Origin of the sequence: Streptococcus oralis, assembly GCF_026782375.1 — a bacterium.
Taxonomy (GTDB): Bacteria; Bacillota; Bacilli; order Lactobacillales; family Streptococcaceae; genus Streptococcus; species Streptococcus oralis_CL.
Genome location: NZ_JAKUWJ010000001.1, coordinates 230687 through 346029 on the forward strand (window position 1 = coordinate 230687; position 115343 = coordinate 346029).

At 41.1% G+C, this 115343-nt stretch carries 107 protein-coding genes, 5 pseudogenes and 1 other annotated feature (2 of these 113 running past the window's edge); of the genes and pseudogenes, 98 read left to right on the forward strand and 14 right to left on the reverse strand.

Annotated elements, in window-relative coordinates:
- The 6 genes and pseudogenes from rnz to bgaA form a co-directional block, all read left to right on the forward strand.
- Positions 1–824, forward strand: partial view of a ribonuclease Z gene (rnz, locus tag MK409_RS01090; RefSeq protein ID WP_268705030.1) — the 3' portion only. The gene continues 106 nt to the left of window position 1, outside the view; 824 of the gene's 930 nt are visible here — the last part of the coding sequence; its start codon lies off the left edge, out of view; its stop codon occupies positions 822–824.
- A gap of 21 nt (positions 825–845) precedes the next feature.
- The gene (locus tag MK409_RS01095) at positions 846–1601 is read left to right on the forward strand and encodes an SDR family NAD(P)-dependent oxidoreductase (RefSeq protein WP_268705031.1); all 756 of its coding nucleotides are present in this window, start codon (positions 846–848) and stop codon (positions 1599–1601) included.
- A gap of 193 nt (positions 1602–1794) precedes the next feature.
- Positions 1795–2862 (forward strand): ankyrin repeat domain-containing protein, encoded by a 1068-nt coding sequence (locus tag MK409_RS01100; protein ID WP_268705032.1) that lies wholly within the window; start codon positions 1795–1797, stop codon positions 2860–2862.
- Positions 2863–2906: 44 nt separating this feature from the next.
- The gene (locus MK409_RS01105; RefSeq protein WP_268705613.1) at positions 2907–3494 is read left to right on the forward strand and encodes an SMI1/KNR4 family protein; all 588 of its coding nucleotides are present in this window, start codon (positions 2907–2909) and stop codon (positions 3492–3494) included.
- A 288-nt stretch (positions 3495–3782) separates the two neighbouring features.
- Positions 3783–4259 (forward strand): annotated as a pseudogene (locus tag MK409_RS01110) (alpha amylase N-terminal ig-like domain-containing protein); the annotation flags it as partial.
- A 436-nt stretch (positions 4260–4695) separates the two neighbouring features.
- Positions 4696–11934, forward strand: a complete 7239-nt coding sequence (gene bgaA, locus MK409_RS01115; RefSeq protein ID WP_268705033.1) for an LPXTG-anchored adhesin/beta-galactosidase BgaA — start codon at positions 4696–4698, stop codon at positions 11932–11934.
- Positions 11935–12188: 254 nt separating this feature from the next.
- On the opposite strand, the gene MK409_RS01120 is transcribed toward bgaA, so the two are convergent.
- Entirely contained in the window at positions 12189–12548 is a 360-nt protein-coding gene (locus tag MK409_RS01120; protein WP_268705034.1) for a DUF3397 domain-containing protein, read from the reverse strand.
- A gap of 91 nt (positions 12549–12639) precedes the next feature.
- Here MK409_RS01120 and MK409_RS01125 point away from each other — a divergent pair, with 91 nt between their 5' ends.
- Genes MK409_RS01125 through MK409_RS01145 form a run of 5 tightly spaced genes read left to right on the forward strand, consistent with a single transcriptional unit; the run spans position 12640 to position 17346 of the window.
- A complete protein-coding gene (locus MK409_RS01125; RefSeq protein ID WP_268705035.1) occupies positions 12640–13596 on the forward strand; it encodes a TIGR01212 family radical SAM protein in 957 nt (318 codons plus the stop codon).
- Positions 13580–14137: a tRNA (mnm(5)s(2)U34)-methyltransferase gene (locus tag MK409_RS01130; protein WP_061406793.1), complete on the forward strand. Its 558-nt coding sequence runs from the start codon at positions 13580–13582 to the stop codon at positions 14135–14137. The genes MK409_RS01125 and MK409_RS01130 overlap by 17 nt, the downstream gene beginning before the upstream one ends.
- Positions 14130–14384 carry a hypothetical protein gene (locus MK409_RS01135; protein WP_268705036.1) on the forward strand — a complete coding sequence of 85 codons (255 nt, stop codon included), beginning with the start codon at positions 14130–14132 and terminating at the stop codon, positions 14382–14384. Before MK409_RS01130 ends, MK409_RS01135 begins: the two co-directional genes overlap by 8 nt.
- 11 nt (positions 14385–14395) lie before the next feature.
- Complete coding sequence (locus MK409_RS01140; RefSeq protein WP_268705037.1) at positions 14396–16450, forward strand: cation:proton antiporter; 2055 nt, start codon at positions 14396–14398, stop codon at positions 16448–16450.
- Between the two features lie 35 nt (positions 16451–16485).
- The gene (locus MK409_RS01145) at positions 16486–17346 is read left to right on the forward strand and encodes a YihY/virulence factor BrkB family protein (protein WP_268705038.1); all 861 of its coding nucleotides are present in this window, start codon (positions 16486–16488) and stop codon (positions 17344–17346) included.
- 39 nt (positions 17347–17385) lie between these two features.
- Here the strand turns inward: MK409_RS01145 and queA are convergent, their stop codons facing one another.
- On the reverse strand, positions 17386–18414 hold the full coding sequence (gene queA, locus MK409_RS01150) for a tRNA preQ1(34) S-adenosylmethionine ribosyltransferase-isomerase QueA (RefSeq protein ID WP_268705039.1): 1029 nt from the start codon (positions 18412–18414) through the stop codon (positions 17386–17388).
- A 146-nt stretch (positions 18415–18560) separates the two neighbouring features.
- Here queA and MK409_RS01155 point away from each other — a divergent pair, with 146 nt between their 5' ends.
- The 23 genes from MK409_RS01155 (at position 18561) to MK409_RS01265 (ending at position 35615) form a co-directional block, all read left to right on the forward strand.
- The gene (locus MK409_RS01155; protein WP_268705040.1) at positions 18561–19268 is read left to right on the forward strand and encodes a glucosamine-6-phosphate deaminase; all 708 of its coding nucleotides are present in this window, start codon (positions 18561–18563) and stop codon (positions 19266–19268) included.
- 147 nt (positions 19269–19415) lie between these two features.
- The gene (locus MK409_RS01160) at positions 19416–19727 is read left to right on the forward strand and encodes a hypothetical protein (RefSeq protein WP_268705041.1); all 312 of its coding nucleotides are present in this window, start codon (positions 19416–19418) and stop codon (positions 19725–19727) included.
- Positions 19728–19867: 140 nt separating this feature from the next.
- Positions 19868–20044 (forward strand): 30S ribosomal protein S21, encoded by a 177-nt coding sequence (gene rpsU / locus MK409_RS01165; protein WP_000048054.1) that lies wholly within the window; start codon positions 19868–19870, stop codon positions 20042–20044.
- Positions 20045–20174: 130 nt separating this feature from the next.
- Positions 20175–21110 (forward strand): HPr(Ser) kinase/phosphatase, encoded by a 936-nt coding sequence (gene hprK / locus MK409_RS01170; RefSeq protein WP_000115193.1) that lies wholly within the window; start codon positions 20175–20177, stop codon positions 21108–21110.
- The gene (lgt, locus tag MK409_RS01175; protein ID WP_268705042.1) at positions 21103–21891 is read left to right on the forward strand and encodes a prolipoprotein diacylglyceryl transferase; all 789 of its coding nucleotides are present in this window, start codon (positions 21103–21105) and stop codon (positions 21889–21891) included. The genes hprK and lgt overlap by 8 nt, the downstream gene beginning before the upstream one ends.
- Positions 21892–22275, forward strand: coding sequence for a DUF948 domain-containing protein (locus MK409_RS01180; RefSeq protein WP_009730340.1), 384 nt, complete (start codon positions 21892–21894; stop codon positions 22273–22275).
- 15 nt (positions 22276–22290) lie between these two features.
- On the forward strand, positions 22291–22689 hold the full coding sequence (locus MK409_RS01185) for a YtxH domain-containing protein (RefSeq protein WP_268705043.1): 399 nt from the start codon (positions 22291–22293) through the stop codon (positions 22687–22689).
- A gap of 72 nt (positions 22690–22761) precedes the next feature.
- Entirely contained in the window at positions 22762–23892 is a 1131-nt protein-coding gene (hemW, locus tag MK409_RS01190; RefSeq protein WP_268705044.1) for a radical SAM family heme chaperone HemW, read from the forward strand.
- 4 nt (positions 23893–23896) lie between these two features.
- Entirely contained in the window at positions 23897–24634 is a 738-nt protein-coding gene (locus MK409_RS01195) for an acyl-[acyl-carrier-protein] thioesterase (RefSeq protein ID WP_268705045.1), read from the forward strand.
- 10 nt (positions 24635–24644) lie between these two features.
- A complete protein-coding gene (locus tag MK409_RS01200) occupies positions 24645–25418 on the forward strand; it encodes a TIGR01457 family HAD-type hydrolase (RefSeq protein ID WP_268705046.1) in 774 nt (257 codons plus the stop codon).
- On the forward strand, positions 25408–26031 hold the full coding sequence (locus tag MK409_RS01205; protein ID WP_268705047.1) for a TIGR01906 family membrane protein: 624 nt from the start codon (positions 25408–25410) through the stop codon (positions 26029–26031). The genes MK409_RS01200 and MK409_RS01205 overlap by 11 nt, the downstream gene beginning before the upstream one ends.
- Positions 26032–26245: 214 nt before the next feature.
- Positions 26246–26647: a Spx/MgsR family RNA polymerase-binding regulatory protein gene (locus tag MK409_RS01210; protein ID WP_000631261.1), complete on the forward strand. Its 402-nt coding sequence runs from the start codon at positions 26246–26248 to the stop codon at positions 26645–26647.
- The gene (locus tag MK409_RS01215; RefSeq protein ID WP_001041963.1) at positions 26648–26926 is read left to right on the forward strand and encodes a UPF0223 family protein; all 279 of its coding nucleotides are present in this window, start codon (positions 26648–26650) and stop codon (positions 26924–26926) included.
- A complete protein-coding gene (locus MK409_RS01220; protein WP_268705048.1) occupies positions 26916–27689 on the forward strand; it encodes an inositol monophosphatase family protein in 774 nt (257 codons plus the stop codon). Before MK409_RS01215 ends, MK409_RS01220 begins: the two co-directional genes overlap by 11 nt.
- Entirely contained in the window at positions 27690–28994 is a 1305-nt protein-coding gene (locus tag MK409_RS01225; protein ID WP_268705049.1) for an RsmF rRNA methyltransferase first C-terminal domain-containing protein, read from the forward strand. It begins immediately after the preceding gene.
- Positions 28995–29206: 212 nt separating this feature from the next.
- Positions 29207–30085: a phosphate ABC transporter substrate-binding protein PstS gene (locus tag MK409_RS01230; protein ID WP_268705050.1), complete on the forward strand. Its 879-nt coding sequence runs from the start codon at positions 29207–29209 to the stop codon at positions 30083–30085.
- Positions 30085–31002 carry a phosphate ABC transporter permease subunit PstC gene (gene pstC, locus MK409_RS01235; RefSeq protein ID WP_268705051.1) on the forward strand — a complete coding sequence of 306 codons (918 nt, stop codon included), beginning with the start codon at positions 30085–30087 and terminating at the stop codon, positions 31000–31002. Before MK409_RS01230 ends, pstC begins: the two co-directional genes overlap by 1 nt.
- Entirely contained in the window at positions 30992–31876 is an 885-nt protein-coding gene (gene pstA / locus MK409_RS01240; RefSeq protein ID WP_268705052.1) for a phosphate ABC transporter permease PstA, read from the forward strand. Before pstC ends, pstA begins: the two co-directional genes overlap by 11 nt.
- 10 nt (positions 31877–31886) lie before the next feature.
- The gene (gene pstB / locus MK409_RS01245) at positions 31887–32690 is read left to right on the forward strand and encodes a phosphate ABC transporter ATP-binding protein PstB (protein ID WP_000049847.1); all 804 of its coding nucleotides are present in this window, start codon (positions 31887–31889) and stop codon (positions 32688–32690) included.
- Between the two features lie 12 nt (positions 32691–32702).
- Positions 32703–33461, forward strand: coding sequence for a phosphate ABC transporter ATP-binding protein PstB (gene pstB, locus MK409_RS01250; protein WP_049538316.1), 759 nt, complete (start codon positions 32703–32705; stop codon positions 33459–33461).
- Positions 33462–33472: 11 nt separating this feature from the next.
- Positions 33473–34126 (forward strand): phosphate signaling complex protein PhoU, encoded by a 654-nt coding sequence (gene phoU / locus MK409_RS01255; RefSeq protein ID WP_268705053.1) that lies wholly within the window; start codon positions 33473–33475, stop codon positions 34124–34126.
- An 87-nt stretch (positions 34127–34213) separates the two neighbouring features.
- Positions 34214–34681 (forward strand): NUDIX hydrolase, encoded by a 468-nt coding sequence (locus MK409_RS01260; protein ID WP_268705054.1) that lies wholly within the window; start codon positions 34214–34216, stop codon positions 34679–34681.
- 118 nt (positions 34682–34799) lie between these two features.
- Positions 34800–35615 (forward strand): ABC transporter substrate-binding protein, encoded by an 816-nt coding sequence (locus MK409_RS01265; protein ID WP_268705055.1) that lies wholly within the window; start codon positions 34800–34802, stop codon positions 35613–35615.
- Positions 35616–35635: 20 nt separating this feature from the next.
- Here MK409_RS01265 and MK409_RS01270 read toward each other — a convergent pair whose 3' ends face one another.
- Complete coding sequence (locus MK409_RS01270; protein ID WP_268705056.1) at positions 35636–36907, reverse strand: PLP-dependent aminotransferase family protein; 1272 nt, start codon at positions 36905–36907, stop codon at positions 35636–35638.
- Between the two features lie 145 nt (positions 36908–37052).
- On the opposite strand from MK409_RS01270, the gene budA reads away from it, so the two are divergent.
- The 10 genes from budA (at position 37053) to alaS (ending at position 47285) form a co-directional block, all read left to right on the forward strand.
- On the forward strand, positions 37053–37784 hold the full coding sequence (budA, locus tag MK409_RS01275) for an acetolactate decarboxylase (RefSeq protein ID WP_268705057.1): 732 nt from the start codon (positions 37053–37055) through the stop codon (positions 37782–37784).
- A gap of 9 nt (positions 37785–37793) precedes the next feature.
- Complete coding sequence (locus tag MK409_RS01280) at positions 37794–38546, forward strand: YhfC family intramembrane metalloprotease (RefSeq protein WP_268705058.1); 753 nt, start codon at positions 37794–37796, stop codon at positions 38544–38546.
- A gap of 111 nt (positions 38547–38657) precedes the next feature.
- Positions 38658–39563: a UDP-N-acetylmuramate dehydrogenase gene (gene murB, locus MK409_RS01285; RefSeq protein ID WP_268705059.1), complete on the forward strand. Its 906-nt coding sequence runs from the start codon at positions 38658–38660 to the stop codon at positions 39561–39563.
- Between the two features lie 139 nt (positions 39564–39702).
- Positions 39703–40860 (forward strand): ABC transporter ATP-binding protein, encoded by a 1158-nt coding sequence (locus MK409_RS01290; RefSeq protein ID WP_000742901.1) that lies wholly within the window; start codon positions 39703–39705, stop codon positions 40858–40860.
- On the forward strand, positions 40841–41647 hold the full coding sequence (locus MK409_RS01295; protein ID WP_268705060.1) for an ABC transporter permease: 807 nt from the start codon (positions 40841–40843) through the stop codon (positions 41645–41647). Before MK409_RS01290 ends, MK409_RS01295 begins: the two co-directional genes overlap by 20 nt.
- Positions 41644–42417, forward strand: a complete 774-nt coding sequence (locus MK409_RS01300) for an ABC transporter permease (protein ID WP_268705061.1) — start codon at positions 41644–41646, stop codon at positions 42415–42417. Before MK409_RS01295 ends, MK409_RS01300 begins: the two co-directional genes overlap by 4 nt.
- Positions 42414–43484 (forward strand): ABC transporter substrate-binding protein, encoded by a 1071-nt coding sequence (locus MK409_RS01305; RefSeq protein WP_268705062.1) that lies wholly within the window; start codon positions 42414–42416, stop codon positions 43482–43484. The genes MK409_RS01300 and MK409_RS01305 overlap by 4 nt, the downstream gene beginning before the upstream one ends.
- Positions 43485–43633: 149 nt before the next feature.
- Positions 43634–43885, forward strand: coding sequence for a hypothetical protein (locus MK409_RS01310; RefSeq protein WP_268705063.1), 252 nt, complete (start codon positions 43634–43636; stop codon positions 43883–43885).
- 274 nt (positions 43886–44159) lie between these two features.
- A complete protein-coding gene (locus MK409_RS01315) occupies positions 44160–44645 on the forward strand; it encodes an LURP-one-related/scramblase family protein (protein WP_268705064.1) in 486 nt (161 codons plus the stop codon).
- Positions 44646–44666: 21 nt separating this feature from the next.
- Entirely contained in the window at positions 44667–47285 is a 2619-nt protein-coding gene (gene alaS, locus MK409_RS01320; protein WP_268705065.1) for an alanine--tRNA ligase, read from the forward strand.
- 83 nt (positions 47286–47368) lie between these two features.
- On the opposite strand, the gene MK409_RS01325 is transcribed toward alaS, so the two are convergent.
- Positions 47369–48823: an alpha-amylase gene (locus MK409_RS01325; protein WP_268705066.1), complete on the reverse strand. Its 1455-nt coding sequence runs from the start codon at positions 48821–48823 to the stop codon at positions 47369–47371.
- A 270-nt stretch (positions 48824–49093) separates the two neighbouring features.
- On the opposite strand from MK409_RS01325, the gene MK409_RS01330 reads away from it, so the two are divergent.
- From MK409_RS01330 to MK409_RS01405, 16 genes and pseudogenes are all read left to right on the forward strand, one after another.
- On the forward strand, positions 49094–50257 hold the full coding sequence (locus MK409_RS01330) for a class I SAM-dependent rRNA methyltransferase (RefSeq protein ID WP_268705067.1): 1164 nt from the start codon (positions 49094–49096) through the stop codon (positions 50255–50257).
- On the forward strand, positions 50254–50931 hold the full coding sequence (gene aroD, locus MK409_RS01335) for a type I 3-dehydroquinate dehydratase (protein ID WP_000767777.1): 678 nt from the start codon (positions 50254–50256) through the stop codon (positions 50929–50931). Before MK409_RS01330 ends, aroD begins: the two co-directional genes overlap by 4 nt.
- Positions 50921–51775, forward strand: coding sequence for a shikimate dehydrogenase (locus MK409_RS01340; protein ID WP_268705068.1), 855 nt, complete (start codon positions 50921–50923; stop codon positions 51773–51775). Before aroD ends, MK409_RS01340 begins: the two co-directional genes overlap by 11 nt.
- An 18-nt stretch (positions 51776–51793) precedes the next feature.
- Positions 51794–52861, forward strand: a complete 1068-nt coding sequence (gene aroB / locus MK409_RS01345; protein ID WP_268705069.1) for a 3-dehydroquinate synthase — start codon at positions 51794–51796, stop codon at positions 52859–52861.
- Positions 52862–52870: 9 nt separating this feature from the next.
- Positions 52871–54037 (forward strand): chorismate synthase, encoded by a 1167-nt coding sequence (aroC, locus tag MK409_RS01350; protein WP_268705070.1) that lies wholly within the window; start codon positions 52871–52873, stop codon positions 54035–54037.
- A 9-nt stretch (positions 54038–54046) separates the two neighbouring features.
- Positions 54047–55150: a prephenate dehydrogenase gene (locus MK409_RS01355; protein WP_268705071.1), complete on the forward strand. Its 1104-nt coding sequence runs from the start codon at positions 54047–54049 to the stop codon at positions 55148–55150.
- Positions 55151–55159: 9 nt separating this feature from the next.
- The gene (locus tag MK409_RS01360) at positions 55160–55498 is read left to right on the forward strand and encodes a YlbF/YmcA family competence regulator (protein ID WP_000065996.1); all 339 of its coding nucleotides are present in this window, start codon (positions 55160–55162) and stop codon (positions 55496–55498) included.
- Between the two features lie 89 nt (positions 55499–55587).
- Positions 55588–56871 carry a 3-phosphoshikimate 1-carboxyvinyltransferase gene (gene aroA / locus MK409_RS01365; RefSeq protein ID WP_268705072.1) on the forward strand — a complete coding sequence of 428 codons (1284 nt, stop codon included), beginning with the start codon at positions 55588–55590 and terminating at the stop codon, positions 56869–56871.
- The gene (locus MK409_RS01370) at positions 56864–57340 is read left to right on the forward strand and encodes a shikimate kinase (protein ID WP_268705073.1); all 477 of its coding nucleotides are present in this window, start codon (positions 56864–56866) and stop codon (positions 57338–57340) included. Before aroA ends, MK409_RS01370 begins: the two co-directional genes overlap by 8 nt.
- On the forward strand, positions 57337–58185 hold the full coding sequence (gene pheA, locus MK409_RS01375) for a prephenate dehydratase (protein WP_268705074.1): 849 nt from the start codon (positions 57337–57339) through the stop codon (positions 58183–58185). The genes MK409_RS01370 and pheA overlap by 4 nt, the downstream gene beginning before the upstream one ends.
- Positions 58182–59477: an LCP family protein gene (locus MK409_RS01380; RefSeq protein WP_268705075.1), complete on the forward strand. Its 1296-nt coding sequence runs from the start codon at positions 58182–58184 to the stop codon at positions 59475–59477. Before pheA ends, MK409_RS01380 begins: the two co-directional genes overlap by 4 nt.
- 147 nt (positions 59478–59624) lie before the next feature.
- Positions 59625–60461, forward strand: a complete 837-nt coding sequence (locus MK409_RS01385) for a LicD family protein (protein WP_268705076.1) — start codon at positions 59625–59627, stop codon at positions 60459–60461.
- On the forward strand, positions 60458–61426 hold the full coding sequence (locus tag MK409_RS01390) for a glycosyltransferase family 2 protein (RefSeq protein WP_268705077.1): 969 nt from the start codon (positions 60458–60460) through the stop codon (positions 61424–61426). The genes MK409_RS01385 and MK409_RS01390 overlap by 4 nt, the downstream gene beginning before the upstream one ends.
- 8 nt (positions 61427–61434) lie before the next feature.
- Positions 61435–63588 carry a LicD family protein gene (locus MK409_RS01395; RefSeq protein ID WP_268705078.1) on the forward strand — a complete coding sequence of 718 codons (2154 nt, stop codon included), beginning with the start codon at positions 61435–61437 and terminating at the stop codon, positions 63586–63588.
- 3 nt (positions 63589–63591) lie between these two features.
- Positions 63592–64302, forward strand: coding sequence for a LicD family protein (locus MK409_RS01400; RefSeq protein WP_268705079.1), 711 nt, complete (start codon positions 63592–63594; stop codon positions 64300–64302).
- A gap of 180 nt (positions 64303–64482) precedes the next feature.
- Positions 64483–64821, forward strand: a pseudogene (locus MK409_RS01405) (MBL fold metallo-hydrolase); the annotation flags it as partial.
- 49 nt (positions 64822–64870) lie between these two features.
- Here MK409_RS01405 and MK409_RS01410 read toward each other — a convergent pair.
- Complete coding sequence (locus tag MK409_RS01410) at positions 64871–66349, reverse strand: oligosaccharide flippase family protein (protein WP_096406665.1); 1479 nt, start codon at positions 66347–66349, stop codon at positions 64871–64873.
- A 122-nt stretch (positions 66350–66471) separates the two neighbouring features.
- Between MK409_RS01410 and mecA the strand changes: the two genes are divergently transcribed.
- The 11 genes and pseudogenes from mecA to MK409_RS01465 all read left to right on the forward strand — a co-directional run bounded on the left by mecA (position 66472) and on the right by MK409_RS01465 (position 78206).
- Positions 66472–67212, forward strand: a complete 741-nt coding sequence (mecA, locus tag MK409_RS01415; protein WP_268705614.1) for an adaptor protein MecA — start codon at positions 66472–66474, stop codon at positions 67210–67212.
- 148 nt (positions 67213–67360) lie between these two features.
- Positions 67361–68647 carry a homoserine dehydrogenase gene (locus MK409_RS01420; protein WP_268705080.1) on the forward strand — a complete coding sequence of 429 codons (1287 nt, stop codon included), beginning with the start codon at positions 67361–67363 and terminating at the stop codon, positions 68645–68647.
- A 1-nt stretch (position 68648) separates the two neighbouring features.
- A complete protein-coding gene (gene thrB / locus MK409_RS01425; RefSeq protein ID WP_268705081.1) occupies positions 68649–69518 on the forward strand; it encodes a homoserine kinase in 870 nt (289 codons plus the stop codon).
- A gap of 103 nt (positions 69519–69621) precedes the next feature.
- Positions 69622–70560, forward strand: coding sequence for a peptide-methionine (R)-S-oxide reductase MsrB (gene msrB, locus MK409_RS01430; protein ID WP_268705082.1), 939 nt, complete (start codon positions 69622–69624; stop codon positions 70558–70560).
- Positions 70561–70619: 59 nt separating this feature from the next.
- Positions 70620–72344, forward strand: a complete 1725-nt coding sequence (locus MK409_RS01435) for an ABC transporter ATP-binding protein (protein ID WP_268705083.1) — start codon at positions 70620–70622, stop codon at positions 72342–72344.
- A 1-nt stretch (position 72345) separates the two neighbouring features.
- Positions 72346–74094: an ABC transporter ATP-binding protein gene (locus MK409_RS01440; RefSeq protein ID WP_268705084.1), complete on the forward strand. Its 1749-nt coding sequence runs from the start codon at positions 72346–72348 to the stop codon at positions 74092–74094.
- Between the two features lie 106 nt (positions 74095–74200).
- Positions 74201–75460, forward strand: a complete 1260-nt coding sequence (locus MK409_RS01445) for a TRZ/ATZ family protein (protein ID WP_268705085.1) — start codon at positions 74201–74203, stop codon at positions 75458–75460.
- A gap of 64 nt (positions 75461–75524) precedes the next feature.
- Positions 75525–75660, forward strand: a sequence feature (ribosomal protein L10 leader region).
- Between the two features lie 38 nt (positions 75661–75698).
- Positions 75699–76199, forward strand: coding sequence for a 50S ribosomal protein L10 (rplJ, locus tag MK409_RS01450; protein WP_001287274.1), 501 nt, complete (start codon positions 75699–75701; stop codon positions 76197–76199).
- A 74-nt stretch (positions 76200–76273) separates the two neighbouring features.
- A complete protein-coding gene (gene rplL, locus MK409_RS01455; protein WP_001196967.1) occupies positions 76274–76639 on the forward strand; it encodes a 50S ribosomal protein L7/L12 in 366 nt (121 codons plus the stop codon).
- A 231-nt stretch (positions 76640–76870) separates the two neighbouring features.
- Positions 76871–77773 (forward strand): annotated as a pseudogene (locus MK409_RS01460) (DUF2268 domain-containing protein).
- A gap of 64 nt (positions 77774–77837) precedes the next feature.
- Complete coding sequence (locus MK409_RS01465) at positions 77838–78206, forward strand: EXLDI protein (protein ID WP_268705086.1); 369 nt, start codon at positions 77838–77840, stop codon at positions 78204–78206.
- A gap of 107 nt (positions 78207–78313) precedes the next feature.
- On the opposite strand, the gene MK409_RS01470 is transcribed toward MK409_RS01465, so the two are convergent.
- Together MK409_RS01470 and gdhA are read right to left on the reverse strand one after the other, a co-directional pair.
- A complete protein-coding gene (locus MK409_RS01470) occupies positions 78314–78799 on the reverse strand; it encodes a GNAT family N-acetyltransferase (RefSeq protein WP_268705615.1) in 486 nt (161 codons plus the stop codon).
- 31 nt (positions 78800–78830) lie between these two features.
- Positions 78831–80177: an NADP-specific glutamate dehydrogenase gene (gene gdhA, locus MK409_RS01475; protein WP_268705087.1), complete on the reverse strand. Its 1347-nt coding sequence runs from the start codon at positions 80175–80177 to the stop codon at positions 78831–78833.
- A gap of 205 nt (positions 80178–80382) precedes the next feature.
- On the opposite strand from gdhA, the gene MK409_RS01480 reads away from it, so the two are divergent.
- The 7 genes from MK409_RS01480 to MK409_RS01510 all read left to right on the forward strand — a co-directional run bounded on the left by MK409_RS01480 (position 80383) and on the right by MK409_RS01510 (position 86885).
- Positions 80383–81318 carry a dihydroorotate oxidase gene (locus MK409_RS01480; protein ID WP_268705088.1) on the forward strand — a complete coding sequence of 312 codons (936 nt, stop codon included), beginning with the start codon at positions 80383–80385 and terminating at the stop codon, positions 81316–81318.
- A 33-nt stretch (positions 81319–81351) separates the two neighbouring features.
- The gene (gene holA / locus MK409_RS01485) at positions 81352–82389 is read left to right on the forward strand and encodes a DNA polymerase III subunit delta (RefSeq protein WP_268705089.1); all 1038 of its coding nucleotides are present in this window, start codon (positions 81352–81354) and stop codon (positions 82387–82389) included.
- 69 nt (positions 82390–82458) lie between these two features.
- On the forward strand, positions 82459–83064 hold the full coding sequence (sodA, locus tag MK409_RS01490) for a superoxide dismutase SodA (protein WP_268705090.1): 606 nt from the start codon (positions 82459–82461) through the stop codon (positions 83062–83064).
- A 155-nt stretch (positions 83065–83219) separates the two neighbouring features.
- Positions 83220–83750 (forward strand): YutD family protein, encoded by a 531-nt coding sequence (locus MK409_RS01495; protein WP_268705091.1) that lies wholly within the window; start codon positions 83220–83222, stop codon positions 83748–83750.
- 21 nt (positions 83751–83771) lie between these two features.
- Positions 83772–84857 (forward strand): 23S rRNA (adenine(2503)-C(2))-methyltransferase RlmN, encoded by a 1086-nt coding sequence (gene rlmN, locus MK409_RS01500; RefSeq protein ID WP_268705092.1) that lies wholly within the window; start codon positions 83772–83774, stop codon positions 84855–84857.
- Between the two features lies 1 nt (position 84858).
- A complete protein-coding gene (locus tag MK409_RS01505; protein WP_268705093.1) occupies positions 84859–85347 on the forward strand; it encodes a VanZ family protein in 489 nt (162 codons plus the stop codon).
- Complete coding sequence (locus MK409_RS01510; protein WP_268705094.1) at positions 85344–86885, forward strand: ABC-F family ATP-binding cassette domain-containing protein; 1542 nt, start codon at positions 85344–85346, stop codon at positions 86883–86885. Before MK409_RS01505 ends, MK409_RS01510 begins: the two co-directional genes overlap by 4 nt.
- A gap of 41 nt (positions 86886–86926) precedes the next feature.
- On the opposite strand, the gene MK409_RS01515 is transcribed toward MK409_RS01510, so the two are convergent.
- On the reverse strand, positions 86927–87166 hold the full coding sequence (locus MK409_RS01515; RefSeq protein WP_096406815.1) for a zinc-ribbon domain-containing protein: 240 nt from the start codon (positions 87164–87166) through the stop codon (positions 86927–86929).
- 27 nt (positions 87167–87193) lie between these two features.
- A pseudogene (locus MK409_RS01520) lies at positions 87194–87634 on the reverse strand (peptidylprolyl isomerase); the annotation flags it as partial.
- Between MK409_RS01520 and MK409_RS01525 the strand changes: the two are divergent.
- The 4 genes from MK409_RS01525 (at position 87540) to MK409_RS08980 (ending at position 94512) form a co-directional block, all read left to right on the forward strand.
- Positions 87540–87782, forward strand: coding sequence for a YdbC family protein (locus MK409_RS01525; RefSeq protein WP_172842360.1), 243 nt, complete (start codon positions 87540–87542; stop codon positions 87780–87782). The pseudogene MK409_RS01520 and the gene MK409_RS01525 overlap by 95 nt on opposite strands.
- 623 nt (positions 87783–88405) lie before the next feature.
- Entirely contained in the window at positions 88406–88918 is a 513-nt protein-coding gene (locus MK409_RS01530) for a G5 domain-containing protein (RefSeq protein WP_268705095.1), read from the forward strand.
- A complete protein-coding gene (locus tag MK409_RS01535; protein WP_268705096.1) occupies positions 88908–94382 on the forward strand; it encodes a putative Ig domain-containing protein in 5475 nt (1824 codons plus the stop codon). Before MK409_RS01530 ends, MK409_RS01535 begins: the two co-directional genes overlap by 11 nt.
- Entirely contained in the window at positions 94369–94512 is a 144-nt protein-coding gene (locus MK409_RS08980; RefSeq protein ID WP_419152990.1) for an LPXTG cell wall anchor domain-containing protein, read from the forward strand. Before MK409_RS01535 ends, MK409_RS08980 begins: the two co-directional genes overlap by 14 nt.
- A 132-nt stretch (positions 94513–94644) precedes the next feature.
- On the opposite strand, the gene MK409_RS01540 is transcribed toward MK409_RS08980, so the two are convergent.
- Entirely contained in the window at positions 94645–95451 is an 807-nt protein-coding gene (locus tag MK409_RS01540) for a peptidylprolyl isomerase (RefSeq protein WP_268705097.1), read from the reverse strand.
- A gap of 215 nt (positions 95452–95666) precedes the next feature.
- Here MK409_RS01540 and rpsP point away from each other — a divergent pair, with 215 nt between their 5' ends.
- From rpsP to MK409_RS01580, 7 genes and pseudogenes are all read left to right on the forward strand, one after another.
- Positions 95667–95939, forward strand: coding sequence for a 30S ribosomal protein S16 (gene rpsP, locus MK409_RS01545; RefSeq protein ID WP_000268760.1), 273 nt, complete (start codon positions 95667–95669; stop codon positions 95937–95939).
- A 19-nt stretch (positions 95940–95958) separates the two neighbouring features.
- On the forward strand, positions 95959–96198 hold the full coding sequence (gene kphA, locus MK409_RS01550; RefSeq protein WP_000379617.1) for an RNA-binding protein KphA: 240 nt from the start codon (positions 95959–95961) through the stop codon (positions 96196–96198).
- A 102-nt stretch (positions 96199–96300) separates the two neighbouring features.
- Positions 96301–96507: pseudogene (locus MK409_RS01560) on the forward strand (EamA family transporter); the annotation flags it as partial.
- A gap of 149 nt (positions 96508–96656) precedes the next feature.
- Positions 96657–97514, forward strand: coding sequence for an alpha/beta fold hydrolase (locus tag MK409_RS01565; protein ID WP_268705099.1), 858 nt, complete (start codon positions 96657–96659; stop codon positions 97512–97514).
- A 75-nt stretch (positions 97515–97589) separates the two neighbouring features.
- Positions 97590–98108, forward strand: a complete 519-nt coding sequence (rimM, locus tag MK409_RS01570) for a ribosome maturation factor RimM (RefSeq protein WP_268705100.1) — start codon at positions 97590–97592, stop codon at positions 98106–98108.
- Positions 98098–98817, forward strand: coding sequence for a tRNA (guanosine(37)-N1)-methyltransferase TrmD (gene trmD / locus MK409_RS01575; protein ID WP_268705616.1), 720 nt, complete (start codon positions 98098–98100; stop codon positions 98815–98817). Before rimM ends, trmD begins: the two co-directional genes overlap by 11 nt.
- An 11-nt stretch (positions 98818–98828) precedes the next feature.
- Positions 98829–99167 carry an ATP cone domain-containing protein gene (locus MK409_RS01580; protein ID WP_001196045.1) on the forward strand — a complete coding sequence of 113 codons (339 nt, stop codon included), beginning with the start codon at positions 98829–98831 and terminating at the stop codon, positions 99165–99167.
- Between the two features lie 27 nt (positions 99168–99194).
- Here MK409_RS01580 and MK409_RS01585 read toward each other — a convergent pair whose 3' ends face one another.
- Positions 99195–99515: a hypothetical protein gene (locus tag MK409_RS01585; protein ID WP_033629575.1), complete on the reverse strand. Its 321-nt coding sequence runs from the start codon at positions 99513–99515 to the stop codon at positions 99195–99197.
- A 103-nt stretch (positions 99516–99618) separates the two neighbouring features.
- Here MK409_RS01585 and MK409_RS01590 point away from each other — a divergent pair, with 103 nt between their 5' ends.
- On the forward strand, positions 99619–99837 hold the full coding sequence (locus tag MK409_RS01590; RefSeq protein ID WP_000807419.1) for a YdbC family protein: 219 nt from the start codon (positions 99619–99621) through the stop codon (positions 99835–99837).
- A 33-nt stretch (positions 99838–99870) separates the two neighbouring features.
- Here MK409_RS01590 and MK409_RS01595 read toward each other — a convergent pair whose 3' ends face one another.
- Entirely contained in the window at positions 99871–100428 is a 558-nt protein-coding gene (locus MK409_RS01595; protein ID WP_268705101.1) for a TetR/AcrR family transcriptional regulator, read from the reverse strand.
- Between the two features lie 669 nt (positions 100429–101097).
- Between MK409_RS01595 and MK409_RS01600 the strand changes: the two genes are divergently transcribed.
- From MK409_RS01600 to MK409_RS01610, 3 genes are all read left to right on the forward strand, one after another.
- Complete coding sequence (locus MK409_RS01600; RefSeq protein ID WP_268705102.1) at positions 101098–101697, forward strand: hypothetical protein; 600 nt, start codon at positions 101098–101100, stop codon at positions 101695–101697.
- A gap of 12 nt (positions 101698–101709) precedes the next feature.
- Positions 101710–102129: a hypothetical protein gene (locus MK409_RS01605; protein ID WP_268705103.1), complete on the forward strand. Its 420-nt coding sequence runs from the start codon at positions 101710–101712 to the stop codon at positions 102127–102129.
- A 297-nt stretch (positions 102130–102426) separates the two neighbouring features.
- Positions 102427–107265 (forward strand): putative Ig domain-containing protein, encoded by a 4839-nt coding sequence (locus tag MK409_RS01610; protein ID WP_268705104.1) that lies wholly within the window; start codon positions 102427–102429, stop codon positions 107263–107265.
- A 160-nt stretch (positions 107266–107425) separates the two neighbouring features.
- Here MK409_RS01610 and MK409_RS01615 read toward each other — a convergent pair whose 3' ends face one another.
- Together MK409_RS01615 and gor are read right to left on the reverse strand one after the other, a co-directional pair.
- A complete protein-coding gene (locus MK409_RS01615; protein ID WP_268705105.1) occupies positions 107426–107962 on the reverse strand; it encodes a biotin transporter BioY in 537 nt (178 codons plus the stop codon).
- Positions 107963–108105: 143 nt separating this feature from the next.
- Complete coding sequence (gor, locus tag MK409_RS01620; RefSeq protein ID WP_268705106.1) at positions 108106–109452, reverse strand: glutathione-disulfide reductase; 1347 nt, start codon at positions 109450–109452, stop codon at positions 108106–108108.
- A gap of 267 nt (positions 109453–109719) precedes the next feature.
- Between gor and MK409_RS01625 the strand changes: the two genes are divergently transcribed.
- The 5 genes from MK409_RS01625 to MK409_RS01645 form a co-directional block, all read left to right on the forward strand.
- Positions 109720–110904, forward strand: coding sequence for an efflux RND transporter periplasmic adaptor subunit (locus tag MK409_RS01625; RefSeq protein ID WP_268705107.1), 1185 nt, complete (start codon positions 109720–109722; stop codon positions 110902–110904).
- Entirely contained in the window at positions 110888–111589 is a 702-nt protein-coding gene (locus MK409_RS01630; RefSeq protein WP_033629580.1) for an ABC transporter ATP-binding protein, read from the forward strand. The genes MK409_RS01625 and MK409_RS01630 overlap by 17 nt, the downstream gene beginning before the upstream one ends.
- Before the next feature lies 1 nt (position 111590).
- Complete coding sequence (locus MK409_RS01635) at positions 111591–112850, forward strand: ABC transporter permease (RefSeq protein ID WP_268705108.1); 1260 nt, start codon at positions 111591–111593, stop codon at positions 112848–112850.
- Positions 112851–112985: 135 nt separating this feature from the next.
- A complete protein-coding gene (gene metG / locus MK409_RS01640; protein ID WP_268705109.1) occupies positions 112986–114983 on the forward strand; it encodes a methionine--tRNA ligase in 1998 nt (665 codons plus the stop codon).
- Positions 114984–115068: 85 nt separating this feature from the next.
- A protein-coding gene (locus MK409_RS01645) for a DUF6287 domain-containing protein (RefSeq protein WP_268705110.1) crosses the window boundary here: on the forward strand, positions 115069–115343 show its beginning. 976 nt of this gene lie beyond the right edge of the window; only the first 275 of its 1251 coding nucleotides appear in the window; its start codon is at positions 115069–115071; its stop codon lies off the right edge, out of view.

The window sequence follows — 115343 nt, forward strand, 5'->3', positions numbered from 1 at the left end:
TTGACTGTGGCGAAGGAACGCAAAATCGCATTCTGGAAACCACGATTCGACCACGTAAGGTCAGCAAAATCTTTATCACTCACTTGCATGGAGACCATATCTTTGGATTGCCTGGTTTTCTCTCTAGTCGTGCTTTTCAGGCTAATGAAGAGCAGACAGATTTGGACATTTATGGACCTCAAGGTATCAAGTCCTTTGTCTTAACCAGTCTTCGTGTGTCAGGTTCTCGCCTGCCTTACCGCATTCATTTTCATGAGTTTGACCAGGATTCTCTAGGGAAAATTCTTGAAACCGATAAATTCACGGTGTATGCGGAAGAGTTGGATCACACTATTTTCTGTGTGGGTTATCGTGTCATGCAAAAGGATCTAGAAGGGACCTTGGACGCTGAAAAACTAAAGGCTGCTGGTGTCCCATTTGGACCGCTTTTTGGAAAAATCAAAAACGGGCAGGATGTAGTCCTAGAGGACGGCACCAAGATCAAGGCAGCAGACTATATCTCAGCTCCACGTCCAGGTAAGATTATCACTATCTTGGGTGATACTCGAAAAACTAATGCCAGTGTGCGTCTGGCTGTCAATGCGGATGTCCTTGTCCATGAGTCCACTTATGGTAAAGGTGATGAGAAAATTGCCCGCAATCATGGCCACTCAACAAACATGCAGGCTGCACAAGTAGCGGAAGAAGCAGGAGTCAAACGCCTCTTGCTCAACCATATCAGTGCCCGCTTCCTATCAAAGGATATTAGTCAGCTTAAGAAAGATGCTGCTAGTATTTTTGAGAATGTCCATGTGGTTAAAGACTTGGAAGAAGTGGAAATTTAAGTGCCACAGAAAGGAAGAAACATGCGAACCATTCTCATTACAGGTGCTAGCGGTGGCTTAGCTCAAGAAATAGTCAAACTTTTGCCAGATGACCAACTCATTTTGCTAGGTAGAAATAAGGAAAAACTAGCCCAACTCTACGGAAACCATACCCATGTGGAATGGATTGAAATCGACATTACCGATGACTCGGCCCTAGAAACTCTGGTAGCTGACCTCTATCTCCGTTATGGTAAGATTGATGTCTTGATTAATAATGCTGGCTATGGAATTTTTGAAGAATTTGACCAGATTTCTGATCAAAACATTCACCAGATTTTCGAGGTCAATACCTTTGCTCTGATGAATCTGTCTCGTCGCATTGGGTGTAGAATGAAGGAAAGTCGAAAAGGCCATATCATCAATATCGTCAGCATGGCTGGCTTGATTGCAACAGCTAAGTCTAGCCTCTATTCAGCGACCAAGTTTGCGGCTATTGGTTTTTCCAACGCTCTACGCCTTGAACTCATGCCCTATGGTGTCTATCTAACGACGGTCAATCCAGGACCGATTCGTACTGCCTTTTTTGACCAAGCAGACCCAGATGGGAGCTACCTCAAGTCTGTTGACCGCTTTCTTTTAGAACCAGATGCAGTCGCTAGAAAAATAGTCAAAATCATAGGAAAAAACAAACGGGAACTCAATCTCCCAGTTTTGTTGAATCTAGCCCATAAGTTTTATACCCTCTTTCCCAAGCTAGCCGATAAGTTGGCAGGGGAGACTTTTAATTATAAGTGAAAAAGCTGTTCCCTTGAGGAAGGGCTTTTTGCTTTAATTTGTCGGAAGAAGAGTTGTTTTAAAGTTTTAAAATCCAGTCTCTTCGTGCATATTCATAGCTTTTAGGGTATAATACAAATAAAAGAAATCAAGAAGATACTTAGAGTCCAATCTAGGTACAAAAAGATATAATCATGGTTAAAGGAGAAGAGGAATGGCAAAAAAGAAAAGAGTAACCTTACCGAAGGATTTTAATGAACTACTGACAGACGGCAATGTTGACCAATTAAAGGCCGTGTATGACAAGTGTGAGTTAACTGCTCATGACGGGAGATATAGCTTATGTACACCCTTGCATATGGGAGGAGTCCCGGATGAATTGGTTATCTGGCTGGTAGAAAAGGGCCTAGATATCAATATTCCTGATTATTATGGAGCAACACCTTTGTACCGTCAAGCAACTATGGGAAGAGATACTGTAAAACTATTGCTCGAATTGGGTGCGGACATTGAAAAAACCAATACTTATGGCAATACACCCTTGCATATGGCTGCTGAGTTTTTTCATCCTAAAGCAGTTGCGCTTCTCTTAGAAAAGGGAGCAGCTGTCAACCCTAAGAATGATAGAGGACAGACTCCACTAGACTCCGTTCTCACTGTCTGTCGGGGAATCTATATTGCCCAAACAGCTGAAATTGCCTCTACGCTGCTGGATGCAGGTGCTAAGAAAACATCTGCTATGAAAGAAATGGTTGAAAATATTGGTAAGGATTTTGAATTTCATAGAGAAGGGATCAATCCCGACTATCTACAAGCAGCAGATCAGGGTCTAGAAAAACTTTATGCTTTGTTTGATGTCAAGCCGGTAGCCAAACGAATAACCCACGATGGAGTTTCTCCGATTTTCGTAAAAGAAGGTAGCTGGGAGGAGCAATATGAGAAACTATGGTCTTTCTTGATTCCTTCAAGTGGAGCAGCCAAAACTGTTCAGGGAGAAGTTATCCGTATACCAGGTCGAGTTCGAGATGAACTGGATCGCAATGGTGGGGTCAACTGGGACAGGGAATATAGAAAAATGCTTCAGACTCTCCCTCAATACTTGTCTCTAGGAATCCCTCTTTCAGATCAAGAATTAGCAGAGACTAAAGAGCTTATTGCTCAAGTTCATGGGAAAGATTTTGATGACGAGCCTCGCCTAGACCGCCTGTGTCAGCTAGCTATTGCTTGGATTAAGCAAAATCCTGAGCCCATTTCCCTAGAAAAAACAAGTTATAAGCGGTAATGGTAATTTTAAGCTAATTTAAATAAAGAAATCATGGTGAAATGATGCAACTAATTGACCAAGTTAAAAAAATAGAAACTTATATTTGTGAGTATTTTGAAGACTGGGATTTGGATAATCCTGTGGAAGAGGAATACCTAGATGATTATCAGAATATTTCTGGTGCTTCCGAGGAAGAGCTTCAAGCCTTTGAGGAAATATATGGTATTCGTCTACCTAGTGACTTCAAAGAGCTTTATAGCTACAAAAATGGGAGTAAATACTTCTCTATTTTACCTTGTGTGATTGACCAGAGAGAGCTGCCTTTTTCTCTCATGAGTTTGCAGGAAATGGAAAGTTGTATAAAATACTTTCAAAATAGAGAAGCTCTGTTAACCGAATTTCCCGACTATTTTTCTAGTCAAGACCTAGAAAACATGCATGATAGTAGAATTAAGCCCTATCTTTTTAATAAAAAATGGCTTCCTTTTGCTCAGTATTGTGACTCTTGTTATCTTATGCTGGATTTTGATCCAGACCAGGAGGGGCAGGAAGGACAGGTTATTTGCTACATCCATGATCCTGACCAGGTGATTTATGTGGCTAAAAGCCTTACAAATCTGATTGAAGGGATAATGGATGAGATCGTATGAACGGACAAATGTACCAAGTTCAAAATATAACAGATAACATTTCTTTAACCTTCCTATACGACAGAGGATTAAAAGAACTTGCACTTTGTCAGATTGACTAGACTGTGAGACTGAGTTTGGGAGCTTTTTATTGATAGGTGATGATATTTCTTGATTAGTCTACAGTATTTATTTTAAGCTGTTTTCTCGTTAAATTTGACCAAGTATTGCAATTTAAGTCTTAAAATAGTATACTAGTTTTATTGTTCATGAAAACGTTTGCGTTTTATTAATTTTAGGAGACAAATGATGGAATTAACAGCCATTTATCATAGACCAGAATCAGAATATGCTTATCTTTACAAAGAAGGTCAGCTACATATCCGAATTAGAACGAAGAAAAATGATGTCCAGAAGGTTATCTTACACTATGGAGATCCATTTATTTTCATTGAGGATAAGTATGAAGCCAAGAAAGAAATGACCAAAGTAACCTCAGATGCTCTATTTGACTATTGGCAGGTTACGGTATCGGTTGATTTTGCACGGATTCAGTATCTCTTTGAGCTCCTTGATGAGGAAGGTCAGGGTGTTTTTTACGGTGATAAGGGTTGCGTAGAACATACTCAAGAAAACTTGGATGCTGATGGAAACGGCTTTAAGCTTCCTTATAATCACGAAATCGACGGATGTCAGGTTCCTAGTTGGGTTTCAAATACCGTGTGGTATCAGATTTTCCCAGAACGCTTTGCTAATGGAAATCCTCATTTGACGTCAGATGGGAGCTACCTCAAGTCGGTTGACCGCTTTCTCTTAGAACCAGATGCGGTTGCTAAAAAGATTGTCAAAACCATAGGAAAAAATAAACGAGAACTTAATCTTCCTTTTTTGCTCAATTTAGCTCACAAATTTTATACCCTCTTTCCCAAGCTAGCCGATAAGTTGGCAGGGGGAATCTTTAACTATAAGTAAAAGGAGTTCCTTTTGTAAGGAACTTTTTTATGATATTTTACTGAGTGACAAGAAATGTTTGTTTTTTGTTCTAAATCTACATTCACATTTTTTGAATCTTCTACAAATTTTAGAAAAAACAATCAAAAATATGATTTTTTGTGTTTAGGGTATTGAAATTTCCTATATTATTTTATAAAATAAGGATAAAAGGCTATAAAAAAGTAATGCGCTTACAAAGAAATGGAAGCGGTTACTAAAGGAGGATTTTATGGAAAAAGGCTTTTGGAATCGTAAAAGAGTCTACAGTATTCGTAAGTTTGCTGTAGGAGCTTGCTCTGTCATGATTGGAACCTGTGCTGTTCTATTTGGAGGAAGTGTTGTTGGAGAATCACCAGTTTTTGCCGATGAAACTCCTATTGCGCACACTGTAGAACAAGCAAAAGAGGAAAGTCCAGCAGTGGAGGAAAAACAGGATCAAGCAGTAGTAGAGAATAACGAGGCTGTAAGTGTCGATCAAAGTCAAGCTGCTCAAATTGAAGCAAGCAAACCAGAGAAGAAAGAAGATGAACCTGTAGCTCCAAAAGAGGAGAAAGCGTCACTAAAACCTGAAGAAACAGCTCCAAAGGTAGAATCTCAAGCTTCAAGTCAAGAAAAACCTGTTAAGGAAGATTTGAAAGCTGCGACAAATGAAGAAGTAAATCAAATGATTGAAGATAGAAAAGTGAATTTTAATCAAAATTGGCACTTTAAACTCAATGCGAATCCTAAAGAAGCTGTGAAACCAGATACAGATGTTTCGTCATGGCAAAAATTGGATCTACCACACGACTGGAGTATCTTTAACGATTTTGACCATCAATCACCTGCCCAAAACGAAGGTGGACAGCTCAATGGTGGTGAAGCTTGGTATCGCAAGACCTTTAAACTTGATGAAAAAGATCTCAAGAAAAATGTTCGAGTGACCTTTGATGGTGTCTATATGGACTCTCAAGTCTATGTCAATGGCCAGTTAGTGGGACATTATCCAAATGGTTATAACCAGTTCTCATACGATATCACCAAATACCTCCACAAAGATGGTCGTGAGAATGTGATTGCTGTCCATGCAGTCAATAAACAACCAAGTAGCCGTTGGTACTCTGGTAGTGGTATCTACCGTGATGTGACCTTGCAAGTGACAGATAAGGTTCATGTTGAGAAAAATGGGACAACCATCTTAACACCAAAGCTAGAACAACAGCAACATGGTAAGGTTGAAACTCATGTAGCCAGCAAAATCGTCAATACAGATGATAAAGACCATGAACTGGTGGCAGAATATCAAATCGTTGAACGTGGTGGTCAGGCTGTAACAGGCTTGGTTCGAACAGCGAGCCGTACCTTGAAAGCACATGAATCAACAAGCCTTGATGCGATTTTAGAAGTTGAACAACCAAAACTCTGGACCGTTTTAAATGACAAACCTGCCTTGTATGAACTGGTTACGCGTGTTTACCGTGACGGTCAATTGGTTGATGCTAAGAAAGATTTGTTTGGTTACCGTTACTATCATTGGACTCCAAATGAAGGTTTCTCTTTGAATGGTGAACGCATTAAATTCCATGGTGTTTCCTTGCACCATGACCACGGAGCGCTTGGAGCAGAAGAAAACTATAAAGCAGAATACCGTCGTCTCAAACAAATGAAGGAGATGGGCGTTAACTCCATCCGTACAACTCATAACCCTGCAAGTCCACAGACCTTGCAAATCGCAGCAGAACTTGGTTTGCTGGTTCAGGAAGAGGCTTTTGATACGTGGTATGGTGGCAAGAAACCATATGACTACGGACGTTTCTTTGAAAAAGATGCCACTCACCCAGAAGCTCGAAAAGGTGAAAAATGGTCTGACTACGATCTTCGTACCATGGTCGAAAGAGATAAAAATAACCCAGCTGTCTTCATGTGGTCTATCGGAAACGAAATCGGTGAAGCTGATGGTAAACCTCATTCTTTAGCAACTGTAAAACGTCTAGTCAAAGTTATCAAGGATGTTGATAAAACTCGTTACGTTACCATGGGAGCAGATAAGTTCCGTTTCGGTAATGGTAGTGGTGGACATGAGAAAATTGCTGATGAACTGGATGCGGTTGGTTTCAACTACTCAGAAGACAACTACAAGAAACTTCGTGCGAAACATCCAAACTGGTTGATTTACGGTTCTGAAACATCTTCAGCTACCCGTACACGTGGAAGTTACTATCGCCCTGAACAGGAATTGAAACATAGTAACGGACCTGAACGCCATTACGAACAGTCTGACTATGGTAATGACCGAGTTGGCTGGGGGAAAACTGCAACTGCTTCATGGACTTTTGACCGTGATAATGCTGGCTATGCTGGACAGTTTATCTGGACAGGTACGGACTATATCGGTGAACCTACACCATGGCACAACCAAAACCAAACTCCAGTTAAGAGTTCTTACTTTGGTATTGTAGATACAGCGGGTATTCCAAAACATGACTTCTACCTCTACCAAAGCCAATGGGTTTCTGTCAAGAAGAAACCAATGGTTCACCTTCTTCCTCACTGGAACTGGGAGAATAGAGACTTGGCCTCTAAAGTAGAAGATGCACAAGGAAAGATTCCAGTTCGCGCTTACTCTAATGCGGCAAGTGTTGAATTGTTCTTGAACGGTCAATCTCTCGGTGTTAAAAAGTTCAACAAAAAACAAACTAGTGATGGTCGTACCTACCAAGAAGGTGCCAATGCTAAGGAACTCTATCTTGAGTGGAAGGTTGCTTACCAACCAGGTACCTTAGAAGCAGTAGCTCGTGATGAAGCTGGTAAAGAAATTGCACGTGACAAGATTACCACTGCAGGTCAACCAGCAGGTGTTCGTCTCATCAAGGAAGAACACGCAATCGCTGCAGATGGAAAAGACTTGACTTACATCTACTACGAAATTGTTGACAGCCAAGGGAATGTAGTCCCAACTGCTAATAATTTAGTTCGCTTCCAATTACATGGCCAAGGTCAACTTGTCGGTGTAGATAATGGGGAACAAGCCAGCCGTGAACGTTATAAGGCACAAGCAGATGGTTCTTGGATTCGCAGAGCCTTTAACGGTAAAGGTGTTGCCATTGTCAAATCAACTGAGCAAGCAGGTAAATTCACTCTAACAGCCCACTCTGATCTCTTGAAATCGGATCAAGTAACGGTATTCACTGGTAAAAAAGAAGACCAAGAAAAGACCGTTCTCGGAACAGAAGTACCAAAAGTACGTACTGTTATTGAGAAAGAGCCAAAAATGCCGAAGACAGTCGGTTTTATCTACAGTGATGGCAGTCGTGAAAAACGTCCAGTAACTTGGTCTTCAGTTGATGTGAGCCAAGCAGGAGTTGTGACTGTTAAAGGTATGGCAGACGGACGCGAAGTTGAGGCCCGTGTCGAAATTCTAGCAATCGCAAATGAGCTTCCAACTGTTAAGCGTGTTGCTCCAGGAACAGACTTGAGCGCTGTTGACAAATACGTTTCTATTGCTGTTACGGATGGAAGCGTACAAGAATACGAAGTTGATAAGTGGGAGATTTCGGAAGTAGATAAAGCTAAACTGTCAGTTGCAGGATCACGTATTCAAATGACTGGTCAACTGGGTGGTGAGACTATTCACGCTACCCTTGTGGTAGAAGAAGGTAATCCTGCGGCTCCTGCAGTACCAAATGTAACTGTTGGTGGCGAATCTGTCACTGGTCTTACTACTCAAAATCCAATGCAATATCGAACTCTTGCTTACGGTGCATCCTTGCCAGAAGTTGCAGCAAGTGCTGAAAATGCGGATGTTACTGTAGTCCAAGCAAGTGCAGCAAACGGCATGCGTGCAAGCATCTATGTTCAACCAAAAGATGGTGGCCCTCTTCAAACCTATGCAATTCAATTCCTCGAAGAAGCACCAAAAATTGACCACTTGAGCTTACAAGTGGAGAAAGCTGATAGCCTCAAAGAAGACCAAACAGTGAAATTGTCTGTACTTGCTCACTATCAAGACGGAACACAAGCAGTTTTACCAGCTGATAAAGTAACCTTCTCTACAAGTGGTGAAGGGGAAGTCGCAGTTCGTAAAGGAATGCTTGAGTTACATAAGCCAGGAGCAGTCACTCTGAAAGCGGAATATGAGGGAGCTAAAGGCCAAGTTGAACTCACTATCCAAGCCAATACTGAGACGAAGGTTGCGCAATCTATCCGTCCAGTAAATGTAGTGACAGACTTGCATCAAGAACCTACTCTTCCAACAACAGTAACTGTTGAGTATGACAAAGGTTTCCCTAAAACTCATAAAGTCACTTGGCAAGCTATTCCGAAAGAAAAACTTGACTCCTATCAAACCTTCGAAGTTCTAGGTAAAGTTGAAGGAATTGACCTTGAAGCGCGTGCTAAAGTCTCTGTAGAAGGTATCGTTTCAGTTGAAGAAGTCAGTGTGACAACACCAATCGCAGAAGCGCCACAATTACCAGAAAGTGTTCGTACCTACGATTCAAATGGTCACGTTTCATCAGCTAAGGTTACTTGGGATACGATTCGTTCAGAGCAATACGCCAAGGAAGGAGTCTTTACAGTTAATGGTCGCCTAGAAGGTACGCAATTAACAACTAAACTTCATGTTCGCGTATCTGCTCAAACTGAGAAGGGAGCAAATATTTCTGACCAATGGACCGGTTCAGAATTGCCACTTGCCTTTGCTTCAGACTCAAATCCAACCGATCCTGTTTCAAATGTCAACGATAAATTGATTTCCTTTAATGACCGACCAGCCAACCGTTGGACAAACTGGAATCGTACTAATCCAGAAGCTTCAGTCGGTGTCCTATTCGGAGATTCAGGTATCTTGAGCAAACGTTCTGTTGATAATCTAAGTGTCGGATTCCACGAAGACCACGGAGTTGGTGTACCTAAGTCTTATGTGATTGAGTATTATGTTGGTAAGACTGTTCCAACAGCTCCTAAAAATCCTAGCTTTGTAGGTGAGGAAAACCATGTCTTTAACGATCCTGCAAACTGGAAAGAGGTAAGCAATCTCAAAGCACCAGCTCAATTAAAAGCTGGAGAAATGAATCATTTCAGTTTTGATAAAGTTGATACCTATGCGGTTCGCATTCGTATGGTTCAACTTGATAGCAAGAAAGGAACATCTATCACAGAGGTACAAATCTTTGCGAAACAGGTTGCGGCAGCCAAACAAGGACAAACGAGAATCCAAGTTGACGGTAAAGACTTAGCAAACTTCAACCCTGATTTGACAGACTACTATCTTGAGTCTGTAGATGGAAAAGTTCCTGCAGTAACAGCAAGTGTTAGCAACAATGGTCTTGCGACGGTTGTTCCAAGCGTTCGTGAAGGTGAGCCAGTTCGTGTCATCGCGAAAGCTGAAAATGGTGACATCTTAGGAGAATACCGTCTACATTTCACTAAGGACAAAGACTTACTTTCTCGTAAAGCTCTTGCTGCGGTTAAACAAGCACGTTTGGTACAAGTAGGTCAACCACTTGAATTGCCAACTAAGGTTCCGGTTTACTTCACAGGTAAAGATGGTTATGAAACAAAAGACTTGGCAGTTGAATGGGAAGAAGTTCCAGCAGAAAATCTGACAAAAGCAGGTCAATTTACTGTTCGAGGTCGTGTCCTTGGTAGTGACCTCGTTGCGGAATTCTCTGTACGAGTGACAGACAAACTTGGTGAGGCCCTCTCAGAAAACCCTAGCTATGATGAAAATAGTAACCAAGCCTTTGCCTCAGCAACTAATGATATTGACGACAGTTCTCATGACCGTGTTGACTATATCAATGATAGAGATCATTCTGAAAATCGTCGTTGGACAAACTGGTCTCCAACACCATCTTCTAATCCAGAAGTATCAGCGGGTGTGATCTTCCGTGAAAATGGTAAGATTGTAGAACGGACTGTTGCTCAAGCCAAACTTCACTTCTTTGCAGATAGTGGTACGGATGCACCATCTAAACTCGTTTTAGAACGCTATGTCGGTCCAGAGTTTGAAGTGCCAACCTACTATTCAAACTACCAAGCCTACGACGCAGACCATCCATTCAACAATCCAGAAAATTGGGAAGCTGTTCCTTATCGTGCGGATAAAGACATTGAAGCCGGAGATGAAATTAACGTTACCTTTAAAGCTGTGAAAGCCAAAGCCATGAGATGGCGTATGGAGCGCAAAGCGGATAAGAAGGGTGTTGCGATAATTGAGATGACCTTCCTTGCTCCAAGCGAATTGCCTCAAGAAAGCACTCAATCGAAGATTCTTGTAGATGGAAAAGAACTTCCTGATTTCGCTGAAAACCGTCAAGACTATCAGGTAACTTATAGCGGACAACGTCCAAAAGTTTCAGTTGAGGAAACAGACCAAGTGGCTTCAACAGTTGTAGATAGCGGAGATGATAGCCTTCCAGTACTTGTTCGACTTGTTTCAGAAAGTGGAAAACAAGTCAAGGAATACCGTATCCAGTTGACTAAGGAAAAACCAGTTTCTGAGAAGACAGTTGCTGCTGTACAAGAAGAACTTCCAAAACTCGAATTTGTTGAAAACGATTTGGCCTACAAGACAGTTGAGAAAAAGGATTCAACGCTGTATCTAGGAGAAACTCGTGTAGAACAAGAAGGAAAAGTTGGTAAAGAACGTATCTTTACAGCGATTAATCCTGATGGAAGTAAAGAAGAAAAACTTCGGGAAGTGGTAGAGGCTCCGACAGACCGCATCGTCTTGGTCGGAACAAAACCAGGAACCTCTCTTCCAGAAGACGAAGTGAAGAACCTTGTCCTCGACAGACCCGAACTTATAGTCGAAGAAGAAACCATCGACTTCAAGGTTCAGGAGCGTAAGTCTGATAAGTTGTACCTAGGAGAAACTCGTGTCCTACAAGAAGGTCAAAAAGGTATTCGTCTTCACTTGATTGAAGTGGAAAATGGAAAACGTCAGCTTAAAGAAACTTACGATAAAGTCGCTGCTCAAGATCGTATAGTAGAAGTTGGCACTAAACCAGGAACTTCTCTTCCAGAAGATGAAGTGAAGAATCTCGTTCTTAATCTTCCAGAGCTTATCTCAGAAGAAGAAATCATTGATTTCAAAGTTCAGGAACAAAAGAATGACAAACTTCCAGCAGGTCAAACTCGCATCCTTCAAGAAGGAAGACAAGGTATCCGTGTTCACTTAATCGAAGTTGAAAATGGCAAGCGAACTGAAAAAGAAAGCTATGATAAAGTTATGGCTCAGGATCGCATCGTCGAAGTTGGTACAGCTGGTGAAACGACCAAACCAGTACCTCAAGAAGCAACAAAACCACAAGTATCAGAAAAAGCAGATACAAAAGAAATTGCTTCAAGTAAAGCTAATCAAACTCAAAAAGAGCAGTTGCCAAATACAGGAAGTGCAGCAAGCCAAGCAGCAGTAGCAGCAGGTTTAGCTCTTCTCGGTTTGGGGGCAGGATTAGTCGCCACTAAAGGCAAAAAAGAAGATTAGAGTTTAGTATTTTCAGGCTGTAGAATGCCTTATAGCTTAAAAGAGGCTGAGACAAAAAGATTTTGATTTTAGGAATTCTTTATTATAAATTTTTAAAATCGATAGATTAGACAAAAAAGCGAACAATACAGCACTCTGAGTGTTAGATAACTGATTTTGTTCGCTTTTTGTATTTAAGGTTAGACTTTTGTCTCAGTCTCTTTTTAAGTATAGGAGTAAAAGAAAAACCCGGTAATTAAATACAGGGTCAGTGATCATTTTACCATCATTAATTCGACAATCATAGCAATGTAGATGATTAAGGTAAGGAGAAAACCGGCTCTCCAGAAGAATTTGATGAATTTAGGGTAGTAAAAACTTCTTTTTTTGAGGAGGAAAAAGACAACTAGGAGGATTGCTAGGAGAGAAAGTGCGACACCAAGTCGCGGTAGAAAGTTGTGGGTAAAGGCTTTAGCAGTAATCAGATAGTACTCAAATACCAAAAGTGGAAAAGCTAGATCCGCGAAATTAAATCCTATTTTCCTAAGTCCGAAAAGCTTGGTGACAATAAAGCAAACAACCAAGGTTAAAATCAATAATAAAATAGATGCTATTTTCATTAAAATCATACCCATATTGTATCATAAAAAATCACTAAAGGAAACGAGAAACAGAGGATTTTATGGCAAAGGCAGGCTTTTGAGATTGTTAGTGATTTTTGTTATAATGAAAGTTATGAAATCTTATAATACCTTGAATGATTATTATCGAAAACTCTTTGGAGAAAAGACTTTTAAAGTTCCTATTGATGCGGGATTTGACTGTCCCAATCGGGATGGAACTGTGGCTCATGGGGGCTGTACCTTTTGTACGGTTTCGGGTTCTGGAGATGCCATTGTAGCACCAGATGCCCCTATCCGTGAGCAATTTTATAAGGAAATCGACTTTATGCACCGCAAGTGGCCAGATGTTAAAAAGTATCTGGTTTATTTTCAAAACTTTACCAACACCCATGAAAAGGTGGAAGTGATTCGGGAGCGTTATGAACAAGCCATCAACGAACCTGGTGTAGTGGGAATCAATATCGGAACACGCCCAGACTGTTTACCCGATGAAACCATCGAATATTTGGCTGAGTTATCAGAACGAATGCATGTGACGGTGGAATTAGGCTTACAGACTACATATGAGACAACCTCTGACTTGATTAACCGTGCCCATTCTTATGAATTGTATGTAGAAACAGTCAAACGCTTGAGGAAATATCCTAAGATTGAGATTGTTTCCCATCTGATCAACGGCCTGCCTGGGGAAACACATGAGATGATGGTCGAAAATGTCCGTCGCTGTGTCACAGATAATGATATTCAAGGTATTAAGCTACACTTACTCCATCTTATGACCAATACACGGATGCAACGAGATTACCACGAAGGACGCTTGCAACTGATGAGTCAGGATGAGTATGTCAAGGTCATTTGTGACCAACTGGAAATCATTCCCAAGCATATCGTTATTCATCGGATCACAGGAGATGCACCTAGAGATATGTTGATTGGCCCCATGTGGAGCCTCAATAAATGGGAAGTGCTAAATGCTATTGAAACTGAAATGAGACGTCGAGGAAGTGTTCAAGGATGCAAGGCTGTAAAACAGGAGTTTGGAAATGAAAAGACCACTTGAGATGGCACATGATTTTTTGGCTGAAGTCGTGACAAAAGAGGATATCGTTGTGGATGCGACCATGGGGAATGGACATGACACGCTTTTTTTAGCCAAGCTAGCCAAGCAAGTCTATGCCTTTGATATTCAAGAGCAAGCTTTGGAGAAAACCCAAGACCGTTTAAATGAAGCTGGTTTAGAAAATGTCCAGTTGATTTTGCAAGGACATGAGACACTTGACCAGTTTGTGACAGAAGCTAAGGCAGGGATTTTTAATCTGGGTTATTTGCCTTCTGCTGACAAATCCGTCATCACCAAACCTCAGACTACCATGGAAGCACTTGAAAAGCTCTGTCATTTGCTTGTCAAGGGTGGACGGATTGCCATTATGATTTATTATGGTCATGAGGGAGGAGACACCGAGAGGGATGCTGTTTTGGACTTTGTGAGTCAGTTGAACCAACAAGAGTACACAGTTGTGATTTATCGAACCCTCAACCAAGTCAATAATCCCCCGTTTTTAGTTATGATTGAGAAATTAGAAAGATATAGGCATGGATAAACAATACCTACGTGAGAAATTAGAGGCCATGCGCCAAAATTTTGTCGAGTCAACGCATCACGAGCGAGCGGTTGGAGTACTCGACGAAGCACATATGAGCAAGAAAATGCTTAAAATCAAGAAAAAATTAGTGGTTCTTGAAATGGAACGTTGCCAGAAAAAAATTGAGCACAAAGACTGTTCCAAGATTGATCAGAAAATCCAAGAGCAGAAGGAGATATTTGAATCTTGCTGTAAAAAAGACTAAGGAGGAATTGCGTGGAATTACTCATTTACCTGCTTCTATTTTTATTTGTCTTAATTGTTTCCAGTACGACAAATAAACTCTTGCCTTTTTTGCCCCTCCCCCTAGTACAAATTCTTTTGGGAATTGGCATTGGTCTCTTTTTGCCAAATACTGCCTTCCATCTCAATACCGAGCTGTTTTTGGCAGTTGTTATTGGTCCCCTACTCTTTCGTGAAGCTCAAGAAGCAGATATTACATCTGTTTTAAAACACTGGCGTATCATTGTTTATTTAATTTTTCCAGTGATTTTTATCTCGACCTTAAGCTTAGGGGGCATGGCTCACTTCCTTTGGATGACTCTTCCTTTAGCCGCCTGCGTGGCTGTTGGGGCAGCGCTTGGTCCGACGGATTTAGTTGCCTTTGCTTCTCTTTCTGAACGCTTTCGTTTTCCTAAACGTGTATCCAATATCCTCAAAGGAGAAGGACTTTTAAATGATGCTTCTGGTTTGGTTGCCTTTCGGGTGGCTCTGGCTGCATGGACAACAGGCGCTTTTTCCCTCAGTCAGGCTGGAACTTCCCTAGCGCTTTCTATCCTTGGTGGTTTTGCGGTCGGCTTTGTAACGGCAATGATCAATCGTTTCCTACATACATTTTTACTGAGTGTGCGAGCGACGGATATAGCGAGTGAACTTTTGCTTGAACTGAGTTTACCTCTTATGACCTTTTTTATCGCCGAAGAAATCCATGTTTCTGGGATTATAGCAGTTGTAGTTGCAGGGATTTTGAAGGCCAGTCGTTTCAAGAAAATTACACTCCTCGAAGCCCAAGTAGATACTGTTACTGATACTGTTTGGCATACCGTGACCTTTATGCTCAATGGATCTGTCTTTGTCATCTTGGGGATGGAATTGGAAATGATAGCAGAACCTATCCTGACCAATCCCCTTTATAATCCCCTACTCTTATTGGTATCGGTTGTTTTACTGACACTTTTACTTTTTGCCATTCGCTTTGTCATGATTTATGGCTTCTATATTTGGAGAACTCGACGGCTCAAGAAAAATCTTCGTAATTACATGAAGGATATGCTTCTTTTGACCTTCTCTGGTGTAAAAGGAACGGTCTCTATTGCAACTATTCTTCTCATACCTAGTAATCTAGAGCAGGAGTATCCCCTCTTACTTTTCCTAGTAGCGGGTGTCACGCTGTTAAGCTTTCTAACAGGTCTTTTAGTGCTTCCCCACCTTTCCGAGGAGCAAGAAGAAACCAAGGATTACCTCATGCACATTGCAATTTTAAATGAGGTCACAGGAGAGTTAGAAAAAGAACTGGAAGGGCATAAGAACAAACTCCCCCTTTATGCGGCTATTGATAATTATCACGGTCGAATTGAAAACCTAATCCTTAGTCAAGAAAATAAAAGCGCCCAAGAGGACTGGGAGGCTTTAAAACTCCTCATCTTGAGTATCGAAAGCGATGGTTTAGAGCAGGCTTACGAAGAAGGAAAAATCGGTGAGCGTGGCTATCAAGTTTACCAACGCTATTTGAAAAATATGGAACAGAGCATCAATCGCAAGGTGGCTTCCCGCCTAACATATTACTTCCTTGTATCCCTCCGTATCTTGCGTTTTGTCCTGCATGAATTGCTGACCTTTGGCCAGACCTTCCGTAGTTGGAATGACAAGGAGCAACGACGCCTTCGAGCTCTTGACTATGATCAAATATCCGAACTCTATCTGGAGAATACGGAGTTGATTATCGAAAGTTTGGAAAACCTAAAAGGAATCTACAAGAGTAGTCTGATTAGCTTTATGCAGGAGTCTCGCTTGCGTGAAACAGCTATTATCGGTAGTGGGGCCTTTGTCGAACGTGTTATCACTCGTATCAAACCAAACAATATCGATGAAATGCTAAGAGGTTACTACCTAGAACGTAAGTTAATCTTTGAATACGAAGAGAAGAAATTGATTACGACCAAGTATGCCAAAAAATTACGGCAAAATGTCAACAATCTTGAAAATTATTCTCTAAAAGAAGCCGCAAATACCCTACCCTATGATATGATGGAATTAGTCAGAAGAAATTAGTTTAGAAAATCAAATTGTATTAGGAGGATCGCAACATGAAAAAGTGGTGGAAAGAGCTGATGGAACGGCCCTTGTTGAAAGCTTTTTTACATTTTTATCAAGCTTCCGATAGTGAACTGACCAGTGTTGCGGTTGCCTACTATTGGTTGATTTCAATCTTTCCTTTGCTGATGATAGTGGTCAATATTTTGCCCTACTTTCAAATTCCGATTTCAAATTTTTTGCTCACCATCAAGGAATTTGTACCAGATACAGTCTATGATGTGGTCGCAAAGATTGTCCGAGAAGTCCTGACTCAACCATCGACTGGTTTGCTGAGTTTTGCAGTCTTATCTGCTCTTTGGACCTTCTCTAAATCGATGGATTTTCTCCAAAAGGCTTTTAATAAGGCATATGGAGTGGCCAAGAGCCGAGGAATTATCTCCCATCAATTGATGAGTTTACTCGTCAGCTTTGGCTTGCAAATTCTTTTTGCCTTAGCCTTATTTTTGAGTATGTTTGGACGTATGTTGCTCAACCTCCTCAAAACTTACTGGCAATCAGACAGTCCTTTCTTTGATTATCTACAGGACTTTACAGGCCCTTTGATTTATGCCTTGCTCTTTGCAATCTTGGTCATGCTCTACTATTTCCTTCCAAACGTTAGAGTCCCTCGTATTCGCTACGTTTTTCCTGGTAGTATCTTCGTTTTGCTGACTCTTGTCTTTCTGTTGAATATCTTTTCTGTCTATTTCAATAACTATGTCAATCATCTGGTCGATGTTCGATTCTTCAGTTCCATTATTGTGGTAGTCATGATGTTCTGGTTTATTCTCATCGCAAAGATTTTAATTATCGGAGCAGTTATCAATGCCAGTGTGCAGAGCTTGAAGGATCCAAAGTTTAGTATGGAATAATTAGAAAAATCCCTATTAGGTTTCCTAATAGGGATTTTCTTAATAGATAAACATAGCATCACCAAAGCTAAAGAAGCGGTAGTGTTCTTGGATGGCATGGTGGTAAGCATCTAGGACTAAGTCCCGACCAGCAAAGGCTGAAACTAGCATGACTAGAGTTGATTTTGGAAGGTGGAAGTTGGTTGAGAAGGCGTCTACAACCTTCCACTCGTAACCAGGTTTGATAAAGATATTGGTCCAGCCAGAATCTGCTTGGATTTGTCCGTCAAACTTAGAGCCGATGGTTTCCAGTGTGCGGATCGATGTAGTTCCAACAGCGATGACACGGCCTCCATTTTCCTTGACAGATCGAAGGGTGGCTGCTGCTTCCTCAGAAAGTTGGTAAAATTCGGAGTGCATTTCATGTTCGTCCAGATTGTCAACAGAAACGGGTCTAAAGGTTCCTAAACCAACGTGGAGGGTCAAATAAACCAAATGGACACCCTTGGCTTGGATTTCTGCTAGCAGTTCTTTGGTGAAGTGCAATCCAGCAGTCGGTGCAGCAGCAGAGCCACTTTCTTTAGCGTAGACCGTTTGATAGCGTTCACGGTCATCCAGTTTTTCATGGATATAAGGCGGTAGCGGCATTTCACCCAGACTTTCCAAGACTTCTAGGAAAATTCCTTGGTATTCAAAGCGGACAATACGGCCTCCGTGGGTCAATTCTTCCGTAACGACAGCGCTGAGACGACCATCTCCAAAGCTGACACGAGTACCGACCTTGAGGCGTTTGGCAGGTTTAGCTAGAACTTCCCACTCATCACCAGCAGTGTTTTTGAGAAGGAGAAGCTCCACATGGCCACCTGTTTCTTCCTTTTGACCGTAGAGGCGGGCTGGGAGAACACGGGTGTCGTTCATGACAAGGGCATCACCCGGTTCCAACATATCAATAATAGAGTGGAAGTGTTTGTCCTGAAATTCTCCCGTATCACGATTGACGATGAGGAGTTTAGAGGCATCACGTTTTTCAAGGGGTGTTTGAGCAATCAATTCCTCAGGTAAGTGGAAATCAAAATCAGCTGTATTCATTTTTTCATCATTCTTTCTAACTTCTAATCTTATCCATTATAACATGTTTCAAGTTTGGACGCTCTTTTTTTAGAAATTAAATCGTTTTCACTTGACAAAAATTGGTCTATACCATATAATGAATATAGAAATATGGAGGATATAAAATGAAAGTTATAAAAGTTGAGAATCAAGTCGAAGGTGGAAAAGTAGCTTTTGAAATTTTGAAGGAAAAGTTGGCCAATGGCGCTCAAACTTTGGGACTTGCGACAGGAAGTAGTCCACTTGAGTTTTACAAAGAAATCGTTGAAAGTGATCTTGATTTTTCAAATCTAACCAGTGTAAACCTCGATGAGTATGTAGGGCTTGATGGGGACAATCCACAGTCTTACCGTTACTTCATGCAAGAAAACTTGTTTAACCAAAAACCATTTAAAGAAAGTTTCTTGCCTCGTGGGGTTAAGGATAATGCTGAAGCTGAAGTTGAACGCTACAACCAAATTTTGGCTGACCATCCTGTTGATTTGCAAATCTTGGGAATCGGTCGCAATGGACATATTGGATTTAATGAGCCTGGTACTCCATTTGATAGCCAAACGCATCTAGTCGAACTTGACCAGTCTACCATCGAAGCCAATGCTCGCTTCTTTGACAAGATTGAAGATGTCCCAACCCAAGCCATTTCAATGGGAATTAAAAACATCTTGGATGCCAAGTCTATCCTTCTCTTTGCTTATGGTGAGTCAAAAGCAGAAGCCATTGCTGGAACAGTGTCAGGCCCAGTAACTGAAAATCTACCAGCAAGTAGCCTACAAAATCACCCTGACGTGACCATCATTGCAGATGCAGAGGCGCTAAGCTTACTTGAAAAATAAATTCAGAACCACTTGCTTTTTGGAGTGAGTGGTTTTTATAGCTTTCATAAGTCAATAGAAGAAGTGGTATAATAGATTTGTAGAACAACTAGACCTAGTTAGGTTCAATTTTTACTATTTTATGATATACAAGAAGAGAATGAAAGTATGCTATTAGAAAATGATCTGATAAAAGACAATATACGAGCCGAAAACCAAAGTTTTCTCTATTATTTACATGAGGAAAATATATTTGATACGCAGTCGCTGGCTGATTTATGTCGCTACATAGAAAATCTTGATTCTATTAGTATAGATCAGATGAGAGATTTGCATTTTATTGAAAATCAAATTCTTCGACACCTTGTTTACTATTTTGATAGCAATGACTTGAGTAAGATTTCGAATCTTCCTGATGAATATTGGGAATATATTAAGACTTTTGAACAAGCAGTAACAAAGTTGTACGATTTGATTTAAAAATTACTAGATTTAATAAAGTATAAGCAAGAAAGTCATTAATGGACTGAGAAATAGGATTAAATGTAGGTTTCCTCTTGACATTTATTCATTTTGCATGTAAAATGGAATAGATCTTGAACTTGAAGGGAGTGAAAAAAATGTCTAAAACAGTAGTACGTAAGAATGAATCTCTTGACGACGCACTTCGTCGTTTCAAACGTGCGGTTACTAAAGCTGGTACTCTTCAAGAAACACGCAAACGTGAATTCTATGAAAAACCTTCTGTAAAACGTAAACGTAAATCAGAAGCAGCTCGTAAACGTAAAAAATTCTAATTTGAAATGAAAGGCTAGACTTGTCTAGTCTTTTTATTTTTAAATAAATACTGTAAATCCTGCAAAAAAAGGAAACTTCCAACTACAATTTGATATAATAGTAAGGAGAACTCGATTGAAGGAGGAAATTATGTCGGTTTTAGTAAGAGAAGTAATTGAAAAGCTCAGACTAGATATTGTATACGGCGAAGGCGAATTGCTTGAAAAAGAAATCAACACAGCGGACATTACGAGACCTGGTCTTGAAATGACGGGCTATTTTGATTACTACACTCCAGAACGGATCCAACTTTTGGGGATGAAGGAGTGGTCCTATTTGGTTAGTATGCCTTCTCAAAACCGTTATCAAGTTTTGAAAAAAATGTTTCTGCCAGAAACACCAGCGGTCATCGTAGCTCGTGGTTTGGTAGTTCCAGAAGAAATGTTGAAGGCTGCTAGAGAATGTAAGATTGCGATTTTGACCAGTCGGACAGCAACCAGCCGTTTGTCTGGAGAGTTATCTAGTTATCTTGATTCCCGTTTAGCTAAACGTACGAGTGTACATGGTGTCTTGATGGATATCTATGGCATGGGAGTCTTGATCCAAGGGGATAGTGGTATCGGTAAGAGTGAGACAGGTCTTGAACTCGTGAAGCGTGGTCATCGTCTAGTAGCGGATGACCGTGTCGATATTTATTCTAAGGATGAGATGACCCTTTGGGGAGAACCAGCTGAAATTTTAAGGCATCTACTTGAGATTCGTGGAGTTGGGATTATCGATGTTATGAGTCTCTATGGAGCAAGCGCTGTAAAAGATTCTTCACAAGTTCAGCTGGCCGTCTATTTGGAAAATTACGATACCCATAAGACTTTTGACCGTTTAGGAAACAATGCCGAAGAACTAGAAGTTTCTGGTGTAGCTATTCCACGTATTCGCATCCCGGTAAAAACAGGACGCAATATCTCTGTTGTTATTGAGGCGGCAGCAATGAACTATCGTGCTAAGGAAATGGGCTTTGATGCGACGCGTTTATTTGAAGAACGTTTGACAAATCTGATCGCTCAAAATGAGGTGAAACATGATTAATCCAGTTGCATTTGAAATCGGACCTTTTTCCATTCGTTGGTATGCCCTATGTATTGTGGCAGGCTTGGTCTTGGCAGTCTATCTTGCCATGAAAGAAGCTCCTAAAAAGAAGATTTTGTCAGATGATATTCTAGATTTTATCTTAATTGCCTTTCCTATTGCAATTTTAGGTGCCAGACTTTACTATGTGCTTTTCCGCTTAGATTACTATCTTCAAAATCCAGGTGATGTGATTGCCATCTGGAATGGCGGTTTGGCCATTTATGGTGGTTTGATAGCAGGAGCTATTGTACTCTATATCTTCGCAGATAGAAAGTTGATTAATACTTGGGATTTCTTAGATATTGCGGCGCCGAGCGTTCTGATTGCCCAAAGTTTAGGCCGCTGGGGAAATTTCTTTAACCAAGAAGCCTATGGTGCGGCAGTAGATAGTCTGGATTATTTGCCAGGCTTCATTCGTGATCAGATGTACATTGACGGTAGCTACCGTCAGCCGACCTTCCTTTACGAGTCGGTTTGGAATCTGGTTGGATTTGCTTTGATTCTGATTTTTAGACGAAAATTAAAGGGAATCAGACGTGGTCATATCACTGCTTTCTACTTGATTTGGTATGGCTTTGGTCGTATGATTATCGAAGGGATGCGGACGGATAGTCTCATGTTCTTTGGTCTGCGAGTTTCCCAATGGTTATCAGTTGTCCTTATCGGACTCGGTATTTTTATCATACTTTATCAAAATCGAAAGAAAGCCCCTTTCTATCATACAGAGGAGGAAAAATAAATGTTAGAAGTTGCATATATACTTGTTGCGATTGCTTTGATTGTCTGTTTAGTCTATTTGACAATTACGATTCAAAAAGCAGGTCGTATGATTGATGAGACAGAGAAAACCATCAAAACGTTGAGCTCAGATGTGAACGTTACCTTGCATCAGACCAATGAATTGTTGGCTAAGGTCAATGTGTTAGCAGACGACATCAATATCAAAGTTGCGACGATTGATCCACTCTTTACGGCGGTGGCGGACTTGTCAGAGTCAGTATCTGACCTCAACCAACATGCACGTGTTTTAGGCAAAAAAGCTTCATCTGCTGGTTCAAAGACCATTAAAACGGGTGCAGGCTTGTCAGCTCTCCGTGTCGCAAGTAAATTTTTCAAAAAATAAAAAAGGAGAAATCTCATGGGAAAACTATCCTCTATCCTTTTAGGAACTGTATCAGGTGCAGCTTTGGCCTTGTTCTTAACCAGTGACAAGGGCAAGCAAGTTTGCAGTCAAGCTCAAGATTTTCTAGATGATTTGAGAGAAGATCCAGAATATGCCAAAGAGCAAGTCTGTGAGAAATTGACAGAAGTGAAGGAACAAGCAACGGACTTTGTGCTTAAAACAAAGGAACAAGTAGAATCTGGTGAAATTACTTTTGACAGTGTCCTTGATCAAGCCAAAACATGTGCACGACAAGCGACAGAAGCATCAAAAGAAACCTTTAACAATCTCAAGGAGCAATGGCAAGAACAGTCGGAAACTCCAGATATCGTAGAAGACGAAGAAGAGATTATTATTGATATTACAGAAGAATAAAACATCACCATCTCTGGTTCTGGAGATGGTGATTTTTATCTGGAAAGCAGTCTTTGTGGTATAATAAATACTATGCAGAAAAAACCAACGTCAGCCTATGTGCATATTCCCTTTTGCACACAGATTTGTTATTATTGTGACTTTTCAAAGGTATTTATTAAGAATCAACCAGTAGATAGTTATCTGGAACATCTACTTGAAGAGTTTCGTTCTTATGATATCCAAAAATTGCGAACCCTCTACATTGGAGGTGGGACGCCAACGGCTTTGTCAGCTCCGCAATTAGAAGTGCTCCTGGATGGCTTGACTAAGAACTTGGACTTGTCAGTTTTGGAAGAGTTGACCATTGAGGCCAATCCAGGAGATTTGGACGAGGATAAGATTGCGGTTTTGAAACAGTCGCCAGTCAATCGTGTCTCTCTAGGTGTGCAGACCTTTGATGACAAAATGCTGAAAAAGATTGGGCGTAGTCATTTGGAGAAGGATATTTATGAGAATATCGACCGTCTTAAATTGGCTGGTTTTGACAATATCTCCATCGACTTGATTTATGCTCTACCCGGTCAAACTATGGCTCAGGTCAAGGACAATGTCGCGAAGGCTATCTCGCTTGATATTCCTCATATGAGCCTTTATAGCTTGATTTTGGAAAACCATACGGTCTTTATGAACCGTATGCGACGTGGGAAATTGCCCCTGCCCAAGGAAGAGTTAGAAGCAGAGATGTTTGAGTACATCATTGCAGAACTGGAGCGAACTGGTTTTGAGCATTATGAGATTTCCAATTTCTCTAAGCCTGGCTTTGAAAGTCGCCATAATCTCATGTACTGGGACAATGCTGAGTACTATGGTATCGGTGCGGGTGCGTCAGGTTATGTGAACGGGGTACGTTATAAAAACCACGGACCTATCCGCCATTATCTAGGCGCAGTGGAGGTAGGAAATGCTCGGATAACAGAAGAACACCTGAGTCAAAGGGAGCAGATGGAAGAAGAAATGTTCCTAGGCCTCCGCAAGAAATCTGGGGTTTCTATGGCGCGATTTGAGGAAAAATTTGGACGGTCCTTTGGTGAACTATATGGAAAAATCATCAGAGACTTGGTTCAACAAGGTCTTATGCAGATTGATGGTGATCGCGTCCGAATGACAAAGAGGGGTCTCTTTTTAGGAGACACTGTAGCAGAACGATTTATTTTGGAGTAGAACGATGGGCTTAACTTATCAGATGAAAATGAAAATTCCTTTTGATATGGCGGACATGAACGGTCATATCAAGTTACCAGATGTGATTTTGCTGTCCCTGCAAGTATCAGGTATGCAATCGATTGAGCTGGGAGTCAGTGACAAGGACGTCTTGGAACGCTACAATCTGGTCTGGATTATCACAGATTATGAGATTGACGTGGTACGTTTGCCTCGCTTTGCTGAGGAGATTACGATTGAAACGGAAGCCTTGAGCTACAATCGTCTCTTTTGCTATCGTCGCTTCACTCTCTATGATGAAGCAGGTCAAGAAATGATTCACATGTTGGCAACCTTTGTTCTCATGGACCGCAATAGTCGGAAAGTTCATGGAGTCGAGCCTGAGATTGTTGCGCCTTACCAGTCTGAGTTTGATAAAAAACTGATCCGTGGGCCAAAGTATGCAAATCTAGAAGATCCTATCAGTAAAGACTACCATGTTCGTTTTTACGATTTGGATATGAATGGTCATGTCAATAATAGTAAATACCTAGATTGGATTTTTGAGGTCATGGGGGCCGATTTTCTAACCAAGTACATTCCAAAGAAAATCAATCTCAAGTATGTCAAAGAAGTGCGGCCAGGTGGCATGATTGCCTCAGCTTATGAACTCAAGGGACTAGAAAGCAAGCATCAGATTATCAGTGATGGTGAGATCAATGCCCAAGCTATGATTACTTGGCAAGAAATTGAAGGCAATTAGAAGGGGCGATATGGCTTATAAAGGTTATTTAATTGATTTAGACGGGACCATTTACAAGGGGAAAGACCGAATTCCCGCAGGTGAGGCTTTTGTGCATGAATTGCAAAAACGAGAGATCCCCTATCTCTTTGTGACCAACAATACAACTCGTACTCCCGAGAGCGTTCAAGAGATGTTGGCTCAGAATTTTAATATCAACACGCCTCTATCAACGGTTTACACAGCGACTTTGGCAACCATCGACTATATGAATGACTTGGGACTGGAAAAGACAGTCTATGTCATCGGAGAAGCAGGACTCAAGGATGCCATTCAGGCAGCTGGTTATGTCGAAGACAAGGAAAATCCTGCCTATGTGGTAGTTGGACTGGACTGGCAAGTCGATTATGAAAAATTTGCTACAGCGACCCTAGCTATCCAAAAGGGAGCTCACTTTATCGGAACCAATCCTGACCTCAATATTCCGACGGAACGTGGTCTCTTACCAGGAGCTGGTTCACTGGTAACCCTGCTTGAAGTGGCAACACGAGTGAAACCAGTTTATATTGGGAAACCAAATGCTATCATCATGGGCAAGGCGGTTGAGCACTTAGGTTTGAAAAGAGAAGAATTGCTTATGGTTGGGGACAACTACCTGACAGATATCCGAGCAGGGATTGACAATGGTATTCCAACGCTCTTGGTGACGACAGGTTTTACCAAGGCAGAAGAAGTAGCGGATCTGCCAATCGCACCAACTCATGTGGTGTCTAGCCTTGCGGAGTGGAATTTTGATGAGAACTAAACTGACTTTTTGGGGAAGTATGCTCTTTCTCCTTTCCATTTCTATTCTCTTAACCATTTATCTGGCATGGATTTTCTATCCCATGGAGATTCAGTGGCTGAACTTAGCGGATCGAGTCTATCTAAAGCCCGAAACCATTCAGTACAATTTTCATATCTTGATGAATTACCTGACCAATCCCTTTAGTCAGGTCTTAGAGATGCCAGATTTTCGTTCATCAGCGGCTGGTTTACACCACTTTGCGGTGGTGAAGAATCTCTTCCACTTGGTTCAGTTGGTTACTTTGGTGACACTTCCAAGTTTCTATTTCTTTGTTAGAAAGATTGTGAAAAAAGGTTTTTTACCACTATATCGTAAAAGCATCTTGATTCTTGTACTATTGCCCCTAATCATTGGGCTTGTAGGAGTATTGATTGGGTTTGAGCAATTTTTTACGCTTTTTCATCAGATTCTCTTTTGGGGAGATGATACTTGGCTTTTTGATCCAGCAAAGGATCGAGTTATTCTGATTTTACCAGAGATTTTCTTCCTCCATGCCTTTGTACTTTTCTTTGTTTTGTATGAAGGAATATTCAGTTTCCTTCTTGTCAAAGCTTTTAAAAATAGTAGATAACATTTTGTACTTTTAATAAATAATGAGAGAATCTAATCGCTTTCATTTTTATTGATAGGTTATCCTATGGATAAGTTTGTAAAACCTTCAAATTCTATCAAAAAAAGCCTATTTTCTATGAAAAAATAGGCTTTTTTTTCCCAAAATAGCTAGCCAAGCGCTTTATTTTTTTGTATAATAGAAACAGCAAAGTTTAGATAAAGAAGAGAAAAGCATGATTACACTATTTTTATCACCGAGCTGTACATCATGTCGTAAGGCAAAGGCCTGGTTAGAGACGCATAAGGTGCCCTTTCAAGAGCATAATATTATGACCAGTCCTTTAACAAGAAAAGAATTGCAACACATTCTTTCCTTGACCGAAAATGGTACTGATGACATCATTTCAACTCGTTCAAAAATTTTCCAAAAATTGGATATTGATGTAGAGAGTATTTCGGTATCGGAGTTGCTTCAGTTGATTGAGCAATATCCTAGTCTTTTGCGTCGCCCAATTATTATAGATACCAAACGCATGCAGATCGGTTTTAATGAAGATGAGATTCGTGCTTTTCTCCCTCGTAGTTACCGTAAACAAGAATTGAAAGAAGCAACATTGAGAGCTGGTATTGGATAGATGAACAAACAGTATAGTTACCCACTAGATTTGTCGTGGAGCACTGAAGAACTTGCTTCAGTGCTCTCTTTTTTTAATGATGTTGAAGCTGCCTACGAAGATAAGGTAGAAGCAAAAAAACTGCTAGATTCTTACAAGAAATTTAAGTCTGTGGTTCCGAGCAAAAGCGAAGAAAAACGTTTAGGTCGCGAATTTGAGACGGCTAGCGGTTATTCCTTCTATCATGCAGTTCAATTAGCAAAAGAAAAAAGAGAAGGGAAGATTTCTCTTGGAAACTAAATTTGAATTTGCCAGACAGATTGTGCAAGAAGCTGCAGATTACATTTTGGCACACATGCAAGAAGATTTGAAGGTCGAGCGAAAATCTTCACCTACTGACTTGGTGACGCGTTTGGATAAGGAAGTTCAGGATCTCTTGGTTGGTAGAATTTTAGCATCTTATCCAGAAGACTTGATTTGTGCGGAAGAGGGCTGTTTGCGTACGGCAGTCGGCCAGGGGAATGTTTGGGTGATCGATCCCATTGACGGTACCAATAACTTTGTCGCTCAGAAGGAAGATTTTGCCGTGATGTTGGCCTACTTTGAGAATGAGGTTGGGAAATTTGGTATCATTTATGATGTCATGAAAGGGGATTGTTACCATGGTGGTGGTGACTTTCCTCCATATCGTAATAATGAGCCTTTACCAACTTTTAAAAAGAAACCTCTTCAAGAATTTTTAGTGGCTGGTAATTCAGGCATGTTTGAAACCAATGAATGGGGCTTGGCGGATTTGGGTAGAGCAGCGTTGGGAGTCCGTGTCTATGGTAGTGCAGCCATTAGTTTTGCCAAGGTTCTGTCTGGTCGTCTGCTGACTTATATTACCTATTTGCAACCTTGGGATTACGCTGCTGCCAGTATCCTAGGGGAAAGTCTAGGCTATCGTCTTCTTACAGTTTCTGGTGAGCCTGTTGATTTTCAAACACGCCAGCCGGTCATGTTGGTGCCAATCGAAATGCAAGAAGAGATTCAGTCCTACATTTATGAAAGGAAAGAAAATTAAATGCAATTTCCAGAAGGATTTGTTGAAAAATATGAAGCGATACTAGAAGATGAGGCAAGAGATTTTCTTGCCTCTTTTAAACAGGAAGCAGTATCGGCTTTTCGGGTTAATCCCTTAAAAGAAAGTCAGCTATCGTTTGCAGATGCCATTCCTCATACACCTTGGGGGCATTATGGTAAGGTCTCTGGAAAGTCTCCAGAGCACGTGACAGGTTTCGTTTATTCGCAAGAGCCTGCAGCCCAAATGGTGGCCCAGGTAGCTCAGCCCCTTCCTGGTATGAAGGTCTTGGACTTGGCGGCAGCACCAGGTGGGAAATCCACTCAATTGGCAGCTTATCTGGCTAATCAGGGTATCCTTGTTTCCAATGAAATTTCAAGCAAGCGGGCTAAGATTTTAGTGGAAAATATGGAGCGGTTTGGAGCTACAAACGTAGTCGTGACCAATGAATCTGCGGATCGCTTATCCAAGGTCTTTAAAGGATACTTTGATGTGATTGTCCTTGATGCTCCTTGCTCGGGTGAAGGGATGTTCCGTAAACAACCAGATGCCATGGACTATTGGAACATCGACTATCCGAATCAATGTGCCAGTCTCCAAAGAGAGATTTTAGAAGATGCAGTGACCATGTTGGCAGAAGGTGGCCGTTTGATCTATTCGACATGTACCTGGTCGCCAGAGGAAAACGAAGAGATTGTCCACTGGTTACTAGATACTTATGATTTTGAATTACTTCCAGTCGAGCAAGTGAATGGTATGGTAGCAGGAATTGATCTTCCTGAAACGGCTCGGATGTACCCACACCATTTTAAGGGAGAAGGTCAGTTTGTTGCCCATTTGCAGTTTAAGGGAGAAAATCCTGCACCCAAATTCAAACCCTGCAAGACCAATCTCAGTCGCGAACAGCAGAACTTGTGGCAAGATTTTGCACAAAAACATCTAAAAATATCACTAACTGGCCTTCTACAAACTTTTGGAGACCAACTCTATCTTTTGCCAGAGATGCTACCTGATCTAGGGAAACTCAAAATTGCCCGAAATGGACTTCATTTGGGGACTTTTAAGAAGAAACGCTTCGAACCAAGCTTTGCTCTGGGACTAGCCTTAAAACCAAGTCAGGTGAAACAAAGGGTCGAAATCAATGGTGAGGACTTTGTAAAATATGTGGCTGGGGAAACAGTTCAGCTAGCTGAAAGTCTACCAAATGGCTGGTATCAAGTTGTGGTTCAAGGAAATGGTCTGGGCTTTGCAAAAGTTACTGGAAATGTTTTAAAAAATTATTATCCAAAAGGCCTCAGATTCAAGTGAAAAAGCTAGTCAAAGAATCTATTCTATGTTATATTGGAAGTATGAGTTTTTTCTGATAGTCTTTCATTTTTACTTATATTATGTGATGAACCGACTGGTCCTCAAGGGACTTCCAGTCTATAAATCGTAAACCAAATCTTATCATCACTGATTGTCATGATAGGAACTGAAAGAAATCAGAACATTCATCATTATGTTCAAGGAGAAAAATAGTGAAAAAAAGAAAAAAGCTCGTTCTATCTCTTGCGACATTTTTACTTGCAGGTTCTCTAGCGGGATGTGCAAGCTGGATTGATCGTGGAGAAACCATGACAGCCGTCGGTTCAACTGCCCTTCAGCCTTTGGTCGAAGCCGCAGCAGACGAATTTGGTTCAAGAAACATTGGAAAAACTGTCAACGTTCAAGGTGGAGGTTCGGGAACAGGACTTTCTCAAGTGCAGTCAGGAGCGGTTGATATTGGTAACTCTGACGTTTTTGCTGAGGAAAAAGATGGAATTGACGCTTCAGCGCTTGTGGACCATAAGGTTGCAGTAGCTGGTCTGGCAGTAATTGTGAACAAAGAAGTGACTGTTGAAAATCTGACAATTGAGCAACTTCGTAAAATCTTTACCGGTGAAGTGACTAACTGGAAAGAGGTTGGGGGCAAAGACCTTGCAATTTCGATTATTAACCGTGCAGCAAGTTCTGGTTCGCGAGCAACCTTTGACAATGTCGTAATGAATGGTCAAGCGGCTATGCAGAGCCAAGAACAGGATTCTAATGGAATGGTCAAGTCGATTGTCTCCCAAACTCCAGGAGCCATTTCTTACTTGGCTTTTGCCTATGTAGATGACTCGGTCAAGACCATGAAACTCAATGGCTATGAGCCGATAACTGAAAATGTAACAACCAACAACTGGCCTTTGTGGTCTTATGAACACATGTATACCCTAGGTCAGCCGAATGAGTTGGCGACTGAATTTTTAAAATTCATCCTCTCAGACGAAGCCCAGACTGGAATTGTTAAGGGCATGGGCTATATTTCCATCAATGAAATGAAAGTCCAAAAAGATGCGTCAGGTACCGTAACAGCGATAGAAGGGAGTCAATAATGAATCAAGAAGAACTTTCAAAAAAATTGCTCTCTCCTTCAAAGAACTCTCGCCTTGAGAAGTTTGGTAAAGGATTGACCTTCGCCTGTCTTTCTTTAATTGTCATCATTGTGGCGATGATTTTGATTTTTGTAGCGCAGAAAGGCTTGTCGACCTTCTTTGTCAATGGGGTGAACATCTTTGATTTCCTCTTTGGACAGACTTGGAATCCTTCAGGAAAACAATTTGGTGCCCTGCCAATGATTTTGGGTTCCTTTATTGTAACAATTTTGTCAGCCCTGATTGCAACTCCCTTTGCTATTGGTGCTGCAGTCTTTATGACAGAAGTATCACCAAAAGGTGCTAAGATTTTGCAACCAGCCATTGAACTTCTCGTCGGTATTCCTTCAGTCGTCTATGGATTTATCGGTTTGCAAGTTGTGGTGCCTTTTGTTCGTAGCATTTTTGGTGGAACTGGTTTTGGGATCTTGTCAGGGATTTTCGTTCTCTTTGTCATGATCCTACCAACTGTAACTTTTATGACAACAGACAGCTTGCGTGCTGTTCCCCGTCACTACCGTGAAGCCAGTTTGGCAATGGGAGCGACTCGCTGGCAAACCATCTGGCGTGTGACCTTGAAAGCAGCGCGTTCAGGTATTTTTACAGCAGTGGTCTTTGGGATGGCACGTGCCTTTGGTGAAGCATTGGCTATTCAGATGGTTGTCGGAAACTCAGCAGTTATCCCAACCTCGCTAACAACGCCAGCTGCGACTTTGACTTCTGTTTTGACCATGGGAATTGGGAATACGGTCATGGGAACGGTTGATAATAACGTTCTCTGGTCACTGGCCTTGGTATTGCTCTTGATGAGTTTGGCCTTTAACAGTGTGATTAAATTGATTACGAAAGAAAGAGGAAAGAAAAACTATGCACGCTAAGAAATTAGATAAACTTGCAACAGCTGTCCTCTATACCATCTCGGGTATCATCGTGACCATTCTGGCGTCCTTGATTCTCTATATCCTGGTTCGTGGTTTACCTCACATCTCTTGGTCCTTCTTGACTGGAAAATCTTCTTCCTATCAAGCAGGTGGAGGTATCGGGATTCAGCTTTATAATTCCTTTTTCCTTTTGGTTATTACCTTGGTTATTTCTGTTCCTTTATCCATGGGAGCGGGGATTTTCCTTGCTGAATATGCCAAAAAGGGTCCTGTGACCAATTTCATCCGTACCTGTATTGAAATTTTGTCTTCTCTACCGTCGGTCGTTGTGGGGCTCTTTGGTTACTTAATCTTTGTAGTCCAGTTTGAGTATGGATTTTCCATTATTTCTGGTGCCTTGGCCTTGACGGTCTTTAACCTGCCTCAGATGACTCGAAATGTTGAAGACAGTTTGAGACACGTTCACCATACCCAACGTGAGGCTGGTCTGGCCCTCGGAATTTCTCGTTGGGAGACTGTGGTCCATGTCGTCATTCCAGAAGCCCTACCAGGTATCGTAACGGGTGTTGTCTTGGCATCTGGTCGTATCTTTGGTGAAGCTGCTGCTCTGATCTATACGGCAGGACAGTCTGCACCAGCCCTAGACTGGTCTAACTGGAATATCCTCAGTGTTACCAGTCCTATCTCAATCTTCCGTCAAGCAGAAACCTTGGCTGTCCACATCTGGAAGGTCAACAGTGAAGGAACCATTCCTGATGCTACCATTGTATCTGCTGGTTCTGCCGCCGTGCTCCTCATCTTTATCTTGATTTTTAACTTTGGAGCACGCAAACTCGGAAGCTATTTACACAAGAAATTAACCGCTGCCTAAAGGAGAAGCCATGTCAAAATATAACTGGGATGAAAAGCATATCATCACCTTTCCTGAAGAAAAAGTGGCCCTCTCTACCAAGGATTTACATGTTTACTATGGTAAAAATGAATCCATCAAGGGCATCGATATGCAATTTGAAAAAAATAAAATTACAGCCTTGATTGGTCCTTCTGGATCTGGGAAATCTACCTATCTTCGCAGTCTCAATCGGATGAACGATACCATTGATATTGCCAAGGTCACAGGTCAAATCCTCTATCAAGGTATTGACGTCAACCGTCCAGAAATCAATGTCTATGAGATGCGCAAGCATATCGGAATGGTCTTCCAACGTCCAAATCCATTTGCGAAGTCTATCTACCGCAATATTACTTTTGCTCATGAACGTGCAGGAGTCAAGGATAAGAAGGTCTTGGATGAAATTGTGGAAACTTCTCTCCGTCAAGCTGCCCTTTGGGACCAGGTCAAAGACGACCTTCACAAATCAGCCTTGATGCTTTCTGGTGGTCAGCAGCAACGGCTTTGTATCGCTCGCGCTATCTCTGTCAAGCCAGATATTCTCTTGATGGATGAGCCAGCGTCAGCCTTGGATCCGATTGCGACAGCCCAGCTTGAGGAAACCATGCTGGAGTTGAAGAAAGACTTTACCATCATCATCGTTACCCACAGTATGCAACAGGCTGCCCGTGCGAGTGACTACACAGGATTTTTCTACTTGGGTGATTTGATTGAGTATGATAAGACGTCCAATATTTTCCAAAATGCTAAGTTACAGTCAACCAATGACTATGTAACGGGACACTTTGGTTAGAAAGGAAACAGCATGACAGAACCGATTTTGCAGGTTAAAGACCTGTCCGTTTATTACAACAAAAAGAAGGCCTTGAATAGTGTTTCCCTTTCTTTCCAACCCAAGGAAATAACCGCCCTCATTGGTCCTTCTGGATCTGGGAAGTCAACTCTTCTCAAGGCCATCAACCGGATGGGAGATTTAAACCCTGAGGTGACAACAACGGGGACAGTGATTTATAATGGTCACAATATCTATAGTCCACGTACAGATACAGTTGAATTGCGTAAGGAAATTGGTATGGTCTTTCAACAGCCCAATCCCTTCCCTATGTCTATCTATGAAAATGTTGTCTATGGTCTACGTATCAATGGAGTCAAGGATAAACAAGTCCTTGATGAAGCAGTAGAAAAGGCCTTGCAACGTGCTTCTATCTGGGATGAAGTAAAGGATCGTTTGCATGATTCGGCTATTGGTCTCTCAGGAGGTCAACAGCAACGTGTCTGTGTTGCCCGTGTTTTAGCGACTAGCCCTAAAATCATCCTTTTGGACGAACCAACCTCGGCCTTGGATCCTATCTCGGCTGGTAAGATTGAGGAAACCTTGTATGGTCTGAAAGATAAATACACCATGCTTTTGGTAACGCGTTCCATGCAACAGGCCTCTCGTATCTCTGATAAAACAGGATTTTTCCTAGATGGGGATTTGATCGAGTTTAACGATACGAAGAAGATGTTCCTAGACCCACAAAACAAGGAAACAGAAGACTATATTACAGGAAAATTTGGATAAGGAGTTGAAAGATGTTACGATCTCAATTTGAAGAAGATTTGGAGAAATTGCACAACCAGTTCTACGCAATGGGACAAGAAGTGCTTTCTCAGATCAATCGTACAGTGCGTGCCTTTGTCACTCATGACCGTGATCTAGCTAAAGAAGTTATCGACAAAGATGCGGAAGTGAATGAATATGAAATTAAGCTGGAGAAGAAATCATTTGAAATCATTGCCCTTCAGCAACCCGTTTCTCAGGACCTTCGTACTGTCTTGACCGTTCTCAAGGCGGTTTCAGACCTCGAACGCATGGGAGATCATGCAGTCTCTATCGCTGAGGCAACCATTCGTATGAAAGGAGAGCAACGTATCCCTGCCGTTGAAGAAGAAATCAAACAGATGGGACGCGACGTGAAAGACTTTGTCGAAGCAGCTCTAGATCTTTATCTGAACGGTTCTGTGGATCAAGCATATGAAGTAGCGGCGATGGACGAAAAAATCAATCATTACTTTGATAGCATCCGTGATTTAGCTACAGAGGAAATCAAGAAAAATCCTGAAGCCATTGTTACAGGCCGTGATTACTTCCAGGTCATTTCCTTCTTGGAACGTATCGGAGACTACGCAAAAAATATCTGTGAATGGGTTGTTTACTTTGAAACAGGTAAGATTGTTGAATTATAAAGTATTCAAATGATAAAATTATTGTGAAAGCTTACTTTTTAATAGTAAGCTTTCGTTGTATTGATGTTTTTTTATCAGAGGTGAGTAATGGACTACATACAGAATATAAGAAAAAAAGTTGGGAAAGATAAAATTATTTTAAATTTCACCTGTGGAATATTAAATCAATCAGGAAAAATATTATTACAAAAACGAGCAGATAAAGGAACGTGGGGATTACCAGGTGGTGCTATTGAATTAGGTGAATCGGCTTTAGAAGCTTTAGTGCGAGAGTTTTATGAAGAAACGGGAATCGAAGTGAGAGCGGAAAAACTTTTAAATGTTTATACTAAATATTCAGATAGTTATCCGAATGGTGATGAGGCTCAAGTTCTTACAATTTTGTATTTAGTTTCATCTGAAACTTCTATCTCTACAAATTTTTTTACAAGTGATGAAACTTTAGAATTAGGATTTTTTGATCATAGGGACGTACAAAATATTGAAATTGTAAACCAGCAACATCAAGATATGATAAATGATTTTTTTGAAAATAAGTTCCCAATAGATAGATAAACTAATCTCTGAATTTCTATTTTTTGTAACTATATTTTATGAAAATGCAAGAAAAACGTTGACAAGTAGTTTCAGATGAGTTATAATTATTCAGAAATAACAGAAAGGACGTTTAATTATGAAATTCAAGAAATGGATATTAGTTGTGTGTAGCATACTTGCCAGCATGATTTTAGTAGCTTGTCAATCCAGTACGGATAGTTCCCAGTCTGCTGTGGATGCTATCAAACAAAAAGGGAAGCTAGTTGTTGCGACCAGCCCAGACTATGCGCCATTTGAATTCCAAGCCTTGGTTGATGGTAAAAACCAAGTGGTTGGTGCAGATATTGATATGGCTCAAGCGATTGCGGATGAACTTGGAGTTAAGCTAGAAATCTCTAGTATGAGTTTTGACAATGTTTTGACCAGTCTTCAAACTGGAAAGGCTGACTTGGCTATTGCAGGAATTAGTGCCACTGATGAGAGAAAGGTAGTCTTTGATTTTTCAATTCCTTACTATGAAAACAAGATGAGTTTCTTGGTTAGAAAAGCCGATTTAGACAAGTACAAGGATCTTTCAAACCTAGCAAGTGCCAATATCGCAGCTCAAAAGGGAACTGTTCCAGAAACCATGGTCAAGGAACAATTGCCAAATGCCCAGTTGACATCCTTGACCAATATGGGTGAAGCAGTCAATGAATTGCAGGCTGGAAAAGTGGATGCTGTTCATATGGATGAACCAGTGGCTCTTAGCTACGCAGGCAAAAACTCAGACCTTGTTGTTGCATCTGTTAACTTGACGATGAAAGATGGCGAAGCCAATGCCGTTGCTATTAAGAAGAATCAATCAGACTTAAAAGCAGTAGTTGATAAGGTTATCCAAAAACTGAAAGATGACGGAACCTATCAAAGCTATCTTGAAAAAGCAGCGAAACTAACAGAAGTTGAACAATAAAAAGAAAGCAGAGTTGGACTTTAATCCAATTCTGCTTTTATGTATTCTAATAGCTCTTCTAGATTTTCAAGAGGGACTTTGGCGAACTGATAAGGGCAGGTATCCAAATAAGCCTTCTCAAAAAAGTCTAGTTTGAGTGAGCTGTGTTTCAAACTGGCAATCTTAGAATAGTGTTTCAAATCAAGCAAAAGGCCATCATGTAGAGGATAGTGGGGTAAGGGACAGGTGTTTTTTTCAAGTACTTTCTTAATCTGAGCCTGATAGTTCTCTTGAAGAGTCAGTCTGGCCAGTCGATTTTTTTCAAATAACTGGCTATTGATGTAAAGAGAAAGAGCCTTTTGCATGATGAGATTGCTGTCATAGTCCAGTATATTTTTGTAGGAAACAAAGGCCTCTTTTAGGGCATTTGGGAGAATGAGAGCGGTGATACGAAGGGCTGGAAAGAGGCTGGTTGAGAAGGACTTGATATAAATGACGCGATCCTCTGTATCCAGATAGTGGAAGGTCTGTCCTTTTTTAGGGTCCAGGTCTCCTAGATAGTCATCCTCGACGATGTAAACACCATACTGGTTTGCTAGATCCAGAATGGCCCTTTTTTCCTGATCAGAATAGGAATGGCCAAGAGGATAGTGGAAGCGAGGTATGGTATAGAAAAACTTGATTTTTCCAGATTTAAACTGTTCTTCTAGTTCGTCAAGGTCAATCCCATCGATTCGGCGTTCAATGGTCCTGTAGGCCAATCCCTGGGCGACCAAGAGGCGATTCATCCGGTGGTAGGTCGGCTGTTCAACCAAAATCTCAGTTCCCTCGCTTGGAAAGTTAATCTGAGAAAGGATAAAGAGAGCTTGCTGGGTGCCAGAAGTTAGAACCAGTTGATCGGGTTTACAGTAGAGGGCTTGGTCAAAGAGGAGTTGATGGACAGATTGTCTGAGTTCCTCAAGGCCTTCTTGGTTGTCATAGTAGTTGAATAGGTAGTTTTCTCGGCCTATCAGGGTTTCGTTGACGCAGAGTCGGAAGTCGTCATAGGCACTGGCATGTTCGTCAGTGACTTCGATTTCCAAGTCTTGGTGCTGTCCTTGTTCCAGAACATAGTAGCCACTTTGGGGTTTGGCATAGAGGTATTGTTCATGGCGTAATTCCAGCAGGGCTCGTTGGATAGTGTCCTTGCTACAGTGGAAGTCTTGGCTCAGTTGACGGATGGAGGGAAGCCGGCTACCAGTTGGGAATTTTCCTGATTCAATACCTTTTTTTAGAAAGGAAACAACTGCTTGGTACTTGCTTTGCTTTGTCATTCCAGACCTCCTTTGATTTTGTTACATTGTACCTTTTTTTTGTCTACTTGGCAATGGGAAAAGCATTTCTCCCTTTCACATCTAGGAGCAAATGTGGTATACTTAGAAAGTATGATGATTCATTGAACAGAAGATAAGAAAGAGAATGGATAGAAAAGTGCAGGAACCGGTAAAATTATTTCAATACAATACTCTAGGTGCCCTAATGGCAGGACTTTATGGTGGAACCATGACCGTAGGAGAGTTGCTGGAACATGGTGACCTCGGCTTGGGAACTTTGGATTCGATTGATGGGGAGTTGATCGTCCTTGATGGCAAGGCTTATCAAGCCAAGGGATCTGGTCAAAAGCCTGAAATCGTTGAGGTGGCAGCGGATGCTCTTATTCCCTATGCAGCAGTGGTCCCTCATCAGGCAGAAGTGATTTTCCGTCAGCGCTTTGAGATGACATATAAGGAATTGGAAAAGCGAATTGAGTCCTACTATGATGGGGAGAATCTCTTTCGTTCCATCAAGATTCATGGCGAATTTTCACAAATGCATGTACGAATGATTCCCAAATCAACAACAGACACCAAGTTTGCTGATGTGGCGACTCACCAACCTGAATATAGACGTGAAAATGTATCGGGAACCATTGTTGGATTTTGGACACCAGAGATTTTCCATGGGGTCAGTGTGGCGGGTTACCATTTGCACTTTATCTCAGATGACTTGACCTTTGGTGGACACGTGATGGACTTTGTTATCAAGGAAGGCATGATCGAGGTGGGAGCAGTCGACCAGTTGGACCAACGTTTTCCAGTCCAAGATCGCCAGTATTTATTTGCCAAATTTAATGTTGACGAGATGAAGAAAGACATTGATAAGTCAGAATAGGAGAAAAAGATGACAGTACATATTATCCTCACCATGATCGCTTTAGTTCTCATTCTAGTAGGTGGAACTTGGTATGCCAAAAAACGGTTTAAAATCTCTCTTGCAGTGATGGGCTTAGGGGCAATCGCATTTTTCGTTTCTTCTCAAGTGTTAGAGAAGATGGTTCACCTTCTGGTACTCCATCCGCAAAAAGATGGAACTATTCCGCTCATGCAGGAGCAGCCTTTCTTATACATCCTTTATGGAATCGCCATGGCTGCCCTCTTTGAGGAAACAGCTCGTCTTGCCTTTTTTAAATGGTTGGAGAAAAAGAGAAAGCTAGAAGATCGAGATGCTTTGGCTTATGGTTTGGGACATGGGGGTTTGGAGATGCTCTATCTCGGAATGGGAAGCTTGATCAGTTTGTTGATTCTCTTTTCACTCATCCAGTCTTCAAATACTGATGTAGCCAATCTCCTTCCAAAGACTACACTCGAAACGGTCCAGTCTCTTTCTGTATGGCAGGTTTATTTACTAGGAGTTGAGCGTGTGCTTGCTCTGGTTCTGCAAATTGGTCTCTCTATCTGGGTCTATCAAAGTGTTCGTCAAAAGAAATGGATCTACCTCCTTGCTGCCTATGGTTTGCATGCCTTGTTTGACTTAGCTCCAGCCTTATCTCAAGTGGGATGGATTGCAAATCCGCTTCTAGTTGAGTTCATTCTTTTCGTAGAACTTCTAGTCTTTATCTGGCTAACCAAATCTACATTTTGGAAAAAATCATAAAAAGAGGGGTGACCTCTTTTTTTATGTAAAGATAAAACAAGCTCTTTTTATGGTCGTCAAATGTCTCTAAAAATGGTATAATGGAATGAATTTTGAAAAAGGAAGAGTGACATGTCAGTAAAAGAAAAAATGCTTGAAATCCTAGAAGGAATCGATATTCGTTTTAAGGAACCTTTGAAGACCTATACCTATACAAAGGTTGGAGGTCGAGCGGATTATCTAGTTTTGCCACGCAATCGCTATGAGATGGCCCGTGTCGTCCAATTTGCCAATCAAGAGAATATTCCCTGGATGGTGCTTGGGAATGCCAGCAATATCATCGTTCGTGAAGGTGGAATCCGTGGTTTTGTCATCTTATGCGATAAGCTTAATAACGTTTCAGTTGATGGTTACACTATTGAAGCAGAAGCTGGAGCTAATTTGATAGAGACAACACGTATTGCCCTTCGTCATAGTTTGACTGGTTTTGAATTTGCTTGCGGTATTCCGGGAAGCATCGGTGGAGCTGTCTTTATGAATGCGGGTGCTTACGGAGGAGAGATTGCCCATATCTTGCAGTCTTGTCAAATTTTGACCAAGGAAGGGGAAATCGAGACCTTGTCAGCCAAGGACTTGGCTTTTGGGTACCGCCATTCAGCTATTCAGGATTCTGGGGCCATTGTCTTGTCAGCTAAATTTGCCCTTGCACCTGGAAATCACCAGGTTATCAAGCAAGAAATGGATCGCCTGACTCACCTTCGCGAACTCAAACAACCTCTAGAATACCCATCTTGTGGTTCAGTCTTTAAGCGTCCAGTCGGGCATTTTGCAGGACAATTGATTTCAGAAGCTGGTTTGAAGGGCTACCGTATCGGTGGTGTCGAAGTCTCAGAAAAACATGCAGGCTTTATGATTAATGTAGCCGATGGGACTGCAAGAGATTATGAAGACTTAATTGAGTCTGTCATTGAAAAAGTTAAAGAACATTCAGGTGTTACCTTAGAGCGAGAAGTTCGTATCTTGGGTGAACACGAATAACATTATTTTTACATAGCATTCAAAGATTGGAATTTTATCGCTAAATGAGGTTTAGGTCATTTTATTTCCTACGCTTGTGTCTAGCATTCTAACAAGGTCCCAATCTGTTAATTTACGAAGAAGAAGGAATTTAGAGGAATTGAAAAAACCAATTATTGAGTTCAAAAACGTCTCTAAAGTTTTTGAAGACAGCAACACCAAGGTTCTCAAAGACATTAACTTTGAGTTGGAAGAAGGGAAGTTCTACACTCTTTTAGGCGCATCTGGTTCAGGAAAATCAACCATCCTAAACATCATTGCAGGTTTACTGGATGCGACGACAGGAGATATTTTGCTGGATGGGGTACGGATCAACGACATCCCAACCAACAAGCGAGACGTCCATACCGTCTTCCAATCCTATGCCTTGTTTCCACATATGAATGTGTTTGAAAATGTTGCCTTTCCACTCCGCTTGCGTAAGATTGACAAGAAAGAAATCGAGCAACGTGTAGCGGAAGTTCTCAAGATGGTTCAGTTGGAAGGTTATGAAAAACGTTCCATTCGTAAACTCTCTGGAGGGCAACGTCAGCGTGTGGCTATTGCCCGTGCTATCATCAACCAACCTCGTGTGGTTTTGTTGGATGAGCCCTTGTCAGCGCTGGACTTGAAATTGCGAACAGACATGCAGTACGAACTGCGTGAACTGCAACAACGATTGGGAATTACCTTTGTCTTTGTCACTCACGATCAGGAAGAAGCTCTGGCTATGAGTGACTGGATTTTCGTTATGAATGATGGCGAGATTGTTCAGTCTGGAACGCCAGTGGACATCTACGATGAGCCGATTAACCACTTTGTAGCTACCTTTATAGGTGAATCAAATATCTTGCCAGGAACCATGATTGAGGACTACTTGGTCGAGTTTAACGGCAAACGCTTTGAAGCGGTCGATGGTGGGATGAAGCCAAATGAGCCTGTTGAGGTTGTTATTCGTCCAGAGGATTTGCGCATTACCCTTCCTGAAGAAGGCAAGCTCCAAGTTAAAGTTGATACCCAGCTTTTCCGCGGGGTTCACTATGAGATTATCGCCTATGACGAGCTCGGAAATGAATGGATGATTCACTCGACCCGTAAGGCCATCGTTGGTGAGGAAATCGGTCTGGACTTTGAACCAGAAGATATCCATATCATGCGTCTCAACGAAACCGAAGAAGAATTCGATGCTCGTATCGAGGAGTATGTAGAAATCGAAGAGCAAGAAGCAGGTCTGATTAACGCGATCGAGGAGGAAAGAGATGAAGAAAACAACCTCTAAACTCTTTGTAGTGCCCTACATGCTTTGGATTGCCCTCTTTGTATTGGCACCCTTGGTCTTGATTTTTGGACAATCATTTTTCAACATCGAAGGTCAGTTTAGTTTAGAAAACTATAAATCCTATTTTGCGTCACAAAACTTAACCTATCTCAAAATGAGCTTCAACTCTGTTCTCTATGCAGGAATTGTAACTCTAGTGACGCTTCTTATCAGTTATCCAACAGCCCTCTTTTTGACTCGTCTCAAGCACCGTCAACTCTGGCTCATGCTGATCATCCTGCCGACATGGATTAATTTGCTCCTTAAAGCCTATGCCTTTATCGGGATTTTTGGTCAAAATGGCTCTATTAACCAATTTTTGGAATTCATCGGAATCGGTTCGCAGCAGTTGCTCTTTACCGATTTCTCCTTTATCTTTGTCGCAAGCTATATCGAGCTTCCCTTTATGATTTTGCCGATTTTCAACGTCTTGGACGATATGGATAACAATCTTATCAATGCCAGCTATGACCTCGGTGCGACCAAGTGGGAGACATTCCGCCACGTTATCTTCCCTCTATCAATGAATGGAGTGAGAAGTGGGGTTCAGTCGGTCTTTATCCCTAGCTTGAGTCTCTTCATGCTGACACGTTTGATTGGGGGGAACCGAGTGATTACTTTGGGAACTGCCATCGAGCAGAACTTCTTGACCAATGACAACTATGGTATGGGTTCAACTATCGGTGTTGTTCTTATCCTGACCATGTTTCTCACCATGTGGGTGACCAAGGAAAGGAGAGAACGATGAAAAAATTTGCCAATCTCTACCTAGCCTTTGTTTTTATCATCCTTTATTTGCCAATTTTTTACTTGATTGGCTATGCCTTTAATGCTGGCGATGATATGAACAGCTTTACTGGTTTTAGCTTGAGCCATTTTCAAACCATGTTTGGTGATGGTCGTCTCATGTTGATCCTCACCCAAACCTTTTTCTTGGCCTTTCTATCAGCCTTGATGGCGACAGTTATCGGGACTTTCGGTGCCATTTATATCTACCAGTCTCGTAAGAAATACCAAGAAGCCTTTCTATCACTCAATAATATCCTCATGGTTGCGCCTGATGTTATGATTGGTGCCAGCTTCTTGATTCTCTTTACGCAGCTCAAGTTTTCACTTGGTTTTCTGACAGTTCTTTCCAGTCACGTGGCCTTCTCCATCCCAATTGTAGTCTTGATGGTCTTACCTCGTCTCAAGGAAATGAATGATGATATGATTCATGCGGCTTATGACCTTGGTGCCAGCCAGTTTCAGATGTTCAAGGAAATCATGCTTCCTTACCTGACACCGTCTATCATTGCAGGTTATTTCATGGCCTTTACCTACTCGCTGGATGACTTTGCCGTGACCTTCTTTGTAACGGGAAATGGTTTTTCAACCCTGTCAGTCGAGATTTACTCTCGTGCTCGGAAGGGGATTTCGTTAGAGATCAATGCCCTGTCTGCCCTTGTCTTTCTCTTTAGTATTATCCTAGTTGTAGGTTATTACTTTATCTCACGTGAGAAGGAGGAGCAAGCATGAAAAAACTCTATTCATTTTTAGCAGGAATTGCAGCCATTATCCTTGTCTTATGGGGTATTGCGACTCATCTAGATAGTAAAATCAATAGCCGAGATAGCCAAAAACTGGTTATCTACAACTGGGGGGACTATATCGATCCAGAACTCTTGGAGAAATTCACAGAAGAAACAGGAATCCAAGTTCAGTACGAGACCTTTGACTCCAATGAAGCCATGTATACCAAAATCAAGCAGGGTGGAACAACCTATGATATTGCTATCCCAAGTGAATACATGATCAACAAGATGAAGGACGAAGACCTCTTAGTACCACTCGATTATTCAAAAATTGAAGGAATCGAAAATATCGGACCTGAGTTCCTCAACCAGTCTTTTGACCCGGGCAATAAATTCTCCATCCCTTACTTCTGGGGGACCTTGGGAATCGTCTACAATGAAACCATGGTAGATGAGGCGCCTGAGCATTGGGATGACCTCTGGAAACCAGAATACAAGGATTCCATCATGCTTTTTGATGGGGCGCGTGAGGTGCTGGGACTCGGGCTTAACTCACTTGGTTACAGCCTCAACTCAAAGGATCCTCAGCAGTTGGAAGAGACAGTAGACAAACTCTACAAATTGACTCCAAATATCAAGGCCATTGTAGCCGACGAGATGAAGGGTTACATGATTCAGAACAACGCGGCCATCGGTGTGACTTTCTCTGGGGAAGCCAGCCAGATGTTGGAGAAAAATCCTAACCTCAAGTATATCGTTCCGACTGAGGCCAGCGATCTCTGGTTTGATAACATGGTCATTCCAAAAACTGTGAAAAACCAAGATGCAGCCTATGCCTTTATCAACTTTATGTTAAAACCCGAAAATGCTCTGAAAAATGCGGAGTATGTAGGCTACTCAACACCAAACCTACCAGCCAAGGAACTGCTCCCAGAGGAGACCAAAGAAGACAAGTCCTTCTATCCAGACGCTGATACCATGAAAAACCTAGAAGTTTATGAGAAATTTGACCATAAATGGACAGGCAAATATAGCGATCTCTTCCTACAGTTTAAAATGTATCGGAAGTAGAAGTTAGCAGACACGAAACGAATCAGTCAAGCTGGTTCGTTTTTTTAATAGAAGTTAACTTTTACAGCCTTATCTTTTTCTATTCGAGTTGCTTATTTGCCTGCCTAGTAGTATACTAAGTTTATACGAATAGAAAGCGGTAACAAATAATGAAAATGTCTACTTTTTTCAAAAAAAGTTTTTGGCCAACCTTTTTGATTGTTCAACAAACAGCTATACTAATCCATTTAAAGGATGGCTTGGATAGACAATACCTAACAACTGATTCCATACATTTGGTGATAGGGTACTTTATATTTGTAAATATTTTCGAAGCTATCTTTAACAATTCAAAACTTTGGGATAAAAGTTGGGATAAAAAGAGTGATAGCAGTAAGAAAAAATATATTCTGAAAAAGTAAGCAAAGATGTAGGAAATTGATTTGATTCAAGGGAGACGATTTCCAGTTGACGCAGACTCAAAAAAACGGTATAATACTAGAGTTGAGAATTGATTTTCAATCATCTTAGTCCAGAGAAATGGCGGTGCTGCGAGCCATCTAAGCTAGGAAATCATGCTACTCAATCATACAATTGCATAAGAATAAGAGAATGACAAGTTCATTGAATGAAGGTGGTACCGCGGTTTTTCGCCCTTCGTGATATAGACTTGTCTTTTGATTTTTGGAGGTGTTTATGAAGACATTTCTTGTGAAACAAAAGTTTCGTCTTGGAGGTGAACGCTTCGATATCAAAGATGATAAAGGAGTAGTGAACTATCAGGTGGAAGGTTCTTTCTTCCAAATTCCTAAGACCTTTACCATTTATGACGCCTATGGTGAGCAAGTCAGTGAGATCAGTAAAGAATTTTTCACCTTACTTCCTCGCTTTACTATTCAGCTACGAAACGGTTCAAATTTCGTCATTCGCAAGAAGTTGACCTTCTGGCGAGATAAGTATGAGTTTGATAATCTAGGGCTTCGTATCGAGGGAAATACCTGGGATTTGAATTTCAAATTGCTAGATGATCGTGATCAGCTTGTCGCCGAGATTCGGAAAGAGATTTTCCATCTGACCTCAACTTACACCGTAACCGTCTATGAAGACTCTTATGCAGACCTGGTCATTTCCCTTTGTGTCGCGATTGACTATGTGGAAATGCTGGAAAGCCAATCAAATTAAACAAGTAAATAAGGAGATATTATGAAACAACTATCTAGTGCTCAAGTTCGCCAAATGTGGCTTGATTTCTGGGCCAGCAAAGGTCACTCTGTAGAACCATCAGTCAGCTTGGTTCCTGTAAACGACCCAACTCTTTTGTGGATCAACTCTGGGGTAGCAACTCTTAAGAAATACTTTGACGGAACCATCATTCCTGAAAATCCACGTATTACCAATGCGCAAAAAGCCATCCGTACCAACGACATCGAAAACGTAGGGAAGACTGCGCGTCACCATACCATGTTTGAAATGTTGGGGAACTTCTCTATCGGAGATTACTTCCGTGATGAAGCCATCACTTGGGCTTACGAACTTTTGACAAGCCCTGAATGGTTTGATTTCCCAGCTGAAAAACTCTATATGACCTACTATCCTGAAGATAAGGATTCATACAACCGCTGGATTGAAGTAGGAGTAGACCCAAGTCACTTGATTCCAATTGAGGACAACTTCTGGGAAATCGGTGCGGGACCTTCTGGACCAGATACTGAAATCTTCTTTGACCGTGGAGAAGCCTTTGACCCAGAAAATATTGGTATTCGCCTGCTTGCAGAAGATATCGAAAACGACCGTTACATTGAAATCTGGAACATCGTTTTGTCACAATTTAATGCTGACCCTGCTGTTCCTCGTAGTGAGTACAAGGAATTGCCGCATAAGAACATTGATACGGGCGCTGGTTTGGAGCGTTTGGTGGCAGTTATTCAAGGGGCTAAGACAAACTTTGAAACAGACCTCTTCATGCCGATCATTCGCGAAGTTGAGAAATTGTCTGGTAAGGTCTACGACCAAGATGGCGACAACATGAGCTTCAAGGTGATTGCGGACCACATCCGTTCACTTTCATTTGCCATTGGTGATGGTGCTCTTCCTGGAAATGAGGGTCGTGGTTATGTCCTTCGTCGTCTTCTCCGTCGTGCTTCTATGCATGGTCAAAAATTGGGCATCAACGAGCCTTTCCTTTACAAACTGGTTCCAACTGTTGGAAAAATCATGGAAAGCTACTACCCAGAAGTGCTTGAAAAACGTGATTTTATTGAAAAAATTGTTAAGAGCGAAGAAGAATCCTTTGCTCGTACCCTTCACTCGGGTCAACACTTTGCCCAAGGCATCGTAGCAGACTTGAAGGAAAAAGGTCAATCAGTGATTGCTGGTTCAGATGTCTTCAAACTCTACGATACATATGGATTCCCAGTTGAATTGACAGCAGAAATCGCTGAAGAAGCTGGCATGACGGTAGACCGTGAAGGTTTTGAAGCAGCCATGAAAGAACAGCAAGAACGTGCGCGTGCGTCAGCTGTCAAAGGTGGCTCAATGGGAATGCAAAATGAAACCCTCCAAAACATTACAGTGGAAAGTGTCTTCAACTACAATGCCAGCCAATTGCCTTCTAAGTTGGTGGCTATCGTAGCGGACAATGCTGAAGTAGAAGCTGTTTCAGAAGGAACTGCCTCTCTCATCTTTGCAGAGACTCCATTCTACGCTGAAATGGGTGGACAAGTAGCTGACCACGGTCAAATATTGGACGAGTCAGGTAAGGTTGTGGCTACTGTGACAGATGTTCAAAAAGCACCAAACGGACAAGCTCTTCATACTGTTGAAGTTCTTGCACCGCTTGCTTTGAACCAAGAATACACCTTGGCTATCGATACCAACCGTCGTCATCGTGTCATGAAGAACCACACAGCAACTCACTTGCTCCATGCGGCTCTTCATAATATCCTTGGCCATCATGCGACACAAGCAGGATCTCTTAATGAAGTTGAATTCCTCCGCTTTGACTTCACGCACTTCCAAGCCGTAACTCCTGAAGAGTTGCGCGCCATTGAACAGCAAGTCAACGAAAAAATCTGGGAAACAATTGCTGTAGAAACTGTTGAGACAGATATTGACACTGCTAAAGAAATGGGAGCCATGGCCCTCTTTGGTGAGAAATACGGTAAGGAAGTCCGTGTTGTTACTATCGGTGACTACTCTATTGAGCTTTGTGGTGGTACCCACGTTGGCAACACTTCTGAGATTGGTCTCTTCAAGATTGTCAAAGAAGAAGGGATCGGATCAGGAACTCGCCGTATCTTGGCAGTGACTGGTAAGGAAGCTTTTGAAGCCTACCGTGAACAAGAAGACGCGTTGAAAGCAGTCGCAGCAACTCTTAAAGCACCTCAACTCAAGGAAGTTCCTCACAAGGTTGAAGGCCTTCAAGAGCAACTCCGTCATTTGCAAAAAGAAAATGCAGAGTTGAAAGAAAAAGCTGCAGCCGAAGCTGCAGGTGATGTCTTCAAGGATGTGAAGGAAGTCAACGGCCACCGTTACATTGCAAGCCAAGTTTCTGTATCAGACGCAGGTGCCCTTCGTACCTTTGCGGATAACTGGAAACAAAAAGACTACTCTGACCTTCTTGTCTTAGTGGCAGCTATTGGTGACAAGGTCAACATTCTTGTTGCAAGCAAGACAAAAGATATCCACGCAGGTAACTTGGTTAAAGAATTGGCTCCAATCGTCGATGGACGTGGTGGTGGTAAACCAGACATGGCCATGGCAGGAGGAAGCAACCAAGCCAAGATTCAGGAATTGCTGGATGCCGTAGCAGGTAAATTGTAAGAAAACATTTAAGATCTATCCATTTGGGTAGATCTTTTTGAATACACAAAAAAGCCAAATCCTAGTGAATTTGGCTTAGTTTTTTAGATTGTATTGGCTGTCCAGACACTGACTGAACCCGCTGCTACTGGAAATTCTCCATAACCTTCAGCATTGATTGTAACTTGTGCGGGGTGATTTTCAAGGAGGTCAACAAAGGTTTGGTCAGCCCATTCTTGCCCAACAAACATAGACTTGCTGTTTTCTTGGTCATTTGAGATAAGGACCGCGAGTGGTGTTTGGTTCTCAGCACCTGCACGGACCCATCCAATACAGTTAGCATCGTCAAAGTAGTTTGTTTGCTCTCCATAGGCCAAGTCTTTTCGGATGGCTAGGAGACGGTCAAGAACTTCTTTGAAATCTTCTTGGGCATACTGCCCTGAAATGCCGTAATAGTCTCCATAAAAGACACATGGAAGACCTTGGTCACGAAGAAGGATGAGCGCATAGGCTGCTGGTTTAAACCATTCTTGGACGGTTGATTCAAGTGCCTGTCCTCTTTGAGTATCATGGTTGTCCACGAAAGTGACAGCCTTATCAGGTTTAATTTCCACTAAACTATCGTTAAAAATACTACGAAGGTCATAGCTTGATCCAGCTTGACTGGCTTCAAAGAGATTTTGGTGGAGACGAACATCGACAAGGTCAAAGTGTTCTTCTATTTTCTCGAGATAGTCCAGATTAGCTTCTTTGTCTGGATTCCAAAATTCCCCAAAAACATAGAAATCTTCACCGTATTTTTCCTTCATATCACGGATGAAATTGCCCATAAAGAAGGAATCAATGTGCTTAACGGCATCCAAACGGAAACCAGCTACACCAGTCGTTTCCATAAACCAGTCAGCCCAGTCATAGAGGTTTTGGATGACTTCAGGATGCTTAAAGTCTAGGTCAGCGTACATGAGGTAGTCGTAGTTGCCGTTTTCGTTATCGACCAATTCCTCGTTTGCCCAACCTTTATTGTCTCCTTGGATCAGGTAAATACCAGACTTACGTCTCTTGGCATCGTAGTCTGTACCTGTAAAGTGGTACCAGTGCCATTCAAAGTCATTATAGGTTTTCTGACGTCCATCAAAAGTGAAGTGGGTCCATCCGTTGATAGTAAAGGGTTCGCTTAGTTGAACTGTACGGTCCTCGGGATCTACTTCGATAACTTGAAAGGCTTCTAATTTATCTGCTGCAGCCTTGTGATTGAGAACGATGTCAGCCATTGGTTGGATTCCGTGTGCCTTTAGGGCTTGAATGGCTTGAAGATAGTCTTCTTTAAACCCATACTTGGTACGTACAGTCCCTTTTTGGTGAAATTCACCTAGGTCAAAAAGATCGTAAACACCATAGCCTACATCTTTTTCGTTTGTTGCCTTGAAGGCAGGTGGCATCCAGACATGACTGATACCGAGATTTGCTAGGTGTTCTGCGTCATCTGCCAATCGTGTCCAGTGTTGTCCATCGTGGGGCAGATACCACTCAAAGTATTGCATAAGTGTCTGATTTTGCATAGTTTTTCCTCTTACTTATCAATGATGTGTTATATTCTACCATAAAGTCCAGAACTACGCAAACGTTTGCGCAAAAATTCTATACTCATTTCTAGAAATGTCTATTTTTTGAAATTTCCCATTATTTTTTCATTGGTTAGGAAAGAAGGATTAGAAAAAATGAATTGACTAAACTTTTTTTAACAAAAATGACACTTAGTAAACTAAAGTAAAAATGGACAAACGCTTTCTATTTTGAGAATTGTCACAAAATTTGCTATAATAGTAGCTATGAATAGAATTAGGGTCAGCAGACGTGTTGAAAAAAAGCTAGTTAAGGGTCTAGTTCTTTTGGAAGCAAGTGATTTAACAGATATTGAACTGACGGATCAGGAAGTAGAAGTTCTTAGTCAAGACGGAAAGTTTTTAGGGAGCGCCTATCTTTCCCAGCAGAACAAGGGAATCGGTTGGTTCATCAACAAGGAAAAGGTTCGTTTCAATCAAGCCTTTTTTGAAATTCTGTTTCGTAAGGCCAAGGAAGCTAGAAAGCCTTATTATCAAGATGACTTGACTACTGCCTTTCGCCTTTTTAACCAAGAGGGGGATCGTTTTGGTGGTCTGACTGTTGATCTCTATGGAGATTATGCTGTCTTTTCTTGGTACAACTCCTTTGTTTACCAGATTCGTGAGCTGATAGTAAAGGCTTTTAAGGAAGTTTTTCCTGAGGTCTTGGGGGCTTATGAAAAGATTCGTTTTAAAGGTCTAGACTACGAGTCTGCCTATGTTTATGGTGAGGAAGCGCCAGATTACTTTACTGTTCTTGAGAATGGCGTGCTCTATCAGGTCTTTATGAATGATGGCTTGATGACAGGGATTTTCCTAGACCAGCATGAGGTTCGTGGGAGTTTGGTTGACGGTTTAGCCATGGGCAAGTCCTTGCTCAATATGTTTTCCTATACGGCTGCCTTTTCAGTTGCTGCAGCTATGGGAGGCGCGAGTGAAACGACTTCTGTCGACTTGGCCAAACGGTCCAGAGAGCTGTCAGAAGCTCATTTTCAGGCAAATGGACTTAGCACGGACAATCATCGTTTTATCGTCATGGACGTTTTTGAGTACTTCAAGTATGCCAAGCGAAAAGGCTTGACTTATGATGTGATTGTCCTTGATCCGCCGAGCTTTGCCCGCAATAAAAAACAAACTTTCTCTGTAGCTAAGGACTATCACAAGCTGATTTCCCAAAGTCTAGAGATTTTAAATCCGGGAGGCATTATAATTGCTAGTACCAATGCTGCCAATGTTTCCCGTCAGAAATTTACAGAACAAATTGATAAAGGTTTTGCAGGAAGAAGGTATCAAGTATTAAACAAATACGGACTTCCAGCAGACTTTGCCTATAATAAAAAAGATGAAAGCAGTAATTACCTCAAGGTGATTAGTATGAAGGTTAGTAGATGAAATTAATCGTTTCAGTAATGCCAAGAAGTTTAGAAGAAGCGCAAGAACTGGATGCCACACGGTATGAAGATGCCGATATCATCGAGTGGCGTGCAGACTTCCTCGCCAAGGAAGCCATTTTACAGGTAGCACCTGCAATCTTTGAGAAATTCGCAGGCCGCGAACTGGTCTTTACCCTTCGGACTCGCTCTGAGGGAGGAGAAATCGAACTGTCTTCTGAGGAGTATGTTCAAATCATCAAGGAAGTCACTCAACTCTATCAACCAGACTATGTGGATTTTGAGTACTTCAGCTACAAGGATGTATTTGAGGAAATGTTGGATTTTCCAAATCTCGTTTTGAGTTATCATAATTTCCAAGAGACACCTGAAAATATGATGGAAATCCTGTCGGAGTTGACCAGTCTCTCTCCAAAAGTGGTCAAAGTATCTGTCATGGCCCATACGGAGCAAGATGTTTTAGATCTGATGAACTACACACGTGGATTTAAAACACTCAATCCAGAACAAGACTACGTGACCATTTCCATGGGGAAAATGGGCAAGGTATCTCGTATCACTTCAGATGTGACGGGTTCAAGTTGGTCATTTGCTAGTCTAGATGAAGCGAGTGCCCCAGGTCAGATTTCTCTATCAAACATGAAAAAAATCAGGGAGATTTTGGATGAAGCTTGATGGCTACACACGTATGGCGGCTGTCGTTGCAAATCCCATTAAACACTCCATCTCACCTTTTATCCACAATAGAGCCTTTGAGGCGACAGCGACAAATGGTGTCTATGTGGCTTGGGAAATCGAAGCAGGAGACTTAGCGGAAACAGTCGCTAATATTCGCCGTTACCAGATGTTTGGGATTAATCTTTCTATGCCATACAAGGAGCAAGTGATTCCCTTTTTGGATGAATTGAGTGATGAAGCTCGTTTGATTGGGGCGGTTAACACCGTTGTCAATGATAATGGGAATTTAATTGGATATAATACAGATGGCAAGGGATTTTTTAAGAGCTTGCCTTCTTTTACAATTTCGGATAAGAAAATGACCATTCTGGGAGCAGGTGGTGCGGCCAAGTCCATTTTAGCACAGGCTATTTTGGATGGTGTCAGTCAGATTTCAGTCTTTGTGCGTTCAGCTTCTATGGAAAAAACAAGACCTTATCTAGACAAGTTGCAGGAGCAAACGGGCTTTAAAGTGGACTTGTATGCTTTAGAAGATCTTTCTGAATTGCAATCAAGGATTGCCGATTCGCACTTACTAGTCAATGCCACCAGTGTGGGCATGGATGGCAAATCATCCCCAGTTCCTGAAAGCATAGTCTTACCAAAAACTCTCTTGGTGGCAGATATCATTTACCAACCCTTTGAGACGCCATTTTTGAAATGGGCTAGAAGTCAGGGGAATCCCACCATAAATGGCCTTGGAATGTTGCTCTATCAAGCTGCTGAAGCTTTTCAACTGTGGACAGGTAAAGAAATGCCAACAGAAGAGATTTGGCAGTCCTTGACAGAAAAATACCAATAATGAAAAGGAGAACCTACTATGAAAATCAGAATTGATATTCCGCATCATCCTTATGATATTCAGATTGAAAAAGGTTGTCTATCGCAAGCAGGTCAATGGTTGCGAGAACTTTGGCAACCGCAAAAAGTGGTTATCGTGACAGACAACCGTGTGGCCTCACTCTACGCGGAGAAGGTTAAACTCAGCCTAGAAGATGCTAGTTTTCAGGTAGCTGTTTTTGATTTCTTAGAAGGCGAAGAAAGAAAGAATTTAACTACTGTTCAGAAGGTCTATGAATTTCTAGTCAAGCAAGGTCTGACTCGTAGCGATGGAATCGTGGCTCTTGGTGGTGGTGTCGTTGGGGACTTGGCTGGCTTTGTGGCTTCGACCTATATGCGTGGGATTCACTTTGTTCAGATTCCGACCAGTTTGACAGCCCAGGTTGATTCCTCTATCGGTGGTAAGACGGGTGTTAATACTCCTTTTGCTAAAAATATGGTGGGAACTTTTGCCCAACCAGATGGGGTTCTGATTGACCCGCTTGTCCTTGAAACACTCGGGAAAAGAGAGTTGATTGAGGGAATGGGTGAGGTTATCAAGTATGGCTTGATTGAGGATCCAGAACTATGGGATCTCTTGAGGGAGATAGATGGCTCTGTTGAGAGCATTCTGGAACATGGAGAAACTTTGATCGAACATTCTTGTCAGGTGAAGCGCAAGATGGTGGTTGAGGATGAGTTGGACAACGGGGTTCGCCTTTACCTCAATTTTGGCCACACCATTGGCCATGCTATTGAAGCGACTGCCGGCTATGGCAAGGTCATGCATGGAGAGGCTGTGGCCATGGGCATGGTGCAGATTTCCAAGGTTGCTGAGGAAAAAGGCCTCATGCCAGAAGGAATGACCCAGTCCATCACGGAAATGTGTCAGAAATTTGGTTTGCCTGTTGACTATGAAAACTGGGATATTGAAAAGCTTTATCAGGCTTTGACTCATGACAAGAAAGCGCGTGGGAACACCTTGAAATTGGTCTTGGTGCCAGAGCTTGGTTCGGCGACCATTCATCCAGTTTCTCTGGAAGAGATGAAAGACTACTTGGTAAAATAAGGAGAGCCTATGAGATATTTAACTGCAGGAGAATCACACGGTCCCCGTCTAACCGCTATCATAGAAGGAATTCCTGCTGGACTTCCTTTGAAAGCAGAGACCATCAATGAGGATCTGAAACGTCGTCAGGGTGGATATGGTCGTGGTGGTCGTATGAAGATTGAGAGTGATCAGGTTGTCTTTACTTCTGGCGTTCGCCATGGGAAGACGACAGGGGCTCCTATTACAATGGATGTCGTCAATAAAGACCACCAAAAATGGCTAGATATCATGTCTGCTGAGGACATTGAAGACCACCTTAAAAGCAAGCGGAAAATCACTCATCCTCGCCCAGGACATGCCGATTTGGTAGGGGGGATCAAGTACCGTTTTGATGATTTGCGAAATTCTTTGGAACGTTCATCAGCTCGTGAAACAACCATGCGAGTAGCCGTTGGGGCAGTAGCCAAACGTCTCTTAGCTGAGCTAGATATGGAGATTGCCAACCATGTCGTGGTCTTTGGTGGCAAGGAAATCGATGTACCTGAAAATCTGACAGTGGCTGAGATTAAGGAACGAGCTGCCCAGTCTGAAGTTTCTATTGTCAACCAAGAGCGGGAACAGGAAATCAAGGACTATATTGACCAAATCAAACGTGACGGTGATACCATCGGTGGGGTTGTAGAGACAGTCGTCGGAGGCGTTCCAGTTGGCCTTGGCTCCTATGTCCAATGGGACAGAAAATTGGATGCGCGATTGGCCCAAGCAGTTGTTTCTATCAATGCCTTTAAAGGGGTGGAATTTGGTCTTGGATTTGAAGCTGGTTACCGCAAAGGCAGCCAAGTTATGGATGAAATTCTCTGGTCTAAAGAAGACGGCTATACTCGTCGTACCAATAATCTAGGTGGTTTTGAAGGTGGTATGACCAATGGGCAACCAATTGTTGTTCGTGGAGTTATGAAACCCATTCCCACTCTTTACAAACCACTTATGAGTGTGGATATCGAAACCCACGAACCCTATAAGGCAACCGTGGAGAGAAGTGATCCGACCGCTCTTCCAGCAGCAGGTGTGGTCATGGAAGCTGTTGTGGCAACGGTTCTGGCGCAAGAAATCCTTGAAAAATTCTCATCTGACAATCTAGAGGAATTAAAAGAGGCAGTTGCCAAGCACCGAGACTATACAAAGAACTATTAAGGAGTCCTTATGGCAAAAACCATCTATATCGCAGGTCTCGGTTTGATTGGTGCTTCGATGGCACTCGGTATCAAGCGTGATCATCCGGATTATGAAATTTTGGGTTATAATCGCAGTCAGGCTTCGAGAGATATTGCCTTGGAGCGGGGGATGATTGACCGTGCGACGGATGATTTTGCCAGTTTTGCTCCTCTGGCAGATGTCATCATCTTGACCTTGCCAATCAAGCAGACCATTGCTTTTATTCAGGAGTTGGCAGGTTTGAATTTGAAAGAAGGCGTCATTATCTCGGATGCGGGCTCAACCAAGTCAGCCATTGTGGATGCAGCGGAGGAATATTTGACTGGCAAGTCTGTTCGATTTGTCGGGGCCCATCCCATGGCTGGTAGCCACAAGACAGGAGCTGCTTCTGCGGATGTTAATCTCTTTGAAAATGCTTACTATATCTTCACACCTTCGAGTCTGACAAGTCCTGGCACGCTTGAGGAAATGAAGGATCTGTTTTCAGGCCTTCATGCTCGTTTTATCGAGATTGATGCCAAGGAGCACGATCAAGTAACTTCACAGATTAGCCATTTTCCCCATATCTTGGCATCAGGTCTCATGGAGCAAACAGCTGTCTATGCTCAAGAACATGAGATGACAAGGCGCTTTGCGGCGGGTGGTTTTCGAGATATGACCCGGATTGCAGAGAGTGAACCAGGTATGTGGACTTCTATTCTCTTGTCCAATCGCGAGACCATCCTAGAGCGGATTGAGGATTTCAAGGAACGCTTAGATGGGATTGGTCAGGCTATTAGCAAGGGGGAAGAAGAGCAGATTTGGAACTTTTTCAACCAAGCGCGTGAGCAACGTCAGGCTATGGAAATCCATAAACGTGGAGGCGTGGACAGTTCTTATGACCTCTATGTTGATGTTCCCGACGAGGAAGATGTTATCTTGCGGATTTTGGAATTACTTCGTGGAACTTCTTTGGTTAATATCCACATCAATGAGGAAAACCGTGAGGATGTTCACGGGATTCTACAAATTTCATTTAAAAATGCTCAAGATTTAGAACGAGCCGAGCACCTAATAACAGAAAATACCGACTACACAGTCGTCATCAAATAAGGAGAAATCATGTCAAATATTTACGATACTGCAAATGAACTCAGTCGCGGTCTACGCGAATTACCAGAATACAAGGCGGTTAAGGCAGCAAAAGATGCCATCCAAGCTGATGAACAAGCTAGCAAGATTTTTGCAGACTATATCGCTTTCCAGCAAGAAATCCAAGTCATGGCTCAAACTGGACAAATGCCAGATGCCTCTTTCCAAGAAAAGATGCAGTCTTTTAGCAAGCAAATCCAAGAGAACGCTCTTTTGTCAGATTTTTTTGCCAAACAGCAACAACTTTCGATTTACCTTTCTGATATTGAAAAAATTGTCTTTGAACCTGTTTCGGAATTATTGAAATAGTATTTTATCTGTATAGAAGCCAGAAATTTCAGGAATTTCTGGCTTTTTTATGATAAAATAAGAAAAGTATTGCAAGTATGAGGTCAACTATGAAACTAAAAACAAACATTCGCCACTTACATGGCAGTATCCGAGTTCCAGGTGATAAGTCCATCAGCCATCGTTCGATTATCTTTGGAAGTTTAGCTGATGGTGAGACCAAGGTTTATGATATTTTGCGTGGCGAGGATGTACTTTCAACCATGCAGGTTTTTCGTGACCTTGGTGTTGAAATTGAGGACAAAGATGGGGTTATTACCATTCAAGGTGTAGGCATGGATGGCTTAAAAGCGCCGCAAAACGCCTTGGATATGGGGAATTCTGGCACCTCGATTCGCCTGATTTCAGGTGTCCTTGCTGGTGCAGACTTCGAAGTAGAGATGTTTGGAGATGATAGTCTTTCTAAACGTCCTATGGACCGTGTGACGATTCCATTGAAAAAAATGGGCGTCAGCATTTCAGGGCAAACTGAGCGAGACCTGCCTCCTCTGCACTTGAAAGGTACTAAAAACCTAACACCTATTCATTATGAGTTACCAATCGCCTCTGCTCAAGTCAAGTCTGCCTTGATATTTGCAGCCTTGCAGGCTCAGGGGGAGTCCGTTATTATTGAAAAAGAGTGTACTCGAAACCACACCGAAGATATGCTGCAGCAATTTGGTGGTCAATTAAGTGTGGACGGAAAGAAAATCACAGTCCAAGGACCGCAAAAATTGTCTGGACAAAAGGTTATCGTTCCAGGAGATATTTCCAGTGCAGCCTTTTGGTTAGTTGCAGGTTTGATTGTGCCAGATTCTCGTGTGGTGCTGCAGAATGTGGGCATCAACGAAACGCGTACCGGTATTATTGATGTCATTCGTTCCATGGGTGGAAAATTGGAAATAACTGAAATCGATCCAGTTGCTAAATCAGCAACCCTGACCGTCGAGTCTTCAGGCCTGAAAGGAACAGAGATTGGTGGAGCCTTGATTCCCCGTTTGATTGATGAATTGCCTATTATTGCCCTTCTAGCGACGCAAGCCCAAGGTGTAACAGTTATTAAGGATGCTGAGGAACTCAAGGTCAAGGAAACTGACCGCATTCAGGTGGTGGCTGACGCCTTAAATAGCATGGGTGCGGATATTACCCCCACAGCAGATGGAATGGTTATCAAAGGGAAATCAGCCCTTCACGGTGCTAGAGTCAATACTTTTGGAGACCATCGTATCGGCATGATGACGGCTATCGCGGCCCTCTTGGTTGCAGATGGAGAAGTGGAACTTGACCGTGCAGAAGCCATCAATACCAGTTATCCTAGCTTCTTTGATGATTTGGAGAATCTGATTCATGGCTAAGGTATTACTCGGATTTATGGGGGCTGGTAAATCCACAATCGCAAGAGGCTTGGATCCAGACTACCTTGATATGGATGCCTTGATTGAGAAGCGCTTGGGTATGTCCATTGCGGAATTTTTTGCTGAAAAGGGAGAGGCGGCCTTTCGTCAGGTGGAGTCAGAAGTTTTAGCGGACTTACTAAAAACGGACCGAGTTGTGTCAACTGGTGGAGGAGTAGTCGTTTCTTCGAGAAATCGTGACTTGCTCAAACAAAATCCTGATAACATTTATCTGAAAGCAGATTTTGAAACCCTTTACCAACGTATTTCAGCTGATAAGGATAATCAACGGCCACTTTTTCTAAACAAGAGCAAGGAAGAGTTGCGAGATATTTTTCAAGAAAGACAGGCTTGGTATGAGGAAGTAGCCAGTCGTGTTCTAGATGTGACCAAGCTAAGCCCAGAGGAAATTATAGAGGAACTGAGATGAGAATTGCCTATCTAGGTCCCAAGGGATCTTTTTCGCACCACGTCGTGCAGACTGCTTTTCCTAATGAGGAATTACAAGCCTTTGCCAACATCACAGATGTTATCAAGGCCTATGAACAAGGCTTGGTGGACTATTCGGTGGTGCCAGTTGAAAACTCCATTGAGGGAAGTGTGCATGAAAGCTTGGACTATCTTTTTCATCAGGCGGACATTCAGGCTGTTGCAGAAATAGTACAACCCATTCATCAGCAACTGATGGCAGTTCTTGGTCATACTAAGATTGAAAAGATTTTTTCACACCCTCAAGCTTTGGCTCAAGGAAAGAAATTCATAGAGGAGCATTATCCAAAAGCCCAGCTTGAAGTGACGGCAAGCACAGCCTATGCAGCCCGCTTTATCGCTGAACATCCAGACCAACCTTTTGCAGCCATTGCCCCTAGAAGTTCTGCTGAAGAATATGGTTTAGAACTGATTGCTGAAGATATCCAAGAAATGGAAGCCAATTTCACTCGTTTTTGGGTTTTAGGGTTTGAGATTCCCACTATCCCTTTGCAATCACAAACTGAAAAAATGAGTTTGGCCTTAACTTTACCGGACAACCTTCCCGGTGCCCTCTACAAGGCTCTGTCAACCTTCGCTTGGCGAGGGATTGATTTAACCAAGATAGAAAGTCGTCCTCTCAAAACGGCACTTGGTGAATACTTTTTCATCATAGATGTGGATTATAGTGCCAAAGAGCTGGTTCATTTTGCCAGACAAGAACTAGAAACAATTGGTATCCAGTACAAGATACTGGGGACCTACCCTATTTTCACTATTAGGGATTCAGGAAAGGAGAGCCTATGAGCAAAGAAAGCCCTTTAAGTCATCATGAGCAGTTACGTTATGACTATCTTTTTAAGAATTTTCACTACCTTAATGATCGGGAGCGAAAGGAGTTTGATTACCTGCAGCAAAAGATGACAGGTCCCAAGTCTGAAGTTCACCATTTCCAACAAGAAGAAAAAGAAGAATCTTGGGGTAGAGATATTGATCTTCCGACTTATGGCAGTAGAAGCCGGTCTAAGAAACGTGAAAAGGTAGCTCCTCTACCTAAAGTCAAAAAGAAAAAAAGAAGAATTCGCTTCAAACGAATACTGACTTGGTTCTTGCTATTGATAACTTGCCTTGCTGCGGGGATGATTTTCATGTTTCTTCGAGGATTCCAGTCGGCAGCCAATCCAAGCAATAAGCCAGCTGATGCCAAGGCAGCCCAAGTAGAAGTCTTTAACGGTCAAGATACCAAAGATGGTGTGAATATCCTAATTATGGGGACAGATGGCCGTATTGGTCAAAATAGTGCAGAAACCCGTACAGACACAATCATGGTGCTAAATGTCAGTGGTTCGGATAAGAAGATTAAGCTCGTCAGCTTTATGCGTGACAACTTGGTTTATATCGACGGGTATAGTAAGATTGTAAATGGCCAGAAACAAACAGATAACAAACTTAATGTTGCCTATGAACTTGGGGAACAAGAAGGGCAAAAAGGGGCAGAAATGGTCCGCAAGGTTCTAAAAGATAATTTTGAATTGGATATCAAGTACTACGCCCTAGTTGACTTTCAGGCTTTTGCAACAGCTATTGACACCCTTTTCCCTGAAGGAGTGACTATCGATGCTCAATTTTCAACTCTGAATGGTCAACCTCTGACAGAAGCCACAGTTGGAGACGATCTTCATGCAACAGAAACAGAGTCGCCAACCCAAACCATCAAAGTTGGAAAACAGCAGATGAATGGTTCTACCTTACTCAACTATGCTCGCTTCCGTGATGATGATGAAGGAGACTACGGACGCACAAAACGTCAGCAACAAGTGATGTCAGCCGTTCTTGAACAGGTCAAAGATCCAACCAAACTCTTTACAGGATCTGAGGCACTTGGAAAAGTCTTTGCGATGACTTCGACCAATTTACCGTATAGCTTCTTATTGACCAATGGTTTATCTGTCATAGAAGGCGCTCAGAATGGTATCGAAAGATTAACTGTTCCCGAACTTGGTGACTGGGTAGATGGCTACGATGTTTATGGAGGGCAGGCTCTCCTTGTCGACCAAAATAAATACAAGACAAAACTTGCCCAAATGGGAATGAGATAGAAAACTCTTATAAAGAAAATCAAAGTTTGAATCACTAGTGAAAAAGTGGTTTAGGCTTTGATTTTTCTTAGTATCTGATGGATTTTTAGGGCTTTTTTATGGTATAATAAAACGATATAACTCGTTATTGGACAGAAGAGGAGAGACATGAGTGATTTGAAAGCGATTCAGGCTCGTAGTCTGGAAATGGCTGAATATTTCGTCGCATTTTGTAAAGAACATGATTTGTTGTGCTATCTCTGTGGTGGAGGAGCTATTGGTGCCCTTCGCAACAAGGGTTTCATTCCTTGGGACGACGACCTAGACTTTTTTATGCCACGTAAGGACTATGAAAAATTAGTTGAACTATGGCCTCGTTATGCAGATGAACGTTATTTTTTGTCAAAGAGTCACAAGGATTTTGTAGATCGTAACCTTTTTATTACCATTCGTGATAAGGAAACAACTTGTATCAAGCCTTATCAAAAGGATTTGGATTTGCCACACGGTTTAGCCTTGGATGTTTTGCCTTTAGATTATTATCCTAAAAATCCAGCTGAGCGTAAGAAACAAGTTCGTTGGGCCTTGATCTATTCACTCTTTTGTGCCCAAACTGTCCCAGAAAAGCATGGTGCAGTCATGAAATGGGGAAGTCGCATCTTACTCGGTCTGACTCCAAAATCTCTACGTTATCGCATTTGGAAAAAAGCTGAAAAAGAAATGACCAAGTATAGTCTGGCTGAGAGTGATGGAATTACGGAATTATGCTCAGGTCCTGGCTACATGCGAAACAAATACCCAATTGCATCCTTTGAAGACAATCTTTTCTTGCCATTTGAAGGAACAGAGATGCCCATTCCAGTCGGTTATGATGCCTATCTCAGCACTGCTTTTGGGGACTATATGACACCGCCACCAGCGGACAAGCAAGTACCGCATCATGATGCTATTATAGCAGACATGGACAAGAGCTACACAGAGTACAAGGGAGAATATGGAGCATGATGGGAGAAAAAATAAGCGTTATCGTTCCAGTCTACAATGTAGAAGCCTATCTGGAGAAGTGTGTCGAATCCATTTTAAAACAGACCTATAGCAACTTGGAAATCCTTCTTGTCAATGATGGTTCGACGGATAATAGTGGAGAACTGTGTGATCAATTAGCTCAAAGAGATCAACGGATTCGTGTCATTCACAAGGAAAACGGGGGCTTGTCTGATGCTCGAAATAGAGGGATTGAAGAGGCAAGTTCTGATTTGATCGGTTTTATCGATAGTGATGACTACATTGACGAAGATATGTATGAGACCCTTTACCGTCAAATGCTAGAAACCAATGCTGATCTTTCTATGTGTGGACATTATGATGTCTATGACCAAATTCCGGAAAAGCAAGTTGCAGCGATTCAGACTTGGGAATTAACTCCCCAAGAAGCCATTAAAATGGTTATGGAAGCTAAAATCCTCTCGGTCACAGCTGTCAATAAACTTTATAAAAAAGAACTCTTTGAACACCTACGATTTGAAATTGGTAAAATAGCAGAAGATGCCTTTATCATGATTGCTTTGATTCATCAATGTCGCAAGGTTGTCGCAACAAATGAGAAGAAATACTACTATGTTCACCGTGAAAATAGTATCACGACTCAAAAATTCTCCTTGAAATTCTTAAATGTTATTGAGGCTTATGAGCAAAACGCAACTATTATAAGAGAGAATTATCCTGAACTAGCAGATGTTGCAACCATGCGTTTAAACTGGGCTTACTTCTATGTATTGGATAGGCTCTTGGTTGATGCAGATTTCAAGGACAAGGTCTTAGAAGGCCGTTTGATTGCCTATCTAAAGAAAAACACAAAGAACATTCTTTTAGATAGTCGTTTTACAAGAGCAAGAAAAGTGAGCTTTTTAGCTTTGTGCCTGAGTCGAAAATTGTATACGAAAATCTTGCTTGCACAAACTAAGCGTTAGGAGAAACAATGATTTCATTTATTGAAAAAAACTATTTTAAAATCAATCTGCTGTTTTTATCAGTTATATCTTTTTACTGTATGGCAGGCTTGATTGTCCCACTTCAGGCCATTTCGGCCAATAAATTTGTCACTCTTGGCATGACCCTCATGGGCGTTTTGTTGGGACTTTATAATTTCTTTATCAAAAAAGCCTATCTGAATGTCCGAAAAATTGAGTATTTGATTCTCTTTTTTATAATGAATATCCTGACCGCGGTCTTAGTTGTCAAGTATGGATTTTCAACAAACATAAAGAACTTAGTCGTCTTTTTCATCTATTTCTTTGCACTCTATCCAGCCTTTCAGTCTTTCACAGTGAAAAAAGCGCGTGCCCTCTTTGATGTCTTCTTTTCAGTCATCACTGTCGCAAATACCCTAGGTGTGCTTGTGTCAATTTGGCAATTCTTCATGTTGCAAGGTTACCGCGTATTTGATTACAAGGGCTTATTGATCCGCCAAGGATTTGTAGAATCTCGTCTATTTGGGATCCTTGCCAGTCCCAACTATCTCTCTATTATTTCCTTGATGGTGATTATTTATTTGTGGATGCGCTTGTCACTCTACAATACAGTCCTTAAAACTCTGGCTATCTCATCCATTCTGCTAAATTTTGCTTATATTGTACTGTCAGGTTCAAGGACAACCTATATCTGTTTGGTAGTCGTTGCTTTCTTATATGCTTTAATGACGGCTAACTGGACTAAAAAAGCTAAGTCACTTCTTACTGTTCTAGTGACAGTAGGATTGGTATTTGTCGGCTATAATGGTATCAAATATAGTAGCGATATTTACTTGAAAGCTCACTCAGCTCAAATCCAAAAAAACCAAGAAAACGGACAAAATGGGGACAACAATCTTTCCCTTGAGAGAACAGACACCAGCGAAGAAAATATCTCTAATAACCGTTTTGCTATTTGGCAGTCAACAGCTTCCTTTATTCCTAAACGTCCCTTATTTGGATATTCAGGTGGAAACTGGTATGAGTTAGGTAAAGAATATGATGCTTCAGCCTATATCATCAAACAACATTATCTTACTCACAACGGCTACCTTGAGTTGTTATTCTATGATGGTCTGACAGGTTTTATCCCGCTGGCTATCTTTATGCTTGCCTTCATCATTTCAAGTCTCAAGAAATATAAGAAAGACCTTCAAGAGGGTCGCCACAATCATGAATTGATTACCATTCTGCTGATGACTGTTGTTATTCTCATTTCTAACTTGTTCTTGAGTTCAACCTTCTATGGAATTTCACTACAGGGTTGTATCTTGTTTGTGATTTCAGGTTACTATTTCTCTGTTCTCTATAAAAAAAGAGATGGCCACAGAAAGCTAGACGAAGCAGAAATCAAAGAAGTTGAACTAGGTGTCATGGATTACATCCACAATCTCTGTCAAAAAGAGAACATCAACTATTCACTGGCTTATGGAACCTTGCTGGGAGCAGTAAGACACAAGGGCTACATTCCTTGGGATGACGATATTGATATCTCCTTGAAACGCGATGAATACGACAAATTGTATCAAGCAATTTTGCAAGATAATGATCCAGTCTACAAAGTGGTTTCTTGGGAAAATGACGCTCGGTACCCTTACCCATTTTACCGAGTTTATGATGCGCGAACAGTCTATGATAACAACTATATCGAAAATGATATCGATTTAGGAATTTGTGTGGATGTGTTCCCATTTGACTATTATGCTGATGTTAACAAGGACATGGTAAAACTGGATACTTACCGTCGTTTATCAGTCTATACTCTTTATGGCATCCATAATAAGAATGCAAAACTCAAGAATATCGTCCGATATCTACTTGTCCTTGTATTTCGTCTGACTCGTGTCAAAACATGGAATCAAAAGATGAACAACTTATCTATGCAAGAAAAAGATGGAGACTTCATTGACTACCTCATGGAGAACAAAAGAGTTTCTACGAAGTTTGACAAGTCCTTCTTGGATACAACGATTGACAGTCCATTTGAAGATAGAGTTTACAAAATTCCTGCGGCCTATCAGCAAATCCTTTCTGCCATCTACGGAGATGACTTTATGGAAATTCCTCCCCTAGAAAAACGAGTGAAGCACGATGACTTCCTGGCATACATAAAGGAGGGATAAGACGTGTTACAATGGTTAAAAAGAAGTTTAGCCAGCCTCTTAGGAGATAAGAAAGATCTGGTTAAAAACCTACCTATTATCAAGAGTTTAAATAAAAAAGCCAATATCGACTTGGATTCAAAGAGAAGCAATTTGCTCAAAGAAAACTTTGAAGATATTCTAAAGGCAATCTATCAATCTGAACTAAAATCCTACGATATCTGGTTAGATTTTGGAACTTTACTTGGATTCTACAGAGAAAATGATTTGATTCCGCATGATTTAGATATGGACTTTGGGATTATTATCCCAGACTATGAAGCCTTTTTAAAGGATGAGAAAGTTCTTTTGGAGAAAGGCTTTGTTAGAAGCAAAGAGTTCTATTACAATGATAAACTTGTAGAATTATCCTATAGTTACAAGGGACTCAATGTGGATTTTATTGTCTATGATAAAAAGGAAGGTACCATCTCCTCAGATACTATTTTCTACATGACAAATGCCTTGGGAAATCCTACAAGATATGAAGTCTACCACTATGAATTGCCTTTTACAGCACTAAGTGAATGCAGTTTTAAAGAAATTCTAGTAAAAGTTCCAGAAAATACAAGAGAATACATCAGTCACTTGTATGGGGAGGATTTTGAAATCCCTAATACTCATTACAACTGGAAAGAAAATCCAATTTACAAACAAAGAGATGCTAAATTGGCTAAAGTACTTTTGAAAAAGTAAACTTCGAAATACAAGAAAAGAGGGGATGGTGAAGTTCTTCCTTGTTAACTCTAGTCCCTACTCTAGTGTGACAATCAGGCTTCTCTTTCCCTCTTTTTGTCTTATATTGACGGAAAGGAGCTAGAAAAGTTGCTACTAGGATGAATCTTCCATCCTAGCTTCCGCTATCAAAGAAAGAAGTGGTATTATCTTGAAAAAGAAACAGGTATCATGTTGGTCGGTCTTCATAAGGTGAATGGTCAGACCTACTATTTTGGTCCGAACGGAGCTATGCAAACAGGTTGGAAACAGCTTGATGGTAACTGGTACTATTTCCAAACAGACGGAGCTTTACTGAAAAATGCCACCACACCTGATGGCTACAAGGTAAACGAAGAAGGAATTTGGAAGACAGCTGATGCTATTGACAATAAGGAAATAGACAAGCCAGAACAGAAACAAGAAGCAAATTCTAATATTGTTGAACATGAAAAACAAGATTCAAATCTAGAAGCCAATGCTTCTGATAAGCAAGAGTAAAGAAGAAAACACCCTGCTGATAGACATTATCTATCAGTAGGGTGTTCTTTTAATTTCTTTTAAGCTTAGCAAGTACTAAGTCTAGAGCATAGTGGAGTGTTTTATCTTTGGCGATAAAGAGTGTCAAGAGATAATAGATACCACAAGCCGCAACAGTCGAGAGAACCATGAGAATCATGTTGAAGTTGACTGTATAAGAGTTGACTTGGAAAAGGAATTTAAACACAAAATAAATTGGGATGAATCCAAGGGATACAATAGTATAGCGTGTTAGAGTAGCAAAGATTTCTTTCAAATCAATTAGTTGGTGTTTCTGGATAAAGCGAATTTCCAAGAGAACGACGATAGTCTCCGCAAGAATGGTCGTAGCGATATAGTACTCTGGTGCGAAAATATTATTGAAATACAAGAGGCAGTTGAAGAGGATATTGGCTCCGCCACCAAGGAAGTAAAAGGCAGTCAAGCGATTTTCGTGGTCATTGATAAAGATAATTTGTTTACCAAGGATCAACTCGATGGCCCAGATGATGGTACGAAAGGCGAAAACACTAGTCACGATACCCGCTTCGAGGTATTTTTCAGAAGAGTAGATAACTGCAGCGTAGTTCCCTAATACCATAATCCCAATGCTGGTTGGAACGATGAGGAAGTAAAAGAGGGCAGCCCCTTGATTCAGAAGACTCTTATAAGAGGTGTAGTCTTTCTTACCGAGATAGTAGCCGAGACGTGGAATGCTCACATTGAGAGCTCCACTCAAGACACTGGCAATCAACATCACGATGCTAGAAGCAATAGTGTAATAAGAAATGTAGTTTTCATCGGGTCCCTTGGTGATAAACATTCTATCAAGCAAGGTATAGAGCATGTTGGCGTTCGCTAAGAGAAGCATAGTCAATAGCGGTTTAGATGCTTTGATTAATTCCACAAGACCAATCTTGACAAAGGAAACTTCTCTCTTGATCCAAAGAAAACTGAGCAGGTAGTTTAGGATAGTGGTTGCACTCATGACGATGGCATAAGGAACGATATCATCTGCAGTTTTAACAAAGGTAAAGATAGCAACCAGCATGGCAATCCGAATAATCAATGTCTTGTAGAGGATGAAAGCATAGTTTTCATAAGCCTCGTTCATCCATTCGATATTGAGGAATTGGAAGAGTGCCTGAGCTCCTAGGATGTAGTAAAGGACTTTCAGGTTCACAATGCTGGTGTCGAAGAAGATAAAGAGGAAGTAGATACCAGTCGTCAGTAGAGAAGTGAAAACCGAAATATAAAACAACTTAGAAAAGACATAGTTGATTTTATTCTTGTCGTCCTTAACCTTACTGATAGCACGAATCCCGTAGTTGTATATTCCAAATGCTGCTAGTGGAATGACAAAGCTGGCCCAGGTATTGGCGGTATTGAAGTAACCGTAGTTGGATTTACTGAGAATCCGCGTCAGATAAGGGTTGGTTATCAGAGGAAAAACGATATTGAGAATATTGACCAGCAAGCTGGCCAAGGCATTGACTTTTATATTTTTCATTGAACTTTCTTTCTTAAATCTAAAATCATATCTAGTATTATATCACATTCTCGCTTCATTCTTTTGATAAAATCGTAAAAATCTAGTATAATAGATAGACTGAAAGTATGAGGTTACTAGATATGAAGATGAAACAAATTAGTGATACAACACTGAAAATCACGATGACTTTAGATGATTTGATGGATCGGGGGATGGAGATTGCAGACTTTCTCGTTCCTCAGGAAAAAACTGAAGAGTTCTTCTATGCCATTTTAGATGAATTAGAGATGCCAGACAATTTCTTGGATAGTGGCATGTTGAGTTTTCGTGTAACACCAAAACCAGATAAGGTCGATGTCTTTGTGACCAAGTCTAAGATTGACCAAAAGCTTGATTTTGAAGATTTGGCGGACCTACCTGACATGGAAGAATTGGCCCAAATGTCGCCAGATGAATTTCTCAAGACGCTAGAAAAGAGTATCGCAGAGAAAACCAAGGATGATATAGAGGCTATTCAATCCCTAGAGCAAGTCGAGGCTAAGGAAGAAGAGCAGGAGCAAACAGAAAAGGAAACTGAGAGCAAGAAGGAACCTTATATCTACTATATCTTGCGTTTCGCAAATCTTGCTGACCTAGTTGCTTTTGCAAAGACGGTTAACTACCAGATGGAAACATCTGAACTCTATAAGATGAATGGACACTATTATTTGACAATCTTAGTTGATGTGGAAAATCATCCTAGTCCATATCCAGCCTGGATCTTGGCTCGTATGCGTGAATTTGCTGACGACAGTGATATCAGTCGTTCGGTTTTACAAGAGTATGGTCACATCTTGATCAATCACGACGCGGTGTTCGGTCTTCAAAAAATTAATTCATAGTTTTTAGAAATCAATTTTTACTTATCAGAAAAGGCGAATCAGGTGATTCGTTTTTTCTTTTCTATCTATAAATAGCGGTTTTCTTGGATAGGAATTTTCACAAAATTCTGTTATAATGGCTATATCAGAAAATTTCTAGGAGACAAACATGACAGTTAAAATTGCTTTACTTGGATTTGGTACCGTTGCAAGTGGCGTACCGTTCCTCCTAAAGGAAAACGGAGAAAAAATTATCCAGTCAGCTCATTCAGAGATTGAAGTAGCCAAGGTATTGGTCAAGGATGAAGATGAAAAGAATCGCTTGCTTGCGGCAGGGAATGACTTTAACTTTGTAACCAATGTAGAGGATATTTTATCAGATCAAGACATTACGATTGTAGTAGAATTGATGGGGCGTATTGAGCCTGCTAAGACCTTTATCACTCGTGCCTTGGAAGCTGGGAAACACGTTGTTACTGCTAACAAGGATCTTTTGGCTGTCCATGGAGCAGAATTGCTAGGAATCGCTAAAGAGCACAATGTGGCACTCTACTACGAAGCAGCAGTAGCTGGTGGGATTCCAATTCTTCGTACCTTGGCAAATTCGCTGGCTTCTGACAAAATCACTCGTGTCCTTGGTGTGGTTAACGGAACTTCTAACTTCATGATGACTAAGATGGTGGAAGAAGGCTGGTCTTACGATGACGCTCTGGCCGAAGCTCAAAGACTAGGATTTGCAGAAAGCGACCCTACAAATGATGTGGATGGGATTGATGCAGCCTATAAGATGGTGATTTTGAGCCAATTTGCCTTTGGGATGAAGGTTGCCTTTGACGATGTAGCCCACAAGGGAATCCGTAACATCACACCAGAAGATGTAGCTGTGGCTCAAGAGCTTGGTTATGTTGTGAAATTGGTTGGTTCTATCGAGGAAACTCCTTCAGGTATTGCGGCAGAAGTGACTCCAACCTTCCTTCCTAAAGCACATCCACTTGCTAGTGTGAATGGTGTAATGAACGCCGTCTTTGTAGAATCTATTGGTATCGGTGAGTCTATGTACTACGGACCAGGTGCGGGTCAAAAACCAACTGCAACAAGTGTTGTAGCTGATATTGTCCGTATCGTTCGTCGCTTAAATGATGGTACCATTGGTAAAGACTTCAACGAATATAGTCGTGAACTTGTCTTGGCTAAGCCTGAGGATGTCAAAGCCAATTATTACTTCTCAATCTTGGCTCCAGACTCAAAAGGTCAAGTCTTGAAACTTGCTGAAATCTTTAATGCTCAAGATATTTCCTTCAAGCAAATCCTCCAAGATGGCAAAGAGGGTGACAAGGCGCGTGTGGTCATCATTACACATAAAATCAATAAAGCGCAGCTTGAGAAGGTTTCCGCTGAGTTGGCCAAAGCTTCAGAATTTGACCTCTTGAATACCTTCAAGGTGTTAGGAGAATAGGATGAAGATTATTGTACCTGCAACCAGTGCCAATATTGGGCCAGGTTTTGATTCGGTCGGTGTAGCTGTAACCAAGTATCTTCAAATTGAGGTTTGCGAAGAACGAGATGAGTGGTTGATTGAACACCAGATTGGAAAATGGATTCCACATGACGAGCGTAATCTCTTGCTCAAAATCGCTTTGCAAATTGTACCAGACTTGCAACCAAGACGCTTGAAAATGACCAGTGATGTTCCCTTGGCGCGGGGTTTGGGTTCTTCTAGTTCTGTCATTGTTGCTGGGATTGAACTAGCCAATCAGTTGGGCAAGCTCAACTTATCTGACCATGAAAAATTGCAGTTGGCGACCAAGATTGAAGGGCATCCAGACAATGTGGCTCCAGCCATTTATGGTAATCTCGTTGTTGCGAGCTCTGTTGACGGGGAAGTTTCAGCAATTGTGGCAGACTTCCCAGAGTGTGATTTCCTAGCTTACATTCCAAACTATGAATTGCGTACCCGAGACAGCCGCGGTGTCTTGCCTAAGAAATTGTCTTACAAGGAGGCTGTTGCAGCAAGTTCTATCGCCAATGTGGCGGTTGCGGCCTTGTTGGCAGGAGATATGGTGACCGCTGGGCAAGCAATCGAGGGAGACCTCTTCCACGAGCGCTATCGTCAGAACTTGGTGAGAGAATTTGCGACGATTAAGCAAGTAGCCAAAGAAAATGGTGCCTATGCAACCTACCTCTCTGGTGCCGGGCCGACAGTTATGGTTCTGGCTTCTCATGACAAGATGCCCACAATTAAAGCTGAATTGCAAAAGCAGTCTTTTAAAGGTAAACTTCATGATTTGAAGGTGGATACCCAAGGTGTTCGTGTCCAAGCAAAATAAAGAATAGAAGATAGGATGGGGAAAGTCTTGATTAGAGGGCTTCCTGTCCTTTTTTTGAAAAGAAGTCTAGAAGAAAGAAAAACTCGATAAAGGAGAAATAAAGATGGCAGAAATTTATCTAGCAGGTGGTTGTTTTTGGGGTTTAGAGGAGTATTTTTCCCGAATTTCGGGAGTGCTAGCGACCAGTGTTGGCTACGCTAATGGGCAAGTCGAAACAACCAATTACCAGCTGCTCAAGGAAACAGACCATGCAGAGACTGTTCAAGTGATTTATGATGAGAAAGCAGTGTCACTCAGAGAGATTTTACTCTATTATTTCCGAGTCATCGATCCCTTATCTATCAACCAACAAGGGAATGACCGTGGTCGTCAATATCGAACTGGGATCTATTACCAAAATGAAACAGACTTGCCAGCTATCTACACAGTGGTGCAGGAGCAGGAGCGTATGCTTGGTCGAAAAATTGCAGTGGAAGTGGAGAAACTTCGCCACTATATTCTGGCGGAAGACTACCACCAAGACTATCTTAAGAAGAATCCTTCAGGTTACTGTCATATCGATGTGACAGATGCTGAGAAGCCATTGATTGACGCCTCAAATTATGAAAAGCCTAGTCAAGAAGTGTTAAGGGAAAGTTTGTCAGCAGAGTCTTACCGTGTCACCCAAGAAGCTGCAACAGAGGCTCCATTTAGCAATGCTTATGACCAAACTTTTGAAGAGGGCATTTATGTAGACATTACGACGGGTGAGCCACTCTTTTTTGCCAAGGATAAGTTTGCCTCAGGTTGTGGTTGGCCAAGTTTTAGTCGTCCGATTTCTAAGGAATTGATTCATTATTACAAGGACATGAGCCATGGAATGGAGCGAATTGAGGTTCGTTCTCGGTCAGGCAATGCTCACTTGGGTCATGTTTTCACAGATGGACCTCAGGAGTTAGGTGGCCTCCGTTACTGTATCAATTCGGCTTCCTTGCGTTTTGTAGCCAAGGATGAGATGGAAGAGGCAGGATATGGCTATTTATTGCCTTATTTAAACAAATAAAACTGAGAGGGTGGCGCTTCCCATTTTCTTCATTTCCAGAATAAGAATAGAAGGGATCTATGAAACACTTACTATCTTACTTCAAACCCTATATCAAAGAATCCATTTTAGCTCCCTTATTCAAGTTACTAGAAGCTGTTTTTGAGCTCTTGGTTCCCATGGTGATTGCTGGGATTGTTGACCAATCTTTACCTCAGGGAGATCAAGGACATCTCTGGATGCAGATTGGCCTGCTCCTTATCTTTGCAGTAATTGGTGTTTTAGTGGCTTTGATAGCCCAGTTTTACTCAGCCAAGGCAGCGGTTGGTTTTGCCAAAGAACTGACAAACGACCTCTATCGTCATATTCTTTCCTTGCCCAAGGACAGTAGAGACCGTTTGACAACTTCTAGCTTGGTGACCCGCTTGACCTCGGATACTTACCAGATTCAGACTGGTATTAATCAATTCCTGCGTCTCTTTTTGAGAGCGCCTATTATCGTTTTTGGGGCAATCTTTATGGCCTATCGAATCTCAGCTGAGCTGACTTTCTGGTTTTTGGTCATGGTTGTGATTTTGACAATCGTTATTGTTGGGCTCTCTCGTCTGGTCAATCCTCTCTACAGTGGTCTCAGAAAGAAAACGGACCAACTGGTTCAGGAAACGCGCCAGCAATTACAAGGGATGCGGGTGATTCGTGCTTTTGGGCAAGAAAAAAGAGAGTTACAGATTTTTCAAACCCTTAATCAAGTTTATGCTAGATTGCAAGAAAAGACTGGTTTCTGGTCTACTTTATTAACACCCCTGACCTATCTGATTGTCAATGGAACTCTGCTTGTCATCATCTGGCAGGGCTATATTTCAATTCAAGGAGGTTTACTCAGTCAAGGTGCTCTCATTGCCCTCATCAACTATCTCTTGCAAATCTTGGTGGAATTGGTTAAGCTCGCCATGCTGATCAATTCTCTCAACCAGTCCTACATCTCAGCCAAGCGAATCGAGGAAGTCTTTGCTGAGACTCCAGAAGATATCCATTCGGAGTTAGAACAAAAGCAAGCTACCAGTAATCAGGTTTTACAAGTCCAAGAATTGACCTTTACCTATCCTGATGCGGCCCAGCCTTCTCTGAGAGACATTTCCTTTGATATGACTCAAGGACAAATCCTTGGTATCATCGGGGGAACTGGTTCAGGTAAATCAAGCTTGGTGCAAGTCTTACTTGGTCTTTATCCAGCAGACAAGGGGAGCATTGATCTTTATCGAGATGGATGTAGTCCTCGTAATTTGGAGCAGTGGCGGTCTTGGATTGCCTACGTGCCCCAAAGGGTCGAACTCTTTAAAGGAACTATTCGTTCCAACTTGACTCTAGGTTTCAATCGAGAAGTATCTGACCAGGAACTATGGCAGGCCTTGGAGATTGCGCAAGCTAAGGATTTTGTCAGTGAAAAGGAAGGACTTTTGGATGCCCTAGTTGAGGGAGGAGGGCGAAATTTCTCAGGCGGACAAAAACAAAGGCTATCTATTGCCCGAGCAGTCTTGCGACAAGCTCCATTTCTCATCCTAGATGATGCGACCTCGGCCCTCGACACCATCACTGAGTCCAAGCTCTTGAAAGCAATTCGAGAAAACTTACCTAACACGAGCTTAATCTTGATTTCTCAACGGACTTCGACACTTCAGATGGCTGACCAGATTCTCCTTTTGGAAAAAGGTGAGCTCCTAGCTGTTGGCAAGCACGAGGACTTGATGAAAACTAGCCAAGTCTATCGCGAAATCAATGCATCTCAACATGGAAAGGAGGACTAGCATGAGACGACAAACCGCAAACCAGACGCTCAAACGTTTAGCCGTAGATTTAGTAAGCCATCCTTTTCTCCTTTTCCTTGCCTTTCTAGGAACTATTGCCCAAGTTGCTTTATCGATCTACCTACCTATCTTGATTGGGCAGGTCATTGACCAGGTCCTAGTAGCTGATTCTTCACCAGTTTTTTGGCAGATTTTTATCCAGATGATCTTGGTGGTTATAGGAAATACACTGGTACAATGGACCAATCCTCTTCTTTATAATCGTCTAATCTTCTCTTATACCAAAGACTTGCGAGAGCGAATCATTCATAAGCTCCATCGTTTACCGATTGCTTTTGTGGATCGGCAGGGTAGTGGAGAGATGGTCAGTCGTGTGACCACAGACATAGAACAGTTGGCAGCTGGCTTGACCATGATTTTCAATCAATTTTTCATTGGTGTTTTGATGATTTTGGTTAGTATTCTAGCCATGCTCCAAATTCATCTCCTCATGACCCTCTTGGTCTTGCTGTTGACGCCCCTATCCATGGTGATTTCACGCTTTATTGCCAAGAGATCTTATCATCTCTTCCAAAAGCAAACGGAGACAAGAGGGATTCAGACCCAGTTGATTGAAGAATCGCTTAGCCAGCAGACCATTATCCAGTCCTTTAATGCTCAGGAAGAGTTTATCCAAAGATTGCATGAGGCTAATGCCAACTACTCAGACTATTCTCAGTCAGCCATCTTTTATTCATCAACGGTTAATCCTTCGACTCGATTTGTAAATTCGCTCATTTATGCCCTTCTAGCTGGAGTAGGGGCCTATCGTATCATGATGGGATCCACCTTGACCATTGGGCGTTTAGTGACTTTTTTGAACTATGTTCAACAGTACACCAAGCCCTTTAACGATATTTCTTCAGTTCTAGCCGAATTGCAAAGTGCTCTCGCTTGTGCAGAGCGTGTTTATGCTGTCTTAGAGAGCCCTGAGGTGGTTGAAACAGGTAAGGAAGTATTGACCAGCGACCAAGTCAAGGGGGCTATTTCCTTTAAACATGTCTCTTTTGGCTATCATCCTGAGAAGGTTTTGATTAAGGATTTATCCATTGACATTCCTGCTGGTAGCAAGGTGGCCATCGTTGGTCCTACAGGTGCTGGCAAATCAACCCTCATCAATCTCCTCATGCGTTTTTATCCCATTAAATCGGGAGATGTCTTGCTAGATGGTCGTTCCATTTATGATTATACCCGAGCATCATTGAGACAGCAGTTTGGCATGGTGTTACAGGAAACTTGGCTCAAGCAAGGAACTATTCATGACAATATTGCCTTTGGAAATCCTGAAGCCAGTCGAGAGCAAGTCATTGCTGCTGCCAAAGCAGCCAATGCAGACTTCTTTATCCAACAACTGCCGAAGGGATACGATACTAAGTTGGAAAATGCAGTAGAATCTCTCTCTGTTGGTCAAGCCCAGCTTTTGACCATCGCCCGAGTCTTTCTAGCTATTCCCAAGATTCTTATCTTAGACGAGGCAACTTCCTCCATCGATACTCGGACAGAAGTGCTAGTTCAGGATGCCTTTGCTAAACTCATGAAGGGGCGCACAAGCTTTATCATTGCCCACCGCTTGTCAACCATTCAGGATGCGGACTTGATTCTTGTCTTGGTGGATGGTGACATCGTGGAGCATGGAAACCATCAGGATCTCATGGCTAGAAAGGGAAAGTATTACCAAATGCAAAAGGCTGCGGCTTTTAGCTCAGAATAAGCCATTCCTATCCATTTTAAAATCTTAATGACACTAAAAGTTGCCTTCGGGCGACTTTTTTGTTACAATAGCTAGAAAAAATCAAGGCCTTAGAAGGAGAAAACCAATGAAAGTCTATCAGCATGTAAATATTGTGACTTGTGACCAAGATTTCCATGTCTATCTGGATGGTATCTTGGCTGTTAAGGATTCTCAAATCATCTATGTCGGCCAAGAGAAACAAGAGATTTTAGATCAAGCTGAGCAGATTATAGACTATCAGGGAGCCTGGATCATGCCGGGATTGGTCAATTGCCATACCCACTCTGCTATGACAGGCTTGCGAGGGATCCGGGATGACAGCAATCTCCATGAATGGCTCAATGACTATATCTGGCCAGCAGAAGCAGACTTCACTCCCGACATGACTACCAAGGCGGTCAAAGAAGCTATGACGGAGATGCTCCAGTCAGGAACAACAAGCTTCAACGATATGTATAATCCCAATGGTGTGGATATTGAGCGGATTTATCAGGCAGTGAAAGCTTCCAAGATGCGTTGTTACTTTTCTCCGACTCTCTTTTCTTCAGAAGGTGAAACAACCGATGAGACTATAAGTAGAACACGTGCCATCATTGAGGAAATATTAAAATATAAAAATCCAAATTTCAAAGTCATGGTAGCACCTCATTCTCCTTACAGCTGTAGCAGAGACTTGCTGGAAGCGAGTTTAGAAATGGCAAAAGAGCTAAAACTTCCTCTCCATATCCATGTGGCGGAGACCAAGGAGGAGTCAGGAATTATTCTGAAACGATACGGCAAACGCCCCCTTGCTTTTCTTGAAGAACTGGGTTACTTAGATCATCCGTCCGTCTTTGCTCACGGGGTCGAGTTAAACGAGCGAGAAATTGAACGCTTGGTAACTTCTCATGTGGGAATCGCCCATAATCCTATCAGTAACCTCAAACTGGCCTCAGGGATTGCTCCAATCATCCAACTTCAAAAAGCTGGAGTGGCAGTAGGTATTGCGACAGATTCGGTTGCTTCCAATAACAATCTTGATATGTTTGAGGAAGGTCGTACCGCAGCTCTCTTACAGAAAATGAAGAGTGGAGATGCCAGCCAGTTTCCAATTGAAACAGCCCTCAAAGCTCTAACGATAGAAGGTGCTAAGGTTCTTGGAATGGAAAACTTGATTGGAAGTCTTGAAGTTGGCAAGCAAGCGGATTTTCTGGTCGTTCAACCACAAGGGAAAATCCATCTCCAACCTCAGGAAAATATGCTCTCTCACCTCGTTTATGCAGTCAAATCCAGTGATGTTGATGATGTCTACATTGCTGGAGAACAAGTTGTCAAGCAAGGACAAGTTTTGACAGTAGAGATTTAAAAAAATATTTCAAAAAAAGTCTGCAAAAATCTTGCATTCTTTTTTTGTCTATGCTATACTTATATACGGTTTGAAAAAACTGCCTAAGACAGTAGGGGAGCTCGACTCATAAGTATCCTACCGAGGACAAAACGTATCATGTAAAAAGAAGCGTATTGTACTTTCGTGTCTAGGTTTGGGCGCGTTTTTCTTTTGGAAAAATTCCCCAAGCAAAATAATTACGGAGGTGAACACACTAATGAGTGAAGCAATTATTGCTAAAAAAGCGGAACTAGTTGACGTAGTAGCTGAAAAAATGAAAGCTGCTGCATCTATCGTCGTTGTAGACGCTCGTGGTTTGACAGTTGAGCAAGATACAGTTCTTCGTCGTGAGCTTCGTGGAAGCGAAGTTGAGTATAAAGTCATTAAAAACTCAATCTTGCGTCGTGCAGCTGAAAAAGCTGGTCTTGAAGATCTTGCATCTGTATTTGTTGGACCATCTGCTGTAGCATTTTCTAACGAAGATGTTATCGCGCCAGCGAAAATCTTGAACGATTTTGCTAAAAACGCTGAAGCACTTGAAATCAAAGGTGGTGCAATCGAAGGCGCTGTCGCATCTAAAGAAGAAATCGTTGCTCTTGCAACTCTTCCAAACCGCGAAGGACTTCTTTCTATGCTCCTTTCTGTACTTCAAGCGCCAGTGCGCAACGTTGCTCTTGCAGTCAAAGCGGTTGCAGACAACAAAGAAGACGCAGCTTAATCTTAAGCTACGCAGCGTAGCCTAGCTACGAAAAAACTATTATAAAATTTAAAACTTATTTGGAGGAAATAACAATGGCATTGAACATTGAAAACATTATTGCTGAAATTAAAGAAGCTTCAATCCTTGAATTGAACGACCTTGTAAAAGCTATCGAAGAAGAATTTGGTGTAACTGCAGCTGCTCCTGTAGCTGTAGCTGCTGCTGGTGGTGCTGAAGAAGCTGCTAAAGATTCATTTGACGTTGAATTGACAGCTGCAGGCGACAAGAAAGTCGGCGTTATCAAAGTTGTACGTGAAATCACTGGTCTTGGACTTAAAGAAGCTAAAGAACTTGTTGATGGTGCACCAGCTCTTGTTAAAGAAGGTGTTGCAGCAGCAGAAGCTGAAGAAATCAAAGCTAAATTGGAAGAAGCTGGAGCTTCAGTTACTCTTAAATAATAGAGCAACTACATTAGTAGCTTAAAAACATGAATAAACCGCTATTCTTAGGAGTAGCGGTTTTTTCTGTTCCAAACGGGTGAATCTACCTCGGAATAATAATCTGATACAAAAATCTAGTACGTTATTTTTCCTAAAATTTACTAGAATTTTGATATAAATTCAATTTTCTTATTGACCCTGACCTTAGGGGAGGGAGTATACTAATGATAGATAAGAAAGGAGATCACTATGCAAATTAATATTATTCGCTCTGATAAAGTTTATCAGGGGTTGCTTGAACTTCCATTTGATAAAAGGGAGGGCTGTTTTCGAGCGAAAATACTCGCTCCATTTGCTCCTAAATACCAAACTCAGCACATTCCTTTAAAAGCGAAGTATCCTTGAGGATTTGATGCTCTATTTCTACTTGGCTTTATGAATCAGCTGCCTGGAACTCTGTCAGAAAAGGATAAACCAGCTATCGACTCTCTGTGCTCTGATCAACTCTGGCAAGACTGCCAGGATACCATAAAAAGGAGTATTGGTCTTTTTGAACAGGCTGGCTATGATTTAGAGGTGGAGGATTACCATTTTACTATTTTATTGGGCAATCCAGACAAGCCTATGCTACAACTCAATAAGGGATACAGCGGAGATGGTGGAATCCCAGGCTACCTCATGCTTAGTCTACTACCAAATGACTATACTTTGCCACGTGTGCAGGCAGCTCTGGCCCACGAGTGCAATCACAATGTCCGATTCCAATTTATCAAATGGAATCAGCAGACGACGCTAGCAGACTGGGTAGTTAGTGAAGGATTGGAAGAGTCTTTTGCTGCCGAGCTCTATGGTAAAGAGCTCATTGGACCTTGGGTAACTTCAACCAGTCCAGAGCAATTAGATGAGATAAAGCCCATCATCTCAAGTCAGTTTCAGCTAACAGGGATGGCGGAAATGGCTCCTTATCTCTACGGTGATGAAATCGCTGAGATTCAAGGTCAACTACCAATCGGTATGCCTTATGCTGCGGGCTATGCTTATGGTTATCATTTGATACAAACCTATCTGAAAAAGACTGGCAAGAGCATTATTGAGGCTACGGTGACACCGACGGCAGAGATTTTAGAAGCAACTAAAGACTTTTGGAAATGACACATTTTTGCTTGAGAATCTACCAGAACCTGATATAATGTAGGTGATTTCTGGAGGTGATAGTATGCATTATAAAAGAATTGAGTTAAAAATCACAAATCAAGGTATCCATGAGCGCAATATTTTTCAAGGGGTTAAGATTTTCAGTCGCAGCAAGCTCTCCAAAGATCGGAAAAGCATTCTAACACAGAAACTTTACCTGACACCGAAGCAAAACATTGTTTACTATCAACGTACAGATGTCAACTATGACCAGAACTGGCATCATAATAAGGATTATTACGAATTAGCTTATGGTCAGTTGGACAGAGAAACTGTCTTTAAGGTTTGCCAAGATTTTGACGAGCTAAGTCCTTTTCTGGAGAATGTGCTGCTGGAGAAGCTAAAAGAAAAGCAGTCAACAGGCAAATTTTTTGAAAAATTAGATATATAAAAATCCTACTGCTTTTAAAAGCAGTAGGATTTCTTTGAGTTCTAGTTTGATAGTGCTGAAACAATACCTTGACTATCATAGTATTGGCTACATTAGTATACTGCCATCTATTCATCTGATGAGAGGGATTTTATCATCCAGATATTCATAGCTGGGTGGCCGGCGGCGTTAGAAAGTGGTTCTTGCAGTGATGTAAAACCATAGTGCTGATAGATGGACACGGCCGTAGCCAGTTCAGTAGAGGTTTCTAGATAAAGTTGTTCATAACCTGCTAGGCGGGCTTCATGGAATATCCGCTTTATCAACCTGCTGGAATAACCTTTGCCACGGCTATTTTTAGTGACATACAGTTTTTGTAATTCAGCAATCTTATGGGACACTGGTGCAAAGCCACCACAGCCAACCAGCTGACCTTCATCTTCCAGAATAAAGTAAGCTGCTCTCTCTTGCTGTTGATAGTAGTCGGCCAAATGATCTAGATGAGAATCAAAGTAGACAGTTCCTGGTTTGTCAAGCCCGAATTCTTCAAGACTAGCTCGAATGAGTTGTGCTACAGCTGGATTGTCGCTCACTTCCATTGGCCGTAAGTTCATCATTTGTCCTCCGAAAGGATGTATCGACTAATTAAACAATACCTTGTGCAATCATAGCGTTTGCTACGTTTTCGAAGGCAGCGATATTTGCTCCTGCAAGGTAGTCAGTACCAAGACCGTATGTTTCAGCAGTAGTTTTAGCTGTATTGAAGATGTTGGTCATGATGTCTTTGAGGCGTCCATCAACTTCTTCACGGGTCCATGAAAGGCGAAGGCTGTTTTGGCTCATTTCAAGCGCTGATACAGCTACACCACCAGCGTTGGCAGCTTTGGCAGGTCCGTAAAGGATTCCGTTTTCTTTGTAGACTTTAATCGCATCAAGGTCACTAGGCATGTTGGCACCTTCAGATACACAGATAACGCCTTGAGCAACCAAACGTTTAGCAGCTTCACCGTTGATTTCGTTTTGAGTCGCACATGGAAGAGCGATGTCGTAGTTTCCAGCGTATGTCCATACAGAACCTTCATGGTAAGTAGCAGTTGCTTTCTCAGCTGCATACTCAGTCAAACGAGCACGACGTTTTTCTTTAACATCAACCAAAAGATCGAAGTCAATTCCGTTTTCGTCGATGACATAACCGTTTGAGTCAGATACAGAGATGACAGTAGCGCCGAGTTCAGTTGCTTTTTGAAGAGCATATTGAGCTACGTTACCAGAACCTGAAATAACCACTTTCTTACCAGCAAAACTGTTACCATTAGCTTTGAGCATTTCTTCAGTATAGTAAACCAAACCATAACCAGTTGCTTCTGGACGAATCAAGCTACCACCAAATCCAAGAGGTTTACCAGTCAAGACACCCGCATCAAATTGGTTAAGACGTTTGTATTGTCCGTAAAGGTAACCAATTTCGCGTCCTCCAACACCTATATCACCAGCAGGTACGTCAAGAGATGGTCCGATGTATTTTTGCAATTCAGTCATGAAGCTTTGGCAGAAGCGCATCACTTCAGCATCAGTCTTCCCTTTAGGATCGAAGTCTGATCCACCTTTACCTCCACCGATTGGAAGGCCAGTCAAGACGTTTTTAAAGATTTGTTCAAATCCGAGGAATTTCAAGATCCCTTGGTTTACAGTGGGGTGGAAACGAAGTCCGCCTTTATATGGTCCAACAGCTGAGTTGAATTGAACACGGTAACCACGGTTCACTTGGACTTTTCCATCACGGTCAACCCAAGGAACACGGAAAGAAATCACGCGCTCAGGCTCAGTGATACGTGCCAGGATGTTTTCTTCGATATACTCAGGGTGCTTTTCAAAGACAGGCTCCAAGGTACTGAAGAATTCTTCAACCGCCTGGAGAAATTCAGCCTCATGCCCGTTACGAGCTGTTACAGTTGCAAACACGCTTTGGATATAATCTTTAGCAGATGTCATATCGTTCTCCTTTTTGTTGTTATATTTTATTACATGAGCCATTATAGCAGAATTTTTTTTGAGTGTAAAGAAAAAAACAGAAATTTTCTAAAAATTCTTTCAATTTACAAAACCGAACGTTTTATATAGAAATTAGTTTCTCAAAGAGAAAATCTTAAAGTATGGTATAATATTAGAAATAAAAGGAATCTGGAGGATTAGAATCATGGTATCAACGAAAACACAAATAGCTGGCTTTGAGTTTGACAATTGCTTGATGAACGCAGCAGGTGTAGCTTGTATGACAATAGCTGAGTTGGAAGGTGTCAAAGACTCAGTAGCAGGAACCTTTGTCACGAAGACAGCAACCTTGGACTTCCGTCAGGGAAATCTTGAACCTCGTTACCAAGATGTTCCACTTGGTTCCATCAACTCTATGGGCTTGCCAAATAATGGTTTAGACTATTATCTGGACTATCTTTTGGACCTGCAGGAAAAAGAACCAAACCGAACGTTTTTTCTTTCCCTAGTCGGCATGTCTCCAGAGGAAACACATACCATCTTGAAAAAAGTCCAAGAGAGTGAGTTTAAAGGATTGACAGAGCTCAATCTCTCTTGTCCAAATGTTCCAGGAAAGCCTCAGATTGCTTATGATTTCGAGACAACAGACCGTATCTTGTCAGAGGTATTTGCCTACTTTACCAAACCTCTTGGAATCAAGCTCCCACCTTATTTTGATATTGTCCACTTTGATCAAGCTGCAGCTATTTTCAACAAGTATCCACTCAAGTTTGTCAACTGTGTCAATTCTATCGGAAATGGCCTTTATATTGAAGGCGAGTCGGTCGTTATTCGCCCTAAAAACGGTTTTGGTGGCATTGGTGGAGAATACATCAAACCGACTGCTCTTGCTAATGTACACGCCTTTTACCAACGTTTAAATCCGCAAATCCAAATCATCGGAACGGGTGGCGTTCTGACGGGTCGTGATGCCTTTGAACACATCCTCTGCGGTGCTAGCATGGTGCAAGTAGGGACCACCCTACACAAAGAAGGTGTCGGTGCTTTTGAGCGTATTACCAATGAACTAAAAGCAATCATGACGGAAAAAGGGTACGAAAACCTAGAAGATTTCCGCGGGAAATTGCGCTATATTGATTAAATGAAATAGAAAAACAAGAAGAAAGGAGAGAAGATGCTAGCCATAGAAGAAAGTCAAAATTTGTCTTTATCAAACTTATCTAGCCTGACCTTATTTACAGGTTCGGACCAAGGTCAGTTTGAAGTTATGAAAGATCAGGTGCTGAGACAGATTGGCTATGATCCAGCCAACTTCAATTTTGCCTACTTTGACATGAAAGAAGTAGCCTATAAGGATTTAGAGCTGGAGCTGGTCAGTCTCCCTTTCTTTGCAGATGAGAAAATCGTGATATTAGACCATTTTCTCGATATTACAACAGCCAAGAAACGGTTTTTAACAGATGATGAACTCAAGTCATTTGAGGAATACCTTGACAATCCTTCACCGACAACCAAGTTATTAATTTTTGCAGAAGGAAAACTGGACAGCAAAAGACGATTGGTTAAACTGCTCAAACGTGACGCGACAGTATTTGATGCTATGGAGGCTAAGGAACAAGAACTTCGCCAGTATTTCCAAAAATGGAGCCAGACACAAGGTCTGCAGTTTGCAGATAAGTCTTTTGAAAATCTCCTCATCAAGTCTGGTTTTCAATTTAGCGAAATCCAGAAAAATCTCCTCTTTTTACAGTCTTATAAGTCAGACGGCCTGATTGAGGAGAAGGACATTGTAGAGGCTATTCCAAAGACTTTGCAGGACAATATTTTTGATTTAACTCAGTTTATTTTAGCTAAGAAGATTGATCAGGCCCGTGACTTGGTTAGAGATTTGACCTTGCAAGGGGAAGACGAAATCAAGCTCATAGCTGTCATGTTAGGACAGTTCCGAACCTTTACCCAAGTGAAAATCTTATCAGAGGCTGGTCAAACGGAATCGCAGATTGTAAGCAGTCTGGGAACTTATTTGGGACGTAATCCTAATCCTTATCAAATCAAGTTCGCATTAAGAGATTCGAGAGGGATTTCCTTGGCTTTTCTCAAGCGAGCGATTTCTTATTTGATTGAAACAGACTACCAGATTAAGACAGGTGTCTATGAAAAAAGTTACTTGTTTGAAAAGGCACTCTTGCAGATTGCGACAGAGGCAAATTGAGCAAAAAACTTGAAAAAAGAGGATGATTGCGTTATCATTTTCTTATAGAAAGAAAAAGAGGTATTACAGATGGCTATTATCTTACCAGATCTTCCATACGCTTACGACGCTTTGGAACCATACATCGATGCTGAAACAATGCACTTGCACCATGACAAGCACCATCAAACTTATGTCAACAATGCAAATGCAGCTCTTGAAAAACACCCTGAAATCGGTGAAGACCTTGAAGCTTTGCTTGCTGATGTAGAATCTATCCCAGCTGATATCCGCCAAGCGCTTATCAACAACGGTGGTGGACACTTGAACCACGCTCTTTTCTGGGAATTGATGACTCCTGAAAAGACTGCTCCTTCAGCAGAACTTGCAGCAGCAATCGATGCAACATTTGGTTCATTTGAAGAGTTCCAAGCAGCCTTTACAGCAGCAGCTACAACTCGCTTTGGTTCTGGCTGGGCATGGTTGGTTGTCAACACAGAAGGGAAGCTTGAAGTGACTTCTACAGCAAACCAAGACACACCAATCTCAGAAGGTAAAAAACCAATCTTGGGCTTGGACGTTTGGGAACATGCTTACTACGTGAAATACCGCAACGTGCGTCCTGACTACATCAAAGCTTTCTTCTCAGTCATCAACTGGAACAAAGTAGACGAGCTCTACGCAGCAGCAAAATAATAAAATATGGAGGGAAGAATTGTTCTTCTCTTTTTAAGGTTATAAAGCAGAAGTCTGACAGAATCGTCAGACTTTTTTCATTTTTAGGATATTCGTGCCAACTTGTAGAAAATATGGTAAAATAGAGTGTTAAGTAATCGTGGAAAAGGAAGACTATGCGTAAAGAAATTGCACCTGAATTATACAATTATAACAAGTTTCCTGGCCCAGAATTTCAGGTAAATGGGGATAAGGTTGAGACTGAAGGGATTGCTTTTACCTTGGTTGAAAATATCAAGGAGGCTTTCGATGTGACCGTCTTTAATCAGCGCTTTTCAGAAGTGTTGACCAAGTTTGATTATGTCGTGGGGGACTGGAGCAATGAACAACTTCGCCTACGCGGTTTTTACAAAGACGAACGTACTGAGGAAAAAATTGAAAAGATTAGTCGCTTACAAGATTATCTTTTGGAGTACTGTAGTTATGGTTGTGCTTATTTTGTCTTAGAAAACCAAGCACCTAAGCGTGCGTCATTTGACAAGAAAATGCGTAAAAAGGAAGAGGAAAACCTTCCTAGAAGAGGAAAGAAACCTTCGCAAAACAAGAGAAAGCCACATGCGGATAAGAGAAATAGACGTCGTCATAAGGACCAAAAGTCTCAGAAAGAGGACAAGGGACAGCGCCATTTTGTCATTCGTCAGAAATAGATAGAGAAATAAGGAGAAGAGATGAAACCGTCTATTTATAGTTTAACACGTCAAGCCATGCAAGAATGGGTATTAGAACAAGGTGAAAAGAAATTCCGAGCAGATCAGATCTGGGAATGGCTCTACCGTAAACGTGTCCAGTCATTTGAAGAAATGACCAACCTTTCCAAGAGTTTGATTGCCAAGCTCAATGAGCAGTTTGTCGTAAATCCTTTGAAACAACGAATTGTACAAGAGTCAGCTGACGGTACGGTTAAGTATCTTTTTGAGTTGCCAGATGGCATGTTGATTGAGACTGTGTTGATGCGTCAACATTATGGTCTGTCAGTCTGTGTGACCACTCAGGTCGGTTGTAATATTGGTTGTACCTTCTGTGCATCAGGCTTGATCAAGAAGCAACGTGATCTTAATAACGGTGAAATCGTAGCGCAGATCATGCTGGTTCAGAAATACTTTGATGAGCGTGGGCAGGACGAACGTGTCAGCCATATCGTTGTCATGGGAATTGGTGAGCCGTTTGACAACTACAACAATGTTTTGAATTTTGTCCGTACCATCAATGATGACAAGGGGATGGCTATCGGTGCTCGTCACATCACTGTTTCAACTTCAGGTTTGGCCCATAAAATTCGTGACTTTGCTAATGAAGGCGTACAGGTTAATCTGGCTGTTTCCCTTCACGCACCTAATAATGAATTGCGCTCAAGCATCATGAAAATTAACCGTGCCTTTCCGATTGAAAAGCTCTTCGCAGCTATTGAGTACTATATCGAAACAACTAATCGCCGTGTGACCTTTGAATATATCATGCTAAATGAAGTCAATGACGGAGTCGAACAAGCGCTTGAGCTGGCAGAATTGCTCAAGAACATTAAGAAATTGTCATATGTCAACTTGATTCCTTATAACCCAGTTAGTGAACATGACCAATATAGCCGTAGTCCCAAAGAGCGCGTGATGGCTTTCTATGATACCCTCAAGAAAAAAGGGGTCAACTGTGTCGTTCGTCAAGAGCATGGTACAGATATTGATGCGGCTTGTGGACAATTGCGTTCCAATACAATGAAACGTGACCGCCAGAAGGCAGTTGCAGCGGTAAATCCATAAAATGACTAGAAAAAGAGAATTAATCTTGAAATTGGGAGTGGCTATTTACAGTCTTTGCATTGCCTGTTTTTGTTTTACTCCCCAGCCTCAACTTCCTACAGGAGTGGAAACTCCAGGTATTCAAACTTTTGGACGCCTGGTTTTTCTTTTAACTCCCTTAAACTCCCTGTGGAATCTGGGTGAAGTGACTAGTTTGGGACAAGTCATTTGGATCTTTTTGCAGAACATTTTAAATGTCTTCTTGCTCTTCCCTCTGGTCTTTCAACTGCTCTACCTCTATCCAAACTTACGAAAAACGAAAAAAATCCTATTTCTCAGTTTTTTACTGAGTCTAGGAATTGAGTGTACGCAACTAGTCTTAGACTTTTTCTTTGATTTTAATCGGGTCTTTGAGATTGATGATTTGTGGACCAATACCTTGGGTGGCTATCTAGCTTGGGTTCTCTACAGAAAATTAAATGTAACTAAACTTACAAAGGAATTAAAATGAGTATTTTAGAAGTTAAAAATTTAAGTCACGGTTTTGGTGACCGTGCAATTTTTGAAGATGTCTCCTTCCGTCTCCTCAAGGGAGAACACATCGGTTTAGTCGGTGCCAACGGTGAAGGAAAATCAACCTTTATGAGCATCGTGACTGGTAAAATGTTGCCAGATGAAGGAAAGGTGGAGTGGTCTAAGTACGTGACTGCTGGCTATCTAGACCAGCACGCTGTGCTAAAAGAAGGTCAAACTGTGCGCGATGTTTTGCGGACAGCCTTTGATGAGCTTTTTAAAGCAGAAGTTCGTATCAATGAACTCTATATGGAGATGGCAGAAGAAGGAGCAGATATCGAAGCGCTGATGGAAGAAGTCGGGGAGCTCCAAGACCGTTTGGAAAGTCGTGACTTCTATACCTTGGATGCTAAGATTGACGACGTCGCGCGTGCTCTTGGTGTCATGGACTATGGTATGGATACAGACGTAACAGCCTTGTCAGGTGGACAAAGAACCAAGGTCCTCTTGGCTAAACTCCTCCTTGAAAAGCCTGATATCTTGTTGCTTGATGAGCCAACCAACTACTTGGATGCTGAACATATTGACTGGCTCAAGCGTTATCTCCAAAACTATGAGAATGCCTTTGTCCTTATTTCACATGATATTCCTTTCCTCAACGACGTAATCAATATCGTCTATTATGTGGAAAATCAGCAGTTGACTCGCTATTCTGGTGACTACTACCAGTTTCAAGAAGTCTATGCTATGAAGAAATCTCAACTAGAGGCAGCCTACGAACGTCAACAGAAAGAGATTGCAGACCTCAAGGATTTCGTGGCTCGCAATAAGGCACGTGTCGCAACTCGTAACATGGCCATGTCCCGTCAAAAGAAACTCGACAAGATGGATATTATCGAACTGCAAAGTGAGAAGCCAAAACCATCCTTTGATTTCAAACCAGCTCGTACACCTGGGCGCTTTATCTTCCAAGCCAAGGACTTGCAGATTGGTTATGACCGCCCACTTACCAAACCCTTAAACCTTACTTTTGAACGCAATCAAAAGGTTGCCATTATTGGTGCCAATGGTATCGGGAAAACAACTCTCTTGAAGTCTCTCTTGGGCATTATCCCTCCCATTGCTGGGGAAGTTGAACGCGGAGATTACCTAGAACTTGGTTATTTTGAGCAAGAAGTAGAAGGTGGCAATCGCCAGACGCCTCTAGAAGCGGTCTGGAACGCCTTTCCAGCACTTAACCAAGCAGAAGTTCGGGCAGCCCTTGCTCGTTGTGGTTTGACGACTAAGCACATCGAAAGTCAGATTCAGGTCTTATCAGGTGGAGAACAAGCCAAGGTGCGTTTCTGTCTCTTGATGAATCGTGAAAACAACGTTTTAGTACTTGACGAGCCGACCAACCACTTGGATGTGGATGCCAAGGATGAACTCAAACGGGCGCTTAAAGAATACAAAGGAAGCATTCTTATGGTTTGCCACGAACCAGACTTTTATGAAGGCTGGATGGACCAAATATGGGACTTTAACAAGCTAACTTAAAGGCGCTAAAAAGCCAAGTCGAAATGACTTGGCTTTTTTGACTAGTAATTTAAAAAGCTTTCAACTTCAGATTTCTCAATTTCTTTACCGTAGTGGCAAATCGGACAAGAAACGAAATAACTTTTACCATAAGGGAAAAGTGGAATCCAGTAGAGGGTGAACTTGCGTCCAGTTTCTACAATCTCCCAAGTGTCAACATTGTTACAGTGACCACATTCGATCGCAGTTTGCGTATGTCCCAATTCTTTCTGATAACCTTTAGAACCCCAAAATAAAATCATATCATCGTCTCCTTATCTGTTGATGGCTTATTTTTTGCTGAAGTCGTAGTCCTTGACCACTTCGATACTGTCAATGGTGATAGCAGTAGTTGGTTTATCTTTTTCATCTTTTTCAGCCTTAGCAATCTTGTCGACAACATCCATGCCATCGATGACTTGACCAAAAACAGGGTGTTTGCCATCTAGGCTAGGATTTCCACCCTCTTTATAGGCTTCGATGATTTTCTTTGGATACTTGCTGGTAGGGAGTTTAGCAGAAATATCTGTTGAGTTTTGGTTGATGAAGAACTGGATACCGTTGGTGTTTGGTTGACCTGTGTTAGCCATAGCAAGGGCTCCTCGGATATTGTATAGGTAAGGAGAGATTTCATTTTTGAAACCAGTTCCCTTGTCCTTCGTTTTGTCCTTATCATGCCAGATGGATTGGCCACCTGTACCATCTCCCTTAGGATCTCCAGTTTGGACCAAAGAAATCTATCGTGTCAGCTTTAATGGTGCACCGGCGAAGTTTGACATTCGTAGCGGGAGTCCTGACCACACCAAGATGGGGAAAGGATTTACCCTCTTAAATGAAGAATTTCAAATCATGGTGGATGCTTTTAAGGGAGATAAGTAAACAATAAGGAGTGGGATTATCCCACTTCTTTTTTTCATCAAAATTGAAACTATAATTACACCGAAAAAGCTAATTTGAAATAATTTAGTATAGAATTTCCACAATATTTTACAAAGGAGTTTTAAGAAAATGTGTGTTAAAATCAAAATAATTAGATAAATTTTGTTTTTAAAAATCAATTGCTTGATAAATCAAAGAAAAACGAATATAATAATATAAATTAGTTTAGTAAAATTAGTTAAGTAATGCACAAAGTTTTAAATCTGTTTTTAGAAGATTAAGATTAAAGTGTAATATTTATATAGATAAAATTAACCTTTAGGAGGAGTTTTATATGGGAGGACTTAAGAAATCCCTGTTTTTGGGTTATTCTCAGTCGTCTGTTTATGAGGTAGTGAATGAACTCAAGTCTCAAGTAAATGAGTTGGAAATCCGTAATTCACAGTTGCTTAAACCATTGAGGAACTTAAAGATAAAGAACTGTTTGTTTCGGAGGCTATTGTTGAGGCTAAACGTTTATCTATTGATATAATTTCAGAAGCTGAGGTTCAGTCTGAACAGTTAGTTAATGAGATGAAAACTCGCATCGAGCAATCAGTAGAAGAGCTCAAGCAGTTAAAGATTTGACTGCTGCAATTACTGCAGTCGAGTCAACAAAATCTAAGCTTATAGAGAAACCAAAACCGATTGTTGTTGAAAAAGATGAGACCAAGGTAGAAGTTAAAGCATATAATACTATTCATCGCGATAATGCAGACCTTGACAAAGGAACTGAAAAGATTGTTCAAGAAGGTAAAGATGGTAGTATCACTACGGTTGAACACATTGTCTTAGTTAATGGTGTGGAAACTGAACGCAAAGTTGTTTCAACTAATAAAATTGATGCAGTTAATCAAATTATTGAAGTAGGAACAAAAGAAGTAGTCACTCCAGTTAAACCGGTAGATCCAGTTAAACCAGCTGATAAAACTATTAATAATTTGGAAGTTTCTGAAAAAGTACAATTACCAAAGACTGGTACTGAATCAAATATTTGCTCAGCCCTAGGGATTTCACTTATGGCTGTTACAGTTCTTGGTTTATTCTTAAGAGAAAAAAATATAGTAAGAAATAAAAGGGATAATTATGAAATTTGACAAACGAAAACGATTTGCTATTCGTAAAATTAGTGTAGGAGTAGCTTCGGTGCTTGTTGGGCTGTTTTTCGTCGGTTCGATGGTTAATGCACCTCAAGTAAATGCAAGTGAATTAAAAAGTGAAGAGGGGGTAGAGGTCAATAAGGGAGTTGAAGAAAGATCTACTAAGGAAGTAACCTCTGAGGAAATTAGTGTTCCAGAACCATATCGTGCCCCTGCGACTTTTGTAGCACCAACTACAGAAAATGATTCGACTGTAGTTTCAACCACTGAGTCAACTACGGAAGTAACTGTAAAAGAAACGGAAAAAACAACTGTTGCGATAGCTCCATCAACTGCACCATTAGCAGAAAAAAAGGCAGAACTTAAAGTTGATGAAAAAGAAGTTCCAGAAACTGAAGCTAAACCAGAGGTAGACGCTATTCTTCAACCTCTTAAAGAACAGTTGAACAATAGCATTCTTGAAGCAAAAGCTGTTAATCAAGAAGCTGAAAAACAAGAAGCTAAACTAGACGATAGTGAATCTAAAAAAGTTCTTTCAGATGCACTTCAAGCTTCAAAAGCAGAGTTGGTAGTAGCTCAACAACTTTCTGAAAAGGCTCAATTAACTAAAGCTGATTTAGAACTTAGCATTGGACGCCTTCAATCTGCCATCGAGTCCGTCTACACAGAAATGAAACGATCAGGTCACTCAGGTTTCGTATCATATATGCTTGCTGATAATGCGAGTACTCCGTCAGATGGTAAGACACCGTATATGACCATCGAGAACTATAGTGGTTTCCATACTCTCATACATAACGGTACAACTGTTGAAGTTAGATATAAGATGGGTCTTACTCGTATTACTTCTGATGAGGTTGAACTATCACAAGGTGCAAAAGATCTAGGCCTTACTTATGATCCAGTTGGAGAATATGTCTACGGGACTCTTAATCTTAATGGTGGAATCCCAAGCGGAACCTATGACATTGGTTTGGTTTCTAAAACCAATCCTAATGTGAAGGCAACTCTTCCTTTAACAATAACTAAACCACACTCATATGCCTTGTCTACTCTCTCTAACGACCGATTTGACTTATCTGCATCAAAAGCTAATGATTATTATGACCAAGCAACAGGCGATATGGGGGAAAATAATACTCGTGTTAATAAGTATACGATTCCAACAACACCATTTGGATATTACCTGACGCCTGGTTATAGTGATAATACACCTGTTACAGTAGCAGATGCTAAGCCTGATACACCAAAGTACAATACTGAGCTTGGGCTCTATGTTGCGGACGATTCTAGAGTAACTGCTTTCCCATCAACACCAGTTTTATTGGAGCGTATCGAACGTTTGGATACAACGCCAGAAGTAGAATATGAATTGGCAGTTACCGGAGATCCGTATGGTAAGTTTTATAGTGATGAAAATTGGATGGTTCATGACCCAAATCGCACGCCGTATCGACTACGCTTTACCAAACTCCCTGCTCAACAGGGTACATTTACGATTAAGTTTAAAACTATCGATAAACTGGGACAAGAACGTATCTTTAATGTAGAGTTAACTACAGAAGAACGTTCAAAAGCTACAACTGATGATGCCAACGGATTTTATCTTACAAATGCGGATGTCAAATTTACTCCAAATACTAAAACTGCAGTCTTAAATAAAGAGGGAATCGTATCAGTTCCTCGTTCAGATAAAGAACAAACTATTGGTAAGATTGAACTAAACAAGGTCAACGCTAAAGTTAAACCTGTTCGTTTCCCTGATGGTACTGAGTATGACGAAGCCACTCAAACCATTAAGAAAAAGGCCGGTGTTAAGCTAGCACCTGGTAAGTATAACTTTGAAGTACGTGCCATTGATGGTCACTTTGGAGATAATGCGCCAAACCGTGTCTTCCAGTTTGAGGTAACAGATGTTATCAGCCCAATTGACCACCAAGTCTGGAAAGAGGGAGAAAAGTTCCCAAGCATTCCAGTAACTCTTGAAGGTGGATCGACAATCGCGAATATTCGTGTAACGACTAATAGCGGAGACACCTACGCTACAGTAAGCTCTGATAATATCACTAAAACACTAGAAGGTTACGGGGTTCTTCAAACTACTGAAAACAAAACTGCACGTGTAGAAGTTGACTACTATAATGCCGATGGTGGTATCTCAACTACCTTTACAACCTTCACTTTTGAAGTTAAGCCACGTGATGGAATTGGAGTTGACCTTGATGTAACCAACCATGAACAAACCATCAAAGAAGGTGAAAAGTTCAAGGATATGGTCATCACTCACACTGATGGAGCAACTTTAAAAGTTGATACAGCAGCTCTTCCTAAGGGCACTCGCTATAATAAAGCAACAAAAACGATTGCTGGTAAAGGTTTAGTCGAAGGGACATACCGCATCAAAGTTATAGCAGAAAAAGATGGTCAAGCTGTACAAAAATATGTTACTTTAACAGTATTGCCTGGTCCATTGCATGCTGAAAACTATACTCGTGAAGTTACAGTCGGCGATGAAATCGATCCAATTGAAATTGCGATTCCAAATAGAGCAGAATTTTCTGGAGATATTCGTGGTGAACTTGGTCTTAACTATGATTATAATACAAAAATTCTTTCTGGAACTACAAATTCAGTTGGTACTAAAACATATACCTATAAATTAAAACGTGGTTTAGAAGAAGCTACTGGTACAATCACTATCACAGTTAAACCAAGACCAATTACGGTAAATAGTGGTGAACAAACGGTTGAAGTCGGAACTCCTATCACTAACTTTGTAATTCAACCGAGTGAACGTGCGGATATTGGATATATTCGCTATGGTACATTTGAAGCAGGAATCCAAAATCTACCTAGTGGTCTGACTTACGATCCTGATACAAAGACAATTTCTGGTACTCCAACTTCAGTGGGTGAGTTTACTGTTAACTATATAGCATACTATAAAGGCTTGGAAAATGATACTGCCCAAGGTACCTTTAAGCTTACTGTTACGAAGAAACCTATCCAAGTAACTGGTGGCGAGACTGAAGTTCAAGTATTGACTAAGATGACTCCTGTGAAGGTTGAGGCTTCAGAAGGAGCAACTATTTCAGTTGACCTTAATGACTATAGCAAACCTTCTAATCCTTTAACTGGCAAATATCCAAGTATTTTACCAGAAGGGGTCACTTATGATGAGTCAACTCATACCTTCTCGGGTACTCCTAAGAAACTTGGTATCTATCGTATCCCTGTTAAAGCTCGGTACGAAAATTTTTATGGTAATGACCAAGCTGATGGAGAGGTAGTTATTAAAGTTACCGAATCACCTGTTGCTATCGAGATTTCTAACAAAGAGCAAACTGTAACAGTTGGTGATGCTATTACTCCTGCAGTAGTAACTCACAATAATCTTTCAACTGTCACTATGAAGACACCATACGGCTTAGTAGAAGAATCTGAGATTAACGCTATTATCGCAGAATATGGTTTGACATATGATCCTGCTACTAAGACATTTACTGGCACACCTACAAAAGCTGGTACTTTCACAATTCGTATGCAGGCTACTAACGCTGCTGAAGTGGGAGGAGCTTCAGCTATCGATACATTTACTCTTACAGTAAATCCTAAAGCTGAGAAAGGTCTTGATCTTAAAGTTTCTGGTGGTCGTCAACTTGTTCAACTAGGTAAAGCGATCACTGATATCACTTTAACTCACACTCCTGGTTCTGAGCTTACACTTGATGAAACAAGTCTTCCTGCTGGTGTGACATTCGACGCTGCTACTAAGACAATCTCTGGTACTCCAACGGCAGTAGGTAGTTACACAGCTAAAGCTACAGCAACCCTTGATGGCAAATCTGTATCTAAAGATGTCATCATCGATGTTGTGGATATCAAAGATGGTAAAGACGGAAAAGATGGAAAATCACCAGTCGTAACTGTTAAAGATAACGAAGACGGTACTCACACAGTTAAAGTTGTGAATCCAGATGGAACAACAACCGAGACAGTTATCAAGAATGGTAAAGATGGTAAGACACCAACTGTAACCGTTAAAGATAACCAAGACGGTACTCACACAGTTAAAGTTGTGAACCCAAATGGAACAACAACCGAGACAGTTATCAAGAATGGTAAAGATGGTAAGACACCAACTGTAACCGTTAAAGATAACCAAGATGGTACTCATACAGTTAAAGTTGTAAACCCAGATGGTGAAACAACAGAAACAATCATCAAAGACGGTAAGAACCCATCAGTCACAACAAAACGTGGTGAAGACTCAGAAGGTAACACAGGTACATGGGTAATCACACATGATCCTGCTGGAACTGAAACAGGTCGTACATTCGTTAAAGATGGTAAAGATGGTAAAGACGGTAAATCACCAGTCGTAACTGTTAAAGATAACGAAGACGGTACCCACACAGTTAAAGTTGTGAACCCAGATGGAACAACAACCGAGACAGTTATCAAGAATGGTAAAGATGGTAAGACACCAACTGTAACCGTTAAAGATAACCAAGATGGTACTCACACAGTTAAAGTTGTAAACCCAGGTGGCGAAACAACAGAAACAATCATCAAAGACGGTAAGAACCCATCAGTAACAACAGAACGTGGTGAAGACTCAGAAGGTAACACAGGTACATGGGTAATCACACATGATCCTGCTGGAACTGAAACAGGTCGTACATTCGTTAAAGATGGTAAAGATGGTAAAGACGGTAAATCACCAGTCGTAACTGTTAAAGATAACCAAGATGGTACTCACACAGTTAAAGTTGTAAACCCAGATGGAGAAACAACAGAAACAATCATCAAAGACGGTAAGAACCCATCCGTAACAACAGAACGTGGTGAAGACTCAGAAGGTAACACAGGTACATGGGTAATCACACATAATCCTGCTGGAACTGAAACAGGTCGTACATTCGTTAAAGATGGTAAAGACGGAAAAGACGGTAAGACACCAACTATTACTATCGAGTCTGGTAAAGACGAAGAAGGTCGTTCAGGTGTTTGGGTAATCGTACGTGATTCTGAAGGAAACATCACTAGCCGTAACTTTATCCGTGATGGTAAAGATGGTAAGACACCAAAAGTTCGTACTGAATCAGGTAAAGATAAAGAAGGAAATACTGGTGTTTGGGTAATCACCGAAGATGGCGATGGTAAGGAAACTAGCCGTACCTTTGTTCGTGATGGTAAAGATGGTAAAACACCAAGTATTACTACTGAACCTGGTAAGAACAAGGAAGGTCAATCAGGATACTGGATTATTATCAAGGATGGTGAAGGTAAAGAAACAAACCGTATCTTTATCCGTGATTGTGGATGTCCTAAGAAAGAGGATCCAAAACCGACAACCACAACCAGATCCAAAACCACAACCACAGCCAGATCCGAAACCACAACCACAACTTCCACCTCAACCAATCGAAGACAAAGTTATCCCAATCAACAAGTTTAGAAATGGTGAGCCTCAAAAAGAATTACCAAACACTGGTACAGAGGAACTTCCATTCTTATCACTTGCTGCATTTATTGGACTAGCATCGGCTGGATTTGCATTGTCTCAAAAGAAAAGAGAGGAAGACTAATCATACTGTCTTTGTTAACAAAAGTCAGATCAATTTGAATAGTTTAAAAGAGAGAACAAAAATTCTCTCTTTTGTGTTGTTATATAGGGGAAAAATACATTTTAAAAAGGCTCTTTGTCAACTGTTGATGGCTTATTCTTTGCTGAAATCGTAGTCTTTCACCACTTTGATACTATCAATGGTGATAGCAGACGTTGGTTTGTCTTTCTCATCTTTTTCAGCCTTGGCAATCTTGTCAACAATATCCATGCCATCGATGACTTGACCAAAGACAGGGTGTTTGCCGTCTAGACTTGGATTTCCGCCCTCTTTATAGGCTTCGATGATTTTTTTTGGATACTTGCTGGTAGGGAGTTTAGCAGAAATATCTGTCGAGTTTTGGTTGATGAAGAATTGGCTACCGTTGGTATTTGGTTGACCAGTATTAGCCATAGCAAGTGCTCCTCGGATATTGTATAGGTAAGGAGAGATTTCATTTTTAAAACCAATTCCAGTATCCTTGGTATTATCCTTACCATGCCAGATAGATTGGCCTCCCGTACCATTTCCTTTTGGATCTCCACCTTGAATCATAAAGCCATCTATTACACGATGGAAGGTAACGCCATTGTAGTAACCTTCTTTAGCGTGAGTTAGGAAATTTTCAACTGCTAGAGGAGCTAATTTTGGAAAGAGTTTGATACGAATATCACCTTGACTTGTGTGAAGGATAGCTTCAGCCTCATCTTCAGCTACTTCCTTAGAAAGTTGAGGGAAGTTAGCATTTTCATTTGTTAAGGCGTCTTTCAAATCTTTGGCAGCCTGAGCAGCTGCTTTTGAGCTTTCTTCTGCTGAGATACTAGAGTCGACATACTCATCGCCACGGAGACCACGTTGGATACTAGTACATCCAGCAAGGGCTACAGTTGATAGTAAAAGAAGGGTTGCTAGTTTTTTCATTGTTTTCCTCTCAAAAATTCATTTCTACCATTGTACCCTAAAAGGGAGGTGATTTCAAATGTTAATGATTTTACTAAAAATTTCTAGTAGTTAAAAAATCAAAACTCTGTCAAGTTTTTTTCTTGACAGATGTCAAAAATCTGCTATAATAGAACATGTGCTAAATAGCTCAGCTATTTCACCGAAATAAAAAATAAGAAAAGAGACATTAAAAAATGGCAGTTAAAATCCGTTTGACTCGTATGGGTTCTAAGAAAAAACCTTTCTACCGTATCAACGTAGCAGACTCACGTTCACCACGTGACGGACGTTTCATCGAAACAGTTGGAACTTACAACCCACTTGTTGCTGAAAACCAAGTGACTTTGAAAGAAGACCGCGTTCTTGCATGGTTGGCTGATGGAGCTCAACCTTCAGATACAGTTCGCAACATCCTTTCAAAAGAAGGCGTATTGAAAAAATTCCACGATTCTAAATTCTCAAAATAAGTTTAAAGTAGGTTGACAGATGGATACGATTGAAAATCTCATTATTGCGATTGTGAAACCTTTGATTTCACAACCTGATGCCTTAACTATCAAGATCGAAGACACACCAGAGTTTTTGGAGTATCACTTGGATCTTGACCAAAGCGATGTCGGTCGTGTTATCGGTCGTAAGGGTCGCACTATTTCTGCGATAAGAACGATTGTCTACTCTGTCCCAACTGAAGACAAGAAAGTAAGAATCGTTATCGATGAAAAATAAAAAAAGCGGGACAGATGTCTCGTTTTTTTTTTGTGAGGAGGATAAGATGGAGGATTTAACGTTTAGACAATTACAGGCTTACTTACTCGAACATTATCAGCAGCCTCTATCGTGACTGGTAGTCTCTCTATCTATGCTATTGTTCGCCTCGGGGCATCAACCGTCAGTGTCTTTGGTAATCTTGGAACCGTTTTGACCATTCTAGCTGGATCCCTTATCCTCCACGAACCGATTTATAGCTACCATGTCATCGGAGCAACTTTGATTATTGCTGGAATTTTAGGCATGAATCTGATGAGAAAAAAGTAAAGCTTGCTTATCAGTCTTTTTCTTTATCTAAATGATGCAGAAAATTCAAAATTTTTAATGAAATCAAGTTTAGAAAACCATGATTTTAATATAGCATGATAAAATAGATAAAAAGAATGATATTAGGATAAAGAGGAGAGAGTGTAGAAATGAAGCCAAATGATATAGCTGAAACTATTGCTTTTTATAACAGAAAACCCGAGACTTTGGTACGCCACATTATACCAGTATTAGATTGTGATTTGGTTGTTTATCATCGCCCTGGAAGCTCAAGTAAAAGACACATTATTTTTTATCATGGAGCTTGTGGCCGTAGTCAGATGTGGGCCCACCAGTATGATGCTTTTGAGGGATTTGACCTCTATTTTGTCAATGTTAGAGGACAGGGTGAATCACCTATGAAAGTTGGTCTACCTGACTTAGAAGGTGCTGTTCAAGATGTAGATGCTATTTTGTCTTATTTCCAGCTAGATAAGGTAATATTGGTTGGTCATTCTTGGGGAGGAAATCCACTTCAAGAGTACACCTATCGCCATCCAGAAAGAGTCCTAGCCTTGGTCATGGTAGATAGTTGGGGACAGCATCGATACCTATCAGATAAAGAAAGAGGTAGAATCAAATATAGTTCTCTTATGTATAAAACGATTCCTTGGAAGGTGATTGCTGATAAGAATTCAAAAATGTGTACTGATAACCCTATCACAAGAGAATTGGTCAAGACGGCCATCATAGAAACTGGGCGAGATGTTTTCTTGAACCTTGGAATCACAGGTTTCTTGGCAGTCCATGAGATAGAAGGATATCAAGGAAATCCTCCCATGCTATTAGTAAGAGGAGAAAATGATTTTCCCAAACACCTAAAAATAATCTATGATGGTATCATTGCCTTAAATCCCAATGCACGTCAAGTAACGATTTCATATAGCAAACACCAACCGATGAATGATCATCCTGAAGAGTTTAATCAGATAGTTGGTGATTTTTTTGAAGAGGTAGTAGCCTTGTAAGATAGGACTTATCCAACTTGTGAAAATCCTTGGAACGTGATAAAATAAAGGATAGAAACAAATACAGGAGACAAGATGAACTACTTTAATGTTGGGAAAATCGTCAATACGCAGGGTCTGCAGGGTGAGATGCGAGTCTTGTCTGTGACGGATTTTGCCGAGGAACGATTTAAAAAGGGAGCAGAGTTGGCTTTATTTGATGATAAAGACCAGTTTGTCCAAACAGTGACCATCGCAAGTCACCGCAAGCATAAGAACTTTGACATTATCAAATTCAAAGACATGTATCATATCAATGCGATTGAAAAGTACAAGGGTTATAGTCTCAAGGTCGCTGAGGAAGATTTGAACGATTTAGATGATGGTGAATTCTATTATCACGAGATTATCGGTTTGGATGTCTACGAGGGAGATAACTTGATAGGAAATATCAAGGAAATCCTACAACCAGGTGCCAACGATGTCTGGGTGGTCAAACGAAAAGGCAAGCGTGATTTGCTTTTACCTTACATTCCGCCAGCAGTTCTCAACGTTGATATTCCAAACAAACGGGTTGATGTTGACATCTTAGAAGGGTTAGATGATGAAGATTGATATTTTAACCCTCTTTCCTGAGATGTTTTCTCCGCTGGAACACTCGATTGTTGGGAAGGCTCGAGAAAAAGGGCTCTTGGATATCCAGTATCATAATTTCAGAGAATATGCTGAAAAGGCCCGTCATGTTGACGATGAACCTTACGGAGGCGGTCAGGGGATGTTGCTAAGGGCTCAACCCATTTTCGATGCCTTTGATGCTATTGAAAAGAAAAATCCCCGTGTCATTCTTCTTGATCCTGCTGGAAAACAGTTCGATCAAGCTTACGCTGAGGATTTGGCTCAGGAAGAGGAACTGATCTTTATCTGTGGTCACTATGAAGGGTATGACGATCGTATCAAGACCTTGGTAACCGATGAAATTTCCCTAGGAGACTATGTTTTGACTGGAGGAGAATTGGCGGCCATGACCATGATTGATGCGACCGTGCGCTTGATACCAGAAGTGATTGGTAAGGAGTCTAGCCACCAAGATGATAGCTTTTCTTCAGGTCTTCTCGAATATCCTCAGTATACTCGCCCTTATGACTATCGAGGCATGGTCGTGCCAGATGTGCTTATGAGTGGGCACCATGAAAAGATTCGCCAGTGGCGGCTCTATGAGAGTCTAAAGAAAACCTACGAGCGCAGACCTGATCTGCTAGAAAACTATCAACTGACAGCCGAAGAAGAAAAGATGCTGGCTGAAATCAAAGAAAACAAAGAATAAAGGAGAACCTTATGCAAGTAATCAAACGTAATGGAGAAATTGCTGAATTTGATCCAGATAAAATTTACCAAGCTGTCCTAAAAGCAGCTCAAACAGTTTATGTTTTGACTGATGACTTACGTCAAAACTTAGCTCAAGTTACTAAAAAAGTCGTTTTGGATTTGGAAGAAGCAAAAGTAGAACGTGCCACTATCAGCATGATCCAATCAATGGTTGAGCACCGCTTACTTGGAGCTGGTTACATCACAATTGCAGAACACTATATCTCTTATCGTTTGCAACGCGATTTGGAGAGAAGTGGTTATGGCGACCATATCGCCGTTCATCTTCATTTTGAACAAATCCGTTAAGAAAAAGAGTGGGATGCAAAGAACATCTCACTCTTTCTTAAATAGGCTTTTCTGAGCTTTTTGTACAGTTGAGGGAACAAAACGAAGTCGTTTAATATCACTGATACGAATGATTCGAGTTACGTTTTTTGAAAAATTTTTGACGATAATTTGTTGGCGATTAGCATCGTGTTTGACAATATCACCCGTAAAACTTGTCTCAGCAAGTATGACATGAATAGCCGACTTTTTCTGGATGGCTTGTTCAATCATAGCAGTGAGGGAGTTGTCCTCGATTTGAGGATGATCATCATTCCCATTGAGAAAACCATGTAGTTTATCTAGAACTAGTTTGAATGTCTGTCTCATAGAATCCTCCCTTCTTATATATCCACATTATATAAAATTTTCCTAAAAACCACAAGATTTTTACGAATAGACTATAGAAATCATATCACATAAAGGAGTTAAAATGGCAGAATTTACATTTGAAATCGAAGAACACTTGCTCACTTTGTCTGAAAATGACAAAGGATGGACAAAAGAACTAAATCGCGTTAGCTTTAATGGAGCACCAGCAAAGTTTGATATTCGTTCTTGGAGTCCTGACCATACTAAAATGGGCAAAGGAATCACGCTTTCCAATGAAGAATTTCAGGTAATGGTCGATGCCTTTAAAGGGGGACAATAAAAAGAATCTTGAGTGCAACTCAAGATTCTTTTTTTAGGACACAATATAGTCACAGAGAGAAGTCTTAGACAATTGAATGAAAGTCTCTCTATACTCTTCAGGTGGGATTGGATTATCTTTACGAATCCAGACCTCGATAAATGAAATTGCCATGGTTGTAATGATATAGGCGATGTCTTCTTTACTAAAATTATATTTCAGTTGGTAATTGACATTCTTTAGTACCCACTCTGAGTATGTTCCACGCAGAAATTCCTTCCAACATGGGTCGACTTGTGTGGTATACAAGGTGTTAATAACTTCCCTTTTTTCGTATATGAGAGGAAGTATATAGTCTGCTAAAAAGCTGATAGGATCTCCATCATTGCTAGGGCAGAACTTATTAAAGACGTTAAAAATGTGCTGATTGGTCTCTTCGTGAATGTATTCGATAATATCTTCAAAGTTGTTAAAATGCTTTTGATAAATCGCTTGTCGTGAAATACCAGCTTCAGCAGCAATTTCAGTCATTGTAAAGGAACTACGCTGAGGATTTTTCTTAGCTAGTGTGATGAGTGAATTAATAATTAAGTCACGAGTATTCTTTGGCATGATTTCACCTTTCTATTTATAATTATTTATTTGATTTAACTTAAATATTGAATTATCTGTTTTTGTATAGTTATATTGTATCACAAAATTTTAAAGGAATACAGTTCTATTTTTAGAAATAATGCTGAAAAGTTTTACACGGTGCTATAATCATAAAACAATGTAAGCTGATGTCTTTTTAATAAATTAAAATATTTTTCTATATATCTATTTTATCAGTTGTGAATAAATTATAAAATTTTTGACAAAATGAGTATTAATATTGTTCTGATAAATGGGAATAAAAAAATCAATGTATCAATATTTTCGAGGAAAGGCAAGTAATTTTAATCAGTCTGTTCTGATACAAAATGTAATCGAAACAGATTTACTATAAAACAGAATGAATCTAGTAATAAAAAAACATTCAACAAAGAGAAATTTTTTATAAAACATATAAATAGAGGGGAAATGAGTCAGAAGTTTAAACTATAGGATTTTTTAGTGGTTTTTAAATTATTAAAGTACGAAAAAAATAGAAATAATTGTATAGATTTCCTTGACAAATTATATAAATATTTTATAATATAAATCAAGGAACTATGTTAATCTATAAAAAGAACATGGTCTTATTTAAACCTATGTTCTACTTTTTTTGTGCATAGAAAAATATTGTTGAAGGGATTTCATATGAGAAAACTAAAAAAATCTCTATTATTTGGCTACTCACAAGATTCGGTACATACTGTAATCAGTGAATTAAAATCTGAAATTCGTGATTTGGAGATTCGTAACTTACAGTTACATGAAAAAATTGAGGAATATACCAAGAAAGAGCTGTTGATTTCAGAAACAATGATTGAAGCAAAACGTGTTTCACGACAAATTGTTGAAGATGCAGAGGCTCAGTCTAATCATCTCCTTAGTCAAATGTCGGATCATATTGAAAAATCAAATGAAGAACTCCATCAGCTTGAAGTGACTAGGCAAGATATCATGAATTGTACAGAATATATCAAGCAAGAACTCAAGCAACTGCTCGAGAATCAAATTATGATGATTGATTCTATTGATACTGGCGGTGTTCACTATGTTGGACATATTATTGATGATTTACTCGTATCAGGGCAAAACCGTATTGATCGTTCGGGACAAATTCTTAATAATCAAGTTCCAGATCCTGTACAGACAGGTAAGTTTGAACACAGCAATATCAGCCATATCAATTCCAATACACAGGCGGTAGTAGACATGGATGAGCCACCTCTATTTTCTATTGATTCTTTTTAGGAGAGAAATTTTATGACGAATATCAATCTTGCTTTTCAAACATTGCTACGAAATCGTCAACTTCAATTTCAAGAGATTAGACGAGAAGATGGGACGATTTACAAAGGGCGATTGTCTCTCGATGATGGCCATATCATTGATTTTGCTTTTTGGTTGGAGAATTCAGAAGACTCAGCTACAGTACAGATTATTTTTAATAATCTAGCCAATGTTGAAGAGTGGCCAAATCGCAATGATCTTTTAGAAAAGATAAATGAATTGAATCGAACTCATTGTCTCTACTATTACCTTGTTTTAGATATTGATAATAGGATTTTTGCTCGACATGTGACTCAAATCACTCTAAATGATTTAGAAAATCTCTTTGATATTTTTAAAACAGGAACTAGGGTGGTTAAGCAAGTTGTTTCAGAGCTGAATAGAAGGAATTAGTAGATGTTAACGAAGAAACGACTGCAACAAAATGGTCAACTATCAGAAATTTCTAGTGATTTGATGACATTGTATGACTTACTGATGATACGGCATCTGTATCTATGGATTGATCTTAGGAGTCACCTTAGGTGTATTGATAAGTCTATTGAACCCACATAGACTCTATTTTCTTATCAGTATGTGAACAAGATAGAAAATAGGTTCAAAAAATGTGCTGACTTCTAATCTTTACCTCAGGTAGAAAGTGCCTTTCTATCTATAAATAATGTTTTGTATATGTAAAAGGAGATAAAAATGAATTTTGAAAAACGTCAACGATTTGCAATACGCAAATTTAGTGTAGGTGTAGCTTCGGTGCTTGTTGGTCAATTCTTTGTTGGGGCAGTCATGAATGCTCCTCAAGTTCGGGCAAGTGAGGTAAAAAAGACAGAAGAGTTTGAGGTCAAGAAGCTAGAGGAGTCTCTGATTGACCAATCGAGTAAAGATGTGGCGATTCCTGAACCCTATCAGGCTCCTGCAACACTTGCAGGGGTTTCAGAAGAGAAAGTAGAAGATAACGCCACTGTAACAGCTGCAGATGAAAAAACATCAGATAAGATAATCGAGAGTAAGGAAAACTCTCAGGTTACCCCTTCAGAAGAAACTCCAGAAAATCTTCAATCTCTTAAGGAACAGTTAAATAATAGCATTATTGAGGCAAAAGCTGTTAACCAAGAGATTGAAAAACAAGTAACAAATGATAGTGTTGATAGAGAGGATAAGAAGAAACTTAATGATGTTCTTCAAACTTCTAAAACAGAAATAGAGTTAGCAGAAAAGCTGAGTGCGAAAGATTTTGCTTTGAAATCAGAACTTAAGTACAGCCTTGTACGTATGCAAGCTGCTATCGAACTTGGTTACTCTGAGTTGAAGCGTTCGGGACATTCGGGTCAGGTAGTCTATATGCTCTCAGAAGAGAGTAAGACGACGGAAAATACCAATCCCTATATGACGATTGAGAACTATAGTGGAATTCAATCTTTACGCCAAAATGGTGCTAAGGTCCAACTAAGGTATAAAATGGGATTGACTCGTATCACCTCTGATGAGGTCGAACTATCTCAAGGGGCTAAGGATCTTGGTCTGACCTATGATCCTGAAGGGGAGTATGTATATGGGGAACTGACTCTGGATGGTCGCATCCAAAGTGGAATCTACCAGGTTGGGTTAGTTTCTAAGACAAATCCAGCTGTAAGCGCCACTCTCCCCCTAGAAATTACAAAACCTAAGTCATATGGCTTAACTACTTTGGGGAATTATAGGGGCGATTTAAGTGCATCTAAATCAAGTGATTGGCGAGCTGCAACAGGTGATATGGGGGAGGATAATACTCAGATTAATTCTTATATTATACCTACAACACCTTTTGGTTATTATTTAGATATTGATGATCCCGATACCAAAACAGGTACGATTGCAGATGCTACACCGACTACGCCGACCTACTATACAGAACTAGGTCTATATGTAGCAGATTCAGCAAGTAAAAATGATTTTCCTACAAAGCCAATTTTATTGGAGAGAATTGAACGCTTGGATACTACGCCAGATGTGGATTACGAATTGGTAACTGTAGGTGATGTATACGGTGGTAATGATTACGGATGGAATGTTCATGGCAATGCAACTCCCTATCGTTTGCGTTTTACAAAACTACCAGCTACTCAAGGAACCTTTACTATCAAGTTCAAGACGGTTGATGCACTTGGACAGGAAAGAATTTTTAATGTTCAGTTAACTACAGAAGAGAGATCGAAAGCAACAAATGACAACAATGGTTCCTATCTGACAAATGCTGATGTGCGATTTGCTCCTAATAAAGAACTTACTGTCTTGAACAGAGAAGGTATCGTTTCTGTTCCAAGATCTACCGAGGAACAGAATTTAGGGAAAATAGAGATTAATAAGGTGAATGCAAGTATCAAACCAGTTCGTCTACCAGATGGACTCGAATTTGATTCAGCAACGCAAACCATAAAGAAAAAAGCAGGGGCAAAACTTGCTCCTGGTAAATATAGTTTTGAATTCCGTGCTATTGATGGACATTTTGGAGACAATGCTCCCAATCGTATCTTCCAATTTGAAGTTACGGATGTCTTAGAGCCGATTAGTCATCAGGTATGGCAAGAAGAAAAGAAATTCTCTGGTGTTCCAGTGACTCTCTCAGGAAATTCTGCTATTGCAGCGATTCGTGTGGTAACGGAAAGTGGAGATACTTATGCCTCCATATCGGGTGATAGTGTCACAAAAACACTAGAAGGATATGGTGTTAAAAAAACACCCGTAACTCAAACAGCACGCTTGGAAGTTGATTACTATAACACCGAAGGCGGCATTTCTACAACTTTTACAACATTTACCTTTGAGGTGAAACCGCGTGAAGGAGTAGCCCTGAATCTTGATGTGACCAACTCGGATCAGACCGTCAAAGAAGGAGAAATTTTTAAAGATATAGTCATTAGCCACACTGACGGTGCCAGATTAACAGTTGATACAAACGCACTACCGAAAGGTACTAAATATGACCCTGAAACCAAAACGGTTTCGGGTAGAGCTTTGGTTGAAGGAAACTATCGTGTAAAAGTTCTAGTTGAAAAAGATGGGCAAGCCGTACAGAAGTACATAAATCTAAAAGTTCTTCCAGGTGCCTTGGTTGCTGAAGATTACTCACGTGAGCTAACAGCAGGTGAGACGATTGACCCAATTGAATTCCCACTTCCTAAAAATGCAACAATTTCAATTGATTTTTATAATAGGTTGGGTCTGAAACTTGACTACGAAAAAAGAGTCATTTCTGGTGTGGCAAACATTGCTGGAACTGAAACGTTTACATACAACCTTCGTCGCGGAAGAGAAGAAGTGATAGGTAGTGTTACTATTAAGGTTAAGCCTAAACCAGTTGAAGTCAAAAGTGGCGAACGAACTGTTGAAGTTGGGAAACCTATTGAAAATTTTGTTCTCTCATCGAGTGAAGGAGCAGTTGTTGGGTCACCAAGTACGTCCGGATGGATCTATAAACAAAATCTCTATGGATTACCTGAAGGACTTAGTTTTGATCCAAATACCAATACGATTTCGGGTACGCCTAAAATAGTTGGGGAGTTCACTATTTCATATAATGTTGGATATGAAAACATTTCTAGCGAAACTCCTAGAGGAATGTTCAAGGTGATTGTGACATCAAAACCAATTCAAGTGACAGGTGGTGAGAGAACAGTCCAAGTTTTATCTGAAATGCCTCCTATTAAGCTAGAAGCATCAGAGGGTGCAAAAATTAGCTATTACGGTTCTCTACCAAATGGCGTCACTTATGATTCGTCAACACAAACTTTCTCTGGAATACCAACTGAAGTTGGAACTTATCGTATAAATGTTCAAGCTAGTTATCCAGATATTATGGGGAATAAGACTGCAAATTCAGAAGTTATCATCAAAGTTACAGAATCTCCAGTTTCTATTGCTATTTCTAACAAAGACCAGACAGTTGCTATTGGAGATGAGATAACACCTGCAGTGATATCGCATAATAATTTATCTACTGTCGGCATGAAAACGCCTTATGGGATTGTAGAAGAGGAAGAAATTAATAACGTGCTTTCGGATTATGGTTTGACCTATAATGCGGCTACTAAAACCATAACAGGCAGTCCAACAAAAACTGGAGTTATCAAAATTAGAATGCAAGCCCAAAATCCTACTCAAATAGGAGGGGCTGCAAAAATTGATACCCTAACTCTTACTGTAACTCCTAAAGTTGAAAAAGAACTTGATTTGACTGTTTCAGGTGGACGCCAATTGATAACTTTAGGAAAATCTCTATCTGATATCACTATTACTCATACAGCTGGAACAGTATTGACGATAGACGAAGCGAATCTTCCTAGTGGAGTAACTTATAATGCAGTCACAAAGACTATTTCGGGTGTGCCAACTGTAGCTGGTAGTTATACAGTGAAAGCAACGGCGACTATTGCTGAAAAGTCAGTGTCGAAAGATATTCTAATTGATGTCATTGATATTAGAAACGGACAAGATGGTCGTAACGGAGTGGACGGTCAGAATGGTCGAGATGGTGTCAATGGACAAGACGGGAAAAGTCCAACCATAACGGTAGTAGATAATGGCAATGGCACGCATACACTCCAAGTGGTTAATCCAGATGGACAAACAGCCAATACCCTTATCAAGAACGGTAAAGATGGTCGAGACGGAGTGGACGGTCAGAATGGCAAAGATGGTAAGTCATCAACAATAGTTACTGAATTTGGTCAGGACAGCGAAGGTCAATCAGGTGTCTGGCTCATTGTTCGTGACTCAGATGGCAATATTACTAGTCGAAACTTTATTAGTAATGGTAAGGATGGAAAAACCCCTAAAGTTCTGACAGAAACAGGGAAAGATAAAGATGGAAATTCTGGTGTTTGGGTTGTTACTTATGATGGTGATGGGCAGGAAGTAAGTCGTACTTTTGTTCAAAATGGTAAGGACGGTCAAAGTGGTCAAGACGGTAAGTCATCAACTGTTATTACTGAAATTGGAAAAAATGAAGATGGTTATACAGGTGTTTGGGTTATCGTTCGTGACTCCGATGGTAGAATTACTAGTCGTACCTTTATTCGTGACGGTAAAGATGGAAAAACTCCAAGTGTTCTTACGGAATCTGGAAAAAACAAAGATGGACAAACAGGTTATTGGGTAATTATTAAAGATGGTGATGGTAAAGAACTTAATAGACTCTTTATACGTGATTGTGGTTGTCCAAAAGAAAAAACCCCACAACCAACCCCACAACCAAGTCCACAACCAAGTCCACAACCAACCCCACAACCAAATCCACAACCAAGTCCACAACCAAGTCCACAACCAACCCCACAACCAAATCCGCAACCAAATCCGAAACCTGATTTGGAATTGGTTCCGCAACCGATTGAAGATAAATTTATCCCTCTTTCAAAATTTAATAACGATTCTGATTTGAAGAGAGAACTACCAAAGACAGGCTCAGAAGATTTACCATTTCTACCCCTGTTAGCTCTTACAGGTTTAGCAACAGCAAGCTATGCTTTGTCTAGAAAAAGAGATGAGAAAATTTAACTAAATCTATAGCTATATTGGACTGATAAAAAAAGAGAGAACAGCGTTCTCTCTTTTTCTATAAGATAGGGTGGTTATGTGACTATGTGTTCTTAATCAAAATAGAAAAACAATCAACATAGCTGTTTGGAAACTTCAAATTAGAAGATGATTGAGCTTTTTATTTCGAAAAATAAGCAATGCTTTTCAATCGTTCTAGTAGGGGACGACCAATGAAACTAATGGCAATGATTTTACCAAGATCAGGAAGGATAAAGGGAAGGACACCTACTGCAAGCGCCTTATCAAATGGCATCCCAGCAAGGAAGTGGAGGCTGAGAATACCTCCGACAAAGACGAGGGAGTCACCCAAGAGGTTGGCTAGGAAAATGCGAATGTAGCCACTATTTTGATGGATGAGATAAGATGTAAGTCCCGCATAGACAAGGTCGAACCAAAGATAGCCTGCACTTGGACCAACTAAAACGTGAAATCCAGCTCCTCCCCCTGCAAAAACAGGTAAACCAATGGCACCCAGCAAGAGATAGAGAGCTACAGATAAAACAGCTTCTCTGGGTCTAAAAACAGTAGCAATCAGACCGATCGCAAAGTTTTGCAGAGTGAAAGGTACAGGACCGATAGGGAGACTGATTTGTGCCAATACGGCAATGAGAGCAGCACCGATAGCAGGGATAGCATAGATATGAGCTTTTTTCAAAACTGTTAACCTCTTTTCAAAATTATAGTAACTATTATACTAATTCAGAAGAAAAAGTCAACCTATTTTTTATAATAAGGTAACAATTTTGTAACAGCGGATTTTGCAAGTAAAAAGAGACCTTTTCAGGTCTCTTTAGATAATTAGCGCATGGTCACAAATTCTTCAGAAGCAGTTGGGTGGATAGCTACTGTAGCATCAAAATCAGCCTTAGTCGCTCCCATCTTGATGGCAACAGCGAATCCTTGAATCATCTCATCGACTCCGTAACCTAGTCCGTGAAGACCAACAACTTTTTCGTCAGCACCGGCGGTGATGAGTTTGAAGCGTGATTCCTGACGATGGTTTGTAACGGCTGAGTACATAGATGCAAAGCTTGACTTGTAGACTTTGATGTTATCTTGGCCGTATTCTTTGATAGCTTGATCTTCAGTCAATCCCACGGTTCCGATTGCTGGGTGGGAGAAGACAACAGTAGGGATAGTTGTGTAGTCCATCTTAGCACTTGTTTTCCCATTAAAGAGACGTTCAGATAGGGTACGTCCAGCCTTGATGGCTACTGGAGTTAATTCCTTCTCACCAGTAACGTCTCCAAGGGCATAGATACCATCTACAACAGTATTTTGATACTCATCCACTTGGATAAACCCACGTTCATTGAGTGTAACGCCAGCCTTTTCCAACTCCAACCCGTCTACATTTGGACGGCGACCAGTGGCCCAGATAACTTGGCTTGCAGTATGACTAGAACCATCTTCGAAATGAATGGTAATACCTTGCTCCGTCTCTTCGAGTTTGACGGGTACCTTGTGTGTGTGCAAAGGAAGGCCTGTTTTTTCCATTTCATTGACAAGACCTTCAACGATGTAGCTGTCAAAACCACGCAAGGGACGATCACGGCGAACGAACAAGTCAGTTGTTACACCGAGTGCATGGAGAACACCAGCTAGCTCAACAGCGATATAGCCTGCGCCTAGGATAGCAACAGATTCAGGAAGTTGCTCCCAAGCAAAGACATCGTCTGAGCTACCACCGAGTTCAGCTCCAGGAATAGTTGGGATGCTTGGACGAGCTCCAGTCGCAATCACGATATGCTTGGCACGAATCAATTCACCATTAACACTGACAGTGTGAGAATCAACAAAATGAGCACGCCCCTCAATCAAATCAACTCCGTTGCGTTTGAAACTTCCATCATAAGATGAGCGAGCACGATCGATGTAGGCTTCACGGTTTTGACGAAGTTTTGCGAAATCAAATTGAACATCTGAACTCGTAAACCCATAGTCAGGACCGTAGTGGTGGAAGCTTTCAGCAATTTGCGCTCCATACCACATGATTTTCTTAGGAACACAGCCAACGTTGACACAAGTTCCACCTAATTTTTTCTCCTCGATAACAGCTGCTTTAGCACCGTGTTCGCCAGCGCGGTTCATAGTGGCGATGCCACCGCTCCCTCCACCGATGGCGATGATATCATATTCTCTCATAGAAAACTCCTTATAGCTTTGATAGTCATATTCTATCGTTTTTGCTTTTTGAATGCAAAAATCTGCTACGTTTAAAAAAATTAGAAAAACACTTGCCAATTTTACAAAGATAGTGTATTATATATCTAGTACAATAACCCAAAAACAAATACCGAACGAAATATTTCTCCTGAACTGTCATTGTTTCTCTCTGAACGATCATTGTTTGGGTCTAGTATTTTTGATATAATGGTTTTTGTAAGCTTAAAGTGAAAAAGGAGATTAACTATGAAAAGAACAAAAAAGGTAAAAAAATGGCAATTATTCACTGCTATTGGTGTTGCAAGTGCTATTGTTATCAGTGCTGCGGCGATTATGATTTTTAGACAACCATCCCATTCGGTTGTCCAGGATGAGACCTCTCATATCGTTGTTGCCAAGGAAGGTTCCGTTGCCTCATCGGTTCTCTTGTCAGGTACCGTCACAGCAAAAAATGAACAATACGTTTATTTTGATGCTAGTAAGGGAGATTTAGATGAAATTCTCGTTTCGGTTGGAGACAAGGTCGAAGAAGGGCAAGCTTTGGTCAAATACAGCAGTGCCGATGCCCAAGCTGCCTATGATGCAGCCAGTCGAGCAGTTGCAAAGGCCGACCGTCATATCAATGAGTTGAACAAGGCTCGTGAAAATGCAAACTCTGCACCAGTTTTGCCACAAGTTCCAACTGAAGCTGGACTTCCAGAACAAGCGCCTGCCGAAACTTCTTCCGTATCCTCTATTGATTCTCAAATCAGTGATGCCAAAGATAACCGTGCAGATGCTGTGGCTCAGCTCAACAAGGCTCAAGCTCAACTAGATGCTGCAACTGTCCTCAGTACACTAGAAGGGACTGTAGTTGAAGTTAATCGTAATGTTTCCAAATCACCGACTGGTAGCAGTCAAGTGATGGTTCATGTCGTAAGTAACGAAAACTTACAGGTAAAAGGGGAGCTGTCTGAATACAACCTTGCCAACCTCTCTGTAGGTCAAGAAGTTACCTTTACTTCTAAAGTTTATCAAGATAAGAGCTGGACTGGTAAGATTAGCTATATCTCAGATTATCCTAAAAACAACGGAGAAGCAGCAAATGCAGCTCTTGGAGGGAATACTGGATCTAAGTACCCTTATACTGTTGATGTGACTAGCGATATCGGTGAGTTGAAACAAGGCTTCTCAGTCAGTGTTGAAGTCAAAAACAAAAGTAAAGCCATACTTATTCCTTTAACAAGTGTTGTTACCGAAAATGACAAAAACTATGTCTGGCTCGTTGACGACCAGAAAAAAGCGAAGAAGGTAGAAGTTACTTTGGGGAATGCGGACGCAGACAACCAAGAAATTACTTCAGGTTTGACAGACGGAGCCAAGGTCATCAGTAATCCAACATCTTCCTTGGAAGAAGGAAAAGAGGTGAAGGCTGATGAAGAAACTAATTAGTCTAAAAAATATCTGTAGGAGTTATCGAAATGGTGACCAAGAACTGCAGGTCCTAAAAAATATTAACTTAGAAGTTCAAGAAGGTGAGTTTGTCGCCATTATGGGACCATCTGGTTCTGGTAAGTCTACGTTGATGAATACCATTGGAATGTTGGATACACCAACCAGTGGAGAGTATTATCTTGAAGGTCAAGAAGTGGCAGGTCTTGGAGAGAAACAACTGGCCAAGGTCCGCAACCAGCAAATCGGCTTTGTCTTTCAGCAGTTCTTTCTCTTGTCCAAACTCAATGCTCTTCAAAATGTCGAATTGCCCTTGATTTACGCTGGTGTTTCGGCTTCAAAACGACGGAAATTGGCTGAGGAATTTCTGGAAAAGGTTGAGCTAACTGAGCGTAGTCATCATTTGCCTTCCGAGTTATCAGGTGGTCAAAAGCAACGTGTAGCGATTGCGCGTGCCTTGGTAAACAATCCATCTATCATCCTAGCAGACGAACCCACAGGAGCTTTGGATACCAAGACAGGAAATCAAATCATGCAACTGTTGGTGGAGTTAAACAAGGAAGGGAAGACCATTATCATGGTCACGCATGAGCCTGAGATAGCTGCCTATGCCAAACGCCAGATAGTCATTCGTGATGGTGTTATCTCATCAGACAGTGCACCAGTAGAAAAGGAGGAAAACTAAGATGCAGAATCTGAAATTTGCCTTTTCATCCATCATGGCCCACAAGATGCGTTCCTTCCTCACCATGATTGGGATTATCATCGGAGTTTCGTCTGTCGTCGTCATCATGGCTCTGGGAGACTCCATGTCTCGTCAGGTCAATAAAAACATGACCAAATCACAGAAGGATATCCATGTCTTTTTCTCTCCTATCAAAAGCAAGGACGGCTCCTTTACTCAGCGCCAGTCAGCTTTGACGGTCAGTGGGAAAGAAGAGGATGTTCATGTTGAACCACCAAAACCACTGGAGTCTTGGGTCAAGGAGGCTGCCAAGCTCAAAGGAGTAGACAGTTACTATGTCACTAACTCAACTAACGTCACCCTGTCTTATAAGGATAAGAAGGTTGAACGGGCGACTCTGACTGGTGGAAATAGCACCTACATGAACGCAGTTGAAAATGAGATCGTTGCTGGTAGAAGTCTAAGACCGCAAGACTACAAGGAATTTGCCAGTGTGATTTTGTTGGACGAAGAACTAGCTAAGAGTTTGTTTGATAGTCCAGAAGCCGCGATCAATCAAATTATCTCTGTTAATGAGTTTAGTTACCGTGTGATTGGTGTTTATACTAGTAATGAAGCTAAAACTGCTAAAGCCTTTGGAATTGGTGGACTTCCAATTACGACCAATATCTCACTCGCTGCCAATTTTAATACCGATGAAATCTCGGATATTGTTTTTCGTGTCAATGATACTAGTCTAACGCAGACCTTGGGTCCAGAGTTGGCTCGAAAACTGACTGAGATTGCAGGTCTTCAACAAGGGGAGTACCAAGTTGCGGATGCAACTGCCGCCTTCCAAGAAGTACAACAACTATTTGGCTTTATGACCACTGTTATCAGTGCCATTGCAGGGATTTCACTCTTTGTTGGTGGTACAGGTGTTATGAATATTATGCTGGTTTCGGTGACAGAACGTACGCGTGAGATTGGTCTGCGGAAGGCTCTTGGAGCTACACGGGCTAATATCTTAGTACAGTTTTTGATTGAGTCCATGATCTTGACCTTGCTAGGTGGTGTCATCGGTCTAGTCAGTGCAGCAGGCTTAACAATGTTAGCGGGTATCTTATTGCAAAATATGATTGCAGGTATCGAAGTTGGGGTTTCCCTCCCAATTGCTCTCTTTAGCTTGGCTGTGTCAGCCAGCGTTGGTATGATCTTCGGAGTCTTGCCAGCCAATAAAGCCTCTAAGCTTGATCCAATCGAAGCCCTTCGTTATGAATAAGATATAGAGCAGAAAAAACAAGATGGACATTTGTCTGTCTTGTTTTTGTATGGATTTTCCTATCGAAAATCACTAAAAATATGATATAATTAAGTGTTAGAAAAACAGGTTTCATTAGCCTGGAAAGGAAAAATTATGTCTGAAAAGAATTTTTATATTACAACACCGATTTACTATCCATCTGGTAAACTTCATATCGGTTCTGCCTACACAACCATTGCATGTGATGTCTTAGCACGTTACAAACGCCTGATGGGCTACGATGTCTTTTATCTGACTGGTCTTGACGAGCATGGTCAAAAGATTCAACAAAAAGCAGAAGAAGCTGGGATTACACCACAAGCCTATGTTGATGGGATGGCAGTTGGAGTCAAAGAACTTTGGAAATTGCTCGATATCTCATACGATAAATTTATCCGTACGACGGATGACTACCATGAAAAAGTAGTGGCGCAAGTCTTTGAACGCTTGCTTGCTCAAGATGACATCTACCTAGGTGAATATTCTGGTTGGTATTCAGTCTCAGATGAGGAATTCTTTACAGAAAGCCAACTTGCGGAAGTTTTCCGTGACGAAGCTGGAAATGTGACGGGTGGTATCGCACCATCGGGTCACGAAGTGGAGTGGGTTTCTGAAGAGTCATACTTCCTTCGTCTTAGTAAGTACCAAGATCGTTTGGTCGAATTTTTCAAGTCCCATCCTGAATTTATCACTCCAGATGGTCGTCTTAATGAAATGTTACGCAACTTCATTGAGCCAGGTTTGGAAGACTTGGCAGTTTCTCGAACAACCTTTACATGGGGAGTACCAGTCCCATCAAATCCCAAACACGTTGTTTATGTTTGGATTGACGCTCTCCTTAACTATGCGACAGCTCTTGGTTATGGTCAAGATGAGCACGGTAACTTTGATAAGTTTTGGAATGGAACAGTCTTCCAAATGGTTGGAAAAGATATTCTTCGTTTCCACTCCATCTACTGGCCAATCCTTCTTATGATGTTGGATATCAAATTGCCAGACCGCTTGATTGCCCATGGTTGGTTTGTCATGAAAGACGGTAAGATGTCTAAGTCTAAAGGGAATGTCGTTTATCCTGAAATGTTAGTAGAACGCTATGGTCTCGATCCACTTCGTTACTACCTCATGCGTAGCCTTCCAGTTGGTTCAGATGGAACCTTCACTCCCGAGGACTATGTAGGCCGTATCAACTATGAATTGGCAAATGACCTAGGAAACCTCCTTAACCGTACGGTTTCCATGATCAACAAGTATTTCGATGGGCAAATTCCAGCCTATGTAGAGGGTGTAACAGAGTTTGATAATGCTCTTGCTGAGGTTGCAGAACAATCAATCGCAGACTACCATACACACATGGAAGCAGTTGACTACCCACGCGCTCTTGAAGCAGTCTGGACTCTTATCTCTCGTACCAACAAATACATCGATGAGACTGCTCCATGGGTCTTGGCCAAGGATGAAGCTCTTCGTGACCAATTAGCAAGTGTCATGAGCCACTTGGCAGCTAGCCTTCGTGTCGTCGCTCACTTGATTGAGCCCTTTATGATGGAAACCAGTCGTGCAGTCTTGACACAACTTGGTCTAGCAGAAGTTTCTAGCCTTGAAAACTTGAGCCTGGCTGATTTCCCTGCAGATGTAACAGTAGTTGCTAAAGGAACACCAATCTTCCCACGTCTGGATATGGAAGAAGAAATTGCCTATATTAAGGAACAAATGGAAGGCAACAAACCAACCGTTGAAAAAGAATGGAATCCAGAAGAAGTCGAACTTAAACTAAACAAGGAAGAAATCAAGTTTGAAGACTTCGATAAGGTTGAAATTCGTGTCGCAGAAGTCAAAGAAGTTTCGAAAGTGGAAGGTTCTGATAAGTTGCTTCAATTCCGCTTGGATGCTGGTGATGGTCAAGACCGTCAAATCCTCTCAGGAATTGCCAAATACTATCCAAACGAACAAGAATTGGTCGGCAAGAAAGTCCAAATCGTTGCCAACCTCAAACCACGCAAGATGATGAAAAAATATGTCAGCCAAGGGATGATCCTCTCAGCTGAACATGATGGACAATTAACCCTTCTCACAGTTGATTCAGCTGTACCAAACGGAAGTGTGATTGGGTAAAAATTTAAAGATAAAAACAGTTTTCTATTTTTAACATAGAAAAACTGTTTTTTTACTAATATAAATAATATTTGGGAGATTGGGAATGAAGAAAAATACTATTCTTTATTTGGGTATTATTTTACTACTTGTTATTTTTCTTTTATTTTCTTTATTTATAAATCGTAAAGAAAGTAAAAAACAAGATGTACAATCAACTACTACTAAAGTAATAAAATCAGATGTTTTGAACATTTCAGGTGATTATATTTCTTCTACAGGTGAGAAAGCTACTGTTGTTAAGAATGGTCAAAATTGGAGAATTTTATATAATACAGACGAAGGTAATGTATTTGGAGACTTCTCTACAGATTGGAAGGA

Bases quoted from the DNA above. Each gene is read 5' to 3' on its own strand.
- msrB (WP_268705082.1), top strand. From the start codon at position 69,622: ATGGCAGAAATTTATCTAGCAGGTGGTTGTTTTTGGGGTTTAGAGGAG.
- pstA (WP_268705052.1), top strand. From the start codon at position 30,992: ATGCACGCTAAGAAATTAGATAAACTTGCAACAGCTGTCCTCTATACC.
- rpsP (WP_000268760.1), top strand. From the start codon at position 95,667: ATGGCAGTTAAAATCCGTTTGACTCGTATGGGTTCTAAGAAAAAACCT.
- MK409_RS01185 (WP_268705043.1), top strand. From the start codon at position 22,291: ATGGGAAAACTATCCTCTATCCTTTTAGGAACTGTATCAGGTGCAGCT.
- MK409_RS01600 (WP_268705102.1), top strand. From the start codon at position 101,098: ATGAGAAAACTAAAAAAATCTCTATTATTTGGCTACTCACAAGATTCG.
- metG (WP_268705109.1), top strand. From the start codon at position 112,986: ATGTCTGAAAAGAATTTTTATATTACAACACCGATTTACTATCCATCT.
- MK409_RS01120 (WP_268705034.1), bottom strand. From the start codon at position 12,548: ATGGGTATGATTTTAATGAAAATAGCATCTATTTTATTATTGATTTTA.
- murB (WP_268705059.1), top strand. From the start codon at position 38,658: ATGTCAGTAAAAGAAAAAATGCTTGAAATCCTAGAAGGAATCGATATT.
- MK409_RS01505 (WP_268705093.1), top strand. From the start codon at position 84,859: ATGACTAGAAAAAGAGAATTAATCTTGAAATTGGGAGTGGCTATTTAC.
- MK409_RS01145 (WP_268705038.1), top strand. From the start codon at position 16,486: ATGAAAAAGTGGTGGAAAGAGCTGATGGAACGGCCCTTGTTGAAAGCT.
- phoU (WP_268705053.1), top strand. From the start codon at position 33,473: ATGTTACGATCTCAATTTGAAGAAGATTTGGAGAAATTGCACAACCAG.
- gdhA (WP_268705087.1), bottom strand. From the start codon at position 80,177: ATGACATCTGCTAAAGATTATATCCAAAGCGTGTTTGCAACTGTAACA.
- MK409_RS01410 (WP_096406665.1), bottom strand. From the start codon at position 66,349: ATGAAAAATATAAAAGTCAATGCCTTGGCCAGCTTGCTGGTCAATATT.
- MK409_RS01330 (WP_268705067.1), top strand. From the start codon at position 49,094: ATGAATAGAATTAGGGTCAGCAGACGTGTTGAAAAAAAGCTAGTTAAG.
- MK409_RS01280 (WP_268705058.1), top strand. From the start codon at position 37,794: ATGACAGTACATATTATCCTCACCATGATCGCTTTAGTTCTCATTCTA.
- alaS (WP_268705065.1), top strand. From the start codon at position 44,667: ATGAAACAACTATCTAGTGCTCAAGTTCGCCAAATGTGGCTTGATTTC.
- MK409_RS01435 (WP_268705083.1), top strand. From the start codon at position 70,620: ATGAAACACTTACTATCTTACTTCAAACCCTATATCAAAGAATCCATT.
- MK409_RS01395 (WP_268705078.1), top strand. From the start codon at position 61,435: ATGATTTCATTTATTGAAAAAAACTATTTTAAAATCAATCTGCTGTTT.
- MK409_RS01195 (WP_268705045.1), top strand. From the start codon at position 23,897: ATGGGCTTAACTTATCAGATGAAAATGAAAATTCCTTTTGATATGGCG.
- MK409_RS01515 (WP_096406815.1), bottom strand. From the start codon at position 87,166: ATGATTTTATTTTGGGGTTCTAAAGGTTATCAGAAAGAATTGGGACAT.
- MK409_RS01325 (WP_268705066.1), bottom strand. From the start codon at position 48,823: ATGCAAAATCAGACACTTATGCAATACTTTGAGTGGTATCTGCCCCAC.
- MK409_RS01095 (WP_268705031.1), top strand. From the start codon at position 846: ATGCGAACCATTCTCATTACAGGTGCTAGCGGTGGCTTAGCTCAAGAA.
- hemW (WP_268705044.1), top strand. From the start codon at position 22,762: ATGCAGAAAAAACCAACGTCAGCCTATGTGCATATTCCCTTTTGCACA.
- pstC (WP_268705051.1), top strand. From the start codon at position 30,085: ATGAATCAAGAAGAACTTTCAAAAAAATTGCTCTCTCCTTCAAAGAAC.
- MK409_RS01495 (WP_268705091.1), top strand. From the start codon at position 83,220: ATGCGTAAAGAAATTGCACCTGAATTATACAATTATAACAAGTTTCCT.
- MK409_RS01315 (WP_268705064.1), top strand. From the start codon at position 44,160: ATGAAGACATTTCTTGTGAAACAAAAGTTTCGTCTTGGAGGTGAACGC.
- MK409_RS01635 (WP_268705108.1), top strand. From the start codon at position 111,591: ATGCAGAATCTGAAATTTGCCTTTTCATCCATCATGGCCCACAAGATG.
- rpsU (WP_000048054.1), top strand. From the start codon at position 19,868: ATGTCTAAAACAGTAGTACGTAAGAATGAATCTCTTGACGACGCACTT.
- mecA (WP_268705614.1), top strand. From the start codon at position 66,472: ATGAAGATGAAACAAATTAGTGATACAACACTGAAAATCACGATGACT.
- sodA (WP_268705090.1), top strand. From the start codon at position 82,459: ATGGCTATTATCTTACCAGATCTTCCATACGCTTACGACGCTTTGGAA.
- aroB (WP_268705069.1), top strand. From the start codon at position 51,794: ATGAAAATCAGAATTGATATTCCGCATCATCCTTATGATATTCAGATT.
- queA (WP_268705039.1), bottom strand. From the start codon at position 18,414: ATGAATACAGCTGATTTTGATTTCCACTTACCTGAGGAATTGATTGCT.
- holA (WP_268705089.1), top strand. From the start codon at position 81,352: ATGCTAGCCATAGAAGAAAGTCAAAATTTGTCTTTATCAAACTTATCT.
- MK409_RS01390 (WP_268705077.1), top strand. From the start codon at position 60,458: ATGATGGGAGAAAAAATAAGCGTTATCGTTCCAGTCTACAATGTAGAA.
- MK409_RS01610 (WP_268705104.1), top strand. From the start codon at position 102,427: ATGAATTTTGAAAAACGTCAACGATTTGCAATACGCAAATTTAGTGTA.
- MK409_RS01225 (WP_268705049.1), top strand. From the start codon at position 27,690: ATGCAATTTCCAGAAGGATTTGTTGAAAAATATGAAGCGATACTAGAA.
- MK409_RS01265 (WP_268705055.1), top strand. From the start codon at position 34,800: ATGAAATTCAAGAAATGGATATTAGTTGTGTGTAGCATACTTGCCAGC.
- MK409_RS01510 (WP_268705094.1), top strand. From the start codon at position 85,344: ATGAGTATTTTAGAAGTTAAAAATTTAAGTCACGGTTTTGGTGACCGT.
- MK409_RS01130 (WP_061406793.1), top strand. From the start codon at position 13,580: ATGAAAAGACCACTTGAGATGGCACATGATTTTTTGGCTGAAGTCGTG.
- MK409_RS01340 (WP_268705068.1), top strand. From the start codon at position 50,921: ATGAAGCTTGATGGCTACACACGTATGGCGGCTGTCGTTGCAAATCCC.
- aroD (WP_000767777.1), top strand. From the start codon at position 50,254: ATGAAATTAATCGTTTCAGTAATGCCAAGAAGTTTAGAAGAAGCGCAA.
- hprK (WP_000115193.1), top strand. From the start codon at position 20,175: ATGTCGGTTTTAGTAAGAGAAGTAATTGAAAAGCTCAGACTAGATATT.
- MK409_RS01625 (WP_268705107.1), top strand. From the start codon at position 109,720: ATGAAAAGAACAAAAAAGGTAAAAAAATGGCAATTATTCACTGCTATT.
- MK409_RS01580 (WP_001196045.1), top strand. From the start codon at position 98,829: ATGCAAGTAATCAAACGTAATGGAGAAATTGCTGAATTTGATCCAGAT.
- MK409_RS01215 (WP_001041963.1), top strand. From the start codon at position 26,648: ATGAACAAACAGTATAGTTACCCACTAGATTTGTCGTGGAGCACTGAA.
- MK409_RS01125 (WP_268705035.1), top strand. From the start codon at position 12,640: ATGAAAGTTATGAAATCTTATAATACCTTGAATGATTATTATCGAAAA.
- MK409_RS01295 (WP_268705060.1), top strand. From the start codon at position 40,841: ATGAAGAAAACAACCTCTAAACTCTTTGTAGTGCCCTACATGCTTTGG.
- MK409_RS01380 (WP_268705075.1), top strand. From the start codon at position 58,182: ATGAGCAAAGAAAGCCCTTTAAGTCATCATGAGCAGTTACGTTATGAC.
- thrB (WP_268705081.1), top strand. From the start codon at position 68,649: ATGAAGATTATTGTACCTGCAACCAGTGCCAATATTGGGCCAGGTTTT.
- pstB (WP_000049847.1), top strand. From the start codon at position 31,887: ATGTCAAAATATAACTGGGATGAAAAGCATATCATCACCTTTCCTGAA.
- MK409_RS01180 (WP_009730340.1), top strand. From the start codon at position 21,892: ATGTTAGAAGTTGCATATATACTTGTTGCGATTGCTTTGATTGTCTGT.
- MK409_RS01595 (WP_268705101.1), bottom strand. From the start codon at position 100,428: ATGCCAAAGAATACTCGTGACTTAATTATTAATTCACTCATCACACTA.
- budA (WP_268705057.1), top strand. From the start codon at position 37,053: ATGGATAGAAAAGTGCAGGAACCGGTAAAATTATTTCAATACAATACT.
- MK409_RS01100 (WP_268705032.1), top strand. From the start codon at position 1,795: ATGGCAAAAAAGAAAAGAGTAACCTTACCGAAGGATTTTAATGAACTA.
- MK409_RS01355 (WP_268705071.1), top strand. From the start codon at position 54,047: ATGGCAAAAACCATCTATATCGCAGGTCTCGGTTTGATTGGTGCTTCG.
- MK409_RS01420 (WP_268705080.1), top strand. From the start codon at position 67,361: ATGACAGTTAAAATTGCTTTACTTGGATTTGGTACCGTTGCAAGTGGC.
- MK409_RS01300 (WP_268705061.1), top strand. From the start codon at position 41,644: ATGAAAAAATTTGCCAATCTCTACCTAGCCTTTGTTTTTATCATCCTT.
- rplJ (WP_001287274.1), top strand. From the start codon at position 75,699: ATGAGTGAAGCAATTATTGCTAAAAAAGCGGAACTAGTTGACGTAGTA.
- lgt (WP_268705042.1), top strand. From the start codon at position 21,103: ATGATTAATCCAGTTGCATTTGAAATCGGACCTTTTTCCATTCGTTGG.
- MK409_RS01105 (WP_268705613.1), top strand. From the start codon at position 2,907: ATGCAACTAATTGACCAAGTTAAAAAAATAGAAACTTATATTTGTGAG.
- pstB (WP_049538316.1), top strand. From the start codon at position 32,703: ATGACAGAACCGATTTTGCAGGTTAAAGACCTGTCCGTTTATTACAAC.
- MK409_RS01540 (WP_268705097.1), bottom strand. From the start codon at position 95,451: ATGAAAAAACTAGCAACCCTTCTTTTACTATCAACTGTAGCCCTTGCT.
- MK409_RS01135 (WP_268705036.1), top strand. From the start codon at position 14,130: ATGGATAAACAATACCTACGTGAGAAATTAGAGGCCATGCGCCAAAAT.
- MK409_RS01200 (WP_268705046.1), top strand. From the start codon at position 24,645: ATGGCTTATAAAGGTTATTTAATTGATTTAGACGGGACCATTTACAAG.
- MK409_RS01440 (WP_268705084.1), top strand. From the start codon at position 72,346: ATGAGACGACAAACCGCAAACCAGACGCTCAAACGTTTAGCCGTAGAT.
- MK409_RS01465 (WP_268705086.1), top strand. From the start codon at position 77,838: ATGCATTATAAAAGAATTGAGTTAAAAATCACAAATCAAGGTATCCAT.
- MK409_RS01260 (WP_268705054.1), top strand. From the start codon at position 34,214: ATGGACTACATACAGAATATAAGAAAAAAAGTTGGGAAAGATAAAATT.
- MK409_RS01630 (WP_033629580.1), top strand. From the start codon at position 110,888: ATGAAGAAACTAATTAGTCTAAAAAATATCTGTAGGAGTTATCGAAAT.
- MK409_RS01270 (WP_268705056.1), bottom strand. From the start codon at position 36,907: ATGACAAAGCAAAGCAAGTACCAAGCAGTTGTTTCCTTTCTAAAAAAA.
- rlmN (WP_268705092.1), top strand. From the start codon at position 83,772: ATGAAACCGTCTATTTATAGTTTAACACGTCAAGCCATGCAAGAATGG.
- gor (WP_268705106.1), bottom strand. From the start codon at position 109,452: ATGAGAGAATATGATATCATCGCCATCGGTGGAGGGAGCGGTGGCATC.
- aroC (WP_268705070.1), top strand. From the start codon at position 52,871: ATGAGATATTTAACTGCAGGAGAATCACACGGTCCCCGTCTAACCGCT.
- MK409_RS01585 (WP_033629575.1), bottom strand. From the start codon at position 99,515: ATGAGACAGACATTCAAACTAGTTCTAGATAAACTACATGGTTTTCTC.
- MK409_RS01160 (WP_268705041.1), top strand. From the start codon at position 19,416: ATGCTATTAGAAAATGATCTGATAAAAGACAATATACGAGCCGAAAAC.
- rimM (WP_268705100.1), top strand. From the start codon at position 97,590: ATGAACTACTTTAATGTTGGGAAAATCGTCAATACGCAGGGTCTGCAG.
- MK409_RS01480 (WP_268705088.1), top strand. From the start codon at position 80,383: ATGGTATCAACGAAAACACAAATAGCTGGCTTTGAGTTTGACAATTGC.
- MK409_RS01535 (WP_268705096.1), top strand. From the start codon at position 88,908: ATGAAATTTGACAAACGAAAACGATTTGCTATTCGTAAAATTAGTGTA.
- MK409_RS01360 (WP_000065996.1), top strand. From the start codon at position 55,160: ATGTCAAATATTTACGATACTGCAAATGAACTCAGTCGCGGTCTACGC.
- MK409_RS01590 (WP_000807419.1), top strand. From the start codon at position 99,619: ATGGCAGAATTTACATTTGAAATCGAAGAACACTTGCTCACTTTGTCT.
- MK409_RS01310 (WP_268705063.1), top strand. From the start codon at position 43,634: ATGAAAATGTCTACTTTTTTCAAAAAAAGTTTTTGGCCAACCTTTTTG.
- kphA (WP_000379617.1), top strand. From the start codon at position 95,959: ATGGATACGATTGAAAATCTCATTATTGCGATTGTGAAACCTTTGATT.
- MK409_RS01155 (WP_268705040.1), top strand. From the start codon at position 18,561: ATGAAAGTTATAAAAGTTGAGAATCAAGTCGAAGGTGGAAAAGTAGCT.
- bgaA (WP_268705033.1), top strand. From the start codon at position 4,696: ATGGAAAAAGGCTTTTGGAATCGTAAAAGAGTCTACAGTATTCGTAAG.
- MK409_RS01210 (WP_000631261.1), top strand. From the start codon at position 26,246: ATGATTACACTATTTTTATCACCGAGCTGTACATCATGTCGTAAGGCA.
- MK409_RS01605 (WP_268705103.1), top strand. From the start codon at position 101,710: ATGACGAATATCAATCTTGCTTTTCAAACATTGCTACGAAATCGTCAA.
- MK409_RS01470 (WP_268705615.1), bottom strand. From the start codon at position 78,799: ATGAACTTACGGCCAATGGAAGTGAGCGACAATCCAGCTGTAGCACAA.
- rplL (WP_001196967.1), top strand. From the start codon at position 76,274: ATGGCATTGAACATTGAAAACATTATTGCTGAAATTAAAGAAGCTTCA.
- MK409_RS01305 (WP_268705062.1), top strand. From the start codon at position 42,414: ATGAAAAAACTCTATTCATTTTTAGCAGGAATTGCAGCCATTATCCTT.
- aroA (WP_268705072.1), top strand. From the start codon at position 55,588: ATGAAACTAAAAACAAACATTCGCCACTTACATGGCAGTATCCGAGTT.
- pheA (WP_268705074.1), top strand. From the start codon at position 57,337: ATGAGAATTGCCTATCTAGGTCCCAAGGGATCTTTTTCGCACCACGTC.
- MK409_RS01565 (WP_268705099.1), top strand. From the start codon at position 96,657: ATGAAGCCAAATGATATAGCTGAAACTATTGCTTTTTATAACAGAAAA.
- trmD (WP_268705616.1), top strand. From the start codon at position 98,098: ATGAAGATTGATATTTTAACCCTCTTTCCTGAGATGTTTTCTCCGCTG.
- MK409_RS01205 (WP_268705047.1), top strand. From the start codon at position 25,408: ATGAGAACTAAACTGACTTTTTGGGGAAGTATGCTCTTTCTCCTTTCC.
- MK409_RS01445 (WP_268705085.1), top strand. From the start codon at position 74,201: ATGAAAGTCTATCAGCATGTAAATATTGTGACTTGTGACCAAGATTTC.
- MK409_RS01370 (WP_268705073.1), top strand. From the start codon at position 56,864: ATGGCTAAGGTATTACTCGGATTTATGGGGGCTGGTAAATCCACAATC.
- MK409_RS01385 (WP_268705076.1), top strand. From the start codon at position 59,625: ATGAGTGATTTGAAAGCGATTCAGGCTCGTAGTCTGGAAATGGCTGAA.